The sequence below is a fragment of the Microbacterium sp. Clip185 genome, assembly GCF_028743715.1.
GTDB lineage: Bacteria > Actinomycetota > Actinomycetes > Actinomycetales > Microbacteriaceae > Microbacterium.
Window position 1 is genome coordinate 3163497 of record NZ_CP117996.1, and the last position, 112022, is coordinate 3275518.

The following is a 112022-nucleotide window of genomic DNA, read 5'->3' on the forward strand; positions in this document are numbered from 1 at the left end:
GGTCCACCCGCGGATCTCGGCCACGAGGAACGCCTTCAGCATGTCGCGCCGGTTCTTCAGGGTGTCGTCGGTGACCGAGAACGTCTCGGCGACGAACGGCAGGCCGTTCTCGGCGAGCGGCAGGTTGGCCGTCTTGAACCCGGCCATCTCGACGGTGATCGCCTCGTTGGTGAGGTAGGCCGTGAAGCCGTCGACCTCGCCGTTGGTCAGCGGCGCCGGGTCGTACTGCACGGGGACGATGTCGACCTGGGAGGGGTCGATGTCGTTCGCGGCGAGCAGCGCCGAGAAGAGCGCGCGGTTGGAGTCCTGCACGCCGATGCGCTTGCCGATCATGTCCGCGGGCTTCAGGATGTTGCCCCCATCGGCCAGCGACAGGATGGTGAACGGGTTCTTCTGGAGCGTCGCGCCGATGATCTTGATGGGCGCACCCTCGGTGGCCACCGCCGTGCCGGCCGACACGGCGTCGTTGATCGCGATGTCGGTCGTGCCGCTGAGCAGTTCCGCGACGCCGGTCGAGGGCCCGGGGATCAGCTGGACCTTTCCGAGACCCGCCTCCTGGTAGTAGCCCTTGGAGTCGGCGAAGTACTCGCCGGCGAACTCCTCGTTGAGGATCCAGCTGAGCTGAAGGGTGACATCGCCGAGACCGGCTGAGTCGGACGATCCGGATGCGGCGGGCTCCCCCGAGCCGCCGGCGCAGGCGGTGAGGGCGGCGGCCGAGACGACGAGGCCGGCGAGGGCGATTCCCAGGCGGGATCTGTGGCTGCGTGACATGGGTGCTCCTGGTGGTGGATGGTGTGGGTCAGGGGGTCTTCATGAGCGGCGCGGCGAGGTCGGCGACCATGCGGTCGGCGCGCTGGCGCAGGTCGCGTTTGCTGTCCGCGTCGAGCCAGCTCGCCTCGATCGCGTTGGCGGTGAAGGATGCGAGGGTGTCGAGGCCGTACCCGAGCGCGTGAGCGAGGGCGCGGTAGTCGTGGGTGGGATCGGTACCGAACATCGGCGGGTCGTCGGAGTCGATCGTCACGAGCAGTCCTGCATCCACCATCTGCTTGATGCGCAGGTGACTACCGTCGCCGCTGCCGGAGTAGCGGCCGATGTCGCTCGAGACCGGCGTGCACGTGAAGGGGATGCGCTCCTCGACGCAGCGGCGCGTGATGTCGGGGTCGTCGACGACGTGGTAGCCGTGATCGACGCGGCTACACCCGAGCAGGTCGAGGATGGTCTCGATGTTGTGCGGGGGCCCCGATTCGGAGTGCGCGGTGCGCTGCAGACCGGCCTCGCCGGCGAGGCGGAAGGCCTTCCAGAACTTCTCCGGCGGCCCGATCATCTCTGAGTAGTCGAGCCCGATGCCGATGACCTCGTCGTAGAGGTTCGCGATCATCGTCTCGACCAGCTCGGTGGCGGCACCCGGGGTGTCGTTGCGGTTGAGGCCGACGATGAGGTTGCTGCGGATGCCGGTGTCGGTCTCGGCGTCGCGCATTCCGGCGCGGACGCCGTCGATGATCGTGCGGTAGGCGACGCCGGGGTGGCCGGGAGGGCTGAGGAAGATCTCGCGGTAGAGCACGTTGTGCGCCGCGCCCCCTGCCGTCAGCGACTCGTAGGTGACGCGATGGAAGTCGTCGACGTCGCGGATGACGGAGCCCGCCACATCCAGCACGCGCAGGAATTCGTCGAGGTCCTCGTAGCTGGCGTGGTCGAACAGGTTCTCGGCGGTGCGTCCGCCGTCGAGCAGGACGCCGTGCTTGGCCGCCAGCTCGACGAGCGTCGTCGCCTGCACCGAGCCGATGAGGTGGCAGTGCAGGCTGACCTTCGGCAGGCCACGCACGATCCGCTCGATCTCGGCCGCTGTGCTCATGGGCTCCCCGTGCTTCTAAACTGAGGGAGACGCCCTCGGCGATAACTGACAGCATTCATATTCGGTGGATGCGATGACGAGAGCATTCGGCGAACGTTTCCGGAGCGTAAATTGAGCGACCCCTCCCTCGATGCCGATCTCGGTTCGGTCGTCGGTGCCGAGATCCGGCGACTGCGGGATGCGGCCGGGCTTTCGACCCGCGAGCTCGCGGCCGCAGCGGGGATGAGCCAGCCGTTTCTGAGCCAGATCGAGCGCGGTGCGAGCGCCCCGTCGATGGCGTCGGTCTACCGCCTCGCCCGCGCGCTCGGGGTGCGCCCCGGCGATCTTCTGCCGGCGGTGGGCGCCGACGAGGTCGATGTCGTCCGCGCCGACGAGGGCCGCCGCATCCCCGTCGCGGAGCGAGATGACGCAGCCCTCGGGCGCGCGCTGCTGCTGCGCGAGAGCTCGGCGCTCGAGGTCGTCGAGTACACCTTCGGCCCCGACGAGTACATCGCCGAGTGGTTCGAGTCGCCCGGCGAGAGCGGCCTGTACCTGGTCTCAGGGCGCCTCGAGGTGGACGTGCTCGGCGCCGGCACCTACGCACTCGCGCCAGGCGACTTCATCCGATTCCCCGCGGGCGCCCGCGACCGGTGGCGTCTCGTCGGCGAGGAGCGGGTCGTCGCCCTCTTCGTCACGAGCGTCCCGCGCCCCCGCTGATCCCCCGCCGCGCTGCCCGGTGAGATGCCCGGCGCGGTTTCCGGCGCGGTTTCGTGCGCGGTTTCGTGCCGAACTGCGTCGCATGTGCACAGGGGCCACACAAATGCGCAGAAGCGCCTGTCGAGAACTGTCGCGGATGCGGAGAAGTGTCGCGCAAGCGGGCGGCGCCGCCACCGGAAGTCGAGCGCATTCCGGAGTTCGCGGATGCGGAGAAGCATCGCGGATTCCGGGCACATGCCATCCGCATCCGCATCCGCGTCTGATCATCGTTATCACCTACATAAACCAATTGCCATGTGTTTATGTGTTGTGGTGTGCTGTCCGTGTGGAGCAGGACGCAGGACTCGAGGCCGCCGCGGCACTCTTCAAGGTGCTGGGTTCGGCGTCGCGCCTGCGCCTGGTCCGACTCTTGGCTACTGAACCCGCGGGAGTCACACACCTGGTGGCGAGCACCGGCATGTCACAGCCGCTGGTTTCCCAGCACCTCAGGACGCTTCGCTCCGCGGGTATCGTCACCGTCGCCCGCGCGGGGCGAGAGGCGCTCTACAGCATCAGCGATGACCACATCGCCCACGTCGTCGACGACGCACTCACCCATGTCCTCGAAGAGGACCCAACCCACCGAGGAGAAGAACGATGAGCACCACCGACGTTCACGCCGAGCACGGCGTCGACGAGCACGAGCACGGAGCCGACTGCGGTCACGAGGCCGTGGACCACGGCGACCACGTGGACTACGTGCACGGCACGCACCACCACGCCCTGCACGGCGACCACTACGACGAGCACGAGAGCGTGGCAGAGCACTCGAGCGCCGAGCACGCCCACGGCGACGGATGCGGGCACGAGACCGTCAGCCATGACGACCACGTCGACTACGTGCACGACGGCCACAAGCACGCCCCCCACGGCGACCACTACGACGAGCACTGACGCATACCGATGGGGGCGGGAATCCTCCGCTCTCACCGGTGGCGTCGTCCCCTACCCCGGGCTCTCACCCTCTGACGAACTGCGACGCATGTGCGCGAGCGCCACAAGAATGCGCAGATGCGCCTGTTGAAACCTGTCGCAGATGCGAAGAAGTGTCGCGGATGCGGGCGGCATCGCCGCCGGAAGCCGAGCTGAACCTGGACCTGTCGCGGGTGCGGGCGCCCCACGCCACAGCTGCCACACCCCAGCCACACCCCGGCAGCCCGTGGGCACCCGGTGCCCTCGTCAGCGCGCGCGGACGTCGGCGGCGAGCGCCAGCACGGACTCCGCGAGGGCACGGATGCCGAGCGCCACATCCGGGGCGGAGACGGACTCTCCCGGATGGTGGCTGATGCCGTCGGGGTTTCGCAGGAAGAGCATCCCGACGTCGGTGATCGCACCGATCGACATCGCATCGTGACCGGCGCGGCTGAAGATCACGGCCGGGTCGGTACCACCGGGCGCGTCGGCGGCACCGATGCCCTCGCGCACGACGTCCTGCAGGAGCGGCGCGCACATGACGGCGGCGGCGCTGTGCACTTCGCGTGAGCTCCAGCGCAGCCCGCGGCGACCCATGATCGCGTCGAGCTCGCGGGAGAGTTCGTCCCAGACGTGGTCGCGGGTCTCGTCGAACTCGCCGCGCAGGTCGAGCGAGAAGCGCGCTTCTCCGGGCACGACGTTCACCGCCCCGGGGTACGCCTCGAGCTGACCGACGGTGCCGATGATGTGGTGCTCGTCGCGGCAGATGCGCTCGACCGCGAGCGCCGCCTCGCTCGCGCCGAGCAGGGCGTCGCGGCGCATGTCGTAGGGCGTGCCGCCGGCATGGCGGGCCTCGCCCTCGACGACGAGCTGGAAGCGGCGCGCGGAGGCGATCGAGGAGACGACCGCGAGCGGCTCACCGCGCCGGTCGAGCTCCGGCCCCTGCTCGATGTGCGCCTCGAGGTACCCGACCAGTTCGTCGGGTCGTCGTGCGGCCTCGCCGATGCGCGCAGGGTCGAGCCCGAACTCGAGGAACGCCTGCCGCAGGCTCGTGCCGTCGGCATCCGTCAGCGCCCACCAGTCCTCGTCCCACAGCCCCGCGACCGCCGAGGATCCGAGCAGGGCCTTGCCGAATCGCGTGCCTTCCTCATCCGAGAACGCGACGACCTCGAGCGCGAACGGGAGCGCGACGCCGAAGCGTCCGTCACCGACCGGCGTCCGCACGAGCCGGGCGATCTCGAGCCCCATCAGCACGCCGACGATTCCGTCGAACCGCCCCGCATCCAGCACGGTGTCCAGGTGGGAGCCGATGATCAGCGCGGGCGCGTCCGGGTCGAGCGTGTCGCCGACGATGCGGTCGAGCCGGCCGATCTGGTTGCCCGCCGCATCCTGCCGCGTGCGCATGCCGAGCTCGCGCATCCACTCCGCCGCGAGGCGGTTCACCCGTGCGTGCTCGGGCGAGAGGTAGACCCGCTCGATCCGGCCCGGCGTCGCGGTGACGCGCGCGAGCTCGTCGCACCGCGCCATCACGCGGCGCGCGGCGGCCGCGATCCGGTCGGGCGAGACCTCCAGCATCATGCGCGCCCCGCGAAGACGTCGGATGCGGCCTCCACGCCGCCGCCGGCGGGAACCGCCACGCCGTGGCGACGCAGCACTGCCTCCAGGGCCGCGAGGGTCGTCAGCACGGTGTCCTTGCGGGCGTTGTAGCCCATCGTGCCGATGCGCCACACCTTGCCGTGGAGGGGCCCGAACGACGTACCGATCTCGATGCCGAAGTCCTCCAGCATCGCGGTGCGTGCGGCATCGCCGGGGACGCCCTCGGGGATGTACACGGCCACGACGTTGCTCATCTTGTGCGCGACGTCTCCGAAGACGGCGAGGCCAAGAGCCTCGACCCCGGCGAGCATCGCACGGCCGGCCAGCTCGTGCCGGGCGATCACGGCGTCCCGGCCCTCGATGAGCAGGAGGCGCGCGCACTCGCGGGCGCCGTAGAGCATGCTCGTCGCCTCGGTGTGATGGTTCAGTCGGCGCGGACCCCAGTAGTCGAGGATCATGCCGAGGTCGAAGTAGTTGGAGCGCACGAAATCGGGCGCGTCCTCATCGCCCGCCTCACGGATGCCGGCCTCGATCCTTTTGCGGGAGCGGATGACGTCGACGGCGCGCTCGCTGAGGGTGATCGGGGCGGAACCGCTCGGGCCGCCCAGACACTTCTGCAGGCCGGCGGTCGCCGCATCCAGTTCCCAGGCGTCGGCCTCGAAGGCGTTGCCGCCCAGGGATGCGGTGGCGTCGGAGTAGAAGAGCACGCCGTGCGCGCGGCAGATCGCGCCGATCTCCTCCAGGGGCTGGAGCATCGTGGTCGAGGTGTCGCCCTGCACGAGGGCGAAAAGCGTCGGCTTGACGCGCACGACGGCCTCCTCGATCGCCGCGGGCGTGAAGACCTGACCCCACTCGGTCTCGATCGTGTGCACCTCGGCGAGCGCCCGCTCGGCGATCTCGGCGAGCAGGTGGCCGAAGCGCCCGAACACGGGTACGAGCACGCGATCGCCGGGGCGGATGAGGCTGACGATCGCGGCCTCGATCCCGGCGCGCGAGGTGCCGTCGACGAGCAGGGTGGCCTCGTTCTCGGTGGCCCACACCTGCCGGTACAGCTCCTGCGTCTCGCTCATCGTGTGGGTCATGAACGGGTCGTACTGGCCCACGAGCGGCGCCGACATGGCGCGCAGCACGGACGGGTAGGCGGAGATCGGGCCCGGTCCCATGAGCAGGCGGGCGGGCGGGTCGATCGGGAGGGTGTCGGTCATGAGTGCTTCCTGGGGGATCGCGGTCAGAGCGCGGCGAGGCGGCGGCCGAGACGGACGAGGGCGATGTCGGTGCCGCTGCGCGAGACGAGGCAGACGCCGACGGGTGCGGGGCCGAGCTGCGAGCGGACGGTCAGCAGCGGGATCGAGAGGGCGGGGGTGCCGGCGACGGCCGCGGGCGTCGTCATGCGCAGCGTCGCCTGGCGCACCGCATCCACCTTCGCCGGGTCGGATGTACGCATGGGCGCAGGGCCGGGCACCGTGGGCAGCAGCAGCACGGCGCTCTGCAGGAGCGACTGGACGCGCTCGCGGAGCGGCTCGAGCGCCTGTCGCGCCACCCGCTCCGCGTCTGCCGTGACCTCGCTGGCGATGCGGAACCGCTCGGCGACCGCGGCCCCGGTTGATCCCGGGTGGGCGCGCAGCCAGTCGCGGTTGTTGCGCCACGCCTCCGCCGCCTGAACCGTGCGGAACGGTTCGAAGTACTCGTCGAGGTCGCCGATCGAGACCGTTTCGATCTCCGGCGCGTTCTCTGATGCGGCCAGCCGCTCGACGTACGCGTCGAATGCCGCCCGGGTGTCGGGCTCGACGTGCGTCAGAACCTCCTCGGGCACGGCGAAGCGCCACGGCAGATCGCCCGCGGATTCGCCGAAAACGCTCTCTGTCGACTCCGAGCCGTCGTAGCTCAGGCACCAGTCGACGACGCGCTGGAGAGTGTTGCCGTCGCGCGTGAGCCAGCCGATCGTGTCGAAGGACTGCGCGAGGGGAAGCATCCCCTGCCGCGGTACGAGGTTGTGCGTCGTCCGCAGTCCCCAGAGGCCCTGGTAGGAGGCGGGGACGCGCACGGAGCCCGCGGTGTCGGTGGCGAGTCCGACCTCGGCCTGCCCTGTCGCGACGGCGGATGCGGGCCCGCTCGACGACCCGCCCGGCAGCGCGCCCGGGAGGGCACCGTTGGGCGGGGTGCCGTAGTGCGCGTTGTCGCCCGCGATCGAATAGGCGAACTCGTCGGTGCGCGCGATGCCGCGCAGCGACGCCCCGCCGCGCAGCAGATCGGCGACGGCGGGAGCCGTGGTGGACTCGGGCCTCGCCGTCTCGAGGAAGGTCGGGTTGCCCGCGCCGATGCGGTAGCCCTTGATGGCGAACAGGTCTTTGACGGCGACGTTGAGGCCCTCGAGCGGCCCTTCCCATGCGCCCTGCCACAGCGGGTCGCCGACCGTGCGCCAGACCGATCGGTCGAGCGCCTGCGCCTTGCCCGTGACGTGGGCGGCCTCGATGACCCACCCGCTCTCGCCGCGGCGCCACAGCTGGGTCTGCAGCCCCGTGCCGCCCCCGGTGAACCGCGACACCGACACGAGCAGCGCGAGATCGTCGGCGAGCGGACGGTACTCGATCCGCTGGATCGTCCGCGGCGCGACTCCGCCGCGCACGCCCCGGAAGGCGCTGATCACGTCGTGGCCGACGAGGAGCCCCGCCGCATCCCCGCGCAGCGTCTCGTCGCCGGGCGCGAACATCTCGTCGAGTACCGCGAGGTCGTTGTCGAGGATGGCCCGCTCGTAGCGGTCGAAGGCGGCACGGAGGTCGGCGGGGATCTCGCTCATGCCAGGCGCTCCGCATCCGTCGCGGAAGATGCGTTCGCGAAGTCGGCCTCGCGGATGCGGGCGTGCACACCGCACACGATGTCGACCACCTGCGAGATGTCGAAGTCCGTCGCGGCCGAGAGGTACGCGTAGGCGAGGTGCTCGGCCATGCCGTACCGCGCCTGAAGCAGGGTGAGGGCCGCGCGCACGCAGCGGCGCATCGCCTCGCCGAGGTCGGGGTCGAGCCCGGTGGGAACGAGGTACTCGTCGGTGCGCACGAGCGGACCGAGCAGCTCGCCGAACTCCGCCAGCGCCACCTGGCGCGGCACGACGTCGAACCGCAGCGTGGCCCGCAGCGACGCCTCGAGCGCGGTGAGCGCGACCTCGCCGTCGCCCTGCGCGAAGTGCGGGTCGCCGACGTACGCGAGCGCACCCGCGACCTGCACCGGCAGGTACAGCACGGAACCCTCGGTCAGCAGCTTGATGTCGATGTTGCCGCCGTGCGCGCCGGGCGGCACGGAGTGCGGGCGGTCGTCGCCGGCGACGGCCACGCCCATCGTGCCGAGGAACGGCGCGAGCGGGAAGGTCACCGCCGCCTCTCCGCCCTCGACGAGGGGCAACGCCCCCACGAGAGCGCCGTCCTGCTCCACGACGGGGGTGAACACGCTCACGTTGTGCTCGCCGCGAGGCAGCTCGCCCACCAGCGCACCCTTGCCGTGGCGGTTGCTGATCACGCCGTAGGGCACCCGAGGCTCGAGCCGCACCACCGTGATCTGCAGCAGGTCGCCGGGCTCTGCGCCCGCGACGTGGATCGGCCCGGTCACGACGTGCGGGCCGTCGGCCATCACGTCGCGCGAGAGGGATGCGGCGATCGCCACCGCATCCTCGAGCACCTGCTCTTCGGCGACCCCGTGCGCGCCGAAGAACGCGAGGGGATCCTTGCCCTGATCCTCGAGGATGCCTTCGTGGCTGACGGTGTCGACGGTGACCGTGGCGCCGGGCTCGATCCGCAGCACCGGCGCGTCGGTGGCGCAGGGCAGGCGCCCCCAGAAGACGTTCTCGACGGCGGCGGGGAGGTAGTGGTCGCCGACGACGTCGCCGATGCCCGGCTGCAGGATGGGTGTGCTCACTGGCGCTCCTCGTCGATTGCCGCGATCAGCTCGCGCCCGGTGCGCGCGAGCAGACCCTCGCCGCGACGGTACACCGGCTCGCCGTGCAACCACGTCTCGGCGACGACGCCGGTGAGACGCGCGCCGTCCCACGGCGAGAGCGGGTTGCGGTACTCGAGGGCCGCCGCGTCCACCGTGAACTCCTCGTCGGGCGCGAAGATCGCCAGGTGGGCGGGTTCGCCGACGGCGATCGTGCCGCGGGAGCCGAGCCCGCCGATCCGCGCCGGCCCCGTCGTCATGAGCGGGAGGAACGTCTCGATCGGGATGCCGCGCTCGCGCGCTCTCGTGTGCACGCTCGACAGCCCCGTCTGCAGGCCAGAGATCCCGCCCCACGCGAGACCGAAGTCCGGCTCGCCCTTGAGCTCGGGGGTCGCGGGCGAGTGGTCGCTGACGATCGCGTCGATCGTGCCGTCGACGACGCCCTCCCAGAGCAGATCCTGGTTGGCGAGGTCGCGGATCGGCGGGCAGCACTTGAAGGATGCCGCGCCGTCGGGCACGGTCGCAGCATCCAGAGTCAGATAGTGCGGGCACGTCTCGACCGTGATCCGCACGCCCTCCGCCTTGGCGGCCCTCACATCGTCGAGCGCCGTGCCGTCGGAGACGTGCACGATGTGCACACGCGCACCCGTGCGCCGGGCGGTCTCGATCACGAGCTGGATCGCCGCCCGCTCGCTGGCGGGCGGGCGCGAGGCGAGGAAGTCGGCGTAGTGCACGCCGAGCGCGCCGTCGGCGTGCAGGTGCGCGGGGTGCTCGGCGTGCACGATGAGCAGTCCGTCGAAGGCGGCGAGCTCGGTGAGCACCTCGTCGAGCTGCTCAGCGCCGAGGTGTCCGAACTCGTCGATGCCCGAGGGCGAGAGGAAGCACTTGAAGCCGACGACGCCCGCCTCTGCGAGCTCCCGCAGATGCCCGATGTTCTCGGGCACGGCGCCACCCCAGTAACCCACGTCGACGGCCAGACGCCCCCTCGCGGCGGCGCGCTTCGCGGCGAGCGCATCGGGCGAGGTGGTGACGGGGATGCTGTTGAGCGGCATGTCGAGCACGGTCGTGACGCCGCCCGCCGCGGCCGCCGCCGTCCCCGTGTCGAAGCCCTCCCAGCTCGCGCGGCCCGGGTCGTTCAGGTGCACGTGCGAGTCGACGAGGCCCGGCAGCAGCACGAGATCCTCCGGCAGAACGCGTTCCGCATCCGGATCGAAATCTCCGATCCCGCTGATGCGCCCGTCGGCCACGGTCACGGTCGCGGGACGGAAGGCCCCGTCGAGGAACACACGTCGCGCCGCGATGACGGCGGATGCGGGGGTCGTCATGCCGACAACGCTAAGTGCTCCACATTTCGCAAATGTAACTGTTACCAACATTCCCGGTGCCCGCTTCCGACGAGTCACGTCGTGGCAATGCGGGCTGGGTAGGGTGGCGCGCATGCAACTGGACGAGTTCAACGCCCTCGATGCCGCTGAGGCATCCCTGGTCGTGTCGGTGTGGGCGGCGGTGCCCGGCTGGGTCGACGCGATCGTCGCGGCGCGGCCGTACGCCTCGATCGATGCCCTCCGCTCCTACGCGGGCGACCTCGCGGCGGTCTGGTCGCGCGCCGACCTGGATGCGGCCCTCGCCCACCATCCGCGGATCGGCGAGAAGCCGTCGGGAACGGGTGCTGAGGCAGATGCCTCCCGGAAGGAGCAGTCCGCGATGGCGAGCGCGGCGGACGACGTTGCGGCCGCGATCTCCGCCGGCAACCGGGCGTACGAGGAGCGCTTCGGCCGCGTCTTCCTCATCCGCGCCGCGGGTCGCAGCCCCCAGGAGATGCTCGCCGAGCTGCACCGCAGACTCGACAACGACGACGACACCGAGGCCCGCGAGGCGACAGCTCAGCTCGCCGAGATCGCGCTGCTGCGCCTGGACTCGACGATCGTCGCCGACCAGGTCGAACCGGAGGAGGCGGAATGAGCCACCTGACCACCCACATCCTGGACGCCACCGCAGGGACGCCGGCGCCGAATGTCGCGGTCACGCTGCACCGGCATCTCGAGGGCGGGGGCATCGAGAGCGTCGCCGAGGGATTCACGGATGCGGACGGCCGGCTCGCGATCGGCCCGGACCTCCTCGAGCCCGGCATGTACGCGCTGACCTTCGCGACCGGGGCGTACTTCGCCGATCGCGGCGTCGAGACGTTCTACCCGCTCGCGACGGTGACGTTCACGGTCGCCGACCGCCCGCACTACCACGTGCCCCTGCTGCTGAGCCCGTTCGCCTACTCCACCTACCGCGGCAGCTGACCCGCGCGCTCGCCAGAGCGCAGGTCGAGGATGAAGGGCACGACGAAGCTCGCCAGCGCCAACGAGATCGCCGTAATCACGAGCCACACCGGAGCGCCCAGGGCGCCGAGAACCAACCACGCGAGCAGTGCCGGAAGGGCAAGGAAGAACACGCCTGCCGCCAGCGCGAACACCCAGCCGAGGCATCCGATGACGAACATGCCGGCAGCCGCGAGCGCGAACACGCTCACACCGCCTGTGTAACCGGACGTGTAGCCGTTGGCCCAGCGCACACCGCCGATCTGCACCCCGAGCAGCAGGATGCAGACCACGAGAACGATCCAACCGCTGATCCCACCCGCGATCAGGCCGACGCTCACCCCGACGCACACGACGATCGACGTGATGATGACGGTGCGCAGGAAATGCGTGGCCACGAGACGCATGAACCTCGTCCACAGCCACGACCATCCCCAGGCGGGCAGCGCCAACAGGCCCACCCAGCGCCGCGCGTCGAATCGCACCCGCGGACGGATCCTCACCGCCGCGAAGACCGTGATCACGGCCCAGCCGAACGGCACGTAGACGAAGCCGACCAGAACGATGGTCGCCTCGTCCACTCGCCCCAGGACGGCGAGCGGGAGGGCGATGAGCGCGATCGTCGCCAGCAGCAGGTAGGTCGCCGGCAACCACGACGGATGCGGGCGGTACAGAAAGTCCATCAGCGAACGTCAGCGGCGGCGTCCAGCACGGGCGTGTATTCGCGCAGGTCGTCGACGATCGCGTCGACGATCGCCGCAGCGAGCTCGGCCCCGTCCGCGGGCCAGTCCGACGCCTTGCGTCGCTTCGGATGCCACCCGCGCTTCTTGAACGACACGGACTCGGCCCCCTTCGCGGTCTTGCGCCCGAACCAGGCCGGCACATCGCCGTACTGCGAGGCGCCGAAGGAGTACGCGGCGACGGCTGCACCGCCCGCCGGGGCGTAGAAGAACTCGAACGCGAGGCCGCCGCGACCGACCTCACCCTGCCGTGTCGACTCGCGCGTTCGACGCATCTCGACGATGCCGGCATCGCGCAGGCGCGGATCGGTCACCGGCTTCGACTGTGCCGGCTCGATGCCGCCGGCGAGGCGACGCGCGACCGCATCCATCAGCGCGCGGGACTGCTGATACGTGTCCTCGGTATCGGCGATCACGAGCCTCGCCTGCTCGCTGTTGAGCGACACTTCCGGGAACCGGCGCTCGCCCGCATCGGGCTGCGCTGCGGGGCGCGGCCGCCACAGCTGCCAGCCGCGAGTCCGCGCCGGGCGGCGGCGACGGATGCTGAGGTCGGATCGACGGCGCCAACGCGTGTTGCCGAGCGAGTACTCGAAGACGGCAGCGGCGAAGCTGGATTCGGACTGGTTGCCGGCCTGAGTCCACGGGAGGAGTTCGTACTGTCGCATCTCGTCGGCGGGAGACGCCTGCGCGTGACGAAGGCTGATGGTGAGCGCGCCGTCCTTCTGGTTCACGGGCAGCAGCACGTAGTCGTTGCCCTCGCCCACCCACGGCGCCTCCCCCGCGGTGTCCGTCGCCTGGCGCTCCTGAAGAGTGAGGAAGTGCGCTCCCGGCGGAACGATCGGGTAGACCGCCGTCACTGCATCCGTTCCGTCCGCGCGCACGTCGATGCGCACGTCGCGGGCGACCTGCTCCGACTCGTTCACGATGACGATCCCGCGCACCCCGGCGGAGCGGATGCGGTCGTGCGGAACCACGGTCCAGGCCACCACGCGGGCGGCCTGGGCGACCGCCGTCCGGCGCATCTCGAGAACGAGGGCCAGCACAGCGATCGGCACGGCGAACGCCGCGATCACCGTCGCGATCTGTGCCCAGAAGTTCCAGTCGACGTTCCCGTCCGGCATGCCCGTGTCCTCTCGCCGTGCGTCATGACGCCTCGACGCTAGGTGCGCCTCGGGGCCGGACCCAGCGGAGAAGGCCACTCCCGGACGAATCCGGACACCGGGCGCGAGGGCTCAGGCACCCGCTCAGTTCGCGTTGAGCCCGTGAGCGCGACTGTCGAGAGCGAGCTTCCAGAACGACTCGCGCGCCACGATGGTCTCCGCGCGGGTCTTAGGGTCGAAGATCTCGAGGATCGAGTACTGGAAGTGCTCGACGATGTGACCGTCGCCGCGAGTGAGCTTGAGCAGTTCGAGGTCGCGGTTGCCGCCGGAGAGATTGCCCAGGTGCGCATATCCCGCCCACCGCTGCCACAGGCCGTTCGCCTCACCCGAGGCGGAACCGACGTAGAGGCGCCCATCGCTGAGGTCGGTGATCACGTAGACGCCCTTGACGCTGGAGAGGGCATCTTTCCAGCTCGGCTCGTCGTTCGCGATGATGCGCTGCAGATCCCGGTGACGCAGCCGCACGTTCTGATAGCCGGGGAAGGCTCCGAGCTTCACGTCCGGGGCCAGTTCATACACCTCGGGGTCGAGGGGTCCGTCTTGCAGGTTTTCGTACGAACGGAGGTAGAGGTTGCGGCCGATGGGCTCGTCGAGCTTCACGATGAGGCGCTTGATGTACTCCGAGTACAGGTCGAGCGGGGTGAGTCGATACCCGTCAATTCCCAGCGCCTCGGGGGCCGTGGGTTCGACGCGGAAGAAGCCGCCGAACATGAAGTACTCGGGACCGTACGGGTAGTACTGCGCGAACGCCAGAACATATTCCGCACGACCCATATTGTTGTTCTGCTGCCGCGAGCGGTACCTCGTCATGGCCAGCCACGGCTCAGGATCCTCGGCCATCAGCAGGTCGTAGGCGGCCGCACCTCCGACGCCCGCACGGATGTTGAACTTGACCTTCGTGCGATCGGGCGCGGGCACGGGCATGAAGTCGGCGAATCGGATCACGGCGCTCCTCGGGTTCTGGCCCGAGCGTATGGTCGCGGATCGCACGCCGCGAGGCCCTCGCCCCATCCCGCACGAACCCGGACGCCCGCACAGACGGGTGGCCAGACATCTGCACGACCGGCGGTGCGGGTGTTGTACCCGCAGTCACGGCAGTCGCCATCCGCCCCATCCGTCGTGCCGATGTCGCGGCATCACTCCTGCTTGCCGTGCGGGTCGGACTGGTTGAGCGTCGCAACGACCTGGTCGTAGTCGCCGCGCGCCTCGCCGTACCGCAGGAACTTGACCCGTTCCACCTGGATCTCCGGCGCGTCCGGCTCGTCGCGCAGCAGGTGCATGACCTCGTCGGCGAACGCGTCGAGCGGCATCGCGAACGCGCTCTCACGCTGCCCCGGTAGCAGGTCGGTCGCCACCGACGGCGGCTCGAGCTCCTTCACCGCGACGGACGTTCCGGCCAGTTGCAGGCGCAGCGACTCGCTGAGCATGTGGATCGCTGCCTTCGACGCGTTGTAGCTGGGGGTCGCGGCGAGCGGGGCGAAGGCGAGCCCCGACGAGACCGTGATGATGGTCGCCGTCGGTTGTGCGCGCAGGTGCTCGATGAAGGCGGCGATCAGCCGGATGGGGCCGAGCAGGTTGGTGGTGACCGTCTGTTCGGCCGAGGCGAGGAAGCCTTCGGGCGTGGTCCAGTCCTCGACGTGCATCACACCCGCCATCGTGACGAGGACGTCGAGTGCGGGGTGGCGTTCGATGACGGATGCGGCGGCAGCGCGCACGGATGCCGCATCCGTCGTGTCGATCTCGATGGTGTCGATGCCCGGGTTCTCCGCGGCGATCTTGTCGAGGAGCTGCCGGCGCCGACCGCCGATGACGACCGTGTTGCCTGCCTCCTGCAGGCGGAGCGCGAGAGCGAGGCCGATGCCGCTGGTCGCGCCGGGGATGAAGACGGTGTTTCCGGTGATGTCCATGTCTCGAGCCTCGCCGCCGTCGCCGCACCGCAGAAGGGAGCGATCATCGGGGGATCGCCGGTCCCCCGATGACAGAGGATGGCGGCTGCCAGCTATTCATGTTTCACTATTAGTGTGTCACGGATACAGGCTCGGCAGGATGCACAGCTCACGCGGGCGGTGCTTCCGCTGCTGACGCTGCAGCTCATCCGTGCGCGGGAGTCGTACGGCTACGAGCTCGTGGAGCGCCTCGCCGCGCTCGGCCTCGATGTGAGCACGGGTCTCGTCTATCCGGTGTTGAACCGGATGGAACGCGACGGCTGGGTGACGACCTCCTCGAAACCTTCGCCGAGCGGGCCGCCGCGCAAGTACTTCTCGCTCACCGCGGCGGGGGCGACGGCCCTCGCCGACGCGCGCACGCAGTGGGAACAGACGGCCGCGGCCGTCGATCTGGCGACCAGCACCTCCGGAAAGGAACGCGCATGACCGGCTCCCGACCCACCCGGCGCTCGGCGGGATTCCGCGCGTCGCTCTACCTGATGCGCCTGGATTGGCACCTCGAGGCCGTGGTACCCGCGGCCGAACGCCGACGCATCGTGCGGTCGTTGCGCGAGGAGATCGACCAGGATCCGCGGCCCGTCGAGGCGGCACTCGCCGACCTCGGGTCGCCGCGCACGCTCGCGGCGCGATACGGCGAGGGCGGTCGACGGTGGCCGCTCTGGTCGATCGGGGTGCTCACCGCCGGGGCCGCGCTCTTCATCTACTGGGTGGTGTTCCTCACGTTCGCCGGCGGGATGCTGGCGGTGGTCGATGCGGCCGCGCCCATGAGCGCTCACGCGCACTTCCTGTTCGTCCCCGTCATGGCGTTCTCGAACGCGGACGGGATCGGCATCGGGTGGTCCGGCGGGGCGGAATGGTTCGTCGTCCCCCTGACGCTGACCGCGGTCGCGCTCCTGGTCGGAGCACGGTCGTGGCGCCTGCTCCGGCGCGAAGAGGTCGGCTAAACCTCGTTCTCGATGAGGTTCACCTGCGTGCCGTCGAGGTCGATGAGGTGCGCGACACGACGCCCCCAGGTTTGGAGGACCGGGGCGTGCAGCCGCGGCTGTCCGGCGGTTCGCTCGGCGACGCCGCTCGCCTGGATGGCGGTGTAGAGCGCATCCAGGTCGTCGACGCGGAGTCCGCACATGAAGGAGCTCTGCGCCGGATCCAGCTCGGCGGCAGGGAAGAACTCGAGCTGCAGGTCGCCGCGCTGCATGATCAGCCAGTCGCGGTCGCGGTAGGCGGTCTCGAACCCGAAGCCCCCATAGAACGCGACCGTGGCATCGAAGTCGCGCGACGGAAGATGGGGAACGGCCCGGTCGGTCATGCGTGGACCCTAACCGCGAGCTCGCACCCGCTCAAGAGCATCAGTTCGTTCTCGTCCGCCCCGTCGCTTCCAGATGCCGCGACACGGGCGGATCGCCGATCCCTGGTTCAGGACGCGGCGCCGCGCACACAATGGACGCATGGATCGTGCCGCTCTCGCCGACTTCCTCCGCTCGCGTCGCGAACGGCTGCGCCCGGCCGACGTGGGGCTGTCGGCGGGGCCGCGCCGACGAGCGAGCGGTCTGCGCCGCGAGGAGGTGGCGCAGCTCGCCGCGATGTCGACCGACTACTACACGCGCCTCGAGCAGCAGCGCGGGCCGCAGCCCAGCACGCAGATGCTCGCCTCGCTCGCGCGGGCGCTGCGATTGTCGGCAGATGAGCGCGACTACCTGTTCCGCGTCGCCGGGCACAACGCTCCCGACCGCATCCTGGCCCGTGACCACGTGGCGCCTGCGCTGCAGCGCGTATTCGACCGCCTCGGGGATACGCCCGCGGTGATCATCTCGTCGCTGGGCGAGACGCTGCTCCAGAACCGGATGGGAGCGGCGCTGCTCGGTGACCACGCCGGGGCGAGCGGGTGGGAGCGTTACGAGGCGTACCGCTGGTTCGCGCATCCGGATGCGGCGCGCGCCCACTATCCGAGCGATGACCACGAGCGGCAGTCACGCGCGCTCGTCTCGGGGCTTAGGGTCGTGCTCGCGGTCGAGGGGACGCGCGCGCAAGCGCTCGTCGACGAGCTGCTGCGGATCAGCGACGAGTTCGCCGCGCTCTGGGAGAGGCAGGAGGTCGCCCGCCGGTTCAGCGACCACAAGGTCCTCGTGCACCCCGAGATCGGCCCGATCGAGGTGGACTGCCAGGTGCTGTTCACCGAGGACCAGTCGCAGGCCCTCCTCGTGCTCACCGCGGAGCCCGGCACGGCGGACGAAGAGAAGCTCCGGCTGCTGGATGTGGTCGGCGTGCAGGAGTTCGGCGGCGGCGACTGAGCGCGCGCGAGCCGCGACGTTTGCGGCCTGCGCCCGAGATCGAGCAGCGTGACCATGCGGCCCAGATCCGAGGTGGTTGCGCCGCGAGTTCTGCGACCGTCCGGGGCGACCCGCCGACGGCCGGTCGCCCCGGATCAGGACGCGGTCAGGGCATGACCAGCACGGCCTTGACGGCCGCGCCGGACTGCGTGTCGGCGATCGCCTTCTCGATCTCGTCGAACGGGTAGGTCGTCACGAGCGTGTCGAACGGGAACTCGCCGGCCTTGTACATGGCGAGCAGCTTCGGGATGAAGGTCTGCGGCACCGCATCCCCTTCGATCGCGCCGACGAGCGTCACGCCGGAGCCGGAGAACAATGCGACGGGCGCGACCGCATCCGGCTTCGGGACGCCGACCGTCGCGATCTTCGCGCCGAAGCGGGCCGATGCGATGAGGTTGCCGATGACGGCGGGGATCGCCGTCGTGTCGACCGCATACGGGGCGCCGACGCCGCCGGTCGCCGCCTTGATCTGCTCGACGACATCGTCGGCCTTGCCGTCGATGAGGTGCGTAGCACCGAGGCGCTTCGCGGCCTCGAGGCGCTCGGGGAGAACATCCACGGCGACGATCGTCGCGGCACCCGCGGCCTTGGCCGCCATGATCGCGGACAGCCCGACGGCGCCGGTTCCGCTGACAACGAGCGCGTCGCCCGCGCCGACGCCGAGCGAGTTGAGCACGGTTCCCGCACCGGTCTGGATGCCGCATCCGAGCGGACCCACCAGCTCGAGGGGCACGTCCTGGTCGATCTTCACGGCGTTGCGAGCCGCGACCAGGGCGTGCGTCGCGAACGACGACTGACCGAAGAAGCTGCCGACGACCTCGCCGCCGTCGGGCAGGGCCATCGTTCCCGACCCATCGGCACGAACGCCTCCGATGTTGAGGAGCATGAACTCCAGGCAGTAGGCGGGACGGCCCGCGAGACAGTTCTCGCAGCGACCGCACGACGCGAACGACACGGCGACGTGGTCGCCCTCGGCGAAGCCCGACACGTCGGCACCGACGCGCTCCACGACGCCGGCGCCCTCGTGGCCCAGCACGCGTGGGAAGGCGCTCGGGATGTGGCCGTGCTGCACCGCGAGGTCGGTGTGGCAGAGGCCGGCCGCGACGATGCGGACGAGCAGCTCGTCGGGACGCGGATCCTGGAGCACGACGTCTTCGAAGACGAACGACTCATCGACTCCGTTGAGCACGGCGGCGAGGGCGGTGGTGGACATGGCGAACCTCCTGAGAAAACTCAATGCGCACGTATGTAACCGTGCGCATCGTCAGGCTACGCCCGCCCCAGAGGCAACGATCCGAGATCGATTCTCAATTGTCCGGCCCTCGCGCCTGCGTGCGGCGGGGAGCCTCGGTCGCTGAGCGAGCGCAGTGAGACGAAGCGCCCCGCCCGCGGTCGCCTGGCGATGTCCGAGGCCCCTCCTATTCTTAGAACATGTCTTCGAAGGTTGCGAGTGTCGTCGGTCTGTCCGACGCGGATGCGGCGGCGCTCGCATCCATCGCACACCAGGTGGATACGGCGCAGGCCGAGCTGGCCGCGGCCCAAGCGCGTCTGGTGCGAGCTCTCGCCCGCGCGGAGGAGCTCGCCTGCCGGATGAGGGACGGGCAGAGTCGCTCGGCGCGGGGCGCGGATATGGCCCACCGTGCGATCGCGAGCGAGCTGGCGGTTCCGCTGCGGATCTCCGACCGCACGATGCAGCGCCGGATGGTCGAGGCCGCGGAGCTGGTGACCAGCTATCCCGCAACCGTCGACGCATGGGAGGCGGGGCACATCACGCAGGCACACGTCCGCGTGATCAGCGAGAGCGGGGGCGGTCTGCCCGCGCACACGCGTGCGGAGTTCGAGCAGCACGCGCTCGTGCGGTGCGAGGAAGACACCGCGGGCAGGGTTCGCACCAGCGTGCAGATGATCGCCGAGCGGCTGCATCCGCGCACCCTCACCGAGCGCCACCGCGACGCGGCTGAGAAGCGCGCCGTCACCGTGCAACCGCTCGACGACGGAATGTGCGAGCTCACCGCAACGATTCCGCTCGTGCTGGGCGACGCCATCCACGACCGTCTCACCCGCATGGCCACCGTCATCCACGATGCCCGGGGCAGCGCCGCGCAGCGCCTGCGCGCGGGCGGCGACGGAGGCGACGAGATCATCGCCTCCGACACGCGGTCGATGGATCAGGTGCGCGCAGACGTCCTCACCGACCTTCTGCTGAGCGCAGCGCCGACGGCCGATCCCACCGCGAGCGGCGACCAGCCCGGCTCACTCGGCGCCATCCGCGCACACGTGCAGGTCGTCGTGCCCGCGCTCACCCTTCTCCACGCATCCGAGCACCCGGCCGACCTCGCCGGACGCGCCCCGATCGATGCCGAGACGGCTCGACTCTTGGCGGGAAGCACGCCGGGGTGGGATCGCCTTCTGACCCACCCGGTGTCGGGCCAGGTGCTCACCACCGACCGCTACCAGCCCACGCCCGACCTTCGACGTCGGCTGCGCGCCCGCGACGCGCACTGCCGATTCCCCGGATGCCGGGTGCCGGCCATCCGCCACGAACACGACCACACGCACGACCACGCCCTGGGCGGGCGCACCACGCTCGAGAACCTCGAGGGACTCTGCCAACGCCACCACTCCATGAAGCAGTTCACCGGCTGGCGCGTGAAACAGGTCCACGCCGGGGTGCTCGCGTGGACCTCACCCCTCGGATACACCTACATCGACGAACCGCCGTCGCCCAGTGTGCACTTCATCCCCGAGTTCGGCCCGCCAGAGCCCGAGGACCCACCCGCCGGGGCGCCCCCGCCGTTCTGATCCTGAGCAGTGTCCGACGCTCGATCGCGCGCACGCGTGGCTACTCGGCGCGCAGATGACGGCGCGGAACCACGCGGCGATATACGAAACGTCGAGAGCGAGGCGCAGAGCCACGCGACACGGAGCCCGGCGTCAGGAGCGCGGCGCAGAGCCACGCAATGCGGAGCCCCGGCGTCGAGAGCGCGTCGCGGAGGCGGGTAGGAGCGGGACGGCCAGGCCGAGGAGAGCGACGAGCGGCCACCAACTCGCGGCAGCCAGCGCGAGCACGACGCCGAGGACAGCGAGCGCGAGAGCGAACGACCAGACCGCGACACGGAGCCACGCCGGCACGTCGGGCGAAGCGGAAACCATGCCCCGAGCGTAGGGCGGCAGCGAGCGCGGGCGAACAGGTTCATACGAGGCCCCCACCGCAGAGAGAAGCCGTAGAGAGATGCACACCCCGGCCGCGAGGGCTCATACTCGCACCATGACGCCGACCGAGCAGGCGCGTGACATCCGCGTCGTCGCACCCGGCATCGGCCTCGCGCTTTTGCAGCTCGTCGCCACCGGTCTCGTCCTGCTGTTCGCGTTCTGGGACGCGTTCTCCCGAGCCGCCTGCACGGAGTGCTTTCCGGCGACGCAGGCCGCGCGCTGGGTGCTCACCGCGGCCCTGGTCGTCGGGTGGGGGATCACGCTCACCGGAATCGTGACCGGCTACATCCGGCAGCGAGCACGGTCGTGGGCGCCGCTCATCGGCAGCGCCGTCGTCCTCGGCGGCTATCTCCTCTTCCGCAGCATCATCTCCGCCGCCTGATCACGAGCCGCGCCTGGCGGTCCTCAAGCCTGGAGACTCTGTCCTCAGGCGTGGAAGACCGAATGCAGGTCGTCGTGCCCGGCCACCGAACGGCCGCCCAGCGCGTCGAGCTCCATCAGCACCGCGACGCCGGCCACCGAGCATCCGATCCGTTCGACGAGGTCGCGCGCCGCTGCGATCGTGCCGCCCGTCGCGAGAACGTCGTCGAGCAGCAGCACACGCGTACCCGGGGCGATGTCGTCATGCATCTCGATCGTCGCCGTGCCGTACTCGAGCGCGTAGTCGACGGATGCGGCCGGCCGCGGCAGCTTGCCCGCCTTGCGGATCGGCACCAGACCCACCCCTGCGGCGATCGCGGCGGCACCGGCGAGCAGAAAGCCGCGCGCTTCGATGCCGGCGACCACGTCGTAGGTTCCGGCGAACGGCTCCAGCATCGCGTCGATGACGACACGAAGGCCCTCACCGTCGGCGAGCAGCGGAGCGATGTCGCGGAAGAGCACGCCGGGCTCCGGGTAGTCGGGGATGACGGCGATGAGCTTTTCGGCGCGCTCGAGCGCGGTGGAATTCGAGGGGGTCACCCGTCGATGGTAGTCGCCGCACCGGGGACGCCGCCCGCCACCGCGACATACGCACGCGGAGCACACCACGGAAAACCGGGCTTCGAATCGATACGATTTCACCCGCTACCATCGAATGCATGACCTCGACGCACGATGCCTCGACCTTGATCGCCGCGCCCGGATCCGAGTGGTGGCGCACCGCCGTGATCTACCAGATCTATCCGCGCTCGTTCGCGGACGCCAACGGCGATGGCATCGGCGACCTCCCCGGCATCACCGCACGCCTCGACTCCCTCGCCGAGCTGGGCATCGATGCGATCTGGCTGAGCCCCTTCATGGTCTCGCCCCAGAAGGACGCCGGCTACGACGTCGCCGACTACTGCGACGTCGACCCGCTGTTCGGCACGCTAGACGACTTCGACGCCATGCTGGCCAAAGCACACGGCCTCGGCATCCGCGTGATCGTCGACCTCGTGCCCAACCACTCCTCCGACCAGCACGTCTGGTTCCAGCAGGCCCTCGCCGCCGCTCCCGGAAGCCCCGAGCGCGCGCGCTACATCTTCCGCGATGGAAAGGGCGAGAACGGCGAGCTGCCGCCCAACAACTGGGAATCCGTGTTCGGCGGCGGGATGTGGGAACGCGTCGTCGAGGCCGACGGCACGCCCGGCCAGTGGTACCTGCACATCTTCGACGTGAGCCAGGCCGACTTCGACTGGACCAACCCCGAAGTGCAGGAGTACTTCCGCGGCGTGCTGCGGTTCTGGCTCGACCGCGGCGTCGACGGATTCCGGGTGGACGTCGCCCACGGCATGATCAAGAAGGACGGCCTGCCCGACTACACCCCTCCCGCCGACGGGGACTCGATGGGTGGCGACGACGACGACGTGCCGTACTGGGGGCAGCCCGCCGTCCACGAGATCTACCGCGACTGGCACAAGGTGCTCGCCGAGTACGACGGCGACCGCGCGCTGTGCGCCGAGGCGTGGCTGCCCACGCCCGACAAGACGGCACTGTGGGTGCGCCCCGATGAGATGCACCAGGCGTTCAACTTCCCGTACCTGACGACCGCGTGGGATGCCGACGCCCTCCGCACCGTCATCAGCGACTCGCTGCGCGCCTTCCCGGCGGTCGGTGCCCCCGCCACCTGGGTGCTCTCCAACCACGACGTGATCCGTCACGCCTCGCGTCTCGCCCTGTCGGCCGAGAGCCCGCAGGGCGAGGGCATCGGGCCGCTGTCCGAGGCTCAGCCGATCCCCGAGCTCGGGCTGCGCCGCGCCCGCGCGGCCACTGCGGTGATGCTCGCCCTGCCCGGCTCCGCCTACATCTACCAGGGCGAAGAGCTCGGGCTCCCCGAGGTCATCGACATCCCCGACGACGCGCGCCAGGATCCGACGTGGTTCCGCACCAACCACGAGAAGTACGGCCGCGACGGCTGCCGCGTGCCGATTCCGTGGGAGGCCGCATCCCCCGCGTACGGCTTCAACGGCACCGGAGCATCGTGGCTGCCCCAGCCCGCGGAGTGGGCGCAGCACGCCCGCGACGTGGAGCTGCGCGACCCCGACTCGACGCTGGCGCTCTACACGCACCTGCTTCGGGCGCGGAAGGCGCACGCGCTGGGAGCCGCCCCCTTTACGTGGCTCGAGGGCTACCCGGAAACGGTGCTCGCCTTCCGCAGCGGTGACGTCACCGTGGTGGCCAACCTCGGCGCCGACGCGATCGAGCTTCCCGCCGGCGACGTCCTCCTCTCGAGCGAACCGCTCGAAGGACGGCTGCTTCCGGCCGACACCGCGGTCTGGCTCGCCGACGCCTGATCGTCGATTCCGAAGCACGCCGGCGCGCCCTCCTGGGCCGCCGGCGTGCTCGTGTCTGCGGGGACTCTCACCGCGCCGACGTTCGCGGAGAGCTCGGCGCGCTCACGTGTGCAGAGGATCTCACCGCCCGGCGCCCGCGAGTAGGGTCGGGACATGGCTCTCGACCTCGAAGCGCTGTACACAGACCTGCACCGCCACCCCGAACTGTCGTTCCAAGAGACGCGCACCGCGGGCGTGATCGCCCGCACGCTCGAGGTGCTGGGGATCCCGTTCAGCGAGGGCATCGGACGCACCGGCGTCGTCGCGACGCTCGCCAACGGAGACGGGCCGGTCGTGTGGCTGCGCGCCGATATGGACGGTCTGCCCGTCGCCGAGCGCACCGGCCTCGCGTACGCGAGCACGGCGCGCGGCGTCGACCCGCAGGGCGCGGACGTGCCGGTCATGCACGCGTGCGGCCACGACATGCACGTCACCGCCCTCCTCGGTGCGCTCGAACGCCTCGTGACGACCGCATCCGAATGGTCGGGAACGGTCGTCGCCGTCTTCCAACCCGCCGAGGAGTTCGGCGCCGGTTCGAAGGCGATGATCGCCGACGGCGTGCTGGATCGCTTTCCGCGCCCCGACATCGTGCTCGGCCAGCACGTGACGCCGCTCCCGGCGGGAACGATCGGTGTGCGGCCGGGGACCCAGATGGCGGCGTCGGACGGGCTCACCGTCACCCTGCACGGACGCGGCGGGCACGGCTCTCGCCCGCACGCCACGATCGACCCGATCGTCATGGCCGCCGCCACCGTCATGCGCCTGCAGACGGTCGCGTCGCGCGAGGTCGACCCGCGCGAGGTCGCCGTGGTGACGGTGGGATCGGTCCATGCCGGACTCAAGCACAACATCATCCCCGCGGAGGCGACGCTGCAGCTCAGCCTCCGCTACGCGGATGACGGGATGCGGGAGCGCGTGCTCGAACGGGTCGAGCGGATCGTCCGCGCCGAAGCCGACGCCTCCGGTGCCGAGGTACCGCCCACGATCGTCACCGACCACACGCTGCCGCCGACGATCAACGACGCCGACGCGACCGCGCGGCTTGCGGCGGCCTTCCGCCGCGCCTACGGCGACGCGGCGGTGGTGGACCCCGGCATGTTCACGGGCAGCGAGGACGTCTCGTGGTTCGCGCGCGAGGCCGGCGTGCCGCTCGTGTTCTGGTTCTGGGGCGGCATCGACCCGGAGCTGTTCGCCCGCGCGAGCGCCGAGGGCACGATCGACCGCGACGTGCCGACGAACCACTCGCCCTTCTTCGCTCCCGTCCTGCATCCCACCATCGAGCGCGGCGTCGAGAACCTCGTCATCGCCGCGCGCGAGTGGCTCGACTGAGCCGAGCCTCGGCCCGGCGCCAGACTCAGGCGGTGCCGAGCTTGCCGTCGAGGGTCTCGGTCACTCGGTCGTAGATCTCCTTGAGCGTCTTGGCGAGGTCGGTGTAGGTCGCCGCGGACGTGATCAGATCCTTGATGAACTCGGCCAGCAGCGCAGCCCACTTGGCCGTCTTCGTCGCCGCTTGCCCGGCGATGACGGGCGCCAGCGTTCCGAGCGAGGCCGCACCCAGAATCAGGCTCTGGGCGATGAAACCGACGACGTCGCTGATCACGTCGCGCACCATGTCGTGCACGGCCTTCACGATCGTCGAGAGCAGTTCGACCGCGACGCCCACGCCCTGTGCCGCTGCCGACGCCGTGTGCAGCGTGCTGGCCATCGTGGCGAGGAACTTGCGGTAGACATCCATCGCGAAGCCCTGCAGGCCCTGCAGGTCGCCGATGCTCGCGTCGAGCTCGTTCGCTGCACCTTTGACCGCGGCAGACACGTTGCCCCATGTCTGGGCGTAGCTGCTGACCATCCGGTGATCACCGGTGAGCTGGTCGAGCCAGTCTTTCAGCGGCCAGAGATGCTCCAGCATCCACCCGACGCCGAGCGAGATCAGCCAAGAGATCGGATTGACCACGGCGTCCACGGCGGTTGCGCCTATCGACCCGAGTGAGAGACCGAGCTGCACCCAGTCTCCGCTCTGGAAACTGCTGGCGAGGTTATATCCATCCTCGAACGGACCCACGCCATCCATCCATCCCGGCGCCTCGGGGGCGACGATCAGGGAGTTCATGTTCGACGCCACCGTGCTGGTCAGCAGGCCGCCGTAGCCCACCGGAGTCATACCTCGACCACCCCGCCGAGACGCGCCTCCATGATGCGGATCGAGTCGATGTTCTCACGCTCGCACGTCGCGAAGTCTCGCGAGATCGTGCGAACGATGTCGGCCGATCGGCGCAGCAGAGCACGCGTTGCGACGAGCGATGCGCCCGCGCCGGCACCCATGGCGTTGGTCGGCATCGCCGCCATCGCGCACATGACGCCGTACGCGTCTCCCCCGAGCGTCATGTAGGTGATGGCGCCGATCGGGTCGTCCAGCGAATCGGCGATGCGGTCGATCTTCTGTGCGTGGGCTTCCAGCTGGTCGCAGTCGATGGCGATCTCGTAACTCACTGGATCTCCCCTTCGTCGGGGCGATTGATTCGCGGTGCGTTAGCTTCCACCCCGTCGCGCAGGTGCGCGACAGTTGGCGATTGCGGGCCGAGCGTCGCTTCAGCGAGGTCGACACTCGCGGTACTCGTTCGCCGGTATCCCTCGGCGACCGCGTCAAGCACGAGCGTCGAGAGTTCACGCGGCGTGAGATCGAACGCGGAGTCATCGAACCGCAGGTCGGTCAACCGGCCACTGACATCGACGGTGATCGACACCTCGCCCCTCGGCGAGCTCACCTCAGCGCTGAGCTCCGAAATCTTAGCCGCGAGAAGCTGCATCTGATCGGCATGAGCCGCCGCCTGCGCCACCTGCTCATCGATGCGCTGCAGTGCCTCGCGCATCTCCTCTGCTGCCGCCTGGTCCATCTTTCCCCCTTCTCCGACAGCGCCGATCGTACCGAGACCGCGTTTTTCCTGGGTTGCTCTTGTGCATAACCCTCGGTTCCAGCAAAGGAGCTCGAGGCACAATGTGACCGTGACCGCTCCGGTGAACTTCACGCCCCTCTACGAGCCGCCCGCGCCGGTTCGGGGGTGGGACCCGCTCGCGCAGATCGTGCAGATCTTCGCCGAAGACAACGGATGGCCGTACTATCCCTTCACGGCCGAGCAGCCGCTTCCGGGCGTGATCTTCCGCGAACGCGACGGACGCGCGCGCTTCATGCAGCGCTCTGTCAACATCGTGCGCATCCCGGGACCACCGCTGACCGAGATCGGCAACAGCTTCTACACCGAGATCGCGGTGGGCAACCAGTTCACGCAGAGCTGGGGGTACGTCGCCCTGGAGCTGGAAACCCCGGCACCGCCTCTGGTGCTCGCGAACCAGCGACTCTCCCGTCGCTCACCACTGCCCTCGCTGCCCGACGTCAAGCCCATGCCGTTCAAGAACCAGGACCGATTCCTGCTGTACGCCGACCCCGGCGCCTTCGCATGGGCGGACTGGCTGTTCGACGACGAAATCCAAGCGCTCCTCGACGACGGCACGCTCGGCTTCCACGTCGAGATCAACGCCGGCTCACTCTTCCTCTACGCGCCGCACCCACTCGCCGTCCCAGACCCCGCCGTCTGGCAGCGACTACTCGCCCTCATCAGCGCACTGCGCACCCGCCTCGGCGGCCGGCTCCCCGAACCACGCGCCCCCATTTCATCCCCGCGCCCACCCGTACCGAACGAACCCCCCTACACCACCGCACCCCTCCCACCCGCGAGCACCACCGGTCAGGGCCCCGTCCGCCAGCCAGCCTCACTCCCCATGCGCTCCAACGGTGGCGCCGTCAACTTCCGGCGCATCTGGGTGGTGCTCGCCGTGGTCCTCGGCTTCACTGTGACCGGAATGGGCGTGGCGGCACTCCTGGGCGCATTCCACTGACCTGCGCGGAGAAAATCCATCCCACCGGTCGATAGTCACGAGACAATGTGCGGGTGGAGCTTGCTGTCGACTACTCGCCGCTCGTGGATCCGCCGTTTCGTGACAAGAACCTCAAACCCGACGCGCAGGCCATCCATGCGTTCGCGGTGACCAACGGTTGGGAGTATTACGTGGGCACGGGCTCCCAGCCGCTGCCGGGCGTCCTCTTCCGCGATGAGCGCGGTACGGCGCGCCACCTGCAGCGCGCGGGAAATCTGGTGCGGATCCCGGGGCCGCCGCTGATCGAGATCGGCAACTGCGCCTACTCGCATACGGTCAACCTCAACGTCTTCAGCGTGACCTGGGGGTACGTTGCGTGCGCGCTGACCGACCCCACGCCGGAGCTCGTGGTGGAAACCTCGAACGCCCGCAGGGCCAGGGAGCTGCCGGCCCTCCCCGTCGGCGCGGCTCAGGTCGCGCTCGGCGACGAAGGCACCGCATACGTATCGGCCGAGTCAGTCGCGTGGGTGCAGACGGTTTTCGATCCGCGGCTCGTCCGGCTGCTGAATGACCCTTCGCTTCCCTTCGACGTCCAGATCTCGCAGGGCTGGCTCTTCCTCTACTGTCCGGCCGAGCTCTCCGTCACCGCCCCCGCCGTCTGGCAGCGGACGTTCGCGGTGCTCGAGGCCGTACGCGCGGCCATCGCGTCCGCAGCCCCGCTAGAGGTCCCGTCCACTGACGAGAAGAGAATCGGTCGGGCCACAGCCTCAGCACCGGCCGACCCCGGATCCACGCCTCTGGTGGTTCGAGACCGACCCGCTCCTCTCGTGATCGAGGACCGGTCCGGCCGGAACACCCGCCGGACCGCGTGGCGCTACTACGCCGCCGTCGTGGTCGTCTTCCTCCTCGGCGTGATCGCCGTCGCCGCGATCCTGCCACGGTGAGCGAACACAGAATCACGACGAGGAGATCATCATGACCGCTCCGGTGAACTACGCGTCCCTCTACGAACCGCCCGCGCCCGTCAAGGACTGGAACCCGCTGGCGCAGATCGTGCAGATCTTCGCCGAGGACAACGGATGGCCGTACTACCCCTTCACGGCCGACCAGCCGCTTCCCGGCGTGATCTTCCGCGAACGCGACGGCCGACCGCGCTCCATGCAGCGCTCCGTCAACATCGTGCGCATCCCCGGACCACCGCTGACCGAGATCGGCAACAGCTTCTACACCGAGTACACGGCAGCCGGCCCGCAGACCAAGCCATGGGGGTACGTCGCGCTGCAGCTCGAGTCCGAAGCACCGCCTCTGGTGCTCGCGAACCAGCGGCTCTCCCGTCGCTCACCGCTGCCCTCACTGCCCGACGTCACACCCATGCCGTTCAAGAACCAGGACCGATTCCTGCTCTACGCCGACCCCGGCGCGTTCGCATGGGCGGACTGGCTGTTCGACGACGAACTGCAAACTCTCCTCGACGACGGCACACTCGGCTTCCACGTCGAGATCACCGGCGGCTCACTCTTCCTCTACGCGCCGCATCCACTCGCCGTCCCCGACCCCACCGTCTGGCAACGACTCCTCGCCCTCATCAGCGCGCTGCGCACCCGCCTCGGCGGCCGCCTCCCCGAACCACTGCCCCCCATCGCATCCCCCCGCCCACCCATCCCGAACGAACCCCCCTACGCGAGCGCACCCCTCCCACCCGCGAGCACCACCGGTCAGGGCCCCGTCCGCCAGCCAGCCTCACTCCCCATGCGCTCCAACGAACTCGCCGTCAACTTCCGACGCAACTGGATCGTCTGGACCCTCGTCCTGGCCGGTGGCGTTGCGGCGGCCATCACGTCGATCGTGCTGGGTCCCCTGCGCTGAGTCTGGGCTGCTGAGACGCAGGCCTCACGTCGGTCCTGCCGGACCGGCTGCGCTGATCAGTCGCGTCCGGCGCCCGCATCCGCCATCGCGCGAACGGGGGCCGCCCGCCGCATCCGCCGGCCCAGCGCACCGAGTCCCTTGTCGATGAGGATGTAGACGTAGGCGACGACCTCGAGCGCGAGGGTGAGACCCACGATCCAGAGCACGACTCCGCCAAGCCCGTTGCGGTCGACGTTCATGAACGGATACGGGTACTGGCCCCCGCCGGCGAACCGACCGCCGGCAGCGCCGTAGACGAACGCAAAGGCGAGGTACACGTAGGGGATGAGCGTCCACAGGGGCGGGTCGAACCACCGGCTGCGCCCCTTGGGCACGAACAGCAGCCAGTCCGCGATCGCCAGCGAGGGCGTGATGATGTGGATCAGGTTGTCGGTCAACGTGAACGGCTGATACCCGTTGCCCTGCGTGTATGTCTCGGGCACGAGCACGATCAGGTAGATCAGCATCGTCACCGTGATCGCGAAGGCCACGGCGAGTGAGAAACGCGCCGACGGCGTCGAGGCGCCGCGCGGTCCGTCCGCGCGAAGGTCGGCGACCGTGCGAACGGCGAGCACCACCATCCAGACGAGGCAGAGCAGGTTGCTGAGCACCGTGTAATACAGGAACTCGACCGGGCTGGGGCGTCCGTCCAGGATGCCGGTGACCCGCCCGATCCCCCAGGCCATGAGCACTGCCGCGACGAGACGATAGGCGAGGGCGACGCGGCGATCGGGCACATGCATGCGCTACATCGTAGGTCGGCGCGGGAGTCGCGGATGATCACGGAACGATGACGGCATGGCAAACACCCCCCGCTCGCGTTGCGCGGCCTGAATGATCGGCGTAGTGTCGCGCGTCGTGGCAAACGACAGTGCCGAGCCGGCGCCCGAGACTCCCATCGCGAAACGCCTGCTGATCGGGGACCCTCTCGCGTCCACGGATGCGGACGATCATCTCCTGCGCAAGCGCATGGCGCTGCCGATCTTCGCGTCCGACGCGCTGAGCTCCGTGGCCTACGCGCCGCAGGAACTGCTCATGATCCTGATGATCGGCGGACTGTCGTTCCTGGCCTTCAGCCCCTGGATCGCGGCCGCCGTCGTCGTGCTGCTCATCGTGGTGGTGCTCTCGTACCGCCAGCTCATCAAGGCGTACCCGTCCGGGGGCGGCGACTACGAGGTCGCGCGCACGAACCTCGGTGAGATCCCCGGCGTCATCGTCGCCTCCGCCCTGCTGGTCGACTACATCCTGACGGTCGCCGTCTCAGTCGCGTCGGGCGTCGACAACATCATCTCCGCACTGCCGGGACTCAACCCCTGGCGCATCGAACTGGCGGTCGGATTCGTCATCCTGATCGTCATCGTCAACCTCCGCGGCGTGCGCGAGGCCTCGCGCGCCTTCGCACTGCCGACGTACATCTTCATCGGATCCGTCGGACTCATGATCGTCACCGGCATCATCCGCTGGATCCTCGGCGATCCGCCGGTCGCCTCGAGCAGCGCGTTCTCCGTGCAGGCCGAGAGCCTCACGCAGGCCGCCGTCATCCTGCTGATCCTCCGGGCATTCTCCAGCGGTTGTTCCGCCCTCACCGGCGTCGAGGCCGTCTCGAACGGCGTGCCCGCGTTCCGCCGCCCCAAGGTCAAGAACGCGCAGCGCACCCTCGTCGCGATGGGCGCCGTCGCCATCCTGCTCTTCTCCGGGCTGACGATCCTCGCGCTCGTGTCGGGCGTGCACTACGCGGAGAATCCCTGCCACCTCATCGGGTTCGACTGCACGCAGCCCCAGCCGAGCCTCATGGCGCAGGTCGCGGCCGCCACCTTCGGGATGAACTCGATCCCGTTCTTCATCATCCAGGCGGCGACCGCGTGCGTGCTGCTGCTCGCAGCAAACACCGCCTTCAACGGGTTCCCGCTGCTCGGCGCCGTGCTCGCGCGAGACGGATATGCCCCGAAGGCCATGAACACTCGCGGCGACCGCCTCGTGTTCTCGAACGGCATGATCCTGCTCGGGCTCGCGGCGATCGTGGTGCTCATCGCCTCACAGGCGAACCTGACGACCCTCATCCAGCTCTACATCATCGGCGTGTTCGTGTCGTTCTCGCTCGGCCAGATCGGCATGGTGCGCCACTGGCGGCGAGAGCTTCGCGCTCTCACCCAGCTGCCCGCCGAGGCTCGCCATCAGAAGTCCGGGCGCTTCGAGCGGCGCGAGATCATCTCGGGCCTCGTCATCAACTCGCTCGGCGCGGGACTCACCGCGGCGGTGTTCATCATCGTCACGATCACCAAGTTCACGCACGGCGCCTGGTTGGTGTTCCTCGCGATCCCGGTGCTGTCGATCCTGATGATCGGCGTGCACCGCTACTACCGCGACGTCGAGCACGAGATCACCTACGACGACGAGACCCACTTCGGCGCAGCCGGAGACGTCGCGATCGTGCTGGTGGGACGCCTGCAGAAGCCCGTCGCCAAGGCCATCGACTACGCCCTCGCCGCGCGCCACGACAAGACCATCGCGCTGCACGTCGCCGTCACGAAGGAGTCGGCGGATGCGGTGCAGAAGGAGTGGGAGGAGCACCGCCCGCCCGTGCCGCTCGTGATCGTGGAGTCGCCCTACCGGACGTATGCCCAGCCGATCATCGCCTTCATCGAGAAGTACCGCGAGAAGCACGGATCCGCCGTCGTCACGGTCTACCTGCCGCAGTACATCGTCGGCCACTGGTGGGAGAGCTTCCTGCACAACCGTCGGGCACGCCGCATCGCGCAGCAGCTCATGCTCGTGCACGGCGTCACGATCACCCTCGTACCGTGGCTGCTGGACTCGTCCGAGGTCATCTACGGACGCCGCTCCCGTCCGCTGCCCGGGCAGGAGCGTGCGGGACGCCCCACCACACGCACCGTCAGCGTGGCGCGCCACGGCGAGGGCCAGAGCCGGAACTGACCCGATTCGCAGGGCTCCGGTCGCGCGTCCGCATCCGCATCGCTCCGGTCGGAGATCCGCATCCGCATCGCTCCGGTCGGAGATCCGCCCGAATGTCGGCGGATCCACGCCGCATCCTCCGACATCGGCATGTTTCTCCGACGAGGGAGACGGATGCCGGGACCGCATCCCTCGGACGCCCCGGAGCCGAAGGCCCGCGGCACAACTAGCCTGGAGGGGTGAGTTCCTCCCCCCTCGACGCTGCCGCCCTGCGCGCCGACTTCCCGATCCTCGATCAGAAGATCGGCGACGCCCCGCTGGTGTATCTCGACTCCGGTGCGACCAGCCAGAAGCCCCGCGCGGTGATCGACGCGGAGGTCGATTTCCTGCTGCGCGCCAACTCGGCCGTGCACCGGGGTGCGCACACCCTCGCCGCCGAGGCGACGGAGCTGTACGAGGATGCGCGGGCCCGGGTCGCAGGCTTCGTCGGCGCCGATGAGGAGACGCTGGTCTGGACCGGCGGGGCGACCCTCGCCCTGAACCTCGTCGCCTACTCGATCGGCAATGCCACCGCGGGGCGCGGCTCCGCCGCATCCGCAGCCCTCGCGCTGCGTCCGGGCGACGAGATCGTCGTGACCGAGATCGAGCACCACGCGAACCTCATCCCGTGGCAGGAGCTCGCCGCACGCACCGGCGCCGTGCTGCGCCACATTCCCGTCCACGACGACGGAACCCTCGACCTGGATGCGGCCGCCGCACTCATCGGCGACCGCACGCGCATCGTCGCCTTCACGCACGTGTCGAACGTGCTGGGCATCGTGAACCCGGTCGACGCACTCGTCGCCCTGGCACGCGAGGCCGGCGCGCTGACCGTTATAGACGCCTGCCAGTCCGCGCCCCACCTGCCGCTCGATCTGCCCGCGCTGGGCGTCGATCTCGCCGCGTTCTCCGGCCACAAGATGCTCGGCCCGTACGGCATCGGTGCGCTGTACGGCCGCCGCGAGGTGCTCGAGGCGCTGCCGCCCTTCCTCACCGGCGGGTCGATGGTCACGACCGTGACCAAGGATGCGGCCGAGTTCCTGCCGCCGCCGCAGAAGTTCGAGGCCGGCACCCAGCCCGTGTCGCAGACCGTGGCTCTCGCGGCCGCCGTCGACTACCTCGACGCGCTCGGAATGGACGCGGTGCACGAGCACGAGCGCATGATCGGACAGCGAATGATGGCGGGACTGAGGGACATCCCCGGCATCCGGCTGCTCGGCGACACCGCCGACGCGGACCGCGTCGGGCTTGCCGCCTTCGACGTCGACGGCGTGCACGCCCATGACGTCGGTCAGTTCCTCGACGCCCGCGGCATCGCGGTGCGGGTGGGGCATCACTGCGCCAAGCCGCTGCACGCCCGATTCGGGCTGACCGCATCCGTGCGGGCGTCCGCGTCGGTGTTCACGACCGAGGCAGACGTCGACGCCCTGCTCGGAGCCGTCGGCGACGTGCGCGCCTACTTCGGAGCGGACGCATGAGCGGGCTCGACGGGCTGTATCAGGAGCTCATCCTCGACCACTCCAAGCATCCGCACGGCACGCCCATGGCGGATGCCGAGGGGCGCACGGCGACCTCGCACCAGCGCAATCCGATCTGCGGCGACGAGATCGAACTGCGGGTGCGCCTGCACGACGACGGCACGGTGCGCGACGTGACCTTCACGGGCGCGGGATGCTCGATCTCCCAGGCCTCCGCATCCATGCTCGCCTCTCTCGTCGACGACATCATCGACGAGGAGGGCTCGTTCACGGCGGGTGCGGCCCGCGAACGCATCGAGCGCTTCCGCGAGGCGCTGCGCTCGCGCGGAACCGTTCCACTCGACGAAGAGACCTTCGGCGATGCCGCGGCGCTGTCCGGGGTGTCGAAGTTCACCGCCCGCGTGAAGTGCGCGATGCTCGCCTGGGTCGCCCTCGAAGACGCCCTCGCCCGCGCCTGACTCTCCGCCCGACGCGCGCGGTCCTGCCCGGGGCCGGGCGCGGAGGGGTGGCACCGTCCTCCCCGTGCCCGAGTTGCGACGCATGTGCGCAACAGCCACACCTTTGCGCAACAGCGACAGTCAATGACTGTGGCGGATGCGGAGAAGTGTCGCAGAGACACGGACCCAGGTCGCCGAGTGCGGACCGACGACCCCGCCGAGTGCGGACCGACTCCGCTGAGCGCGGACGAGCCCCACCGATGGCACCGGGGTTCCGAACCGCGACGCAGATGCGCAACCGCCACACCTTTCCGCATCCGCGACAGTCAAAAACAGTGGCGGATGCGGAAAGGTGGCGCGGTTACGGAAAGACTGACCCGACGAGACTGACCCGACGAGCGAGTCGGCGCGAGCCCTCGGGTGTCACCGCAGCCCGCACCGCCGAATCCTCGACGCGGCTCGTGGCTCAGGCGGCGGAGCCTCCGGAGCGACCGCGGCCGCCGCGGCGACGGCGACGGGACTCGTCACCAGAACCCGAGCCGGCACCCGCAGCGGAGCGCTCCGAGCCCGAACGACCGGATGCGGCGTCGCCGTCGCGCGCGAGCGACTCCACCCACGCGCGCTGCTGCTCGCTCACCGAGTCGCCGATCGTGCGGCCGCCGCGCGGCGCCACGTTCTCGGCCGTGTGGCCCTGGGGACGTCCGGCGCGGCGGTTCGGCGTGCGCTCGGCCGCGGCGCTGTGACGCGCCTCGACGGGCGCGGCACCGCGGACGGGAGCATCGGAGCGGCCGGTCGAACGTGCAGGAGAGGCAGCGGGGCGACCGACCCCACCGGAACGACCCGCACCGCCGGAACGGCCGGCACCACCCGAACGGGACGGAGCCGCCGCGGAACGCCCGGCGCCGCCGGAGCGAGCAGCAGAACCGCCCGAACGAGCGGCCGAGCCGCCCGAGCGCGAACCGCCGGAGCGTCCGCCCTGCGCGGGAGCGGTGACGGGCGACGGCTTCACGAGCGGCGCCGGCGTACCGACCAGCTCGGAGACGGCGGCGTGCGCCGCATCCACACGCTCGAGGGGCGCGGAGATCGAGGCCTTGCGCAGCAGGTCGGCGAGGTCGCGGCGCTGCGAGTCGAGCACGACGGTGACGACCGTGCCCTCGGCGCCGGCGCGCGCGGTCCGGCCGGAGCGGTGCAGGTACGCCTTGTGCTCGGCCGGCGGGTCGACGTGCACGACGAGCTCGACGTTGTCGACGTGCACACCGCGCGCTGCGACGTCGGTGGCGACGAGCACGCGGACCCCGCCCGCATCCGGATCTGCGCCGAAGGCCGCGAGGTTGCGCTCGCGAGCGTTCTGCGAGAGGTTGCCGTGCAGATCGACCGAGGGGATGCCGGCCGAGGTCAGCTTCTTCGCGAGCTTCTTCGCCTGGTGCTTGGTGCGCGTGAAGAGGATGCGGCGACCGTGACCGGACGCGAGGCGCTGCACGAGATCGTTCTTGTCGTCGTCGGAGACGTGGAAGACCCGGTGGGTCATGGCGGCGGCGGGAACGCTGGACTCGTCGACCTCGTGGCGCACCTCGTTCTGGAGGAACTTGCGCACGAGCGTGTCGACGCCGCGGTCGAGCGTCGCGCTGAAGAGCAGTCGCTGTCCGCCGGTCGGCGTCGCACCGAGGATGCGGGTGACACCCGGCAGGAAGCCGAGGTCGGCCATGTGGTCGGCCTCGTCGAGCACGGCGACCTGCACGCGGTCGAGGCGGATGACGCCCTGCTTCATGAGGTCTTCGAGGCGGCCCGGGCACGCCACGACGATGTCGACGCCGACGCGCAGCGCCTGCTCCTGCGGCTTCTGGCTGACGCCGCCGAAGATCGTGGTGACGTTCAGGCCCACGGCCGCGGCGAGGGGCGCGAGGGTCGCAGCGATCTGCGTCGCGAGCTCGCGCGTCGGGGCGAGAACCAGGCCGGTCGGACGACCGGGGGTGCGCGAGACGCCCGTGAGACGCGCCACCATGGGCAGCGAGAACGCGATGGTCTTGCCGCTGCCGGTGCGGCCGCGGCCGAGCACGTCGCGGCCGGCGAGCGCGTCGGGCAGGGTGTCCTGCTGGATGGGGAAGGGCTCCGTCTTGCCGGAGGAGGCGAGGACGGCGGCCAGCGGCGCGGGCACGCCGAGGTCAAGGAAAGAAGGCATGAAGAAGTGCTTTCGGATGAGGCGATCGATCGTGATCGCAAGACGGGGCGACGGCGCGGATTCGCGCATCGGTTCGCCGCTCGAGAAGAGGGCCCAGCGCCCGGAGGCGGGGCACGCGTATCGACGACGCAGCCGCCCGAAGGCGACACACAACCCTAACACCGGTGGATGCGGGTGCATTCCGGATGCGTTCAGCCGGGGTTGCGGAGAGCTCGCAGCCAGCGCCTGCACGGGCCCCGGCGACCGGGTGCGGACCCGCATCCGGCCCGATCCGCACTCACCCCGAAACACCGGACCGGGCCGCCGGCCGAAGCCGCGCGACCCGGTCCGTCGCCCTGAGGCTCAGCCGCCGAGCACCTCGCGCTCGAGGCGCGCGTAGCTGGCCTCCATGCCCTCGGTCATCCCGGTCGCGAGCACCGCGTCGCGCGTGGCCGCATCCGGATACTCGATGAGCAGCGTGAGCAGCGTCGCGCCGTCCTCCTCGTAGAGCGACAGGTCGTTCGTGGTCGAGGGGAAGTCGGTTCCCGTCATGTGCTCGGTCGTCACCCAGCGCCGCTCGGGCACGACGAGCTGCGTCTGTCCGTCGAAGCCGAACGGCTCGCCGACCACGCCCGCGCCCGGGGCCCACGCGTAGAGATAGTCGCCACCGGCGACGAGGTCGATCTCGCAGGTCGTCATGGTCCAGCCGTCGGGGCCGAGCAGCCAGCGGCGCACGAGGTCGGGGTCGGTGTGCGCACGCCAGACCACATCGCGCGTCCCGTTGATCAGCCGGGTGATGCGCACGTGCTGATCGCTGAGAATCTCGGTGCGCGTGCCCTTGCCCTCGGCGTAGGCGCGCAGGTCCTGCAGCACCGCGTCGAGCTGGTTGAACGCGAGCTTCGATCCCTCGACCGCGCCCATCGCGATGACCTGCTCGAGGGCCTCGAGCGAGTCGAAGTGCGAGACGTTCGTCAGCCGTGAGCCGGTCTCGGTCGGCGCGAAGGTGAAGGTCATGTGCTGCACCGGCATGCCCTCGACGGGCACGCCGTCCGCATCCGTGAACATGTCGCGCACCTCGAACATCGTGGGCTCCTCGATGGCGACGAACTCCCACGCCCCGCTGTAGCGCTCCCCCTGCGGGCTGGTCATCGCGTAGCGTGCGGTGCCGCCGACGGCGAACTCGAACGCCGTGAAGGATGCGGGATATCCGGGCGGACCCCAGAAGCGCTCCAGTTGACGCGGGTCGGTCAGGGCGCGCCAGAGGCGCTCGACGGGGGCGTCGACCTCGGCGACGAGCGTCATGGTGAGCGCTTCGGGGTCATGTGTGACGGCGGTGACGGGCATGGGGATCTCCTGGTGGGTTCGGCGGATGCGGCAGGCGCCGCATCCGAGTCAGGGCTCTTCGGCGAGCAGGTCTTCGAGGCGGGAGATGCGCGATCGCCACAACTGCTCGTACTCGGCGAGCAGCGAGCGCGCGCGGGCGATCGTTGCGGGATCGGCGCTCACGAGCCGCTCCCTTCCTTCGGCGCGTTTGGTGACCAGGCGCGCGGTCTCGAGCACGGCGACGTGCTTCTGAACGGCCGCGAACGACACCTCGTACACGGCCGCGAGGGCGGAGACCGACTGCTCGGCCTCGATCGTGCGCCGCAGGATGTCGCGGCGCGTGCGATCGGCGAGGGCCCGGAAGATCCGGTCCACCTCGGCGTCGCTGAGTTCCATTTGTACAACCATTTGGTTGTACGTTAACGCGGGGATGCGGGCGACACAAGAGGTGCGTTGTCGAGCGGGAGGCGATGCGCGGGGCGGCGGTCGGCGAAGCCGTCGAGCACTACTGCGGCAACCCGGCCGACCTCGGAGGCGAATCGGTCATCGGTGCGAGGAACCGCAGCATGGCGCGGTCGCGGCGACATCACCATGCGACTCCCCACGACTGCACACGGCGACGATTGTAGGACGACGCCATGCCACCGGCACGGGACCCGCTGCTACTGTTCCTGAACAGCGTTCAATGAACACCGTTCAGGAGAGTTGATGACTGCAATTCCCACGTCCCGACGCCGCGTCTACCTCGCCGATGTTCGACCACACTCCAAGCTGGTCGACGCAGCCCTCGTACTCTTGGGCACTGCGTTGATCGCGCTCGCCGCACTGGTCACGATCCCACTCCCCTTCACCCCCGTCCCGATCACGATGTCCACCTTCGCCGTCATGGCCGTCGGCGCGGCCCTTGGATCCGGCCGCGGCGCGCTCAGCGCTTCGCTTTACCTGGTCGCCGGCGCCGCCGGCGCACCGGTCTTCGCCTCCGGGCACTCGGGGGTCTCCCTGCCGACGTTCGGCTACATCATCGGATTCGTCGTCGCCGCTGCCGTCGTCGGGCAGCTCGCACGACGGAGGGCCGACCGCCACGTCCTCACCACGGTGTTGCTCGGCGCGCTCGGTACCCTCGTGATCTACGTATTCGGTGTGCCGTGGCTCGCGATCAGCGTGGGTGTCGACATCGGGCAGGCCATCCTCCTCGGTGTCGTCCCGTTCTTGGTCGGTGACGCGCTGAAGATCGTCGTGCTCGCTGCTCTCCTCCCGACCGCGTGGCGGACGGTCGGGGCGCCCTTCGCGGATGCCGGAGGCAACCGGTGACAGAGATCCGCGTGCTCGTCGACGCGGTCCTCAACGGGCGCACCGTCAGTCCCGAAGAAGCGCTGCAGGTCCTCGCAACACCTGACGATGAGGTACTTGAGCTCGTCGCTGCGGTGTCGCAGATCCGGCGCCGCTTCTTCGGGAACCGGGTGAAGCTGAACTACCTGGTCAACCTCAAGTCCGGCATGTGCCCCGAGAACTGCCACTACTGCTCGCAGGCCCTCGGGTCCACCGCGCCCATCCTGAAGTACTCCTGGCTCGACCGAGACGAAGCAGTGGCTCAAGCCCTCACCGGTGTCGACGGCGGAGCGGCACGCGTATGTCTGGTCGCCAGCGGTCGCGGCCCCTCGAACCGGGACGTCGACCGCGTGATCGACATCGCCTCCGACGTCAAAGAACGCGCACCGGGCATCGAGGTGTGCGCCTGCCTCGGGCTCCTGCGCGAGGGGCAAGCTGAACGGCTGGCGGGAGCCGGCATCGACGCGTACAACCACAACATCAACACCGCCGAGTCGTTCCATGACCAGATCGTGCAAACCCACACCTACGATGACCGCGTCGGCACGGTGCAGAACGCAAGGGCTGCCGGCCTGTCGCCGTGCAGCGGCCTCATCGTCGGCCTCGGCGAATCTGACGAACAGGTCATCGAAGCACTCACGGCACTTCGCGCCCTCGGCTCAGACTCGGTCCCCATCAACTTCCTCGTTCCTTTCGACGGGACGCCCATGGCAGACAAGTGGGACTTGACACCCCTCCGGTGCCTCCGAATCGTCGCCGTCGCAAGACTGCTGTGTCCGACGGCTGAGATTCGCCTCGCCGGCGGTCGAGAGACCCACCTCGGATCGCTCCAAGGCCTTGCTCTGCACCTGGCGAACTCGATCTTTCTCGGCGACTACCTCACAGCCGAAGGTCAAGCGGCAGCAGCTGACCACGCATTGATCACCGACAACGGCTTCATCGCCGAAGGGACCAACGACCAGCCCTCGAACGCGAGAGCGCTCCTCCCGCCCGTCGCCCGCAAGCGCGGCGCAGGCACAGACATGAGCGCGAACGCGTAACGCACGCAGTGACGGCCTCCGCGGCTTGAACCGGCGGCGTCACGCGTGTGGGGTCGCTGCTGACGTATCGGTCGTGGAGATGCGGCGGCTGGTGGCTACACCGTGCCGAGGCCCAGTCTGCCGCATCCCACGACCTGCAGGTCGAGCTCGGGCAGGTCGTTGCGCACCTTGCTGCCCGTGATCCTCGAGCAGTACTCACCGCGCTGCCCGGTGGGCTCTGCTGAGCTGAGGTGCGCCGAACTCCTGCAGAACCCGCCGACGTGCCGCTCCTGACGCCCGTCACGCCGATTTTGCAGGAGTTTGGGCACGCGGCAGGACGCGGCGGCGGCGGGATGCGGCCGGATGCGGCGGACGCAGAATGGCCCGGCGGGGCCCAGAAGACAGGGCGGGACGCAGCGGCGGCGTTCACTCCAGCACGGCGCGGAGCCTGGCCGCAACCTCCTCCGGTGCGACGTCGGCGACCCAGGCCTGCATAGCCGCCTCCGAGCCGGCGAGGTACTTCAGCTTGTCCGCCGCTCGGCGCGGCGAGGTGAGCTGCAGATGGAGCCGGGCGGTGTCGCGAGCGAGCCTTGTCGGCGCCTGGTGCCAGGCGGCGATGTAGGGCGTGGGGCTGTCATACAGGCGATCGACGGCGTTCAGAATGCGCAGGTAGCTGTGCGCGAGCCCGTCGCGTTCGACAGGAGAGGTCGCCGCGAAGTCTGCCACGTGGCGCTTGGGAATCATGTGCACTTCGAGGGGCCACCGCGCGGCATACGGGATGAACGCGATCCAGTGCTCGGCGTCGAGCACAACGCGTGGCCCGCGCGATTCGACCTCGACCACCCTGTCGAACAGGTCTGCCCCTTCGCGTTCCAGAGAGCGCAGAAGACGCTGCGTGCGAGGCGTCACGTAGGGGTAGGCGTAGATCTGGCCGTGCGGGTGGGGCAGCGTGACGCCGATCTCAGCCCCGCGGTTCTCGAAGACGAAGACCTGTTCGACGGCCGGGATCTCGCAGAGCGCGGCGGTTCGGTCGGCCCACGCCTCGATGACGGTGCGCGCCCGTGTCGGGGTCAGCGTGGCGAACGATCCCTCGTGCTCCGGGCTGAAGCACACCACTTCGCACCGACCGACCGAGGCGCGCTCCCGAAGCAGCGAGTCCGGGGCCGTGTCGACGCCGTGATCCGTTCCCCTCTCGGTCGCGGGACCGAAGGCGGGCGACTTGTTCTCGAAGACGGCGACGTCGTAGAGCGCGGGGATCTCAGACGGATTGGATGCGGTCTGAGGCGCGAGCGGGTCCTGGTGCGCGGGCGGCATGAATGCGCGGCTCTGCCGAGCGGTCGCGAAGGTGATCCAGTCCCCCGTCAGCACGTCTTGGCGCATCCTCGCGGTCGGAGCTCGCTCGCTCAGGGTCCGCCGATCGACCGCTCGCTGTTCAGCCAGCGCGGTATCGGGATCGTCGTAGTAGAACAGCTCGCGTCCGTCGGCGAGATGCGTGGCGCGTCTGACGACGCCGGCCTGCAGAAGAACCTGCTCCATCACGCGTCCTGCTCCACATCGGTCTCGAGGGCGTTGCGGCGCGCACCGACACAGCGGGCGCGTCCGGTGGCGAAGCGGGTCATGGTGAAACCTCTCCGGAGGGAGCGGGCCGCGTTCCGACCCGCTCCCTCATGGCGGCGGTGCGACTACTTGCTCACGCGCTCGTTGTAGGTGGTGAGCTGATCGGTGCCCTTGGCCTGGGCCTTCTCGAGCGAGGAGCGGACGTCGGCACCTCCCGCAATGGCCTGGATGGCGCTGCGCACGTCTGCGCGGCTCTGACCGAACGCACCGTTGTGGCAGCCGCCGGTCGCCGCGGTCTTCGCCGTGTCGGTGAGCTGGGTCAACAGGGCGAGTTTGGGCTGGCTGGTCTCCGAGGCGAGGAGGCCGTCGAGCGCCCCCTGATTGCTGGGCAGGTACCCGCTGTCCTCGAAGATCTGTCGCTGCACATCGGCGGAGCCCATGAACCGGGCGAACTCCACGGCGGCCGCCTTCTCGGCGTCGCTGTGCCCTTCGCCGAGAATCCAGAGCGCGCTTCCGCCGGGAACGGCTCCGCCGCCCTTCGTCGCGACCGGGAGTGCGAAGGCACTGATCTCGAAGGATGCGGCGGCCGTGGTGGCGCCGAGGCTGGCCGATGAAGCCAGCAGCATCGCGGCCTGCCCGACGCTGAAGGCGTTCTGGGCAGCGACGCCGTCGCTTCCGACGTTGACGATGGCCCCGGCCTGAAGGGACTTCTGGTAGTGCGTCCACACGTCGACGAGATCGTCGTCGACGAAGTCGAAGGCCGTCGCCGGATCCGCGCCGAGCCCGTTGTCGGGCGTGCAGTAGACGACATTGTTCAGGGCGCTGAACTGTTCGTTCCACCACTCGTTCTGCTGGAAGACCAGACCGGGGGTGCCGGTGGCGGCGTAGATCTTGTCGGCCCAGTCGAACAGCTCGTCGATGCTCGCCGGCGGCTTGTCCCCGCTCAGTCCCGCGGCCTGCAGCTTGGTGGCGTCGAAGAAGACGGCCGGCTGCGAGACCATGAGCGGCACCGCCCACAGCTCGCCGTCGAACGTGTAGTAGTTCGCCGCCGCGGCGACCACGTCGTCTGCTGTGTAGTTCTGGCCGTCGAAGGTGGTGATGCTCTCGGGAGCGGTCGCGAGGCCGCTGTCGTGCAGGTAGGCCGAGAACGTGTCGCCGCCCTGCAGGAGCACCGGGGTGTCACCGCTCTGGACGGCGTTGGTCAGCTTGGCCGCCGTTTCGGTGTAGTCGCCTTGGTAGATGGGATTGATCGTGATGTCGACGGCGTTTTCGGCGTTGAAGGCGGTCACCTGCTTCAGCAGAGCGTCGGCCGACGACCCTCCCACGGAGTACCAGAAATCGACCGTGACGGGACCGTCGGCAGCAACGGTCCCCTGCGGCTGCGCCTGTCCGGAGCATCCGGCCAGGATCAGGGATGCGGCGGCCGCCAGGGTCACGCCCGCTGCCACCGCCTTGCGTGTGCGAATCACTTGACTGCTCCTTCGGTTAGTCCTCGGGCGAGGAACTTCTGTCCGACGACCACGAGGATGATCGTCGGGATGCTGACGACGATGAGGCCCGCCAGCCCCGCGCCGAAGTCGGTGTCGGCCTCATCGAAGAGGGCCTTGACCCCCACCTGGACGGTGCGGGCCGTCGGCGACTCCGTCACCAGGAGCGGCCAGAGGTATCCGTTCCACGCGGCGATGGCGGAGACGAGGGTGACCGTCATGACGGTCGGCTTGGTGAGGGGCAGCAGGAAGCGGAAGAGGAACCGCATGGGCCCTGCCCCGTCGACGGTGGCCGCTTCCTTGATCTCCGTCGGGAAGCTCAGGAACGTCTGCCGCAGCAGGAAGATCGAGTACGCCGATGCCACGAAGGGGATGAAGACCGCGACGAGGGTGTCGAAGAGTCCGAGCTGGCGGATGGTGAGGTAGTTGGCCACGACCGTCGCCTCATTCGGGATCATCATCGTCACCAGGTACATGCCGAGGATCAGCCCGGGTCTGCGAAAGCGACCGAAGACGATGGCATAGGCAGCCAGAACGCTCGTGAGCACCTGGAATCCGGTCTGAGCGACGACCACCACCGCACTGTTGAGCATCTGACGCAGCAGTGGTGCGCGATCGAACGCCGAACGGAAGTGGTCCCACGTGAAGCCGGTGGGAAGAAGATCCCATAACGTGCCCGTGATCGCCGGCGTCGGGCGGATCGACCCGAACAGGACGTACACCAGCGGGAGGATGATGACGAGTGCGACGACGGAGAGATAGACGAAGAGCGCGATGTGCGCGACAGGCCTTTTCATCGGTAGTTGACCCTTCGCTCGAGAACTCCGAATTGGATGGCGGTGAGCGCGAGGATCAGCACCAGAAGGATGAGGGAGCGCGCCGAGGACGCACCGTAGTCAGCCGTTCCCCCGAAGGCCGCCTGATAGATGTCGATCACGAGCGTTCGGGTGGAGTCCGCGGGGCCGCCCCCGGTGAGGACGTTGATGATCGTGAACTCGCGAAGCGCCTGGATCGACTGGGTCACGATGATGAAGAACAACGTCGGTGTGATCAACGGCAGCGTGATGCTGACCGTCCGTCGCCAGAAGCGGGCGCCGTCGACATCCGCGGCTTCGAAGACCTGCTTGTCGATCGAATCGAGCGCGGCGAGCAGCAGCAGGACGGTGAATCCGATGGCGGTCCAGACGTCCACGATGATCACGGAGAGCAATGAGACGTCCGTGGCGGTCAGCCACCCGACGTTGCTCGCGCCGAGGGCGTTCGCCAGCACGTCGAGCAGTCCGGTGGACGGCGTCATCAGCGCACGGAAGGCGAGGCCGGCGACGGCGGTGGACACCGCCATCGGGATGAGCACGGATGCACGGAACACCCCGGTTCCGCGTACACGCCGGGAGACCGGTAGCGCGATGGCCAGTCCGACGACGACCTTGCCCGCCACCGACCCGAGCATGAACAGGAGGGTGACTCCGAGGGTGCGCCAGAAGTCCGGGTCGCCGAACATCTTGGCGAAGTTCTCGCCTCCGACGAAGCCGTTGGGCTGCCCGAACAGGTTGGTCGACTGCATCGACAGGAAACCGGTGCGCAGCAGCGGCCAGTAATCGAATGACACGATCGCGATGACGCTCGGAAGAAGGAAGAGGACGGCCCAGAGGTGAGGGCCGCGCCGCCTCCTGCCTGGGCGCGTCGCTGTGCGGGCGGAAGTGTCAACCACGATGTCTGTCTCCGTCTGAGTCGGTGCAGTTGAGAGTGTAGGGAACGTTCCCTACTATTGCAACCGTCATGGTCCTCCTCGTGTCCGCCGGACACCGACGGACGGAAGATTGGGTGAACAAATGTTTCTCGACATCGAGTGGATCAGCAGGTCTACCCTCACCGAGGTCGTCCTGCTCCTCGTCGCATTCCTCCTCTCCGCGATCGTCGGGATCGAACGGCACCGACAGGTCAAGAGCGCCGGCCTGCGCACCCACACCCTCGTCGGGGTGGGCTCGGCGATGTTCACCCTGGTCTCGGCGTACGGCTTCAGCATGGTGATCGGCACAGACGTCACCCTCGACCCGTCACGCATCGCCGCGCAGATCGTGTCGGGCATCGGCTTCCTCGGCGCGGGTGTGATCTTCGTTCGTCAGAACATGGTCTCCGGATTGACCACGGCAGCCTCGGTCTGGCTCGTCGCCGCGATCGGAATGGCGTGCGGAGCCGGAATGCCCGTCCTGGCAGTCATGGGCACCGCGTTGCACCTCACGACCGTGACCGTGATGTCGCGACTGGCACGGAAGGTCCCCCTGGCAGGTCGCGGTCGCGACCTCGTCGTGCACTACAAGGACGGGCGCGGCGCGCTTCGGGCCGTCCTCGAACGTGCGTCGGAGATGGGCTTCGAGGTCGCACTCACCGGCACACACCGCGAGGAGGTCGGACGGACGACTCCGATCGTCGCGGCGAGCCTGCGTTTCAACCGCGGACGTACCTCCATCGACAATCTGGTCGAGGCTCTCACCGAGGTGAAGGGCGTGCAACGCGTGGAGGCCGCGTCCGACAGCGACCGCACCTGACCGGCGCCTGCGCGGAGCGATGCCGCCGGGCTGCCGCACTGAAGGGGTGAGAACATGACAGCTATGCAGAGCGCACCGAGTCCCCGTCAGGCCGCGGTTTCACGGGTGGCGGCCGGGGCGTCGATCGAAGACACGGCACAGCACTTCAACATCCCCGTCGACCGTCTGCGCCGCTGGGTCGGCGCTCGAGACGACGACGGAGCCAGCGGCAATCGCACCCGGCGCGGCAAACAGGCCACCATCCTCGACCTCGCCGAACACACCGGGCTCTCGAAGTCCGTCGTCTCTCGCGCGCTGCGCGGCCAGTACGGCGTGAGCCCCGACGCCCAGGCCCGCGTGGCCGCGGCGGTGGAAGAACTGGGATACGTCTCCAACGCGGCCGCGCAGAACCTCAGCGCGTACCGAACGAACACCATCGGAGTGCTCGTGCGCGATGCCTCGGCCCCCTTCTACGGCGAGATGCAGTCAGCTCTCCAGAAGCGCGGCTCCACACTCGGTCAGCGGGTCTTCATCACCTCCGGGGCGCTGGACAACAACGACGAACGGCGCGCTCTGGAGGATCTGATCGCACTCCGAGTCGACGGGCTCATCGTGTGCAGCGGGCGGCTTCCGCTCAAAGAGGTCAAGCGGTTCTCCACGAAGTTCCCCGTCGTCGTCGCCGGGCGGCCCGACATCGACCCGGCCGTCGACAGCGTCTTCGGAGACGAGGATGAGGGGGCTCGCCAGCTCGCGGACCATCTGGTGGATCTGGGGCACCAGAGGGTCGCCGTCTTCCAGCCCCCGACGACAGTCTCGCCCATCCTGCATCGCCGCATCGAGGTCATGCGATACCGGCTGGAAGAGCGTGGCGCCGAGGCGCTCGTCGTGGCGACCGCATCCCCCGACGAGGCGCGGGAGCTCCTGTCCGGTCTTCCATCGGGCGTGAGTGCCGTGATGTGCCCGAACGACCGCTACGCCGCGGCCGTTCTCCTCGAGCTGCGCACGGGCGCTCGCCCGCTCTCGGTCACGGGATTCGACGGCGTCGGAGGACTCGCCAGCGCGCTCATCGACCTCACCACCTGGCGTCAGCCGATCGCAGACATCGGCGCTGCCGCCGTCGAGCGTCTTCTTCACCTCGTCACCCACCGCAACGCCGTCGTGGACCACCTCGCCATCGCGGGACGGTTGCATATCGGGACGACGACCGCTCCGCCGGCATAACTGTTCTTCCCCGGCAGGTTGTGAACGCGGAAGGCTGGCGTGGAGCCGCTGATGCCGGCGAGGGGTCGCTGGACACTCCCGGCGCCCTCGGTATAGTAGGGAACGTTCCCTGCACTGAAGGAGTTCCGCATGAGCATGGCTGTCGACGGGTTCACGTACGGTGTCTACCTGCGGCCCGACCCGCTCACATGCCGCGCTGTCGCGGAGTTGACCGATCTGCTCAAGAAGCAGTTCGGCATCGTGTCCGCAGCCGCCTTCCCGCCGCACGCCACCCTGGCCGGCGCGGTTCCCAGCGAGGCCGACGAAGCCGATCTGATCGCCGCTCTCGACCCGGTTCTGCGCGCGACGTCCCCCATCGCCGTGCACAACTCGGGGATCGCGCGACACAACATCGCGGTGACCTTCGACGTCGACAAGACCATCAGCGGCGAGAAGAACGCCGCGATCAAATCGCTCGCCGTCGCTGTGAACGATGCACTCGAGCCCTTCCGCGAGCACGGCGAGGGGTTCCGGATGAAACCCTTCGACGCCGACGGCTTTCGCGCGCACCTCTCGCTGGCCTCCCACGACCTCGAGGAGCTGCCCCACCTGCGAACGGAGGTGGAAGCGTTCCTCCGCGCCCTTCCCCACACCGCACCGTCCGACTTCGTCGCCGACACCGTCACGCTGTTCCGGTTCCACAGCGCCGACTGGACCCGCGAATGGTGGAAGGACCTGCGCTGGTGGCACCTGCGCTCCTGGACTCTCACGGGCAGAGACTCTTCGTCCTAGCGGAGCGCGCCGCCGCATCCGCCCGCGTCAGAGGTGGGCGAGCGACCCGTCCTCGGCCTGAGCGGCGAGTACCAGGAAATCGACGACCAGCTGCACGATGACACCATCGGCGTCGACTCCCCAGTACACCGGGTAGCTGCCGTCGCCGTGGCCCGACTCCGCGACGATGCCGGCATCACCGCGACCGAGCGGCACGTCGATCGCGACAGGATGCGGCGCGCGGAGGACATCATCGAGAACCTCGGCCTTCGCTCGACGGCTCATCTGCGCGTACGCGGGGTAGTCCACGATGCAGACGCAGCCCGCATCCACCCCGATCACGTGCCCCGAACCGGCCGTGGACGCCGGATGCCAGGCGACCGGCATCCGTTCGCCGAACCGCACGCGCAGAGCGGCGTTGCGCCCGAACGCCGTCACCCGTTCCACGGGGTACGAGCCCGGTGGCACGGTGCGGGCGAGAGGCCGGGCGTCATCGTTGTCATAGCCGAAATCGAGCACCGCGATCACGCCGGAACGGGTGACCAGCGTGCTGACCGGGCTCACGCGCGCCTCGGCGGTCTCGCCGCGGGCCGACACGACCGTGCGGTCTGTGAAGTTGCGCTGCTCGTCGAGCCGAGACTGTGCCGCGGGCATCGGATCCCAGGGGGCATCGGCGTCGGTGCCGGCGAGCGCCTCTCGTACCGCATCCTCTGAGACGAACGGAAGGGTCGGATCCTCGAAGTGCTGCGCGATCGAGCGGATCCTCCACCCGCTGCCCTGCCGCACCAGCGTGAACTCGTGGAACATGTCCAGCGGACGCGCGAACACCTCGGTCAGAACATATGCCTTCTCACCCACCACCTCGCTGCGTACGATCCGCTCGACCGCGACGCCGTATGAGGGCGGTCGACCGAACGACCGGAACCCCTCCGTCGTGTCGAGCGTGAAGTGCTCCTCGCGCACGCGCGCGACGAGGGCGCCCCACACCTCGAAGGCGTCGCGATGGCCGGATGCGGGATCCCGCCTTTCGAAGGCCGGGGCCGCCCTGCGCCAGACCGCGTCGTAGTCGGCGAGGAAGCGCTGCACGCGCCTCTGTACGGCCTTCTCCGGGAGAGAGCGCAGCATGACGCGATGCTAACGGGCGTGCCGTCGTCGCGCGAGGCGGCGCATCCCCTCACATCTCGTCATACGCATCGGAGAAGACGCGCCCCTCTGGCCCGGACTCCCCCAACCAGTAGGGCAGCGCCCCCGGGGTCTCCCACACCGCGGTCAGGAAGGCCTCGAACGAGGCCGCGATGACGGGCCAGCTGCCCACGACGCCGTGAAACTCGTCGAAGCTGTCGTACACGCGCCCGCCGCGGCTCGCGGACAGGTCCACCGAGAGGTGGTCGCCGCCGGGTGTGCGAGCGATCAGGTAGGCCGCCCGGCTCACCGCATCCGCTTCGCCCGGGTCGCCGACGATGATCGGATTCGCGGGAACGACCTCGTCCGGCGGCAGGAGGGTGAGCTCGCGCGCCTGGCCGACGAAGAGCACGGCTCCCCCGCAGCCTTCATAGAACTCCCGCACGCTGTCGGGGAGACGCTCGTCACCGCGCTGGACGCGAGGGAGCGACGTCGGCGGCAGCACCTCGCAGTCGGTGCGCAGTCGTGCGCGCTCCAGGAGTTCGGCGATGTCCACGCATCCATTCTCCGGCGCGAGACGAGGGACCGCTGGCAGCCCGGCCGCGCGACGCAGAGATCCCGGGCTTTCATCGATCCCGAGCCGCTCGTCCGAACTCCTGCAGAATCCGCTTCTCGTTCGGACCGAGGCGGCTCTCGCCTGCTTCTGCAGGAGTTGCGCTCGAGATGATCCCCCAGCTGCGGGAAGCGATGGCCGGCGTCGAGGTCCGCGACACGCCGACTCACCCCCGCTCGCCTGTCACAGATCGACGCGGAACGCGCGATCTGTGACAGGCGAGCGCGGGGGGGGTGCGGGTCCACACCGCGCGTCCAGCGCCGGACTGCCCCACCGACCCGCAGGCCCCGGGCCCACCGACCCGCAGGCCCCTGCCCCACCGACCCGACCCGCAGGCCCCTGCCCCACGACCCGCACCCCACCGACCCGCACCCCGCCCGGGCGCGCCCGCAACTAGACTGAGCGGGTCCGGCACCCCGATCCCTGGAGCTCAGCCGCGTGACCACTCCCGCCACCGCCTCGCGTCCTGCCGCCGATACCGTCGAGAACGCTCGCGCCACTCCCGAACGTGAGCAGCCGTACGCGGCTCTCGGCCTGAAGCCCGACGAGTACGACCGCATCCGCGAGATCCTCGGCCGCCGCCCCACCAGCGGCGAGCTCGCGATGTACTCCGTCATGTGGAGCGAGCACTGCTCCTACAAGTCGAGCAAGATCTACCTCCGCCAGTTCGGCCAGAAGGTCACCGACGAGATGCGCGAGCGCCTCATGGTCGGCATGGGCCAGAACGCGGGCGTCGTGGATGTGGGCGAGGGCTGGGCGGTCACCTTCAAGGTCGAGTCCCACAACCACCCGAGCTACATCGAGCCCTTCCAGGGCGCTGCCACCGGCGTCGGCGGCATCGTGCGCGACATCATCTCGATGGGCGCGCGCCCGGTCGCCGTCATGGACCAGCTCCGCTTCGGCGCGATCGACAACCCCGACACCGCCCGCGTCGTCCACGGCGTCACGAGCGGCATCTCCTTCTACGGCAACTGCCTGGGCCTGCCCAACATCGGCGGCGAGACCGTCTTCGACAGCGTCTACCAGGGCAACCCGCTCGTGAATGCCCTCGCGGTCGGCGTCCTGCGCCACGAAGACCTCAAGCTCGCCGACGCGACGGGGCCCGGCAACAAGGTCGTCCTCTTCGGCGCCCGCACCGGCGGCGACGGCATCGGCGGCGCCTCGATCCTCGCCTCCGACACCTTCGCCGACGGCGGCCCCACCAAGCGTCCCGCGGTGCAGGTGGGCGACCCGTTCGCCGAGAAGGTGCTCATCGAGTGCTGCCTCGAGCTCTACCGCGACGAGCTCGTCGAAGCCATCCAGGACCTCGGCGCCGCCGGCATCTCCTGCGCCACGAGCGAGCTGGCCGCGAACGGCGGCTCCGGGATGCGGGTCGACCTCGAGAAGGTCCTGCTGCGCGACCCGTCGCTGACTCCCGAGGAGATCCTCATGTCGGAGTCGCAGGAGCGGATGATGGCGATCGTCGCTCCCGAGAAGCTCGACGCCTTCCTCGCCGTCGTCGACAAGTGGGAGGTCGAGACGAGCGTGCTCGGCGAGGTCACCGGCGACGGCCGCCTCTCGATCTTCTGGCACGGCGAGCAGATCGTCGACGTCGACCCCTCGACCGTCGCCGTGGACGGCCCCGTCTACGAGCGCCCCGTCGCCTACCCGACGTGGATCGACGCCCTGCAGGCGGATTCCGCATCCGCTCTGCCGCGTCCGACCGACGCAGCCACGCTGCGCGAGCAGTTCCTGCAGCTGCTCGGCAGCCCCAACCTCGCCGACACGTCGTGGATCACGAACCAGTACGACTACTACGTGCTCGGAAACACCGCGCTGAGCTTCCCCGACGACGCCGGCATGATCCGCGTCGACGAGGAGTCCGGGCTCGGGTTCGCGATCGCCACGGATGCGAACGGGCGCTTCTGCCAGCTCGACCCGTACCAGGGGGCGAAGCTCGCCCTCGCCGAGGCGTACCGCAACGTCGCCGTCACCGGCGCGATCCCCACCGCCGTCACCGACTGCCTCAACTTCGGCAGCCCGGAGAACCCCGAAGTCATGTGGCAGTTCTCGCAGGCCGTCGAGGGCCTCTCCGACGCGTGCCTCGAACTCGGCATCCCGGTGACCGGCGGCAACGTCAGCTTCTACAACCAGACAGGTGACGTCCCGATCCACCCCACCCCCGTGGTGGGCGTCATGGGCATCATCGACGACGTCGCCCGCCGCATCCCCAGCGGGTGGCAGGATGCGGGCGAGAACCTGTACCTGCTGGGTGTGACCGCCAACGAGCTGAGCGGCTCGGCATGGGCCCAGGTCGTGCACGACCACCTCGGCGGTCGCCCGCCGGCGGTCGATCTCGCCGCCGAGAAGCGCCTCGCCCAGCTGCTGCGCGCGGCCGGCGACCAGGGACTCATCTCCAGCGCCCACGACCTCTCGGAGGGCGGCCTCGGACAGGCCCTCGCCGAGGGCGTGATGCGCTTCGGCGTGGGCGCGCGCGTCTGGCTCACCGAGCTCATGGAGCGTGACGGGGTGGATGCCGCATCCGCCCTCTTCTCCGAGTCGACCGGCCGCGTGATCGTCAGCGTGCCCCGCGAGGAGGACGTGAAGTTCCGGGGCCTGTGCGCGGGACGCGACTACCCCGTGCTGCGCATCGGCGTCACGGATGGCGGCGACGGCGAGTCGGTGCTCGAGGTGCAGGACGTGTTCACGCTGTCGGTGTCCGAGCTGCGCGAGCGCTCGCGTGCCACGCTGCCCGCCGCCTTCGGCCCCACGGTGACCGAGGACGCCTGATGCGCGACGACGAGGAGTACGAGGGCTTCGCCGACAAGCGCCAGATGCGCATGAAAGTGGTCGCCTGGGTGGCGATCATCGCGCTGGTGCTCGTGGGCGGCGGCTCGACCGTGCTCGCTCTGCTCTTCGGCTGAGAGCCGGCGCGCGTATCCCTCGGCCGTCCGTCCGGTCGCGCCGTACGATGGGGATGTGGAACCTCTGCTCGAGTTCCTCGCGGTCTGGTGGTGGACCGCCCCCGCTGCAGCGGGCGCCGGCACCGTCGGATACGTGGCGGCGACGACCGGGCGGCGCCGAGCGCGTCGTCTGGCGCTGGATGCGGCCCGTCACCAGGAGCAGCGCGCGGTCCGGGAGCTGCTCAGCGCCCGCGCCCGCACGCGCGCCGCGCAGGCCGAGGTGCAGGCGGCTCGGGCCACCCGCAGCGCCTCCCACTCCGAGGCGCGCCGCGCGCTGAACCAGGCGCGCGAGGCGCAGCGCACCGCGACCCTGCTGCTGCGTGCCGCCCGTACGCGGGTGAAGGCGGAACGCGCCCAGCTGGCGGCCCGCGACGCCGAACTGCCCCTGGCGCGCATCGTGCGCGAGCACGACGCGATCGCCGCGCGCTGGCTCGAGTACGAGACCGACGTGGAACTCGCGATCGCCGTACCGCAGATGAGCGACCCGCACCATCCGGAGACCGCCGCCTACCTTCAGGCGATGCAGCGGGCTCAGTGGCTCCGACCGCCGAGCGGCGCGACGCGGATGGATCCCGCCGATTTCGTGGCCTATGCCGCTGCGGTCCGGGAGTTGAACGAGGCGTTCGCGGCCGCGGAGACCGCCGCCCTGCGTGCTTCCGCCGAGCGGGGACGACGGCGCGAGCAGGTTCCGCCGCGCGAGCGCGCGGCCGCATCCGACACGCCTCGCGTCATCCGCACCGAGCCGGCGCGGCCGGTGCCGGAGGCATCGAAGCCCGCGGTGCGAGCACAGGAGTCGCCGGGGCGCACCGAGCGCGTCGGCCGCGCGGTCTGGCCCGTTCCGCGTCGCTCCGGCGGCACCGGCCGCGACGCGCAGCCCTGAGGCCGAGCGCACGCCTGCCGCGGCGTCGGTGCCGCGACATGTGCACGACCGATCGGGACTCCGGCACCACACCCGCCACAGGAGCACGCAGCAGCACCAGCCGCCGTGCAGACGTCGCAGCCGAGGCGCGCCGGTGGCACGGCGCCCGCCACCGTCAGCGGGTAAGGGTCAGGATCTCGGCACCGGTCTCGGTGATGGCGATCGTGTGCTCGGTGTGGGCGGTGCGGCATCCGGTCGCGCTGCGCAGGGTCCAGCCGTCGTCATCCGTCACGAGCTGATCCGTGTCGACCATGACCCACGGCTCGAGCGCGAGCAGCAGGCCCGGACGCAGCACGAAGCCGCGGCCGGGACGCCCCGCGTTGGGAACGTGGGGATCCTGATGCATCGTCGTGCCGATGCCGTGCCCGCCGAACTCGACATTGACCGAATAGCCGGCCTGCTTGAGCACCGTGCCGATCGCACGCGACAGATCGCCGACCTTGGCGCCGGGCTTCGCCGCGGCGATGCCCGCGGCGAGCGCGCGCTCGGTCGCATCGATCAGCGCGACGCTCTCGGCGGGCCGGCTCTCGCCCACGATGAAACTCACGGCCGCATCCGCGGAGATGCCGTCGAGCGTGACGGCCAGATCGAGGGTCAGCAGGTCGCCGTCGGCGACGCGCTCATCATGCGGCATGCCGTGCAGGACGGCGTCGTTGACGGCGGTGCAGATGTAGTGGCCGAACGGTCCGCGGCCGAACGAGGGCGCGTAGTCGACGTAGCACGACACCGCGCCGGCGTCGAGGATCATCTCCTTCGCCCAGGCGTCGATCTCGAGCAGGTTGGTGCCGGGCACGACGCGCGAGCGGATCGAATCGAGGATCTCGCCGACGAGAGCCCCCGTCCGGCGTGCGCGGTCGACCTCGGCGGGAGTGAAGATCTCGATCATGGCACTCACCATTCTCCACCGTCGCTGACCGGCCTCCATCGTCGGGCTCTCGCTCGACGAGCTCGGATGCGGACGGTTCCTCACCTCGGACACGGTGAACTCCGACCTGGTGACCCACGATCCGCGCACCTCGGCTCCTAACATGGAGAGGTGGAGCACCTCTTCGCGTTCCTCCAGTCCTACTGGTGGCTCGCCTTCCCTCTCATGGGCGTCGCCGGCGGCGCCGCCCGCGCGTGGGAGCGAGGTGCGAAGCGGCGGCACGAGAGGCGACTCGAACTGATCCGGGCGAAGAGCGGCGCGATCGCACCGGTGCCCGCCGAAGCGTTGCCGCAGTCACAGCCGCAGCCGCAGCCGACGGCATCGGCGCTTCACCGCACCCTCGCCGAACACGACGCGACCACGGCGCGCTGGCTCGAGTACGAACTCGACGTCGCGAAGATGATCGCCTATCCCACCATGAGCGACGGGCGGCAGGAGCTCACCGCCGCGTTCCTACGCGCAAAACGGGTCGCGGATCGGATGCGGCCCGCCTCGGCGGACGCCGAGATCAGCGCGGCGGAGCTGACCGCCTACCAGAACGCCGTCACCGACTACGAGGTGGCGTTCGACGTCGCCGAGCGTGAGGCGCGACGCGTGCGGGATGCCGGGTTCACACCCTCCGAGCGCAAGCGCCTCGATACTGCTCAGCAGCTGCTCGCGGTCGCGGTCGACGAGGCGGCGACGCCCGCCGAACGTCAGCTCGCGTATCGCCGGGTGCGAGAAGAACTCGACGGATTGATCTCGCTCTCGGATGCGGCGATCGACGAACTCGAGAGGCGCGTCGCCCTCGAGCTGCCCGCGGCCGCCGCCCAGAACGAGTCGGCGGGTTCGGAAGCCGGTCTCCCGCCATCCGTGCCCGAGTCGGATGAAGAGGGGCACCGACGCGAACCGCCGATGCCCCCAGGCCCCCGCGACGCCCCCCAGCGACACTCACATCCATAACGCAGGCCACGTCTTCTCAGGCACATCGCCTAACGTGGACGCTGTCCAAATATATACCACGTCCACTTTTCACTTCAGGATCCATGCCCGAGTCACTGCGCGCACGCAAGAAGCGCGAAACCGAGAACGCGATCGAGATCGCGGCCGTCGAGCTCGCCCTGGAGCGGGGACACGCCGCAGTGACGGTCGCCGACATCTGCAAGCGCGCCGATGTGTCGCGCAGCACGTTCTTCAACTACATGAGCTCCCGCGAGACCGCCCTCTTCGGACGCTCGCTTCATCTGCTGCCGGCCGACCAGGCTGCCGTCATCATCGAGATGTCGGCCGACGTCCCGCTCACAACGGCCGTCTTCCGCCTGATCATCGCCTCGATCGGCCATGCGCAGATCAACGCCGTCGTCGCGGCGGGACGCAACCGGATGCTGCTGGAGCAGCCCGACACGCAGGCCGCGATCCTCGCGCCCTTCCTGTCGCTGACCACGGAGCTCACCGCTTTCCTCGCGCCGTGGCTCGCGGCGCACCCCGAGCGTCGGCGGCTCGCCGACGATGACACCTCGATCGTGCGCGAGGCGTCGTTGACGGTGCTGGTGACCGTGTCCGCGTTCCAGTCGCTCATCTCCGACACCACGGGCACGGGCGATGTGGAAGCGACCGAGGCGGCGTTCCGCGACTCGGTCCGCAAGCTCGCCCTGCTCGCCGACGAGAGCGCGCGCTGAACACCGGAACGCGCCGCACCCCGAAGGATGCGGCGCGTTCGGCGAAGGGTCGTCAGGACGTCAGCTTGTCGACCCACTCCTGGTTCTGAGTGACCCAGTCGGCCACGGCGGGACCGTAGTCGTCGCCACTGCCGCCCGTGTTGAACATGGCATCCTCCAGCGAGTAGAGGGTGTCGTTGTCCATCCGGAACGAGGAGAGCCATTCGTTCACCTCGGGGAAGTCCTCCGCGAAGGTGGACGAGGTGACGGTGTGGATGCCCTCGGCGTCGCCGAGCAGCCCGTCCGGGTCTTCGAGGTCCTTGATGGGGAATGCGTTGTAGGCCCAGTGCGGGCGCCACAGCGTCACGGCGATGTCCTTGCCAGCATCCGTCGCCGACTTCAGCTCCGTGAGCATGGCCGGCGTCGACGAGGTGACGAAGTCCATGCCCTCGAGCCCGTAGCCCGGGATGACGTCGTTCTGGGTGACGGTCACGAGCCCGGATCCCGCCTCGATCCCGACGAGCCGGTTGCCGAACAGGTCGGCATTGGCAGCGAGCTCTGTCAGCGAGTCGATCGGGGCGTCCTCGTTGACCGCGATGGTGAGCTTGGCCTCGTCGTTCCACGCGCCGAGGTCGACCAGGTCGTCGCCGTAGGTCTTCATGTACTCGGCGTGCGTCAGCGGCAGCCAGGTGTCGAGGGTCAGGTCGTACTCGCCGTTCGCGACACCCGTGTAGGCGGCGGCAGGGTCGGCGTAGACGAGCTCGACGTCGTAGCCCTTCTCCTCCAGCACGTGCTTCCACAGCTCGGATGCGGCGATGCCCTCGTCCCAGCCGTTGAAGACGGCCACGCGGATCTCTCCCTTGCCGTCACCCCCGTCGCCGATGCCGGTGGCATCCACGGCTCCGGTGACCAGCAGCGCGGCGGTGCCCGCGAGGGCGACCCCGGCTGCGATACGTCGACTGATGCTCATGGTGAATCCTCTCTCTGCGGGCGAAGCCCGCCGATGCGATGGTCGCGGACCGGTGTCCGCGCGGTGGATGCGGCGATCAGACGCCGGCGCCCACCGGGGTGCGCTCGGGTGCGGGCGCCGTCTGCGTCTCGGCCGACTCAGCCGACGCGGACGCCGCACGGCGCTGGGGGCGAGCGGTGCGCTCGCGGCGGCGTCCGGGCGCCGCGAAGCCCGCCGTGACGCGGTCGAGGATCATCGCGAGCACGACCACCGAGAGCCCCGCTTCGACGCCGAGCCCGATGTCGATGCGGCTGAGGCTCTGGACCACGGCGCCGCCGAGTCCGCCCGCGCCGACCATTCCGGCGATGACGACCATCGACAGGCTCAGCATGATGACCTGATTGACGCCGGCCATGATGCTCGGCAGGGCCAGCGGGAGCTGGATCTGGCGCAGGATGCGGCCGGGCGTCGATCCGAAGGCGTGCCCCGCCTCGACGACCTCGGCATCGACGCTGCGGATGCCGAGCTCGGTCAGACGCACGCCCGGTGCCATGGCGAAGATGATCGTGGCGACGATGCCGGGGACGGGACCGACGCCGAAGATGAGCATGGCGGGGATGAGGTAGACGAAGGCGGGCATCGTCTGAAGGAAGTCGAGCACGGGGCGAAGCACCGCAGAGACCCGGTCGTTGCGGGCGGCCCAGATACCCAGCGGCACGCTGATGGCGACGGCGAGGACGGCAGCGAGGATGACGAGGGCGAGCGAGTCCATCGCGTTGGACCACTGCCCGATCGACACGATCAGCACGAGACCGAGCGCGCTGCCCACGGCGAGCCACAGGCCCTTCGACCAGTAGGCGAACGCGGCGACGACGATCACGACGGCCCAGAACGGCGGCGTCGACAGCGAGGCGTCGAGCCAGCTGTAGACGGCGGCGAAGACGGCGGAGATCCCGTCGAAGAGCCAGCCGAAGATGTCGATCGCACCGCGCACGATCGACTCGACGACGGAGCCGAGGGGGAGACGGAACATGTCGTTCATCGGGCGGCTCCTTCCGTGCCGGCGAGCGCCGGTTCGCCGACCACCGCCAGCGTCTCGGTGAGCACGGCGGCGGGCACGGATGCGGGCACGTCGATGATCGGGTTCTCCCGCGTGACGGCGGGAACGTTGCCGAGGGCGGCGAGGAGGGTGACGCGGGGGATCACTCCGACGAGGCGCTGACGCTCGTCGACCACGGCGACGGGGTAGGGCGACTCGACCGCGTGCTCGACCACATCCGTCAGCGGGTCATCGGGTGCGACCACCTGCTGCGCGCGCTGCACGATGCGGCGGAGGTCGGTCTCTCCCGCCTTGACCGCGCGGATCACGGCGCGGTCGGTCACGGCGCCGATGTAGCGACGGTTCTCGACGACGGCCACGGCCCCGGCCTGAAGATCGCGCATGACGCGCAGGGCTCCGCGCATCCCGGCCGACACGGGCGTCGTCGCCTGCGGCGGCGCCATGACGGAGGACGCCGTCAGCACGCGCGCGCGGTCGACGTCCTGCACGAACTGGGCGACGTAGTCGTTCGCCGGGTCGGTGAGGATCTCCTCGGGGGTACCGTTCTGCACGATGCGGCCGTCGCGCATGACGGCGATGCGGTCGCCCAGGAACATGGCCTCGTTCAGATCGTGCGTGATGAAGACGATCGTGCGGCCGAGCTCCTGCTGCAGCTCGATCAGCTGCTCCTGCATCTCCCGGCGGATGAGGGGGTCGAGTGCCGAGAAGGCCTCGTCCATGAGCAGGATGTCGGTGCCGGAGGTGAGGGCGCGGGCGAGACCGACGCGCTGACGCATGCCGCCGGAGAGCTCTCCCGGCATCGCGTCGACGCGATCGCCGAGGCCGACCTTGTCGAGGATCTCCCGTGCGCGCTCGCGCCGCTCTTGCGTGCCGACGCCCTGGATCTCCAGTGCGTATGCGGCGTTGTCGAGCACCGTGCGGTGCGGCAGGAGCGCGAAGTGCTGGAACACCATCGAGATCGACGAACGACGGATGCGGCGCAGCTGCGCGGCCGAGGCGGTGGTCACGTTCTGGCCCTGCACCAGCACTTCGCCGGCGCTCGGGGGCAGCAGGCCGTTGAGCATGCGGATGATGGTGGACTTGCCGGAGCCGGAGAGGCCCATGATCACGAAGATCTCGCCAGGGTCGACGGTGAAGCTCGCGTCGATCACCGCGGCGGTGCCGCGGTCCGACACCTCGGCACGGGTCTTGCCCGCGCGCAGCTGCTCGATGACGGACTTGGGATTCTTGCCGAAGACCTTGAACAGGTTTCGGGCCTCGATGGCATGTTCGACACTCACGTGGATTGCACCTCGGCAGTCCGGTGCACAGACTGCATCGGTCACGCCCGGGTGGACGACCACGGGCGGCCGCGTCGGGAGGCGCGTCACGCACGGGCTCCGGGCATAGGACCCGGGCACGGTCGTCGACCGTACGCTCGCCGACGCGCTCCCGAAGGGGCATCAGGCGACCGCGGACTGGTCGTGGGGCCCGGCGACGGGCCTTTTCCAACGTGTCACGCGTTTTCGGGGTTCGCAAGTCGGCTCACGCGGTTGCCGCATCCGATCGATCGCGCTAACGCGCCCGCGTGGTATCACACGCTGCTCTTGCGCGCACATGCGGTGTGATGCGAGCCGGAATGTCTCGCTTGACACAGCCACGCTCGTCGTTGCATGGTTAGTTAGTCAAGTAATGAACCACCGAACGGGGAACCAGTGATCGAAGAGGGCAAACCGCTCTTCCTCCAGATCGCGGAGAGCGTCGAGGACGCGATCGTCGATGGCAGCCTCCGCGAGGAGGACCAGGCGCCGTCGACGAACGAACTCGCCGCGTTCCACCGCATCAATCCGGCCACCGCAGCCAAAGGAGTGAACATGCTCGTCGACAAGGGAGTGCTCTACAAGCGCCGCGGCGTGGGCATGTTCGTCGCCCCCGGCGCCCGCGAGGCGCTGCAGAGCGAGCGCCGCACGGCCTTCGCCGACCGCTTCGTCGAGCCGCTGCTCGCCGAAGCCCGCAGGCTCGGGCTCGGCCCGGACGACATAGCCCACCTCATCGCCGACCGCGCCGCCGGCACCCCGAACGAAGGAGAGAGCAAGTGACCGCCGTGATCGAGGTCAGCGGGCTGACCAAGCGGTACCGCGACACCGTCGCCGTCGACGACGTCAGCTTCCGGATCGAGAAGGACGCCATCTATGGTCTCCTCGGCCGCAACGGAGCGGGCAAGACGACGATCATGTCGATCCTGACCGCGCAGAACTTCGCCACCTCCGGCGAGGTGCGCGTCTTCGGTGAAAACCCGTACGAGAACGCCCACGTGCTCTCGCGCGTCTGCTTCGTCCGCGAGAGTCAGCGCTACCCCGACGACGCCCTTCCCATCCACGCGTTCCGCATCGCCAGGCTCTTCTTCCCGAACTGGGACCAGGAGCTCGCCGAGCGGCTCGTCGCGGACTTCCGTCTGCCGATGAAGACACGCATCAAGAAGCTCTCGCGCGGACAGCTCTCCGCCGTCGGCGTCATCATCGGCATCGCCTCGCGCGCTGAGATCACCTTCTTCGACGAACCGTACCTCGGACTGGATGCGGTCGCCCGCCAGATCTTCTACGACCGCCTGCTCGAGGACTACGCGGAGCACCCCCGCACCATCATCCTGTCGAGCCACCTCATCGATGAGGTCTCGAATCTTCTCGAGAAGGTGATCGTCGTCGAGGGCGGTCGCGTGCTGCTGGACGAGGACACCGAGGCGCTGCGCGAGCGCGCGACGAGTGTCGTCGGCGACGCGGAGGCGGTCGACGCCTTCGTCGCCGGCCGGGAGGTGCTGCACCGCGAGAGCCTCGGCCGCGTCGCATCCGTCACGGTGCTCGGCGCGCTCACCCCGGACGAGCGCGCACGCATGCGGGATGCAGGCCTCGAGCTTGCGCCCGTGTCCCTGCAGCAGCTCGTCGTGCGCCTCACGCAGCGCGTCGAATCCCCCGCTCTCGAGAATGGAGTCGTGCGATGAACCGCATCCTCAAGGTCGTCCGCATGCAACTGACCAACAAGCAGACCTTTGTCTGGGTTCCGCTGATCGTCCTCGGCGGCGCATTCGCCATCAGCCTCGCGATCTACGGCATCCTCTTCAGCGCGGGTGCCACCGGCACGTTCTACGGCGGCGGTGCCCAGGCTCCCCTCTGGTACTTCGCCGTCATCGGCGCGCAGGCGTTGACCATGACGTTCCCGTTCTCGCAGGCGATGAGCGTGACGCGGCGCGAGTTCTTTCTCGGCACGATGCTGACGGCGGTGCTCACCGCCGCCATGCTCGCCGTGATCTTCGTCATCGGCGGGCTCATCGAGACCGCGACCGGGGGTTGGTGGTTCAACGGCTACTTCTTCACCGTCGGTGTCGGCTGGGAGCCGGGACCGGTGCTGGCGGGAGTCTTCTACTTCGCGATCGCCATGCTGTTCTTCGTTTCGGGCTTCTGGGGCGCAACGATCTTCAAGCGCTTCGGCACGTTGTGGCTGGTCGTCACCCTCGTCGGGGTCGCCGCGATCATCGTGCTCGCCCTGTTCGTCGTCACACGCTTGGACGCGTGGCCGTCGGTCATCGACTGGGTCGCATCGATCGGGCTCGGCGGGATCACCCTTCTGATCGCGGGGATCGCCGCGGTGCTGGCCGCGATCGCCTTCCCGACGCTGCGGCGCGCCACACCCTGAGAACGACGGGATGATGGAGAGGGCGCGAGCTCGGCCCGCTACCCGGATCCCGCCGTCGACAAGGAGCACAGCATGAGCGAGTTCGCACGACGCATCGATGCCATCACCATCGACCAGCTGCGATCAACCGGAGCCACCAAGTGGTCGGCGGAGGACGGCACATTGGGCGCGTTCGTCGCGGAGATGGACTTCGGCATCGATCGCAAGATCACCGAGGCGCTGCATCGAGCCGTCGACGCCGGGTCGTTCGGCTACATGCCGCGGGGGATCGCGGCGGATCTCTCCGAGGCGACCGCGGAGTTCGTCGGGCGCCGCTACGGCTGGCAGGTTCCGGCATCGGATGTGTGGGGCGTTCCGGATGTCATCGTCGGTCTCGAACTCGCGATGGAGCACTGCTCGGCTCCGGGCTCCAAGATCATCGTCCCGACGCCCTCGTACATGCCCTTCCTGTTCGTGCCGCCGATGCGGGGGCGTGAGGTCATCGAAGTCCCGCTCGCCGTCCGCGACGGACGCTACGAGTTCGACCTCGATGCCCTCCAGCGCGCGTTCGACGAGGGCGGGAACCTCCTGCTGCTGTGCAACCCGTACAACCCGGTCGGCCGCGTCTTCAGCCGCGAAGAGCTCGTCGCCATCTCCGAGGTCGTCGAACGCAATGGCGGGCGCGTCTTCTCCGACGAGATCTGGGCCCCGCTCGTCTTCAGCGGGTCGACCCATGTCCCGTACGCGTCGGTCTCCGAGGCGGCCGCGCAGCACACGATCACGGCGATGAGCGCGTCCAAGGCCTGGAACCTGCCCGGGCTGAAGTGCGCGCAGCTCGTGATCACGAGCGACGTCGACCGGGAGAAGTGGGCGAAGATCGGCCCGTTCGGCGGCCACGGCACCAGCAACCTCGGCGCCATCGCCAACGCGGTGGCCTACCGCGACGGCGACGACTGGCTCGCCGAGCTCGTGCCGTACCTCGAACGCAATCGCGACACCCTCCAGCACCTCCTCGCAGAAGAGATCCCGGGCGCCTGGATGCCGACGCCCGAGGGAACCTACGTCGGATGGATCGACTTCCGAGAGGCCGGCCTCGGTGACGCACCCGCCGAGTTCTTCCAGCGGGAGGCGTCCGTGCAGCTCACGGAGGGCACCATGTGCGGAACGGCCGGCACCGGCTTCGCGCGGCTCATCTTCGCGACCCCGAAGCCGGTGCTCGAGCACGTCGTGCGTCGGCTCGGCACGTCGCTACACGGGCGTTCGGCGGCGTGAAAGCCGGGGTCGACCGTCCGCGCTGACGAGGATCAGTCGGTGGCGGACGCGGCCGCCTCGTGGTGGCGGATCACTTCGGCGACCACGAAGTTGAACCACTTCTCGGCGAACGCCGGGTCGAGGTCCGCCTGGAGAGCGAGGCTCCGCAGGCGTGCCAGCTGCCGCTCCTCGCGGGCCGGGTCGGAGGGCGGAAGGCCATGCTCCGCCTTCAGGGCTCCGACGGCCTTCGTGCAGCGGAAACGCTCCGCGAGCATGAACGTCAGCGCAGCATCGATGTTGTCGATGCTGGCGCGCAGCCCCTGGAGGGTGGAGATCGGGTCGACGGGCTCGGTCATGGCGTCCTCCTCGCGCTCGACACTACCGCGCGGGCCGCACCCTAGAGTGTGGGCATGACCGATGAATCGGCTGGGTCCGTCGATCCCGCATCCGCCCCGCCCACCGCCACCGGCCTGCGCTGGCGCGCCGTGCACCACCCGTTCGCGCTCGGGTTCTTCGTCACACTCGGGGGCCTGCTCGCGCTGGTGCTCGGACTCGCGGTCTCCAACCTGTCCACAGTGCTCATCTACGTGGCCTTCGCCCTGTTCGCCGCGCTCGGCCTCGATCCCCTCGTGCGCTTCTTCGAGAAGCGCGGCGTCGCACGCGTCTGGGGCATCGTGATCGTGTTCGTCGGCTTCGCGATCGTGCTGGTCGGGGTGCTGCTGCTCATCATCCCCACCGTGGTTCAGCAGATCGCCGAGTTCTTCAACAGCGTGCCCCAGCTGTTCGCAACGTTCCAGCGGAGTGACCTGTACCGCACCCTGCACGACACGTTCGGTACGGCGCTTCCCGACATCCTCACGCACGTGCAGGACTTCCTCACCAACCCGACCAACATCGCCTCGATCAGCGGCGGCGTGCTCAAGGTCGGTGTCTCGATCGTGACGGGGATCTCCGGCGGCATCATCGTCCTGGTGCTGAGCCTGTACTTCACGGCCTCCCTGCCGATGATGAAGAAGTCGCTCCTCTCGCTGGCTCCCGCCTACTCGCGCACCAAGGTCGCCTCCCTGACCGAGGAGATCGCTGAATCCATCGGCGGCTACCTGCGCGGCATGGTCGTGCTCGCCCTGTGCAACGCCATGTTCGTGCTCATCATGTTCCTCGTGCTCGGGCTGCCGTTCCCGCAGCTGTTCGCCGTCGTAGCGTTCTGCGTCACCCTCATTCCGCTCGTCGGAACGGTGCTGTTCTGGGTGATCGGATCGGTGTTCGCCCTGTTCGCGAGCCCGACGGGCGCGCTCGTGTTCGCGATCGCCTATCTCGTGTACATGCAGCTCGAGGCATACCTGCTCACACCCCGCGTCATGAACCGCACGATCTCGATCCCTGGCTCGCTCGTGGTGATCGGAGCACTCGTGGGCGGCACGCTGCTCGGACTGCTCGGAGCGCTGGTCGCGATCCCCGTGACCGCGTCGGTGCTGCTCATCGTGAAGCAGGTCATCATCCCGAAGCAGGATGCGAAGCTGCATCCCGATAGCTGAGCAGCTCTGCGTTTCGACTCTGCGTTTCGACTCGCCTTCGGCTCGCTCAACGACCGGCGGGGAGGCACTCGGTCGTTGAGCGCGTTTCGACTCGCTTCGCTCGCTCAACGACCGGCGGGGGCGGCGAACTGCTCAGCGGATAGGCATCAGGCAGGTCGGGGACGGCACCGCGACGCGAGAGCGCACCCGTCCCGCGATGCCGGTGCGAGGATCCAGCGAGATGGCGGCGACCTCGTCCGAGCGCTGGCCGGCGACCAGCACCGTGTCGCGCGAGACGATGTGGTGACGCGGCCAGTCCACGCCGCTGTCGGCGAGCGCGACGAACTGCAACCGCTCCCCCGCGCCGGTCACCCGCACCGTGGCCAGCGTGTTGCTGCCGCGCACGCCGGCGACGAGGAACGAGCCGTCGGAGGATGCCGCGAGTTCCGCCGCGGTGTCGCCGTCGAGGGTCCCCGCGAGCTGTACGCCACCGACCAGGCGCCAGGCGCCCGACGCATCCGGCGCCAGCACGAAAACCTCGCGCGAGAGTTCCGCCACGACGTAGAGATGGCCGCTCGGATGCCATACGCCGTGGCGCGGGCCGCTGCCGCGGGGCAGCACGACCTCGCCCGCAGCGCGCAGACCATCACCGGACGGGCGCCAGAACCGCACGAGATCGAAACCCATGTCGGTGGTGGCCACGACGCCGCCGGGAAGGAGGATGCTCTGGTGTGCGTGCGGCGTGCGCTCGAGCACCGGCGTCTCGAGCTCAGGTGCGAGCGGTTCCCCCGCCTGAGCCAGATGCGGGATGAGGTGTGCGTACTCCTCCCCCGCCGCGTCCCGCAGGGCGCGGGCGGCCGCTTCGAGGCTGACGTCGGCCGCCTCGGCGACGGCAGTGGACACCGACATTCCCGAACCTGCATACGGGTCGATGGGGGCCGGCGCGAGAGAGGGTGCCGAGGGGCGGCCCGTCGCGTCGAGCGTCATCCGCACGACACGCCCGTCTCCCCAGCAGGTCGCCATAAGCCAGGCGCCGTCAGGTGCGACCGCGATGTGGCAGACGGCCTCGCCCGCCGGGACCGCCGAGCCCAGACGCTCGTAGCGTGACTCTCCGGTGCGACGGAAGGCCTGCACCGCGCCCGCCGACTCGAGAGCCGCATAGATGACATCGAGGGTGGGGTGGCGCGCGACCCACGAGGGCGAGCCCTCGACGGGGGCGACCACGCCGACGAAGGCGAGAGCCGATCCCGCGAGCGACTGATCGGCGGCACCGGCATGCAGCTCGCCGATGCCCTCGCCGATTCCGTCCATCTCGGCGCCGTAGCCGCCGGTGAGCAGCCGCACGTCAGTCGACGAGGTCGTGGCGCACGATGACGGCGTCGCGGGCGGCGCCCACACCGATCACCGAGATGCGGGTGCCGCTGAGCCGCTCGAGAGCGAGCACGTAATCCTGCGCCGTCTGGGGCAGCTCCTCGAACGTGCGCGCGGTCGAGATGTCCTCCGACCAACCCGGCAGGTACTCGAGAATCGGCTTGGCGTGATGGAACTCGGTCTGGTTCACCGGGACCTCGTCGAACCGCACGCCGTCGACGTCGTAGGCGACGCACACGGGGATCTGCTCGAGACCGGTCAGGATGTCGAGCTTCGTGAGCACGAGGTCGGTGATGCCGTTGATGCGCGTGGCGTAGCGGGTGATGGGAGCGTCGTACCAACCGACCCGGCGCGGACGGCCCGTCGTGGTGCCGAACTCGAACCCGCGCGAACGCAGCCACTCGCCCTGCTCGTCGAACAGCTCCGTCGGGAAGGGCCCGGACCCGACGCGCGTCGTGTACGCCTTGACGATGCCGACGATCCGGTCGAGCCGGTTGGGGCCGACACCCGAACCGGTCGCGGCGCCGCCGGCGGTCGCCGACGAGGAGGTGACGAAGGGGTACGTGCCGTGGTCGACGTCGAGCATCGTGGCCTGGCCGCCCTCGAAGACGACGACGTCTCCCGCATCCAGCGCGTCGTTCAGCAGCAGTCCGGTGTCGCAGACCATGGGGCGCAGCCGCTCCGCATACGAGAGCAGGTCCTCCACGATCTCGTCGACCGTGATGGCACGGCGGTTGAAGACCTTCACGAGCAGGTGGTTCTTCTGGTCGAGGGCGCCCTCGACCTTCTGACGCAGGATGTTCTCGTCGAACAGATCCTGGATGCGGATGCCGACGCGGTTGATCTTGTCGGCGTAGGCGGGACCGATCCCGCGCCCGGTGGTGCCGATCTGACGCTTGCCGAGGAAGCGCTCGGTGACCTTGTCGAGCGTGCGGTGGTACTGCGTGATCACGTGAGCGTTGGCACTGACCCGCAGACGCGACGTGTCGACGCCGCGCGCCTGGAGAGCCTCGAGCTCGTAGAAGAGCACCTCGAGGTCGACGACGACACCGTTGCCGATGACGGCGTTCACACCGGGCGAGAGGATGCCGGAGGGCAGCAGGTGCAGGGCGTACTTCTCGTCGCCGATCACCACCGTGTGCCCGGCGTTGTTGCCGCCGTTGAACTTGACGACCCAGTCGGTGCGAGAGCCGAGCAGATCGGTGGCCTTGCCCTTGCCCTCGTCGCCCCACTGGACGCCGACGATCACGATGCCTGGCATGGGTGGCTCCCTCGAATCGGGTGGCTGATGGCGGCGCCTGACGGCACCGGAAGACGCGTACCCGTCGAACGGGAGGTCTTCGGGCAGTCTATCGAGCCGGTCTCGCGCGAGTGCGCGGGGAATATCCCGATCGCCCGGCGCATTGCCTTCCGTGACGCCCGATTGGGCGCTACGCCCCCGAGTTCCGAGAATGGACGCATCATGTCCGCCCGTGAAGACCACGCCCGCTGGCACGCCGCGCGCGAGCGCGCCGTCGCCGGCCCCACCGGCAACCTCGCCCTCGTCGAGACGCGCTGGACCGGCGCCCGCACCGATCTCGGCGCCGCACAGGCCTCGGCCGCGCCCACGGTGCAGGTGACCGAGATCGAGCGCACCGACATCGACACCGGCGAGCCGCAGCACGGTCTGCGGTTCTGGGATGCGGCGTCTCCCGCCATCGGCGCGTTCGAGCGCATCGACACCTACGAGTACGACCCGGCCTGGGTCATCGACGGCACGTTCCGCCCGGTGGAGGCCTCGCGCACCGTCCCCTTCGAGCACATCCGCGACAACGGCGGCACCCGCGATCTCATCGTCCCCGGCGACATCACCGCGACGATCGGCGGAGTGGAGCGCACGCTCGCCGCCTTCGACGACGGTGGCAAGCTGCTGCTCGTGTTCGGCGACACCACGAACGGCGTCGAGACCTACGGGCCCGGACGCTTCCTTTTCGTGCAGCACGTCGAGGGTGACCCGCACGCCGTCGTGCTCGACTTCAACCGCGCCTTCGTGCCGCCGTGCGGCTTCTCAGCGCAGTACAACTGCCCGCTTCCTCCCGCATCCAACCGCTTCGAGGTTCCGGTGCGCGCGGGCGAGAAGTCCGTCGTCTTCCGCGACGGCTTCGACATCTACGCCGCCTGACGCGGCGCCGCACAGCCTCCCGACCACATCCACAGCACCCTGGAGTATCCCCGCATGAGAAGACCTCTGCTCGCCGTGACGGCGGCCGCTGCCGCAGTCCTGCTGCTGGCCGGCTGCGCCGCCGGTTCCAGCACGGCCGAGAACGCCGACGACGCCACGATCGTGATCGGCTCGCTGTACGAGCCGCAGAACCTCAGCAACACCCAGGGCGGCGGCCAGGGCGTAACCGAGGCCTTCAACGGCAACGTCTACGAGGGGCTCTACAAGCTGACCGACGACGGCGAGGTCGAGCCGCTGCTCGCCGAGGGCGAAGAGGTCAGCGACGACGGCCTGACCTACACGATCACACTGCGCGACGGCGTCGAGTTCCACTCCGGCAAGAAGCTCACCTCCGCCGATGTCAAGGCCAGCGTCGAGGCGGTCCTCGCCGACGACTCGAAGTCGGCCCGCAAGTCGAGCTTCGGCCCTATCGCGGAGATCGCCACCCCCGACGACAACACGGTCGTGTTCACCCTCTCGCAGCGTTCGATCTCGTTCCTCTACAACCTGAGCTACGTGTGGATCGTCAACACCGAGGCGGGCGATCTGACCAAGACCGAGGACGGCACCGGCCCGTACACGCTCGACGAGTGGAAGCAGGGCAGCACGCTGACCCTGAAGCGCTTCGACGACTACTGGGGCGACCCCGCGAAGAACGCAGAGGTCGTGTTCACGTACTTCACCGACGCGACGGCCGAGAACAACGCGCTGCTGACCGGCGAGATCGACCTCATCACCAGCATCCAGGGCCCCGACCAGCTGGCACAGTTCGACGGCAACAGCGACTACGTCGTGAGCGAGGGCACCTCGACCACGAAGGAGCTGCTCGCCTTCAACGATCGCGTGGCGCCGTTCGACAACGTCGACGTGCGCAAGGCCGTCTACTCGGCCATCGACACGAAGAAGCTGCTGAGCTCGATCTGGGGCGACTACGGCACCCTCATCGGCTCGATGGTTCCGCCCACCGACCCCTGGTACGAGGACCTCACGGGCGTGAAACCCTACGACCCGGCACTGTCGAAGAGCCTGCTGGCGCAGGCCGGCTACGCCGACGGGTTCACGTTCACCCTCGACACCCCGAGCTACGACCCGCACCCCGCCGTGGCGGAGTTCCTCCAGTCGCAGCTGGCCGAGGTCGGGATCACGGTGGAGATCAACACGATCAGCGCCGACGAGTGGTATACGAAGGTCTTCAAGGACCGCGACTTCACTGCCACCCTGCAGGAGCACGTGAACGACCGCGACGTGGTCTGGTACGGCAACCCCGACTTCTACTGGGGCTACAACAACCCGCAGGTGACCCAGTGGGTGTCCGAGGCCGAGCAGGCCACCACGGTCGACGAGCAGACCTCGCTGCTCAAGCAGGTCAATGAGCAGATCGCGGCGGATGCGGCTAGCGTGTGGCTGTACCTCTACCCGCAGATCGTCGTCGCCTCCAGCGACGTCAGCGGGTACCCGGTCAACGGCTTGAACTCTCAGTTCTTCGCCTACGACATCGTCAAGTCCTGATCCACGGATGATGCCGCCGACCGACCGGGTCGGCGGCATCATCCATTCCCGGTGAACCCCATGGTCGTCTATCTGCTGCGTCGGGCCGCGTTCCTCGCGGTCTCCCTCGTCGTCGCCATGGTCGTCATCTTCATCCTGCTGCGACTGCTGCCGGGCGACCCCGCGAACGCCCTGCTCTCGGTGGATGCGACCCCGGAGCAGATCGCGGCGGCGCGCGCGCAGGTCGGCTCCGATCAACCGCTCATCCAGCAGTTCGCGACCTGGGCCGCGCAGCTGCTGCGCTTCGACCTCGGCGAGTCGTACATCTCCTCGCGGTCCGTCGGCGACGAGGTCGCGGCGCGCCTCGCGATCACGCTCCCGCTCACCCTGCTCGCCTTCGGCCTCGCCCTCGTCGTCTCGCTCATCGTGGGCATCACCGCCGCGGTGAAGGCCGACCGGTGGTACGGCATCCTCCTGTCGGGCTTCGCACAGCTCGGTGTCGCGGTTCCCGTCTTCTGGGTCGGCGTCATCCTGGTGTGGATCTTCGCGCTCCAACTGGGTCTGCTCCCCTCGGGCGGGTTCCCCCGCCACGACTGGGAGGATCCGGCCGACGCGCTGCGCTCACTGACCCTGCCCGTCATCACGATCGCGATCGTGATGAGCGCGTCACTCAGCCGCTATGTGCGCGCCGCGACCCTCGACGTGCTCGGCAGCGACTACCTGCGCACCGCCCGGGCGGGCGGCGCCTCGCGCGCCGAGGCGCTTGTGCGTCACGGGGTGCGAAACGGCGCCGTGCCGGTGGTCGCCGTGCTCGGTATCGAGCTGTCGACGACGCTGCTGGGCGCGGTGGTGGTCGAGAGCGTGTTCACGCTGCCCGGGCTCGGCAGCATGCTGCTCACCGGCATCGAGCAGCACGACTTCGCCAACATCCAGGGAGTCCTCGTGGTCAGCACACTGTTCGTGCTGCTCGTCGGCTTCGCCGCCGACGTGGTGCAGCGTCTGATCGACCCGCGCCTGCGCACGAGCGTCTCGGGAAACCGATGAGCGGGGCGGCTCTGAAGGCGCAGACGGATGCGGTCGCCACCGCATCCGTCCGGCGGCGCCGCCCCCACGCGACGCTGATCATCGGGATCGTGCTGGTGGGACTCGTCGTGCTCACCGCGGTCGTCTCCCTCGTCTGGCTGCCCTACCCGCTCAGCGACATCAGCGGCGACCGACTCGAACCGCCCAGTGCCGCGCATCTGCTCGGCACCGACCGCCTCGGGCGCGACCTGCTGAGCCAGCTCATGGTGGGCTCCCGCATCGCCCTGACGGTCGGGGCGGGCGCGGTGCTGATCGCCGCCGTCATCGGGATCTCGGTGGGGCTTGTGGCCGCGTTCGCCCGGCCATGGCTCGACGACACGCTCTCGGCCGCTCTCGACGTGGTGATCGCGTTCCCCGTGCTGCTGCTCGCGATGCTCGTGGTCGCCGTGCAGGGTCCGTCGCTGTTCTCGGCGATCCTCGCGATCGGGCTGGCGATGTCGGCCGTGGTCGCCCGATTGACCCGCATCCTGGCGCGACGCGTACTCGGCGAGCAGTACGTGATCGCCGCCCGCACGAGCGGCACGCGCCTGGGCGGCATCATCCGGCAGCACGTGCTGCCCAACATCGCGCCCACGCTCGTGGTGAGCCTCGCGCTGCAGTTCGGCATCGCGGTGCTCGCGGAGGCGAGCCTGTCGTACCTCGGCCTCGGCGCCCCGCCGCCCAACGCCTCCTGGGGACGCATGCTGCAGGAGGCGCAGGGAACCGTGCTGACAGCGCCCGTCGGCGCCATCGCCCCCGGCATCGCCATCGTGGCACTGGTGCTGGGCATCAACTTCCTCGCCGACGGCCTGCGTGAGTGGACCGATCCGACCCGGAGGAGGTCGCGATGAGCCTTCTCTCGGTGAACGGACTCTCGGTGCGCGCCGGAGGCGCCATGCCCGTGCGAGACATCTCGTTCGAGGTCGCACCCGGCGAGCGCGTCGGCGTGATCGGCGAGTCCGGATCCGGCAAGTCGCTCACCGCGCTCGCGGTGCTGGGCCTGCTGCCGCCGGCACTGGCCGCATCCGGGTCGATCCGGCTCGACGACCGAGAGGTCATCGGCGCGCGGGATGCGGACCTGCGGCCGCTTCGGGGACCTGTCGCACAGATCGTGTTCCAGGAGCCGCTGACCGCCCTCGATCCGCTGATGCGGGTGGGCAATCAGATCGCCGAGCCTCTCCGGCGCTGGCAAGGGCTCCGCGGCGCACAGCTGCGCGACGCGGTCGCCGCGGCGCTGGCGGAGGTGGCCCTGCCCGACACCCGCATCTCCCGCGCCTATCCGCACGAGCTGTCGGGCGGACAGCGCCAGCGCGTCGCGATCGCCATCGCGCTGGCGGCGCACCCGCGGCTGCTGATCGCGGACGAGCCGACCACGGCGCTGGACGTCACCGTGCAGGACGGCGTGCTCGCGCTGCTCGAGCGGCTCGTCGACGAACGAGGCATGGCGCTGCTGTTCATCAGTCACGACCTCGCGGTGATCTCCCGTATGGCCGAGCGCGTGATCGTGCTGCGCCAGGGCGCGATGATCGAGCAGGGAACGGTCGCCTCGGTGCTCACGGAGCCCGCGCACCCGTACACCGCGCAGCTGATCGGCAGCGCACGCATCCTCGACGCTGCGCTCGATGCGGGTGCGCGGGACGACGGGAGTACGCGATGAGTGTGCTGGAGCTTCGCGCGGCGGGGTTCGCCTACGGGTCGCAGACCGTGCTCGAAGATGTGTCGCTCGCGGTCGGCGCCGGCGAGTCCGTGGGCCTCGTCGGCGAGTCGGGTGCGGGCAAGTCCACGATCCTCCGGCTGCTGCTGGGGCTCGCGCGGCCCCGCGACGGGGAGGTGCGATTCGACGGCGCGCCCCTGGCGCTGCGCGATCGGGCGCTCATGCGCCGGTTCCGCGCGAGCGTGCAGCCCGTCTTCCAGGATCCGTACTCGTCGCTCGATCCCCGCCAGCGCATCGATCGGATCGTCGGCGAGCCGCTGCGCTCTCTCGGCCTCGCCTCGGGAGCGGATGCGGCGGCCCGCGTCGCCGAGGCGGTCGCCGCCGTGGGGCTCTCCCCGGACACCCTCCAGCGCTACCCGCACGAGTTCTCCGGCGGTCAGCGTCAGCGCATCGCGATCGCCCGAGCGATCGTGTCGCGCCCGCGCGTGCTCCTCGCCGACGAGCCGGTGAGCGCGCTCGATGTGACGACGCGCGTTCAGGTCATCGAGCTGCTCGCACGCCTGCGTGACGACACGGGCCTCGCGCTCGTCATGGTGTCGCACGATCTCGGCGCGGTCGCCGCCCTGTGCGAGCGGACCGTGGTGCTGCAGCACGGCCGCGTCGTGGAGGAGGCGCCGACCGCCCGCATCCTCACCGCCGCCGAAACCCCCTACGCCCGCGAGCTGGTCGCCGCCGTCCCCCGCCTCCCCCGCTGACCCGTCCCGCCCCCGCTGGCCGCCGCGCTCCGGCCCGGGTGTGTGCCCGAGTTGCGTCGCAGTTGCGCAACCGCCACACCTTTACGCAAGTGCGCCTGAAAACGACTGTCGCGGTTGCGTAGAAGTGTGGCGGCAGCGTGCTCCAGCGCCCACCCCCACCCACGGGCACGCCCCGTAGCCGGCTCGGGATGCGGGCGGCACCGCACGCATCCCATGCGCACGGATACGCTGACTGCATGCGTGCCCGACTCCTCGCTCTCCCCCTCGCCGTCGCCGCCCTCGCCCTGCTGGCGGGATGCGCGAGCACGGCCCCCGCCCCCGCCACCACCGCGCAGAGCACGGCCTCGAGCGCCGATGCCCAGGCGGCCGGCACCTGCACCTACTCCGCCGGGGGCGCAGCGGCCCGCGACGTGACCGCCCCGCCGAGCGAGCCCGCCGTCACCGGCACCGTCGCCGTGACCCTGCAGACCTCGGCCGGCGACATCCCGATCAGCATGGATGCGGACCGCACCCCCTGCACGGTGAACAGCTTCGTCTCCCTCGCCACGCAGGGCTACTACACCGACACGAACTGCCACCGGCTCACGACCTCCGGCATCTTCGTGCTGCAGTGCGGGGACCCCACCGCGACCGGCATGGGCGGCCCCGGCTACCGCTACGCCGATGAGCTCGACGGATCCGAGACCTACCCGGCGGGGACCGTCGCCATGGCCAACGCCGGCCCTGGCACGAACGGCTCGCAGTTCTTCCTCGTCTACCAGGACACCCAGCTGAACCCGGACTACACGGTGTTCGGACACATGGATGCGGCCGGCATCGCCGTCGTGCAGCAGATCGCCGCGGCCGGCACCGACAGCGGCGGCGCCGACGGCAAGCCCAAGACCCCCGTCACCATCACCGGCGTGACCGTCGGCTGATCGCGACAGCATCCGCCGCCGGCGGCGTGCGGAGCCTGTGTCGAGCGAGCATCCTTTCATCGACCGAGCATCCGATCGAATGCGCACTCGACGAATGTGTGCTCATTCGGGGAGTAGTCTCCGGCGGCGCGATCAGCGCTTCGTGAACGTGTCGGTGATGTCGTGCCAGGCGTACACCGCGGTGGGCTGCTCGCCGTGCGCGAAGTCGATCATGATGCGACGGGCGTCGTCGACGCCGAGCAGCTCGTTGGCGAGAATCGACTGACTCGCCCGGAATCGCGCCAGTCGCATGTCGGGGCCGGACGTATCGGCATCCGTCGCCGCGACCCCGTGCCAGAAGCCGCGGATGCGGGCGAGGCCGCGGCGCTGTCGGCGCCACTCGACGGTCAGGCCCGCGCGGCCGCCGGCCGTCTGCGCGTAATCCCCGGACGACGACTCGAGGATGACGTAGCCCGGCCCGTGGACGTCGTCGATCCAGCTCACGGCGGCGGCGATGAGCGCGTCCGACGGGGCCTCGTGCGTGCCGAGCGTCTCGGTGCGCAGGACGAGTCCCGGATGCGGCGCGTCCTCGAAGCTCTCGGTCGGCGGCCACCACACGCGGTCGGCTGCGGTGCTGTACGCCCAGACGGCCAGCGAGTGGCGCGCGGCGGTCGCCCAGACGAGCGGTTCGAGCTCATCGGCCGCATCCCACGCGCAGTGCAGGATCGCCGTCTGACCGGCCGGTCCGTAGTCGGCGTAGCGACCGCCGGGAGGCAACTCCTCCGGTGCGTCCTCGTAGCCGCGGAAGCTCTGACGCATCTCGCGTTCCCAGGCGGCGATGGATGCGGCCGGCGCGGTCCCGATCTGCGCGTCGAACCACTCCTGCAACCGGTGCACATCCCGCGGCGCACCCGCGGGATCGAACACGGCGATGTCGAACGACATGTGCTCCCCCTCATCGTCGCCACCCAGTCTTCCCCTCGCCGCCGCGGCAGACGAGTTGTCCACAGCACCGAACGGCACGGGCCGCATCCGTCGGCTCAGTAGAATCGAGAGCATGTCCAAGGTCCTGCAGTCCCTGCCCGTCGGCGAGCGCGTCGGCATCGCGTTCTCCGGGGGCCTCGACACCTCCGTCGCCGTCGCGTGGATGCGCGACAAGGGCGCCGTGCCCTGCACCTACACGGGAGATCTCGGCCAGCCCGACGAGGACGACATCGCCTCGATCCCCGGCCGTGCGCTGCAGTACGGCGCCGAGGTCTCGCGCTTGGTCGACTGCAAGACCGCGCTGGTCGAGGAGGGCTTCGTCGCCCTCGCCTGCGGCGCCTTCCACATCCGCAGCGCCGGACGCACCTACTTCAACACGACGCCTCTCGGCCGCGCGGTGACGGGAACCCTTCTCGTGCGCGCCATGAAGGAGGACGGCGTCGACATCTGGGGCGACGGCTCCACCTACAAGGGCAACGACATCGAGCGGTTCTACCGCTACGGCCTGCTGGCCAACCCCGCGCTGCGCATCTACAAGCCCTGGCTGGATGCGGACTTCGTCACCGAGCTCGGCGGTCGCAAGGAGATGAGCGAGTGGCTCGTCGCGCATGACTTCCCGTACCGCGACAGCGCCGAGAAGGCGTACTCCACCGACGCGAACATCTGGGGCGCGACCCACGAGGCCAAGACGCTCGAGCACCTCGACGTGTCGCTGGAGACCGTGGAGCCCATCATGGGCGTGCGGTTCTGGGACCCGGCCGTCGAGATCGCCACGGAGGACGTGACCGTCACCTTCGAGCGCGGCCGCCCGGTCGCCCTCAACGGCGTCGAGTACACCGATCCGGTGGAGCTCGTGTTCGAGGCGAACCGCATCGGCGGGCGCCACGGGCTGGGCATGAGCGACCAGATCGAGAACCGCATCATCGAAGCCAAGTCCCGCGGTATCTACGAGGCCCCCGGCATGGCACTGCTGTTCATCGCCTACGAGCGCCTCGTCAACGCCATCCTCAACGAGGACACCCTCGCCACCTACCACGAGCAGGGCCGGCGCCTCGGTCGCCTCATGTACGAGGGACGCTGGCTGGAGCCGCAGTCGCTCATGCTGCGCGAGTCGATCCAGAAGTGGGTCGGGTCCTCCATCACGGGCGAAGTGACCCTGCGTCTGCGCCGCGGCGAGGACTACTCGGTGCTCGACACGACCGCTCCCCACATGTCCTACGGACCGGAGAAGCTGTCGATGGAGCGCGTGGGCGATGCGGCGTTCGGTCCCACCGACCGCATCGGTCAGCTCACGATGCGCAACCTCGACATCCAGGACTCGCGCGCGCGCCTCGAGCAGTACGCGGGCCTGGGGCTCATCGGCGGCGCGACCGGCGCACTGATGGGCGAGCTGCGCCGCGGCGCGGCCGACGAGATCGTCGAGCACGCCGAGCCCTACGACGCCGACCGCGAGGGTCTCGCCGAGGCGACGGATGCGGTCAACGAGGCCGCGGCTTTCGACTCCGGAACCGACTGATCGGAGAAATTGCACATACCTGTGCAATTTCGGGCGTAGACTCCTCGTCATGCCCACCGCTGTTTCGTCGCGCCCTGACGCCCTGCGCAACCGCGCGGCGCTCGTCAAGGCCGCCACCTCTCTCATCGCGCGCGACCCGCACGCATCCATCGCCTCGATCGCCGAGGCGGCGGGTATCAGCCGCCGCGCCGTATACGGCCATTTCCCCGATCGGGGAGCGCTCGTCGCCGAGCTCGTCCGTTCCGGCGCCGAGCGCTTCAACGCCCTCGCCGCCGAATCCGCCCCCGACGAGCCGGCGCCTCTCGCCCTCGCACGACTGACCGCGCGCCTGTGGGAGGAAGCCGCACAGGTGCAGGTCGCCGCATCCCTCGCGCTCGATGACGCGCACATCGAGCAGACCGCCTACATCCTCGCTCCCGTGCGGCGCCGTCTGATGGCGATCGTTCGCGAGGGCCAGGATGCGGGAACCCTGCGCACCGACGTCACCGCGGCGACACTCGCCCGCCTCATCGAGGAAGCGGCGCGCATGGTGATCACCCGCATCGACGCGTCGAGCTCCCACGCCCGCGGCCTCGCGGTGCGTACCGTGCTCAGTATCGCCGGGCTCTCCTGGCGCGAGACGGATGCTCTGCTCGAGGCCCATCCCGAGCTGGCGGAGGAGGACTGATGCGCGTCGAGGCGATCACGGTCAGCAAGGGGCGCGGCGGCCAGGCGCTGTCGCCCGTGTCCCTCGCGTACGAGAGCGGGCAGGCACGGCTCGCCACCGCGGAGACCGAGCAGCGCCCCACGGTTCTGGGACTCATCGCGAGCGGACGGATGCGGCCCGACACCGGCGTGGTGCTGATCGGCGGCGCGGAAGACAACTCCGCGGTACGTCGCAAGGTCGCCCTCGTCGACGCGCCCGACGTGTCGGATCCCGCTCCCAACGTCACGGTGTTCACGGTCGTCTCCGAGGAGCTCATGTTCGCGGGGCGCCCGTCGAACCCGCTCGCGACGAAGGGATGGTTGACCGAGGCGGGGCTGCTGGACATCTCCCGCACCCCCATCGCCGACGTCGCTCCCGCGGATCGGCTGCGGATCCTGCTGGAGCTCAGCGTGCTGCGCCCGGATGTGGAGGCCCTCGTGCTCGTCTCCCCCGACAGACACGGCGGCGATCCCCACGTGTGGTGGGAGCTGGCGGAGGAGTTCGCCGGCCGCGGGCTCGCGGTGCTGGTGATCGCAGGACAAGCGGCCGGTGCGGTTCTCGCGGGCCGTGCCGCACGGGCCGAGATGGATGAGACGGAGGTGGCGCGATGAAGGTTCCCGCGATGATCACGGCGGAACTGCGCCGACTGACGTCCACGAAGATGTCGGTGATCGCCCTGATCGCCCTCATGTGCGTGCCCGTGCTCTACGGCGGCCTGTACCTGTGGGCCAACCAGGATCCGTACGGCCGCCTCGACCAGGTGCCGGTGGGCCTCGTGGTGCTCGATTCGGGCGTGACCGAGAACGGCGAGACCACGAACTACGGCGACCAGGTCGCCGACAACCTCGTGAAGGACGGCACGTTCGACTGGCAGCGGATGAGTGCCGACGGCGCCCAGGACGCGCTGAAGCACGGCGCGGTCGACTTCACCGTCACGATCCCCGCCGACTTCTCCGACGCGCTGCAGTCGGCCGCCGGAACCTCGCCGCGGCAGGCGGGGCTCGAGCTGGCGACCAACGACGCGAACAACTACCTCGCCTCCACCATCGGGTCCCAGGCGATCGAGAAGATCCGCGCTTCGGTGGCGAAGCTGGTGGGCACCCAGGCCGCGAACCGGCTTCTGACCGCGATCAGCGACATCCGCGGCAATCTCGTGACGGCGGCCGACGGCGCATCCCAGCTCGCCGACGGCGCGGCATCCGCTCTGGCAGGCTCCCAGAAGCTCGGCGACGGCGCCTCCCAGCTCGCCGACGGGACGGCCCAGCTCTCCTCCGGCGCCTCCCAGCTCGCCGGCGGCGCATCCCAGCTCGCCGACGGCGCGAGCCAGGTAGCGGCGGGCACGGCCACGCTCGACGGATACGCCGACCGCGCGGCCACGGCGTCGCAAGGCCTGGTGAACGATCTGCCCGCCATCCGTTCCGCGATCGCCGACGAGCTCGCCGCGCGCGGGCTCACGCCGGACGAGATCAACACCGTGCTCGCGCGACTCGACACCCTCGGCGGCGACGTGTCGTCCGCGAACGACCGGGTCCAGTCCGCCGTGAGTCAGATCGACCGGCTCAACGCCGGCGCCGCGCAGGTGTCTCAGGGGGCGGCGAGTCTCGCGAGCGGTTCCGCACAGTTGGCCGACGGCGCAGCATCCGCGGCGAACGGTGCGGCCGCGCTCCGCGACGGCACCGGCACGCTCACCTCCGGTCTGTCCCAGCTGGACGACGGCGCCGACCAGCTCTCCAGCGGACTCGCCGACGGCGTCGCGAAGATCCCCGACTCCGACGCGACGCTGCGGGAGCAGCAGGCCGACACGATCGCCGACCCCGTGGATGTGGAATCGAGCAAGGTCGCGTCCGCCGCGGATTACGGCGCGGGTCTCGCCCCCTTCTTCGCCTCGCTCGCCGGCTGGATCGGCATCTACGCGCTCTTCCTGATCGTGAAGCCCATCTCGCGTCGTGCGATCACGGCGCTGCACTCCCCCGTCCGCATCACCCTTGCGGGATGGCTGACGCCGGGTCTGCTCGGCGGCATCCAGATGATCGCTCTGTTCGGCGTCCTGTCGCTGGCGCTGGGCTTCACGTTCGCGAACCCGCTCGCAACTCTCGGCATCATGGTGCTCGCCTCGCTGACCTACGCCGCGATCATCCTCGCGCTGAACGTGTGGTTCGGATCGGTCGGCCAGTTCTTGGGGCTCGTGCTCATGGTGCTGCAGCTCGTCACGGCGGGCGGCACGTTCCCGTGGCAGACCCTGCCGGCACCGCTGACGGGCCTGCATCACGTGCTGCCGATGGGCTTCGTCGTCGATGCCATGAGGCAACTCATGTACGGCGGTGACATCGCCAGGATCGGCAGCGACATCACCGTGCTCCTCACGTGGATGCTGGGCGCCCTGGTGCTCGCAGCACTGGGCGTCACGCGGATGACGCACAAGCGCACCCTCCGCGACCTCGCCCCCTCCCTCATCGGATAACTCGCCCGCATCCCTTCGCGCTCCCCTTCCACCGCGAGACTGCATTTCGAGCACGAGATCACTGTTAATACCCGTGATCTCGTGACGGAGATGCAGTCTCGTGGGGTGGGGTCCACGCCGGGGACGGATGCGGGCGCATACACCGCACGCCCAGGGTCCTGCCACGGTTCGTCCAGAAAGGCCCCCTACGGTGTCCAGGTCGCCGGCGAGCCCGAACTCGCACGGCGGCTGCCCCGACGACGGGGCCTGTCCACCCTGCTGGCGCAGCGCGTGATCGTCCCGACGTCACTCGCGCCCGCGCGTTCTCCGTGCCCCCGCGTCAGGCAGGCCGCTTGACCCTGGAGCCCTATGCCCCGCTTTCGTCGCGCCCTGTTGAGCGCCGCCGCCCTCGTGGTGGCCGTCCCCCTTCTCGTTCCCACTGCGGCGTTCGCAGCCTCCGACGACGCGGCGCCCACGCCGACACCGTCGGCCTCCACGCCCCCGGCCGACCCCGAGCCCCGCGCGATCGACCTCGATGCATCGCTGTACCTGACGCTCGCGCGGTCGGTGTCGGCATCGGCGGCCGGTAAGGCGGACACCGCGACGCTCGACAAGGAGATCGCCCGGTTGAGCTCATCGACGGATCTCTCGGATGCGGTGGCCGAAGCCTCCATCACGGTGTTGCGCGACGCGACCGCTCGCGTCACCGCGGAGCGCGACGCGTACGACGCCCAGGTGGCCGCCGAGCAGCAGGCCGCCGCCGCGGCGGCCGCAGCCGCGATCGCTCAGGCGAACACCCCGGACGGCGCCCGCGCGGCGGCGCGCAGCATGGCGGCTGAGACCTACGGCTGGGGCGACGATCAGTTCTCGTGCCTCGAGTCGCTCTGGCAGCGCGAGTCCAGCTGGAACTACCAGGCGTACAACGACGGCAGCGGCGCCACCGGCATCCCCCAGGCGCTGCCCGGATCGAAGATGGCCTCGGCCGGCGACGACTGGCAGACCAACGCGATCACGCAGATCCGCTGGGGCCTGGACTACATCGACCGCGCCTACGGCACCCCGTGCGCGGCGTGGGGTCACTCGCAGGCGACCAGCTGGTACTGAGAGCCCTCACGACGAAGGGGCACCCGCATCGCGCGGGTGCCCCCGCGTGAGGCGGGGACCCTTCATGTGGCGAACGGCGTAACGAACCGTTGTGCGGAGATCTCGGACGGCCCAGCGCTCTCGTTCGCGATCATTGCGAGCGGGCCGCTGTTCCAGCGGCTTCTCAACCAGGAAATCGAGGAGTGCGGGCGTCTCTGGCCGGATCGATACCCCGGCCGCTCGGTCGGACATCCTCCGCTCCCTTCTGAATGTTGCAGCGCTGGCGGCGCTTAGGTGAGGCCGCAGGACTCACAAGGCCAGGCCTTCGTCGCCTGGACCGTCGCCGCCTTTCGGCTGGTCAGAGGAGCCCTGCGCCGATAGCGAGCGCCAGATAGTCCAGCCCTGCAACCAGGATCGAGACAGCACCTCCTACGCCCAGCACGGGCCAGGGGTTTCTGCCCCACACGAGCGGTCGGAGAGTGGCGAGCACGGCAGTTACCAGCCATATACCTATCAGAGCGGGCTGTATCCCATTCAACGAGATGTAGATGAGGGTGTCATTGCAAGGGCGTGATGCGGAGCACCCCGCCACCATCAATCCATTGAGCTGAACGACAGTCCATGCCGCTGCCGAGAGGAGCAGATGAAGAACGACTCCCGGCAGCGCTCCGAGTGCGTACCCGAAGCGCTGACGAGAGTCGTACAGAGGCTTGATCACCTAGTGCAGCTGTCCTTCAAGAAGTTCTGTCATCTGCTCGATCTCAGCGGCGTACTTGTCAGCGTTGCGGGGGGGTGATGAACGCGAGGCTGGGCAACTCTCCCGAGCCGGCGGCAGGAAGCGTGTACTCCGGAACTTGAGCCTCGGACCCGTCACCTGGCACAACTCGACTGTAGTCGACCACCCTCGAACCAAGCTTGTACCCACCGAGATAGGCCGCGTTGCCCGTGTACCAGTTCTGGGCAGCGTTATCGAGCGGCTTCCCTGCTTGGCAGTAACCGTCTGGATGCTGGGGGAGAGAGGGTAACCCACCTCCCGGCCCTCTCTCGATCCCCGTCAACTCATCGCACGGGAGCCGCCAGCTTCTTCAACGTCGTGCCAGGTTGTGCCGTCCCACAGCCAGCCGCGCCGCGATCCGTAGTGCCTCACCCACGGGTGTGTGATTGCCGTGTCCAGGTGGGCTCCGCTGATGGGAGGCCCATTGCTTCACTTGGAACGGGCGGGAGATCCGTCAGCATGAGCGCATCTAGGAACTCGCCGCGTTGTCGTCGGGCTAGACAGGGTCCCGCATCGTTAACGGCCGGGGCGGAACGCCGCCACTTCGGTCAAGACATCGCGTGAGGCGGAGCTCATCAAGGTCCAGAACGAGCATGGCACGAAGAAGTGTGTCCAGTGAGGATCCACCATGTCCGGTTTCTAGTCGACGAAATGTGTGCACCGCGATCTCAGCTTCGTACGCAACGCGCTCCTGTGAGAACCCAAGCTGGCGCCTAGCCCCCAGTAGTTGCTGTGCGACTTCATTCGATACCTGACGAAGTCGTCTCACCTATCCCCACCCCCCCAGACAGCTTCCGAGGCTGCCCCTGCCTCGGAAGCTAGCGGATCGACAACGCGACGCGCTACAACGTTTTCCTCCGTAGAAACTCGGTCGTATAGCGCTCCCGGCTGGCAAACACAACCACAGATCTGTCCTGTTCACCACTTCCTCAAAGTTCTTTGATGTGGATCACCGACCTCGACACCGATCAGGAGATCCGAATCTATGCCCAAGAAGAACACTCCCCCGAGGCGCGGCCTGCGCGCGCTGCTCGCAGCCCCTCTCATCGCGGCCCTCATCGTCGGAGGCACACTCGGGAGTGCGAGCGCTGCCAGCGCTGCGCAACCATCAGGCGTGTGCGCCGGCGCTAACGTCTTCATCGGAGTCCGCGGGACGAATGCTCCTGGCGGCTCAAACCCGAGTACGACTGGCAACGCATGGCAGTCGGGCGGTATGGGCGACCAGGTGCAGGGTCTCGCGAACCACTTCAAGTACGATGCGCCTTACAGCAGCGCCTGGCCGACGTACGTGGAATCGCTCAACTACCCAGCGTCGACCGACCTGATCGGCAGCATTGCGGCCGGCGTCCAGACGCTCCGCGCCGAGTTGAATTACATCGGATCGTTGTGTGGGGTGTTCACTCCGAACATCATCCTGGCGGGGCATTCGCAAGGCGCCGCGGTGATCTCTGGGGTCTTGAAGAACCCTGGTTTGCTCAACCAGCGAGCGAAACAAGCGATCAGAGCCGTTGCGCTCCTTGGCGACCCCTATCACTCGGCAAACATGCCGTACTCGATGCTCAACAACTCCAACTACGGAACCCTTGCGATGACAGCGGGGGAGTACAACACGATCTACGAGAACTTCCGCTTCTGGGGATGGGCGCAGTACAGCGAGAACATCGGCTGGGTCTCGAAAGTGCGTGACTACTGCTTCACGGGAGATGCCGCGTGCACTGGCAACCTGACAGACTCAGGCTGGCAGATTCACAACGCCTATACCGCTCTCACATCGCAGATCACATCGTGGATGGACTACATGCTCACCAACACGGAATGAGACAATCGCAGGACCATGATTCCTGATGTGACTGACGGCCACCGTAACCGCGCCGGCCTCCCGGAGTTGCTACTCCTCGGGGTGCAAGCGCTGGTCGCGGTGGTCGTCGTGTTCTTCTCGTACTTCGTGGGGTTCGTTTCACCGGGCTGCAGCCCAACCTGCAACTACGATCTGTTCAACCGGATCAATGACGCTCTCCGGATCACCGTGGCCGTCGCCTTTCTGCTCTCAGCTGCGTTTGTTTTCGTTTCGTGGGTCATGGGAAAGCGCGGACGCTGGGGAGCAATCACTGGCATCATCGTCACGTTGCTCGCTGGAGTAATCGCCAGCATCGCCGGCTACGGCGCGTTCGCTCCATAGGACGTTCAACCAGTCGCGCCAAGTCTTGGTCGGCGCTTGTCACTGTGGGGGAGTGGCCGGACTTCTGGGTGGCAGTGCGCGGCCGCTGATGAGCCCGCCGCTCTGGACGAGCCAAAACGGCCCGACGGTCGCCTGGCGCACGTCCTGGGGCGGCACGACGTAGGTGTGCTGTGCTCGAGCAGAACGCAGCTCGTCTCCGGTGGCAGCGCCGGAGGACTCGAGCCGCATCACCGTGCCCGCATAGCTGACGACAGACTCGGGCGCCTTCGACCGGCCGAAGATGAGCGCGGCGCCGCTGGACAGCGCGCGCTCGCGTCGTGTCTCGTCGTTGGAGATTCCCGCGACCGACTGGACGGCCAGCCACAGGCCGAGCCCCGCTGACCTGGCGGTTTCGAACATACTTCCCGCGGTGTCGCCGGGGTCGCTGTCGGCGGTGACCAGCTGAGCGAACTCGTCGACGAACACCACGCCGGGTGATTTGTCGCGGCCGCGCAGCCTCGTCGTCATCCACTGGCGAAGATCCAACAGCATGAGATCTCCGACGCGCGCTTCGGCTTCGTCGGCGGGGGAGAGGGGGACGATCGTCAGATCGGCGCCGCCGTCCCCGTAGGACCAGCCCGCGGCCGCTCGCTCCTCAGCTGCACGACTAACCGCGCGCGCAGCGTGCTGCGCCTCCTCCGCTCTCGACGGCGCCACCGTGCCCTCAGCAATCGTCGAGCTGAGCGTTCAAGTGAAATATCCGAGTGGGCTCCGTTTTGCAGAAAGGGGCACCCGCATCGCGCGGGTGCCCCTTGTCGATATGCGGCGTCAGAGCGCGGCGCGAAGCCCGTCGACCAGCGGCGTGGTCGGGCGACCGATGAGCTGCGAGAGCGTACGGTCCTCGGAGTCCAGGGCGCCGGCGGCGATGCCCGCGTCCAGCGCGGCGACGAAACCGGCCGTGCCCTCGTCGAGACCCACACCGCGGAGCGTCTCGAGCAGGTGCTCCTCGGACAGCGCCACATAGGTCACGTCGCGTCCGTGGATCTCGGCCGCGGCGGCGGCGAGATCGGCGTAGCCGAAAGCCACGTCGCCGGCGAGCTCGAGCACGCGGCCGAGGTACGCGTCGTCGGTTGCGACGACGGCCGCGGCCTCGGCGTAGTCCGCGCGGGCGGCAGCGGCCACCTTCCCGTCGGCGACGGCGGCGGCGATCACGCCGGACTCGGCGGCGCGTGCCACATCCTGTGCGTAGTTCTCGATGTACCAGTTGTTGCGAAGGATCGTGTGGCGAAGGCCGGATGCGGCGAGCGCCTCCTCGGTCGCGACGTGCTCGGCCGCCAGAGGCAGCGGGCTCGTGGTGGCGTGGTAGAGGCTCGTGTAGACCAGCCCCCCGACCTTCGCGGCCACGGCGGCGTCGATGACCGCCTGGTGCTGGGCGAGACGCTTGCCGACCTCGGAGCCCGACACGAGCACGACGCGGTCGACCCCGGCGAACGCGGCGTCGAGCGTCTCGGGTGCGTCGTAGTCGACGACGGCCGTGCGCACGCCGCGGTCGGCGAGCTCCGCCACCTTGTCGAGGCTGCGGGAGCCTGCGACGACATCGGATGCGGCGACGCCGCGCTCGAGCAGGCTTTCGACGATAAGACGGCCGAGGTGTCCGCTGGCGGCGGTGACGAGAATGGTCATGGGGGTGTCCTTTCGATCCGGTACGTGGGGGTAAGCCCACCTTCCGCCTGCGACATTCCCTTTGTCAGGTACCCACTTTGGAGTAAGGTACCCACGTCATGGTGAGTTATGCGAAATTACAGGCCCTCCCCGAGGGATTGTTCACCCACGCGTGCCCCACGAGGACGGTGCTGGATCACGTCATGAGCCGATGGGGCGTGCTCGTGCTCTCGGCTCTCGTGCGCGGCACCCTTCGGTGGGGCGAGCTGCGCCGGGCCGTCGACGGCATCAGCGAGAAGATGCTCGCCTCAACGCTGCGCCAGCTCACCGCGGACGGCTTCGTCGAGCGGGAGTCATTTCCCACGGTGCCGCCCCACGTCGAATACCGGCTGACCGATCGGGGCCGGGACCTCATGGCACGCATGCTGCCGCTGCTGGAGTGGATCGCCACCAACGCCGACGAGATCGTGTCGGGGGAGCCAGAGCCGGCTACGGCATAGCCTGAAGCCGGTCAGCGCGGGTCGGTGTCCTTGTCGCGCAGCTCGTCGACGTACATCGCGTCCTCGTCCAGCGTGCGGTTGCGGTACGCCTGCCTGCCCACCATGTGCGCCGAGAGCGGCGCCGTCGCGAGCTGGATGAGGGCGATCGGGACGAGGAAGGCCACCGCGGCCCAGCTCCGCACCGACAGGGCGATCGCCAGGCAGATCAGCAGGAAGCCGAAAACCTGGGGCTTGGTCGCGGCGTGGAGGCGTGTGGGAACGTCGTGGAAGCGCAGCAGGCCGATCGCCGCCGTCAGACACAGGAGCGCGCCGATGAGGATCAGCACGAGAGCCGTGGTGTCGAGGGCGGCGTCGAGGGGGAATCCTGCATCCGCCTGGAAGTGCGCGATCATCGCTGGTTCGCATCCTTCCTCGCGACGAACCGCGCGATCGAGATGGATCCGAACACGCCGATCGCGGCGATCACGAGCAGCACCGGCAGCGTGCGGGTGTGGTGGTTGATCGCCATCTCCGCGCCCAGCACGCACATGACTTCGGTCAGCAGCACGTCACTGGCAACCGCCCGGTCGAGGATCGACGGGCCTTTGATCACGCGCCAGAGGGTGAGCAGGGCGGCCACGGCGAAGACGATGTAGATCGCCACGAGCAGCGGGTTCATCGACCGGCCTCCCTCACCTGTGGGTTTCGCCCGCGCGCGGCGCCGACCTGCGCAAGCTGCGCTCTCGAGCCGACGGCCTGCACGATGCGTCGCTCCCACCGCTGCACCTGACGGCGCTGCGCCTCGACGTCCGCATCCGAGTTCACGCCGATGACGTGCAGGTACAGGATGCTCTCGTCGCGGTCGATGTCGATCACGAGGGATCCCGGGATGAGGGATGCGGTGACGGCGGTGTGCGCGAGGATCAGCTCGTCGTTCGTCGCCATCGGTACGGCGATGACCGCCACGCCGGGGTAGCGCCGGGGGTTCACGACCTGCCACGCGACGAGCAGCGAGCCCTTGATGAGCGCGCCGAGGAAGGCCAAGACGAAGACGAGGCCGTACCAGAGGTTGACACGCCCGGACAGCTCCACCGGTGGCAGCCGGAAGACGCGGGTGACCAGGATCGCCGCGACGAGCCCGGTGAGGAACGCGATGACCGTGAACTGCCCCCACAGCAGCATCCAGAGTGCGACGAGCCACAGGAAGAACGGCAGCTGCCGCCACGTCTGGGCGATGAGTCCTTTCGGGCCGCGGAGGTGTCGGATCACCGATCGACCTCCCCGGACTGCGTCTCCAGCTGCACGAGCTGAACGGGCTGCAGCAGCGCGTCCCCGATGCGGGTGCACATGTCGTACAGGGGCCCGGCGAACACGGTCAGGGCCACCGTGACGGCCACCATACCGGCGGTCGCCGCCGTCATGACCCGGGGGATCACACGGCGCTCGGTCTGGATGCCGGCGGCCGGAGCGTTGCCGAGGTATTCGACGCGGGCCTCGACCTCGGGCTCCTCCGTGTCGTCCTCGCGCCAGAAGCCGAGGTTCCACGCGCGCATGAGCGCGTAGAGCGTGAGCAACGAGGTGACGATACCCGCCACGATGAGGACGATCATGAGCGGGGTGCCGACCTGGGCTGCCGCGTCGAAGAGTCCGTACTTGCCGATGAAGCCCGAGAACGGGGGCAGGCCGCCGAGGTTCACCGCGGGGATGAAGTAGAGCACCGCGATCACGGGAGCCGCACGCATGAGCCCCTTGAGCTTGAGGATCGAGGTGCTGCCCGCCCGGCGCTCGATGAGCCCGACGGCGAGGAACAGGGTCGTCTGCACCACGATGTGGTGGACCATGTAGTAGATCGTCGCGCCGATCGCCGCGGGGGTGGCGATCGCGAGCCCGAACACCATGTAACCCACGTGGCTCACGAGGGTGAACGACAGGATTCGTTTGAGCTCGGCCTGCGCGACCGCGCCGAGCACGCCGACGATCATCGTGGCGAGGGCGACGATCAGCAGCAGGACGTTCACGTTGCTGTCGGGGAACAGCTGCGTCTCCGTGCGGATGAGCGCGTAGACGCCGACCTTGGTCAGCAGGCCCGCGAAGACGGCCGTGACCGGTGCGGGAGCGGTCGGGTAGGAGTCGGGCAGCCAGAACGACAGCGGGAACACGGCCGCCTTGATGCTGAAAGCCAGCAGCAGCATGAGGTGCAGAGTGAGCTGGACGTGCGACGGCAGCTCCCCCATCCGCTCGGCGATCTGTGCCATGTTCACGGTGCCGAGGGCGCCGTAGATCATGGCGATCGAAGCGAGGAAGAGGATCGAGGAGACGAGCGAGACGACGATGTAGACGATGCCGGCGCGGATGCGGGACTCGGTGCCGCCGAGGGTGATCAGCACGTAGGACGCGACGAGCAGGATCTCGAAGCCCACGTAGAGGTTGAAGAGGTCGCCCGCGATGAACGCGTTGAAGATGCCCGCCGCGAGGATGAGGTACGACGGGTGGAAGATCGAGACCGGCGTCTCCTCGTCGCCGTCGGCCGCACCCTGGCCGACCGAGAAGAGGAGGACCGCCAGCAGCACGACGCTCGAGACCACCACCAGCAGCGCCGCCAGCCGGTCGACGTACAGCACGATGCCGAAGGGGATCGGCCATCCGCCGACGGCGACCGCGATCGGCTGGCCCGAGTCGACGACCACGAGCAGCACCGCCGCGATGGCGAGCACCGCGGTGAGGGTCGTGATCGAGACGGCGACCTGCACGCGCCGACGTCGGCCGAACACGAGCGCGATAGCCGCGCCGATGAGCGGCAGGGTGACGAGAAGGGGAACCAGTGCGTTCATCGCTCGCCCTCCTCGTCATCGGTGCGCCTCGCGGTGGGTCGATCGGTCGGCGCGTCGTCGCGGATGCCGGGCACGTCGAGGCTGCCGAGCACCGTGATGGGAACGCTCGCCGCATCCACGAAGTCCGTCGTCGCGTCGTCGGCGGTGATCTCGTCCTCCATGGCCTCTTCGTCTTCCACCGCACGTCCGCGCAGCGCGATGTCCTCGACGTCGTCCTCGACGGTGTCGGCCTGGCCCAGCTGCCAGGAACGGTAGATGAGCGCGAGCAGGAACGCCGAGACCGCGAAGGTGATCACGATCGCCGTGAGCGTCAGCGCCTGGGGGAGGGGGTCGGAGAACTCCGCCGAGTCGGCGCCCTTCGCGAAGAAGGGGGCGGTTCCGGGGAAGCCCATCACGATGAGAAGCAGCAGGTTCGCGGCGTTGCCGAGCAGCAGGAAGCCGATAAGCACCCGCGTGAGGCTCCGCTCGAGCATCGCGTACACGCCGCACGCGAAGAGCACGGCCATGACGGCGATCAGGACGACGGAGACGCTCATCGGGCACCCGCCCCCTGCTGCTCCAGCTGGAGCTTCTGGCGGTCGACCTCGGCGCCGAGGCTGCGGAGCACGTCGAGCACGAGTCCGATGACGACGAGGTACACGCCGATGTCGAAGATCGTCGAGGTCACGAACTCCACATGGCCGAGCACGGGGATCGTGGCGTCGAACCAGGTGCTGGTCAGGGGGTCCACGCCGAAGAACAGCGGCACGACGGCGGTTCCGACGGCGAGCAGCATGCCCACCCCGAGCAGACGCCCCGCATCCGTCGGCGCCGCGGCGCCGAGCTCGTAGCGGCCGCCGGCGACGTAGCGCATGACGAGCGCCATTCCTGCGATCAGGCCACCCGCGAACCCGCCGCCGGGAAGGTTGTGGCCGGCGAAGAGCACGTACAGCGAGACGATGATGATCGAGTGGAACAGGATCCGCACCACGACCTCGAGCAGGATCGAGCGGTTCTCCGGCTTGACCTTCGCGCCTCCCACGAGCCACGCACGGCGACCGCTCTCGCCGGCGCCCTGGGGGCGCAGCCCCTCCGACGTCTCGAGCAGCGGACGGCGGCGGGGGAGGCGGGGAAGCGGCTTCGTGAAGTCGGAGAGCGTGTCGGAGCGGTGGGTGACGAACACGAGTGAGGCGACGCCGGTGGCCGCGAGGATGAGCACCGACAGCTCGCCCATCGTGTCCCAGCCGCGCAGGTCCACGAGGGCGACGTTCACGACGTTGCGCCCGTGGCCCTTGTCGTAGGCGAGTTCCGGGAAGGCGAGCGAGATCGGCGCCTCGACGCGCGCGGAGGTCGCGACGACCGCGACGAAGGCCATCGTGAGACCGACGGCGCCGGCGAGCACCGCGCGGGCGACCGGCGCGACCGAGGCGTTGTGATCGCCCATCCGCGCCGGGATGCGGCGCAGCACGAGGGCGAATGCGATCAGCGTGACGGTCTCGATGAGGATCTGCGTCAGCGCGAGATCCGGGGCGCCGCTCGTGGCGAACAGCACGACCATGCCGAGACCCGTCACCGAGACCAGCACGACGCCCGTGTAGCGCTTGCGTGCTCGCACCGCGATGATGCCCGCGACGATCATGATCGGGGCGACGAATACCTGGGTGGGCGACTGCCACGCATCCAGCTGCGCGCGCCACTCGGGAGCGGCGAACAGGGTGACGCCCTGCGAGACGACGAACACGACGAAGATCGTGCCCACGTAGACCGGCAGCGAACCGCGCTGCGTGAGAGTCGTCGTCCACACCGAGATGCGGGCGATGACACGCAGGACCGCGTTGTAGGCATCGGCGGCGGTGAACGGGAGCACCCGGCGACGCTCGGCCCAGCGCACCTTCAGAGCGAACCAGAACAGGAAGGCGCCCACCGCCAGCGTGCCGAGCGAGAGGAACAGTGCGGGCTCGAACCCGTGCCACAGCGCCAGGTGCGTGGCCTTCTCGCCGGCGGCCGGGGCGAGCTCGGCGTATCGCGCGAACGCGGTGTCGACCCAGGGCGCGGCGAGCCCCGACACGAGGGTGAGGCCCGAGAGGATGACCGGCGCTGCGAGGAAGCCGACGGGCGGATCGGGCCAGTCGGTGCGCTCGCGCGCCGCGCCGGACGCATCCTTCTTGGTCCAGAACGCACCCCAGACGAAACGGATGCCGTACGCCGCCGTCAAGGCAGATCCGATCAGGATGCCGATGAGGGCGACCGTCGCCCACACCGATCCGTCGTCGAGGAACGCCGCCAGGGCGGACTCCTTCGCGACGAAGCCGATCGTGGGGATGAACCCGGCCATGGAGGCGACGGCGATGATCGAGAAGGTCGCGAGCGTCGGTGCTTGCCGGCCCACTCCGGAGAGCTCGTTGATGTCGCGCGTGGACAGCTGGCGGTCGATGACGCCGACGACGAGGAACAGCGATGACTTGAAGAGGGCGTGGCTCAGCAGGAGCGCGAGCCCGGCGAGCGCCGCCTCGCGCGTCCCGAAGCCGAGCACGACCGTCAGGAAGCCGAGCTGGCTCACCGTGCCGAAGGCCAGGATGCGCTTGAGGTCCGACTCGCGCAGGGCCTGCACGCCGCCGAGCAGCATCGTGAACACACCGAGGCACACGATGATCGGACGCCACGGATCGGCGTCCGCGTAGACGGGGGCGAAGCGGGCGATCAGGTAGATGCCGGCCTTGACCATCGCCGCCGCGTGCAGGTAGGCGCTGACGGGCGTGGGCGCAGCCATGGCTCCGGGGAGCCAGAAGTGGAAGGGGAAGATCGCGGACTTGCTCAGCGCTCCGACGAGCAGCAGCACGAGAGCGGCGTTGACGACGGGACCGGTGGGAGCCTCGGCGAGGATCGTCGAGATGCTGGTCGTGCCAGCCTCGACGACGATCAGCACGACGCCGATCAGCATGACGAGTCCGCCGAGGGTCGTGACCAGCAGAGCCTGCAGTGCCGCACGGCGACTGACACCACGTGCGTGGTAGTACCCGATGAGCAGATACGACAGCACGCTCGTGATCTCCCACAGCATGACCAGCACGACGATGTCGTCGGTGAGCACGAGACCGTACATGGCTCCCGCGAAGGCGAGGAGCACGGCGGAGAACTGGCCGAGGCCCTCGCGCTTTCCCGCGAAGTACCAGCGGCAGTAGAGCATGACGAGCGCTCCGACGCCGGTGACGATGAGCGTCAGCACCCAGCTGAGCATGTCCATCCGCATCGAGAGCTCGATGCCGAGCGAGGGCATCCACTCGTATGTCTCGAAGGGAATGCCTCCCGACAGCACCTGCGGCGCAAGCCACAATGTGTGGCCGAAGGCGATGATCGGCAGCAGCGCCGCCACGGCGAACGCGCGAGCCCCGAGGCGGGAGACGAGCCACGGGAGCAACAGCGGAACGAGGGCGAACGCAGCGAGGAGTACCAGCAAACGCGGCCTCCTCGTGGTCGTCGGGGCTCCGTGGCAGACGGAACCACCCAGGCGATCGGGGTGTCGCTCTCTATTCTAAGGGGCGGATTACGCGCCCGGCGCCACGGCCGAAGAAACCGGCCCTGTCGTATTACCCGGGCGGAACACAGAGGTCAGCAGGATGTCGGGGGGCACGACGCCCTCGAGCATCGCCGACACGGCGATGCCTGCCGCTCGTCCCTTCTCCGCCGCCGGCTGCACCATCGTGGTCAGTGTGAGGGGAGCGACGCCGTCGATCGAGACCCCGTCGAACCCGGTCACGCTGACGTCTTCGGGCACGCGGAGCCCGGCATCGTGCACGGCGCGGATGATGCCGGCGGCCAGCACATCGCTCTGGGCGAGGATCGCCGTCGGTCGCTCGCCCGGCGCCATGAGGATGGCGCGGCCCGCCGAGTAGCCCTCGTCGATCAGGCTCGCCCCCGCGGCGTACACGCGGGCGGCGTCGAACACGTCGAGGGCGCCCTCCAGACGTTCGCGCGTCACGTCGACGGTGATCTGCGAGACGGCCTGCGGGTCGAACCACCCCGTGCCGTGTCCGCCTCCGACGGGAAGGGCGACCACGACGACGCGTCGGTGGCCGAGCTCTCGCACGTGGCGGGCGATGACCGCCTGCGCGTCGTGGTTGTCCAGACGGATGCGGGGGATCCCCTCGCCGGCATCCCCCTCCACGACGACGACCGGAACACCGCGCCGCTGCAGTACCTCGAGGTCGGAGCGTAGGCGCGTGCTGCAGCCGATCAGCACGAACGCGTCGGCGGGCGCGGCAGGGAGGGCGGCGCCGCCCGACTCGTCGTCGCGCAGGAGGAGGAGGCCGCTGCCGCGCTCCGCGACGCCCTCGGCGAGCCCGTCGAGCATGATCGTCGTGACCGGATCGCGGAAGGCGGCGCGCAAGCGATCGCCGATGACGACGCCGACGACGCCCGAACGTCCGAGACGCAGCGACGCCGCCCTCGGGTCCGGTCCGGCGTAGCCCAGTTCGGCGGCCGCCGCGAGCACACGCGAGCGGGTCGCCTCGGAGACCGCTGTCTTGCCGCTGAACACCACCGACGCGGTCGAGGCGGCGACTCCCGCCTGACGGGCGACGTCGGCGATGGTGGCACGGCGTGCGTTCATGGTCCCTCGATGCTAACCCCCCACGTCGCGACACGGATCGAATCGATTCGGTAGGGTGTGCTCATGGAAACAGTGCTGTCCCGTTCCCAGGTCGCTCGGTGGCGCACCGCCGTCTTCGCCATCTTCCTCGCGAGCGGTCTGAGCATCGCCACGTGGGCGTCTCGCGTGCCCGCGATCAAGGCCGCGCTGGGCATCGACAACATCCAGGTCGGCATGTTGCTGCTGGGAATGGGCGTCGCCTCCATCCTCGGCCTGACAGCGAGCTCCGCGATCCTGGCGCGCTTCGGTGCGCGCAAGGGAATGCTCGGGGCGCTGTTCTTCGTCGTGCTCGGACTCGTCCTGATCGGCGTCGGCACCGACTATCTGCACACGTACGGGGTCGTCCTCGCGGGACTCGCGCTCTTCGGCTTCGGCAACGGCTCGCTCGACGTGATGATGAACGTCGAGGGTGCCGCCATCGAGAAGCAGACGGGCAAGACGATCCTGCCGCTCTTCCACGCGTTCTTCAGCTTCGGCACGGTCATCGGGGCGGGGCTCGGAACGGCCGCCGCCGCCATCGCGTTCAGCGTCGTGGCGCACACGGCGATCGTCGCCGTCGTCATCGCCGTCCTGGCCGTCGTGACGGCCTCCAACGTCCCTGTGCGAGACGTCGCGATGGACGTCGACGCGGAGGATGCGCCGAGGGGATGGGGCGAGCGCATCCGACTCGCGCTGAGTGCGTGGAAGGAGCCGCGCACGTACACGCTGGGCGTCATCATCCTCGGCATGGCCTTCGCCGAGGGCGGTGCGAACGACTGGCTTTCCCTCGCCGTCGTCGACGATCACGGAGCCGACCCGGCGCTCGGACCTGCGGCGCTGACGGTCTTCTCCGTCGCCATGACCGTCGTGCGCGTCTTCGGCGGACCGCTGGTCGATCGCTTCGGCCGCGTCGCGGTGCTGCGCTCGCTCGCGGTGACGGCGGCCGTGGGACTCGTGCTCTTCATCTTCGCTCCCAACATGCCGCTCGTGTTCATCGGTGCGGCGCTGTGGGGAATGGGCGCATCCCTCGGCTTCCCGCTGGGCATGTCGGCCGCCGCCGACGACCCGCAGCACGCGGCGGCGCGAGTGAGTGCGGCGGCGACGATCGGTTACGTCGCATTCCTGTGCGGGCCGCCGATCCTCGGCTTCATCAGCGAGCACATCGGCCTGCTGAACACGCTGCTCATCATCGTCGGACTGATCGTCGCGTCGGGATTCTTCTCGGGCGCCGCGCGTCCGCTGGCCGCCGCGGAGGATCAGAAGGCGCCGCGCGGTCACTGACCCGCCGGGGATGCGCGGTCACCGTCCGGCGCGGTCCCGTGCGATCGCGACGGCATGGGAGCGGCTGCGCGCCGCCAGTTTGGTGAGCACGCTCGAGACGTGCGTCTTGACCGTCGGCACGGAGATCTTCAGCAGCGCCGCGATCTCACCGTTGGAGCGCCCTTCGGAGAGTGCAGCCAGCACCTCGCGCTCGCGCGGCGTGAGCGCGTCGAGCGCCGCGGCAGCGGGGGAGACCTCCGCGTGCCGAGTCCGTTGCGCGAGCACCCGCCGGGTGACCCGCGCATCGAGCACCCCGTCGCCGCGGGCGACGCTGTGGACCGCATCCACGAGAGCCGGCGCCGAGACCGTCTTCAGGAGGAAACCGACGGCGCCGGCGTCGAGCGCCGCATCCACCAGTTCGTCCTCGTCGAAGCTCGTCAGCACGAGCACCTCGCTTGAGTCGTCCTCCCGGATGCGGCGAGTCGCCTCCACGCCGTCCATCCCCGGCATCCGCAGATCCATCAGCACGACATCCGGTCGGAGGGCTCGAGCGTTGCGCACCGCCACCGCGCCGTCGGCAGCCTCCCCGACCACCTCGACGCCGTGGGCGACCAGCAGGATCCGCAGCCCCTCGCGGATGGCGGCGTGATCATCCGCGAGGAGAACCCGTGGCGCGCTCATCCCTGCACCACCGCGGGGATGCGGGCTTCGACGCGCCATCCATCATCGGCGCGGGGGCCGGCATCCAGCGTGCCGCCCAAGGCCCTCGCGCGTTCGCGCAGCAGCTCGAGGCCCCAGCCGTTGCCCGCGAGCCGCGCGGGCGGCGCGGATGCTCCGCGCGAGTCCACCCGCACCGTCACCTCCCCGGACTCCTTGACGAGACGGATGCGTACCTCGGCCCCGGGGGCGTGACGAACGCAGTTCGCCAACGACTCCTGCACGATGCGCGCGACGGCCTGGTCCGCGGGAGTGCTGAGAGCTGTGTCGAGTTCGTTCTCCAGCGACACCTCCAGCCCCGCGCGGCGCGCCGCCTCGGCGAGCTCGTCGATCGAGGCGACTCCTGCCGGCGCCGCGATCTGCGCGCCGCCGTCGCGGAGCACGGCGATCATCGTGCGCAGCGTGTCGTGCGCCTCCCGCGACGAATCGCGCACGGCTCGCAGCGCCGCGCGGTCGGCATCCGGCTCCGGCGGCATCGACAGCGCCGCCTCGGAACGAATCGCCATCGCCGCGACATGCCCGGCGACGACGTCGTGGAGCTCGCGGGCCATGGCATCGCGCTCGCCCTGCACCGCCGCATCCCGGTCGCGCTCTCCCTCGCGACGCGCATCCTCCGCCTGTTGCCGATGCAGAGCGACGAGTTCTCGCGACTGCGCGACAGCGGTGCCGTACCAGTACCCCAGTCCGCCCAGGGCGCCCAGCTGCAGAGCCACCAGGAAGCTCGCTCGCGCGTCCGCGGTGATCCACCCCGCTGCGACCGCCATGACCGCGACGACGGCGATCATCCCGACCAGGATGCGGCGGCGGCGCTCCGTCTCGCGTGTCGCGACATAGAGGACGTCCACGGCGACGATCAGCGGCACGAGTCCGCCGAACACGAAGACGTCGACGGCCATGATCACGACCGCGGCGATCAGTGCGGGGATCGGCCACCGGTCGCGCGCGAGCACGACGACCACGGCGGCGAGAGCGGGGATCAACGTCCACCACGGGGATGCGGCGGCGAACGCACTCGGCACGATGGCGCCCGACACCGTGAGTCCCAGTGCGCCGGCGGCGAGCGCGATCAGCAGGTAGATGAGCGCGTCGGCCGATGCCCGGTGCCGGCGTACCCAGTCCCGCAGTCGGGAGCCCTCTGCTTCGCCCATGCGTTCATGCAAGCACAGGCATGCGCCGGCGGCATCCGTCGGAAGACGGAGGAGCGGGGGAGGGGGTGCGCCCTTCGCCCGATGTGCGAAAGCGGCCCTCGCCGAAGACTCGGAGAGTGGATCTCATACCCGGCGCCCCCTTACCGCTCACCCTGTTCGTGCTCGCACTCGTCGACGGGTTGAGCGTCGGCACCCTCGTCATCCCCCTGCTGCTCATGATCGTCCCGGGCAGGGTACGCATCGGGCGGCACCTGCTCTACCTCCTGACGATCTCGCTCTTCTATCTCGCGGTCGGCGTGCTGTTCCTGCTCGGACTCATGAACGTCATCGACGTCGTCGGCGACTTCTTCTCCTCGACCGCCGGAGCGATCGTGCGCCTGGTCGTCGGCGCCGCGCTGTTGATCGCCGCGTTCGCGATCCCCGCCCACGAGAAGCGGATGCAGGAGCGTCCCGACGCCGGTCCCGGGCGCATCGTCCGATGGCGTGATCGCCTGGTGTCGGACGGCGTTCCCGCACGCACGGTCGTCGCCGTGGCGATCGCTGCGGGTGTCGTGGAGCTGGCGACCATGCTCCCGTACCTGATCGGCATGACGCTGCTCGCCGAGTCACAGCTGGCGCTGCCCGTTCAGGTGGGGGCCCTCGCCGCATACTGCCTCGTGATGGTCCTGCCGGCGCTCGTGCTGCTTGGTCTGCGGGTGGTCGCTGCGCGCCTGATCGAGCGCCCCCTCGAGCGACTCGCGGCGTGGCTCTCGCGCACCGCCGGCGAGACCACATCGTGGATCCTCGGCATCATCGGCTTCCTGCTGGCGCGCGCGGCGGCGACCCAACTCGGCCTGTTCGATCTGCTGTGAACGTCGGAGAGGAGCCCGTCGGCAACTAGGCTCTTCGGGTGCGCCTCGTCATCGCCCGCTGCTCCGTGGACTACACCGGCCGCCTCAATGCCCACCTGCCCCTCGCGACTCGCCTCCTCGTCCACAAAGGCGACGGCAGCCTGCTCGTGCACTCTGACGGCGGCTCGTACAAGCCGCTGAACTGGATGAGCCCGCCGTGCTCACTGGCCGTCGAAGAGCCCGACGAGGATGCGGCGAGCGCCGGGGTGATCGAGCAGTGGCGCGTCACGCACGCCAAGACCGGCGACGCGCTGCTCGTGCGTCTCTACGAGGTGATCCACGACTCCAGCCACGAGCTCGGCGTCGATCCGGGCCTGCAGAAGGACGGTGTAGAGGCCGACCTGCAGCGGCTGCTCGCCGAGCAGGTCGGGGTCATCGGCGAGAACCTCACGCTCGTGCGCCGGGAGTTCCCCACCGCCATCGGCCCGGTCGATCTCATGCTGCGCGATCCGGATGCGGCCACCGTCGTCGCCCTGGAGGACGAGACCCCGCGCGCGCTGCACGTGGCCGTCGAGGTCAAGCGGCGAGCGGGCATCGACGCGGTCGAGCAGCTCACGCGCTATCTCGACCTGCTCAACCGCGACTCGCACCTGCGCCCGGTGCGCGGCGTGCTGGCCGCCCAGGCGTTCGCACCGCAGGCGCGCACCCTCGCGACCGACCGCGGCATCGACTGCGTCGTGCTCGACTACGAGGCCATGAAGGGCATCGACAGCGGCCTGCCCACCCTCTTCTGAGCGATGGGCTCACCTCGCCCGCGCTGACCCCTCACCGGCGCACGATAGCGTGGGAGTCATGTCCGTCGGATCCCCGTTCTCCTGCGTCCTCTGGGACGTCGACGGCACGCTCGTCGACGCATCCGACGGGATTCTGCGTCGCCTGACGATCACGCTCGAGCACTTCGGACTTCCGGCGCCGACGCGCGCCGAGCTGGTGCACTGGATCGGACCTCCGCTCTACGAGTCCTTCCAGCACCACGCCGGGATGACGCCGGAGGGTGCCACGGATGCGGTCACCTTCTACCGCGCGCTGGGCAAGGCCGACGGCTACACGACCGACGTCAAGCTGTACCCCGGCGTCAAGCAGATCGTCGACGATCTCGCCGCCGCGGGCGTTCCCCAGGGCACGGCCAGCTCCAAGCCCGAGAACCAGGTGCAGGCGCTCATGCTGCACTTCGACCTCGCGGAGCACATGACGGCCATCACGGGTGCGACCCCCGACGAGAAGACGCTTGCCACGAAGGCCGACATCGTCGCCGAGGCCCTCCGACGGATGCGGGCCGCCGGGGTCGACACCTCGCGCCCCGTGCTGATCGGCGATCGACACCATGACGTGGACGGCGCGACGGCCAACGGCGTACCGGTGATCTTCGTGCGGTGGGGCTTCAGCTGGCCGCACGAGGCCGAGGGCGCCCAGGCCGTCGTCGACAACGCCGACGAGCTCCACGCACTGCTGCTCGTCGATTCCGACGCCTGAGCCCTGCGCGTCGCTATCGTGAGCGCATGACGACGGACGACGCCGCCAGCCCACCCAGACCCCGCGCGGCGATGCGCGTCGCGCGTCGTCTTCCCGCCACCCTCGTCCTCGTCGCCGCGTTGCTGGTGATCGGGGTCGTCACCGGCGCCCTCTGGCATCCGTTCCACCGCAATCCCGGCATGGAAATGTGGGCCTACGGTTGGCCCGCCCTCGAGGCAGGCCGCTGGTGGACGCCGCTCACCGGCACCTTCATCGTCGGCTACCCCGGCCTCTACCTGTTCACGGTCGCGAGCTTCGCGGGGATGGCCCACCTCGAGTTCCGCCGCGGCACCCGCGTGGCGCTCGCCTACTTCACGATCGGCCAGCTGTTCTCCGTTCTCACGGCGGCCCTTCTCGTCTGGGCGCTCTCGCTCACCGGCTGGCCCTGGGCGCTCACGCAGGCGGGCGCACTGGATGTCGGTCCTTCCGGTGGTGCCTTCGCCGCCCTCGCTGCCGCCGTGGGGCTGCTTCGTGCGCCGTGGCGGATGCGGGTCTGGCTGCTCCTGCTCGGCTTCGTCTTCGTCACGATGCTGTTCTGGGGCAATCTCGACGACATCGAGCACCTGCTGGCGGTGGTGCTGGTGCTCTTCGTGGACCGCTCGCTGCGCCCGCAGCGTACGACCGTGCGCGAGCAGCGGCTCGTCGCCTTTCTCGCGCTGGCCATCCTCGCGGTCCTTGAAATCATCGTCTTCGTGGTCCCGACCGACGGGCCCTTCGGATCCACGACGCCCGGATCGGGGTCGATCTGGGACGTGGCGATCGACGTCGCCGTCGTCGCTCTCATCGCCAACGGGCTGCGCCGCGGCCGCCACTGGGCCTGGATTCTCGGCCTGATCATCACGGCGATCAACCTGCTGCAGTTCGTCGCCCTCGTCGCGCTGATCGCTCTGGCGGGGTGGGCAGAGGCGGAGAGCGCGATCTCGGGGGACCCGTCGCTGTCACTGGCCAACGGCGTGCTCTGGGCACTGGTGCTCATCTACCTCGTCTGGGTGCGCGGCGCCTTCCGCGCGCGCCGGCGCACCCGCATCGGCCAGCCGCCCGCTCCGGATCGGACGGCGCTGCGCGAGCAGTTGCACCGCTTCGGTGGTGGGACGCTGTCGTGGATGACGACCTGGGAGGGCAACCACTACGCGCGGGTGTCGGAGAGCATCGTCGCGTTCCAGAGCCGCGCTTCCGTCGCGCTCGTGCTGGCGGACCCCATCGGTCCGGAGGCCGATGCCGATTCCGCCGTGTCGGCGTTCATCGACTCGGCGGAGCGTGCCGGCCTCATCCCCTGCTTCTTCAGCGCAGGAGAACGAACCCGTGCCGCGGTACCCGACGGCTGGCGCAACCTCGTCGTGGCGGACGACACGATCGTCGACCTTCCGGGTTTGGAGTTCACCGGCAAGGCGTGGAACGCGGTCCGCACCTCGTTCAACCGTGCCGGGCGCGAGGAGATGACGTTCCGACTCACGCGGCTCGCCGACGAACCCTGGGGGATCCGCGCTCAACTGCGGGCGATCTCCGAGAGCTGGGTGGGCGACAAGGGCCTGCCGGAGATGAGCTTCACCCTCGGCACCCTGGCCGAGGCCGCCGACCCGGAGGTACGCCTTGCGCTGGCGATCTCGCCCGCAGGGGATGTGGACGGGTTCCTGTCGTGGCTGCCGGTCTACGCACCGGGTGGCGGCATCCACGGGTGGACGCTGGATCTCATGCGCCGGCGCGAGGGCGGCTTCGGGCCCGTGATGGAGTTCCTCATCGGGTCGTCCGCCAAGGCCTTCTCCGAGGAGGGGGCGCAGATCATGTCGCTGTCGGGAGCGCCGCTCGCGCACGACTACCCACCGGATGCCGGGCTCATGGCCGAGTTGAGCGGCAAACTCGCCGATGCGCTGGAGCCCGTCTACGGCTTCCAGTCGCTGCACCGCTTCAAGGAGAAGTTCCACCCGCGATACGAGACCATGTACCTGCTCTACCGCGACGAGAGCGACCTCACCCGCATCTCTCTCGCGCTCACGCGAGCGTTCCTGCCCACCGCGACGCTGCGACAGTTCGCGGGTGCGGGACTGGAGCTCGTCCGCGGCACCTCCTGACGCGAACGCAAGAGGGACGGGATGCGGTGCATCCCGTCCCTCTTGTCGATTCGCGCCTCAGAGAGCGCGGATCTTCGCTGCCTGCAGACCCTTGGGGCCCTGCTCGACCTCGAACTCGACCCGCTGGTTCTCCTCGAGCGAGCGGTAGCCGTTGCCGTCGATCGCGCTGAAGTGGGCGAAGACGTCTGCGCCCCCCTCATCGGGAGCGATGAACCCGAAGCCCTTCTCGGAGTTGAACCACTTGACCGTACCCGTCGTGCTCATGCCTTGCCTTCTTGTGCGTCCGGCACCCTCTGCGCCAGTGACCTCCCACCGTAGCGGCGCGAGGTGGTCAGTGGGGAAGAGTTGCAGATGGTGACGAAATCGTTGCACGAGCGACGCGGGCCGTTAACCATTCGACGCCCGGGCCGAGCGAAGCTCATAGGCCCGGGCGTCGACGGATCCCCCCGGATACGTCGCGCGGAGCGCGACAGCGATCACTCTACTGCGTCACCGCGGGATCGCCACAGGGATTCCCCGGCGACAGGGCAAAACTCCGCGGTCGCTGGGGGACCGCGTCGTACACTGGTCACTCCATGGCCGACCACCCGACATCGCGGCCGCCCCGCCGTCGCCGGATGCTCGGAGACGAGGTCTTCGAGCTGCTCGGTCGCGCCATCCGCGACGGCAAGCTCGCCCCCGGCCAGTCGTTGCGCGACGTGGAGCTGGCCGAGCGCTTCGGCATCTCGCGCACACCGGTGCGTGAGGCGCTGCAACGGCTGGAGCGCATCGGCCTGGTGGAGATCTCGGCGAACAGGTTCACCCGCGTCACCGTTCCCACCGAGCGTCTCGTCGCGGACACCCGCGCCTTCATCGTCGGCTTCACGGCGGAGGCGCTGCGCGCCGCACTGCCGGCCTGCTCGGACGAGACGCTGACCCTTCTCGTCGCCGCCTACGACCGCATGCTCGCAACGCCCGTGGGTACCGGCACGCACACGGAGGCGTCGACCGCCTTCTTCCGGACGCTCTCGATCGCGACCGGCAACATCGTGCTCGGCCGCTTCATCCGGGAGACATCGCTCACGCTGGAGCGGAACCTGCAGGGCTGGGCGTTCATCGATGTCGCATCCGACACGGGGCACCGAGCAGGACAAGCCCTGCGCCGGGCCCTTCTCACCCGCAATGCCGCGCGGGCCGACGCTGTCCTGCGCGCCTACCAGCGCGAACGCCAGGAATGAGAAAGGCCCCCTCCTGCTGGGGGGAGCGGAGGGGGCCGTGGAGCCCCTCGATTGGGGGAGGTGAAGGGCTCGTGGAACTAGAGTACCCCTGTCCCCCATATGGGGGACAAATCGCCCTCATCGCATAAGCAACACTCAGGTTTCCATGCGAGTGCATTCACGCCCAGTCGAGCGACGAACGCCTCTTCCAGTAGCTCTGCGGGTCGACGGCGAACGACGGCATCGGTAGGGCGTCGCCGGACGCACTGCGCTCGGCGCCGCGACGCAGCTGATCGTCGGTGGCCGCGCCGCTCAACACGATGTCCGCCCACTCCTGGCGACGCGCGACGGCGAACGCGTACTCGTCCACCGTGAGGGATGCGGCGCGCGCCTCATCCCGGACCACCGTCGGCGCATGGGCGTCGCTGAGCCAGCCGTTGGCCAGCACCTCCTTCAGCACGACGGTCCAGCCCGCATCGTGCGCCCGCGCAAGAGCGGGGCCCGCCGATGGCTCGAAGACGTTCCAGGTGGACTGCACGACGGAGAAGAGGTCGCCGTGCTCGCTCGTCGCCCGGTCGATGACCTCCGCCTGCAGGGGGCCGCTGGTCGAGATCCCCACCCGCACCCCCGTCTCGCGGATCTCCCCGATCCGCTCGAGCAGCGCACCGTCGGCGAGCGCGGGAGAGTCGGGTGTGACCGAGTGGATGAGATAGAAGTCCGGCGGCCCGCCCAGCGCTGCCAGCGTCTGGCGCCACTGCCGGTCGAGCATCGCGAGCGAGTGCTCCTTGCGCTCGTGGAGTTCGGCGGCGGGGTTCCAGTCGCCGACGTACTCATAGCCCCACTTCGAGCCGATCGTGAGCGACGCGCGACGATCGGGGTGTGCGGACAGCCACGAGCCGAGGAACTCCTCGGCTCTTCCATAGGACCGCGCCGCATCCAGATAGCGGATGCCGAGCGCCCACGCCGTGTCGAGAAGCGCGTGGACCCGGGTCTCCATCGCGGCGACGGAGCGGGCGGCGGGGGATCCCAGGTCGTGCTCGCGATCGCTCGTGATGTAGGCGGGGCGCCCCACGGCCGCGAGACCGAAGCCGAGTTCCGCCGTGTGCGCTGACTCCTGCATGTGCCCATCCTCCGTGTCGCTGTCTCCAGTATCGGACGCGGTACGCGAGGTGTGGTGGGCGCCGCCACCCAAAAGCGGCGCCCACCGAGGCTGCGACGCGACGGTGCCGACGATCCCGTCGAGGCCGCCCGACGCGGCATGATGACGAGTTCTCCCCCCAGAGGGACACCGCCGCATCCGCGGCAACTCCTCCAGACAACCCGATCCGATGCTCACCGTCATCATCCGTAGGGATGAAATGGCCTCGTCCCGCAGTCGGATCCGGGCCGCCCCTCCGGGCGCCACGCGAGCCGACCCCTGTGTCGCCCCGCGAGCGAAGCGAGACGAAACGCATCGCCGGAAACCCAGCGCACTGCCAGGTACCGTCGCTGCCGCGCGAAACACGGGCAGTGTAGGAAGGAAGGGCAACGCACTCTCACGACATCAGGGGGACATCGTGGAGGACACCGGCTACATCCGTGCGCGCCTGAGCGCACCATCTCGCGCGGGTGCCGCGTGGCAGGCCACGCTCCGCTTCGTCAACGGCGACGGCGATGCCGTCGCCCGACGCGAGGTCGAGCTTGGAGCTTCCCGCGCAGAGGACGTGCCCGCCGCACTCCACGCCGCGATCGCCGCACTGGTCGGCGATGAGATCGAGATGGCGGGGGATCTGCCGCCGCTGACCGGCGACGTCGTCGAGCTCGAGGTTCCGCTCCGCTGCCGTCAGGGCGCGTCCTGAGCATCGCCCAGAAGGAGTGCGAACCTCGGCCGTCTGCGTGATCGAGCGGCGAGCCTCGCATCCGAACGCGCCGATGAACGCAAGAACCGGCCGGGATGGATCCCGACCGGTTCTATCTGTGGGCCTGTATGGAAATCCGCGACCCCTTGCCCCGTAAGGGCTCGCCAGACCCCATTCCAGACCGATTCCGCGCTAGGCGGGAATACTTTCCGTGACTATCCGTCCTGCCCTGGTCAGAAGCCCTTTCCTGCGAGCGCCGTTTGGTCTCTCCACAACCGCGGCTCGAACTCTCTTCACCGGCGGGTTGATGGGTCGGACTGTCGATGAAGCGTTGCATGTGGGCGTCTATGCGCGCTTGCGCAGTGGGCGCCGCGTCGCTTCTGCATGACCTGCTCGCCTGCAACGCGATGGAGCATCGGCGCCGATAGCCTTCAGCCATGCACCTCGCCGCCAGCTCGCTATGGCCTCCGGACTGGAGTCAGTTCCTGCCCGACGCGATCCTCGCCCTAGCAACCGGTCTCATGGTGTCCTTGCTGTTGTGGTGGTGGCAGCGGAACTTCGAGCGTCGCGCCGCTAGGGAGGCTGCCGAATCCGGTTGGCAGCTCGCGCGAGAGCATTTCGTAAGCTCGGTACGGCCACTCGCGGAGAATGACGACTACTATCTCGTCCTCGTCGTAGCGGACTTCGACACCCTCATCGCCAAAGGCCAGTTGTATCCGGTGGGGAGTTGGGCGACGAGGACGACTTCGGGGAGGAAGGTCGGGCCCTCGACGCGTAGCCGCTGATCGGAAAGGATCCGCACATGAGTGAGGACACTCGGGTCGGCGACCGTCTACTCCGCCTGCGGCTTGGGAACGGTCTCGGCCAGCAAGAGCTTGCCGAACGCGCGGGTATCGCGGCCGGCTCGATTTCCATGGCTGAGCGCAACCTCAGCTGGTTGGACCCGCGCGCTCTCGACGCCGTCGCCGCCGTCTTGGACGTCACCCCGGCGTACTTCCACCGCCCCGGTGCGGAGCCCACCTTCACCACACCGCAGCTGCGCGCCTACGCAGACGCATCCCAGCGCACCGTCGACCGCGTCCTCCACGACAGCCGTACCGCCCTCGACGCCTTCGCCACACTCGACCTGCGGCGGGTGGCGGATACGTTGCCCATCTTCGACGGTGACCCCAACGACGCGGACGAGATCGAACGCGCAGCGGCCGACGTCCGAACCCTCGCAGGCATCAAGGAGGGCGACCGCGTGGGCAACGCTGTGCGCGCAGCCGAACGCCTCGGAGTCGTCGTCCTTCCCATGGACAGCGAACTCGGCCGCCATCTCGGGATGTCGCTTCGCATCAACGACGTCCCCGTCATACGGGTCAGCCGATCTTCCACCTCACCCGAACATGCTGTCCCCGGCGACCGCCAGCGGTTCACCGTCGCGCACGAGCTCGGGCACCTCGTCCTGCACGCCGGGCGGTCTCAACCTGTGTCTGCGGCCGACGCAACAAGACGCGAGAACGAGGCGCACCGTTTCGCCTCCGCTCTCCTTGCACCCGGGGATGCCGTCATCAACGACCTTGGAGGGGCACGCGTTTCCCTCACCGCGTTGACGAGGTTGAAGGAGAAGTGGGGGTTCTCCATCAAGGCATTCGTTACCCGCTTCCGTCAGCTCGGCGTCATCGACGACGATCATGCTCGCAGCTTGTTCAAGCAGATCTCCGCGCGGCGATGGAACAAGCAGGAGCCTATCGAGGTGGGCAACGAGTCTGCCGTCTGGCTGCAGAAGACCCTGACGCAAGGAACGCAGCCGACGTTCGAGCGGAACGTATCGGCCGTCAGTACCTCCATCGGACTCAGCGCAGCGTACTTTCATCGCTGGCTCGATTGGTCGCCGGCCGCGGCTTCGACGACCGAAGCCACGGTGAGCGTCCTCACCCCACGACCGTCGAGCCGTCAGCAGCCGACACGCCCCATCGCACCCGTTCACCGCCTGCCCGTGCGCCACGTCGCCAACGACTGATCCGCGCGTCCTGCGCGCGAGCCACGATGCGGCGGCCACTGATTGTGGACGCCGCATCGTCAGACTCAGGCGTGCCCGCCCTGCATAGCGAGGACAGCTTTTATCTGATGTCGCTCGGCGGCACAGAGCGCGCCGGTGATCGCTCATCGTCCAGGGGGTGGACGGTCACCGGGATGCTTCGGGTGATCGGGCGTCCTTCCCGTGCGAGGCGGCGCTTCCTCGCAACCCACGCGACGGCAAGAAGGCCAAACCATACCGGCGCCGCAATGACTGCTGCGCGGGTGTCCTCACCATAGAGCAGCGCGCCGATGATGAAGGCGAAGAACGCCAGCACGACCCACGGTGCGACGCGTCCCAAGGGGAGCTTGAAGCCGGACTGGGCATGACGCTCCGGATAGCGACGTCGGTAACGGATGTAGCTGACGACGATGGTGCCCCATGTGAACAAGATCAGGGTGGCGCACACGGAGGAAACGAAGGTGAAGGCCGTGACGACCCCGTCCCCCGCGTACAGAAGAGGTATAGCGGTGAACAGGAAGACGCAGGTGAGAAACACCGACTTGCGGGGGACGCCCTGGGGAGTGAGGAACGTGAGTTTCCTGTGAGCGTGACCGTCCAGCGCGAGGTTGTAGAGCATCCGGGATCCTGAGTAGATCCCGGAGTTCGCACTGGAAGCCGCGGAGGTCAGTACGACCAGGTTGATGGCGGCGGCGGCAATTCCGAAACCGGCGTAGGCGAGCGTGGTGACAAACGGGCTCTTGTCAGGTGCGAGCTGGTCCCAAGGGGTGATGGACATGATGATGACGAGGGAGCCGACGTAGAACACCAGGATGCGGGCAACGATGGAGTTGATGGCCTTCGGCAGGGTCTTTCGTGGATTCTCCGTCTCGGCGGCGACTGTGCCCACGAGTTCGACACCGATGAAAGCGAAAATGCCCATCTGGAATCCGAGGATGAAGCCGCTGGCGCCGAACGGGAACATGCCACCGTGGTCCCACAGATTGGCGAAAGTCGCCCGAGTCCCACTGTCGGGGTTGGTGAAACCTGTTGCGATCAGAACCACCCGGGCGCCGATCAGGGCGAGGATGGCGACGACCTTGATGAGGGCGAACCAGAACTCCGTTTCTCCGAAGAACTTCACCGGTTGCAGATTTAGTAGGGTCAGGGCCACCGCGGCGATGAGCGCAGGGATCCACGGAGGGATTGAGGCGTTGAAGAAGGACACGTAGCTGGTGATGGCGATGATGTCCGCGACGCACGCCACCACCCACCCGAGCCAGTAGGTCCAGGAGACGAAGAAACCGGCCCACGGGCCGATGAGGTCTTTCGCGATGTCCCCGAAGGTCTTGTAGTGCAGGTTGGAAAGTAGGAGTTCGCCCAACGCTCGCATGATGAGGAACACCATCAAGCCGATCACCATGTACACGAAGATGACGGCTGGGCCAGTGACGCTGATCATCTTCCCGGATCCCATGAAAAGTCCCGTTCCGATAGCTCCGCCGATGGCGATGAGCTGGAGATGGCGGTTCTTGAGCCCTCTCGTGAGCTCGGGACTTTGAGTCGTTACAGAACGTTCTTCAGTCGACACAATCTGTGCTCCTTTGCGGATGTGTGCGATGGCGTCGTCAGGCGACGACGCGGAAGGTGTCGAGGCGGGGGTCGACGGCGCCGCGGACGAAACCGCTGGGCGCTGCAGCCATCGCTCGCAGGTACTCGACTACGTCCTTCGTGAGGATTTCGCCGGGTAGGGAGTTCGGTACGCCAGGTGGGTAAGCCGCAAGAGAGTCGGCGGAGACGCGACCAATGGCATCGTCGGCTGAGACAATCTCGGTACGACTGAGGAACGCTTCCTGGACGCCGAGTGCGCGGGGAGCGGGGGCGGGTAGTCGCAATCCGCGCACGGCTTTCGAGTGCAGGGTGGGCAGTGCTTCGAGCGCCGTGAGGAGGCGCTCCGGGTCGGCCGGCGAGGTCGCTCCGATAAGAAGTAACAAGGAGGTCGGTGTGGCGAGCTCCGCATAGATCCGGTGGTCGCGAATGAGGACGTGCTGGGCCTCGTTGCCGGTGATTCCGGCCGCGCGCATGTCGATGACCACTTTCAACGGATCGGTCGCGGCGCTGGCATCGTGCTTCGAAAGCTGCGGGGTGGCGTCGGTGTATCGACCGGACTCGCCGATTCCCGCACGTATCGTGTTGGCCGAGGCGATGGCCGCCGAGATCGAGCTCTGACCGGCGGTCATGAGGTGTCGCCGAGTCTCATCCAGGGACGCCAGCAGTAGCGCGCTCGAGCTAGTCGATTGGAACGACCGCACCACGCGGTCGACAAGATCTTCGAGGCTGCGGGACTGTTCGCCGTGTCCGAGGTGCAGCATGGCCGCTTGCGTGAGTGCTCCAGCTCCCTTGTGCGTGCTGGAGACAACGAGGTCTGCACCCAGCCGAGCAGCATTGACAGGGAGGTCCACGTGCACCCCGAAGTGCGCTCCCCATGCTTCATCCACGATCAGGGGCACGCCGTGACGGTGCGCGACATCCGCAATCCCGCGGATGTCAGCCGCCGTACCGAAGTAGCTCGGGCTCACGATGAACACGGACGCGGCGTCCGGGTGCTCGGCAAGCGCCTGTGCGACCTGGGCGGGCGTGACGCCGAGGGCCGCGTTGAGACCGTCGTCAACCGCGGGTTGTAGGAAGTGGGGCGTCAGACCGACGTGAGCGATGCCGTCGATCACACTCGAGTGAACGCTTCGTTGCACGATGGCCTGTCGACCGAGGGCACGGGCAACCATCGTGGCGACATGATTGCCGCCCGACGCGCCGTTGGTGAGGAACCACGTTCGCGTCGCCCCCCAGGCATCTGCGGCAAGCACCTGAGCGGCGCTTAGAGGGGTGGGGCTGCCCGTAGCGGCCGAGCGCCACGTCCGTTGGTCTATCCCGACGATACTCATGGGAAAGTCCAGAGTCAGCGCCTGCGCACCGACAAGCGCGGCGACACCGGGAGCGTTTGGCTCGTGACCCTGGTGCGCGGGGACATGGAACCGCTGCCAGTCGTTTGCCACGAGTGTCCGGAGCGCATCCACGTATGGCGCCCGAGCGTGATCGAAAGCGTCTTCAAGCGGCTGGGGCATGGGTTGAAGGTATTGAGCTTGAGATGACGATGGAATACCACATCCACTGCATCAGCGTCATACCCTGTATGACGTGCTCTACCCACAGCAGCTCCGGGTTTTGGTCGCCATCAGAGACGGGGGTTCTCTCAGTGCGGCAGCTCAGTCGATGGGCTATGGAGTGCCGACCATCGCTCACCATCTCTCGGCACTCGAAAACCAGGTACGTGCACCCCTGGTGGAGAGAAACCGGCGTGGGGCTCGACTGACACCCCTGGGGCTTTCGCTTGTGTCCGAAGCGGAGCAGATTCTCCGGAGGATTGAACAGGCGGAGCGGATGATCGTCGCCGAGCGAGATGCCGGGCTGGCGACGCTGAGGATTGGCGCTTTCGCGTCCATCGGATCGCGTCTGCTTCCTTCCGCCATCCGCGAGCTTCGCGATAGTGCTGCAGTGCGAGTCGAAGTCGTCGAGGCTGAGCCCACGGACGTAGTCGGGATGCTGAGCGCGGGCGAACTGCACGCGGGGATCATCTATGACGTCGCCGAAGACCCGGCTTTCGTCTCCAGCGACATCACGGCGACGCTCCTCTTCGAGGAGCCCTACCAGGTGCTTGTCGGAGGAGGCAGCTCCTTCGCTGACGCTGCGCCGCTTGAGGTGGGGGAACTGGCGGACGCGGATTGGATCTGCGCGCGAAACGATGGCGAGGCATCGAATCGAATCCTTAGGCGCGTGTGTCACGCGGCCGGTTTCGATCCGCGCCTGCTGATGCGCACCGACGATCTGAACATGATCCATGGGCTCGTTGCCGAAGGTCTCGGGGTGACGCTCACGACGGCAACAGCGTTTGACTCGCGCTTTGACGTGCGCCTCCGTCCGACGGTGGCAGACTTCGGTCGGAGGCGCACGTCATTCATTCACGGTACGGAGACACCACCGCCGGCGGTCGATCTCCTCCACCGCATCCTCCTCGACCGCGTGGCGATGTTCCGCCCGGCCACCCCATCAGAGTCGAGGCGTGCGTGAGGGTTCGATGCGGCGCGGGCCGAGCGCCTCAAACGCTGATCCGAAGGTGAGGAGGGCGACGTCGTCATAGGCCCTCCCCGCGATGGTCAGCCCCACGGGCATTCCGATGTCCTCCGCGATGCCCATCGGAACGGTCACCGTCGGGATGCCAAGGTGGCGAATGGCGAGGTTGCCGTTGGCTACCCACACCCCATTGCGCCACCCCGCGTCGGCCGATTGCGGGTTCACATCCATGTCAGCGGGGGCTACGTCTGCAACGGTCGGCATGACGACGGCGTCCAGGTCATGGTGAGCCATCCATTCGTCGAGATCGAGACGACGGGTCTCGTCCAAACCGTTCAGTCCCGCAGGCATGGCGGTGAGGTTCTCCAAGCGCGCATTCGGATTGTCTCGGACCCAGGCGGGGTATTCAGCGATGTCGTCATCGAAGCCCGTGTAGCGGTCTGGGAGAGCGCCTTCCGGCTGGGGGAAGATGGTGGCCCCGTCGATGGCTGCCAGCGAGTCCAACCACGGGTCTGCGTTGTCGCGGAGAAACTGCTCCCACGCCCATGCGCAAAGGTCGAGGATCTCCTGGCGCAGGTACTCCGGTGATACGAGGCCACGGATGGCGATGGTTGACGCCCCGACGCGATCCCCTTCGTAGTTCGACACAGCCGGGAAGTCGACTTCGACGACAGTTGCTCCGGCCTCCTCGAGAGCGCGGCGCGTCTGTTCCCACAGAGCGATGATCGACGGGCGTGTCCGGATCGGTTGTCCGGTGGGTCCACCGATGCCGGGGGTGGGGCCGGTGCCCGCGGCGGGGTCTGCGTTGATGAACATGCGGGGGATGCCGAACCGGCGACCGGCGAGGACCTCGCGCGGGTTCGCGGCAGCGGACAACGCCGGGTAGGACGTGGGGCGGATGGCGGATGTCCGAGGAAGCTCCACCCAAGGCTGCGCCCGCCAGAAGTCGGCGTCCACAACCTCGTCGTCTGCGACGATCACGTCGAGGACTTCGAGAAGGTCCTCCATCGTGCGAGTGTGCGGCACGGGAACGTCCTGGGTTGGCACCAACGGCCACAAACCTCGGCAGGAGATCAGTCCGCGGGTGGGGGTGTACGCACAGAGGCCGTTGTTGGAAGCGGGACCGCGCCCGCTCGACCAGGTTTCCGAGCCCAGCCCGAACGCGGCGAAGCTGGCTGCTGTTGAGGTCCCGGAGCCATTCGACGACCCTGATGCGAACGGTGCGGTGAGGAAGTCTGCGTTGTAGGGGCTTTCGGCGCGCCCGTAAAGGCCGCGCTGCATGCCACCGTTCGCCATAGGGGGCATGTTGGTCAGCCCGATGCAGATGGCGCCCGCACCGCGCAGCCGCTCGATGATGAAGGCGTCGTGCTGCGCGACGAGTTTGGCGAAGGCTGGGCTACCGGCCGCGGCTGTCAGTCCCCGGACGAGGTAGCTGTCCTTCGCGGTGTAGGGGATGCCGTCGAGGGGGCCGCGGGACTCCCCGCGTGCCCGCCGGTCGTCGGATTCCTGCGCCTCATCACGAGCGGCGGGGTTGCGGACCACGACGGAGGCCAGCGCGGTCTCAGTTCCTGCCGCGTCGTATGCGTCCAGGCGCGCAAGGTACGCGTCGACGAGGCCAACCGCGGTGGCTTGCCCAGAGCTGAGTCCGGCACGAAGATCGGCAATGGACGCTTCCACAACATCGAACACAAGAGCCCCTTAGAGTCGTTTTGAACAGCTGTTCAAAACGAGAAGGTACTGAATGCCCAATTCCTCGTCAACCCGAGTTCACCGCTCGTCTGCGGACCGCATGTTGGAGATCCAGGACGCCGCTCAACGAATCGCCCTGACGGACGGCCTCCTCGCGGTGACCGCTCGCTCAGTCGCGGCCGAGATGGGCGTCACAGCGAGTCTCGTGGTGCACTACGAACGCAACATGGAGGAGCTGGTGGCTCGGACGTTCGACATGATCGTCACGCGCGAGCTGGACGAGGTGCGGGCCCTTGTCGCAAAGGAGGCGTGCCCCACCGACCGGGTTCGCGTCCTCTTGTCCACGCTCCTGGCCGGTGGGCGGGACGCCATGGCCTTGGTGTGGGTGCAGTCGTGGGGGATAGGGGGACGGAACGAGGCCCTCGCAGGTTCGGTCCGCACGCAGATGGATGCGTGGGAGGGTTTCGTCGCCGAACTGATCGAGGACGGCGTTAAGGCGGGAGAGTTCACGTCGGACAACACCCGCGCCGTGGCGGCGCAGATGGTCGGGATGATCGACGGCTTGAACGCGCACTCGCTCATCAGGTGGCACACTCCGCGTGACCGTCGAGCGCTGATGGCGCGATCCGTCGAGCCGCTGCTACAGCTGACACCGGGTGCGTTGGGCGAGCGCTAGCGCGGCACAGACGCGCACTGCGCGGGCGAAGGACCCGAGGGCCCCCCGCGGTGAACGGTGAACTTGTGGTGCACCGTCCACCGCGGGTGATGGCGGTCAGTGCTTCGCGGCCGACCCGTTTTCGATCACGCCACACCACTCAGCTATGAACA

113 protein-coding genes (2 of these 113 cut by a window edge) are annotated in these 112022 nt (G+C 69.1%); 59 read left to right on the plus strand and 54 right to left on the minus strand.

The window, feature by feature from the left end; translation table 11 throughout:
- Positions 1-771, minus strand: the 5' portion of a protein-coding gene (locus PQV94_RS15440; protein WP_274286644.1) for an ABC transporter substrate-binding protein. The gene continues 294 nt to the left of window position 1, outside the view; 771 of the gene's 1065 nt are visible here — the first part of the coding sequence; it begins with the start codon at positions 769-771; the stop codon falls past the left edge of the window.
- Positions 772-799: 28 nt separating this feature from the next.
- Positions 800-1852, minus strand: coding sequence for an adenosine deaminase (gene add, locus PQV94_RS15445; RefSeq protein ID WP_274286645.1), 1053 nt, complete (start codon positions 1850-1852; stop codon positions 800-802).
- Between the two features lie 111 nt (positions 1853-1963).
- On the opposite strand from add, the gene PQV94_RS15450 reads away from it, so the two are divergent.
- From PQV94_RS15450 to PQV94_RS15460, 3 genes are all read left to right on the plus strand, one after another.
- Positions 1964-2548: a helix-turn-helix domain-containing protein gene (locus tag PQV94_RS15450; protein WP_274286646.1), complete on the plus strand. Its 585-nt coding sequence runs from the start codon at positions 1964-1966 to the stop codon at positions 2546-2548.
- Positions 2549-2873: 325 nt separating this feature from the next.
- Positions 2874-3188 (plus strand): ArsR/SmtB family transcription factor, encoded by a 315-nt coding sequence (locus tag PQV94_RS15455; RefSeq protein WP_274286647.1) that lies wholly within the window; start codon positions 2874-2876, stop codon positions 3186-3188.
- Positions 3185-3481: a hypothetical protein gene (locus PQV94_RS15460; protein WP_274286648.1), complete on the plus strand. Its 297-nt coding sequence runs from the start codon at positions 3185-3187 to the stop codon at positions 3479-3481. Before PQV94_RS15455 ends, PQV94_RS15460 begins: the two co-directional genes overlap by 4 nt.
- A 285-nt stretch (positions 3482-3766) precedes the next feature.
- Here PQV94_RS15460 and PQV94_RS15465 read toward each other — a convergent pair whose 3' ends face one another.
- The 5 genes from PQV94_RS15465 to allB are packed head-to-tail and all read right to left on the minus strand — an operon-like array spanning position 3767 to position 10344.
- Entirely contained in the window at positions 3767-5074 is a 1308-nt protein-coding gene (locus tag PQV94_RS15465) for an allantoate amidohydrolase (protein ID WP_274286649.1), read from the minus strand.
- Positions 5074-6300 carry a pyridoxal-phosphate-dependent aminotransferase family protein gene (locus PQV94_RS15470; protein WP_274286650.1) on the minus strand — a complete coding sequence of 409 codons (1227 nt, stop codon included), beginning with the start codon at positions 6298-6300 and terminating at the stop codon, positions 5074-5076. The genes PQV94_RS15465 and PQV94_RS15470 overlap by 1 nt, the downstream gene beginning before the upstream one ends.
- A 23-nt stretch (positions 6301-6323) precedes the next feature.
- The gene (locus PQV94_RS15475) at positions 6324-7892 is read right to left on the minus strand and encodes an AtzH-like domain-containing protein (protein WP_274286651.1); all 1569 of its coding nucleotides are present in this window, start codon (positions 7890-7892) and stop codon (positions 6324-6326) included.
- Positions 7889-9001 (minus strand): acetamidase/formamidase family protein, encoded by a 1113-nt coding sequence (locus tag PQV94_RS15480; protein ID WP_274286652.1) that lies wholly within the window; start codon positions 8999-9001, stop codon positions 7889-7891. The genes PQV94_RS15475 and PQV94_RS15480 overlap by 4 nt, the downstream gene beginning before the upstream one ends.
- On the minus strand, positions 8998-10344 hold the full coding sequence (allB, locus tag PQV94_RS15485; protein ID WP_274286653.1) for an allantoinase AllB: 1347 nt from the start codon (positions 10342-10344) through the stop codon (positions 8998-9000). Before allB ends, PQV94_RS15480 begins: the two co-directional genes overlap by 4 nt.
- Positions 10345-10456: 112 nt before the next feature.
- On the opposite strand from allB, the gene uraD reads away from it, so the two are divergent.
- Both uraD and uraH read left to right on the plus strand, forming a co-directional pair.
- Positions 10457-10981 (plus strand): 2-oxo-4-hydroxy-4-carboxy-5-ureidoimidazoline decarboxylase, encoded by a 525-nt coding sequence (gene uraD, locus PQV94_RS15490; protein WP_274286654.1) that lies wholly within the window; start codon positions 10457-10459, stop codon positions 10979-10981.
- Positions 10978-11310: a hydroxyisourate hydrolase gene (uraH, locus tag PQV94_RS15495; RefSeq protein ID WP_274286655.1), complete on the plus strand. Its 333-nt coding sequence runs from the start codon at positions 10978-10980 to the stop codon at positions 11308-11310. The genes uraD and uraH overlap by 4 nt, the downstream gene beginning before the upstream one ends.
- Here the strand turns inward: uraH and PQV94_RS15500 are convergent.
- The 4 genes from PQV94_RS15500 to PQV94_RS15515 form a co-directional block, all read right to left on the minus strand.
- A complete protein-coding gene (locus tag PQV94_RS15500; RefSeq protein ID WP_274286656.1) occupies positions 11295-12011 on the minus strand; it encodes a hypothetical protein in 717 nt (238 codons plus the stop codon). The genes uraH and PQV94_RS15500 overlap by 16 nt on opposite strands.
- Positions 12011-13189, minus strand: coding sequence for a hypothetical protein (locus PQV94_RS15505; RefSeq protein WP_274286657.1), 1179 nt, complete (start codon positions 13187-13189; stop codon positions 12011-12013). The genes PQV94_RS15500 and PQV94_RS15505 overlap by 1 nt, the downstream gene beginning before the upstream one ends.
- 123 nt (positions 13190-13312) lie before the next feature.
- Positions 13313-14173 (minus strand): GIY-YIG nuclease family protein, encoded by an 861-nt coding sequence (locus tag PQV94_RS15510; RefSeq protein WP_274286658.1) that lies wholly within the window; start codon positions 14171-14173, stop codon positions 13313-13315.
- A gap of 191 nt (positions 14174-14364) precedes the next feature.
- Positions 14365-15135 (minus strand): SDR family oxidoreductase, encoded by a 771-nt coding sequence (locus tag PQV94_RS15515; protein WP_274286659.1) that lies wholly within the window; start codon positions 15133-15135, stop codon positions 14365-14367.
- 114 nt (positions 15136-15249) lie between these two features.
- Here PQV94_RS15515 and PQV94_RS15520 point away from each other — a divergent pair, with 114 nt between their 5' ends.
- Both PQV94_RS15520 and PQV94_RS15525 read left to right on the plus strand, forming a co-directional pair.
- The gene (locus PQV94_RS15520) at positions 15250-15600 is read left to right on the plus strand and encodes a PadR family transcriptional regulator (RefSeq protein ID WP_274286660.1); all 351 of its coding nucleotides are present in this window, start codon (positions 15250-15252) and stop codon (positions 15598-15600) included.
- Positions 15597-16118 carry an HAAS signaling domain-containing protein gene (locus PQV94_RS15525; protein ID WP_274286661.1) on the plus strand — a complete coding sequence of 174 codons (522 nt, stop codon included), beginning with the start codon at positions 15597-15599 and terminating at the stop codon, positions 16116-16118. Before PQV94_RS15520 ends, PQV94_RS15525 begins: the two co-directional genes overlap by 4 nt.
- Here PQV94_RS15525 and PQV94_RS15530 read toward each other — a convergent pair.
- Positions 16115-16480: a bleomycin resistance protein gene (locus PQV94_RS15530; protein ID WP_274286662.1), complete on the minus strand. Its 366-nt coding sequence runs from the start codon at positions 16478-16480 to the stop codon at positions 16115-16117. The two genes, PQV94_RS15525 and PQV94_RS15530, sit on opposite strands and share 4 nt — an antisense overlap.
- A 139-nt stretch (positions 16481-16619) precedes the next feature.
- Between PQV94_RS15530 and PQV94_RS15535 the strand changes: the two genes are divergently transcribed.
- On the plus strand, positions 16620-17462 hold the full coding sequence (locus PQV94_RS15535; RefSeq protein WP_274286663.1) for a helix-turn-helix transcriptional regulator: 843 nt from the start codon (positions 16620-16622) through the stop codon (positions 17460-17462).
- A gap of 145 nt (positions 17463-17607) precedes the next feature.
- On the opposite strand, the gene PQV94_RS15540 is transcribed toward PQV94_RS15535, so the two are convergent.
- Positions 17608-18714: an NAD(P)-dependent alcohol dehydrogenase gene (locus PQV94_RS15540; protein WP_274286664.1), complete on the minus strand. Its 1107-nt coding sequence runs from the start codon at positions 18712-18714 to the stop codon at positions 17608-17610.
- Positions 18715-18932: 218 nt separating this feature from the next.
- Between PQV94_RS15540 and PQV94_RS15545 the strand changes: the two genes are divergently transcribed.
- A complete protein-coding gene (locus PQV94_RS15545) occupies positions 18933-20303 on the plus strand; it encodes an HNH endonuclease signature motif containing protein (protein WP_274286665.1) in 1371 nt (456 codons plus the stop codon).
- A 132-nt stretch (positions 20304-20435) separates the two neighbouring features.
- Here PQV94_RS15545 and PQV94_RS15550 read toward each other — a convergent pair whose 3' ends face one another.
- Positions 20436-20654: a hypothetical protein gene (locus tag PQV94_RS15550; protein WP_274286666.1), complete on the minus strand. Its 219-nt coding sequence runs from the start codon at positions 20652-20654 to the stop codon at positions 20436-20438.
- Positions 20655-20769: 115 nt separating this feature from the next.
- On the opposite strand from PQV94_RS15550, the gene PQV94_RS15555 reads away from it, so the two are divergent.
- The gene (locus PQV94_RS15555; protein ID WP_274286667.1) at positions 20770-21096 is read left to right on the plus strand and encodes a hypothetical protein; all 327 of its coding nucleotides are present in this window, start codon (positions 20770-20772) and stop codon (positions 21094-21096) included.
- Positions 21097-21140: 44 nt separating this feature from the next.
- Here the strand turns inward: PQV94_RS15555 and PQV94_RS15560 are convergent, their stop codons facing one another.
- The gene (locus PQV94_RS15560) at positions 21141-21674 is read right to left on the minus strand and encodes an adenine phosphoribosyltransferase (protein ID WP_274286668.1); all 534 of its coding nucleotides are present in this window, start codon (positions 21672-21674) and stop codon (positions 21141-21143) included.
- A 119-nt stretch (positions 21675-21793) separates the two neighbouring features.
- On the opposite strand from PQV94_RS15560, the gene PQV94_RS15565 reads away from it, so the two are divergent.
- Complete coding sequence (locus PQV94_RS15565) at positions 21794-23467, plus strand: glycoside hydrolase family 13 protein (RefSeq protein WP_274286669.1); 1674 nt, start codon at positions 21794-21796, stop codon at positions 23465-23467.
- A 153-nt stretch (positions 23468-23620) separates the two neighbouring features.
- Positions 23621-24835 (plus strand): amidohydrolase, encoded by a 1215-nt coding sequence (locus tag PQV94_RS15570; protein ID WP_274286670.1) that lies wholly within the window; start codon positions 23621-23623, stop codon positions 24833-24835.
- A 25-nt stretch (positions 24836-24860) separates the two neighbouring features.
- Here PQV94_RS15570 and PQV94_RS15575 read toward each other — a convergent pair whose 3' ends face one another.
- Genes PQV94_RS15575 through PQV94_RS15585 form a run of 3 tightly spaced genes read right to left on the minus strand, consistent with a single transcriptional unit; the run spans position 24861 to position 26397 of the window.
- The gene (locus tag PQV94_RS15575) at positions 24861-25664 is read right to left on the minus strand and encodes a hypothetical protein (protein WP_274286671.1); all 804 of its coding nucleotides are present in this window, start codon (positions 25662-25664) and stop codon (positions 24861-24863) included.
- Positions 25661-25993 carry a hypothetical protein gene (locus PQV94_RS15580; protein ID WP_274286672.1) on the minus strand — a complete coding sequence of 111 codons (333 nt, stop codon included), beginning with the start codon at positions 25991-25993 and terminating at the stop codon, positions 25661-25663. Before PQV94_RS15580 ends, PQV94_RS15575 begins: the two co-directional genes overlap by 4 nt.
- The gene (locus PQV94_RS15585) at positions 25990-26397 is read right to left on the minus strand and encodes a YbaB/EbfC family nucleoid-associated protein (RefSeq protein ID WP_274286673.1); all 408 of its coding nucleotides are present in this window, start codon (positions 26395-26397) and stop codon (positions 25990-25992) included. The genes PQV94_RS15580 and PQV94_RS15585 overlap by 4 nt, the downstream gene beginning before the upstream one ends.
- A gap of 109 nt (positions 26398-26506) precedes the next feature.
- Between PQV94_RS15585 and PQV94_RS15590 the strand changes: the two genes are divergently transcribed.
- The 3 genes from PQV94_RS15590 to PQV94_RS15600 are packed head-to-tail and all read left to right on the plus strand — an operon-like array spanning position 26507 to position 29242.
- Positions 26507-27397, plus strand: a complete 891-nt coding sequence (locus tag PQV94_RS15590) for a hypothetical protein (protein ID WP_274286674.1) — start codon at positions 26507-26509, stop codon at positions 27395-27397.
- Between the two features lie 53 nt (positions 27398-27450).
- Complete coding sequence (locus tag PQV94_RS15595) at positions 27451-28320, plus strand: hypothetical protein (protein ID WP_274286675.1); 870 nt, start codon at positions 27451-27453, stop codon at positions 28318-28320.
- A gap of 31 nt (positions 28321-28351) precedes the next feature.
- Positions 28352-29242, plus strand: coding sequence for a hypothetical protein (locus PQV94_RS15600; protein ID WP_274286676.1), 891 nt, complete (start codon positions 28352-28354; stop codon positions 29240-29242).
- A 56-nt stretch (positions 29243-29298) separates the two neighbouring features.
- Here the strand turns inward: PQV94_RS15600 and PQV94_RS15605 are convergent, their stop codons facing one another.
- Entirely contained in the window at positions 29299-30024 is a 726-nt protein-coding gene (locus PQV94_RS15605; RefSeq protein WP_274286677.1) for a Pr6Pr family membrane protein, read from the minus strand.
- A 91-nt stretch (positions 30025-30115) separates the two neighbouring features.
- On the opposite strand from PQV94_RS15605, the gene PQV94_RS15610 reads away from it, so the two are divergent.
- From PQV94_RS15610 to sufU, 3 genes are all read left to right on the plus strand, one after another.
- On the plus strand, positions 30116-32215 hold the full coding sequence (locus PQV94_RS15610) for an APC family permease (protein ID WP_274286678.1): 2100 nt from the start codon (positions 30116-30118) through the stop codon (positions 32213-32215).
- A gap of 218 nt (positions 32216-32433) precedes the next feature.
- Positions 32434-33711 (plus strand): aminotransferase class V-fold PLP-dependent enzyme, encoded by a 1278-nt coding sequence (locus tag PQV94_RS15615; RefSeq protein WP_274286679.1) that lies wholly within the window; start codon positions 32434-32436, stop codon positions 33709-33711.
- On the plus strand, positions 33708-34169 hold the full coding sequence (gene sufU / locus PQV94_RS15620) for a Fe-S cluster assembly sulfur transfer protein SufU (RefSeq protein WP_274286680.1): 462 nt from the start codon (positions 33708-33710) through the stop codon (positions 34167-34169). The genes PQV94_RS15615 and sufU overlap by 4 nt, the downstream gene beginning before the upstream one ends.
- 445 nt (positions 34170-34614) lie before the next feature.
- Here sufU and PQV94_RS15625 read toward each other — a convergent pair whose 3' ends face one another.
- From PQV94_RS15625 to PQV94_RS15635, 3 genes are all read right to left on the minus strand, one after another.
- Positions 34615-36327 (minus strand): DEAD/DEAH box helicase, encoded by a 1713-nt coding sequence (locus tag PQV94_RS15625; RefSeq protein ID WP_274286681.1) that lies wholly within the window; start codon positions 36325-36327, stop codon positions 34615-34617.
- A gap of 342 nt (positions 36328-36669) precedes the next feature.
- A complete protein-coding gene (locus tag PQV94_RS15630; RefSeq protein WP_274286682.1) occupies positions 36670-37650 on the minus strand; it encodes an SRPBCC family protein in 981 nt (326 codons plus the stop codon).
- A gap of 48 nt (positions 37651-37698) precedes the next feature.
- Positions 37699-38037, minus strand: a complete 339-nt coding sequence (locus tag PQV94_RS15635; protein WP_274286683.1) for an ArsR/SmtB family transcription factor — start codon at positions 38035-38037, stop codon at positions 37699-37701.
- 300 nt (positions 38038-38337) lie between these two features.
- Here PQV94_RS15635 and PQV94_RS15640 point away from each other — a divergent pair, with 300 nt between their 5' ends.
- Positions 38338-38940: a biotin transporter BioY gene (locus tag PQV94_RS15640; RefSeq protein WP_274286684.1), complete on the plus strand. Its 603-nt coding sequence runs from the start codon at positions 38338-38340 to the stop codon at positions 38938-38940.
- Entirely contained in the window at positions 38937-39998 is a 1062-nt protein-coding gene (bioB, locus tag PQV94_RS15645; RefSeq protein WP_274286685.1) for a biotin synthase BioB, read from the plus strand. Before PQV94_RS15640 ends, bioB begins: the two co-directional genes overlap by 4 nt.
- Positions 39999-40403: 405 nt before the next feature.
- Here bioB and galT read toward each other — a convergent pair whose 3' ends face one another.
- The 4 genes from galT to PQV94_RS15665 form a co-directional block, all read right to left on the minus strand.
- Positions 40404-41513, minus strand: coding sequence for a galactose-1-phosphate uridylyltransferase (gene galT, locus PQV94_RS15650; protein ID WP_274286686.1), 1110 nt, complete (start codon positions 41511-41513; stop codon positions 40404-40406).
- Positions 41514-41659: 146 nt separating this feature from the next.
- On the minus strand, positions 41660-43003 hold the full coding sequence (locus tag PQV94_RS15655; RefSeq protein WP_274286687.1) for an extracellular solute-binding protein: 1344 nt from the start codon (positions 43001-43003) through the stop codon (positions 41660-41662).
- Positions 43000-43818, minus strand: a complete 819-nt coding sequence (locus PQV94_RS15660) for a carbohydrate ABC transporter permease (RefSeq protein WP_274286688.1) — start codon at positions 43816-43818, stop codon at positions 43000-43002. The genes PQV94_RS15655 and PQV94_RS15660 overlap by 4 nt, the downstream gene beginning before the upstream one ends.
- Positions 43815-44630 (minus strand): carbohydrate ABC transporter permease, encoded by an 816-nt coding sequence (locus PQV94_RS15665; RefSeq protein ID WP_274286689.1) that lies wholly within the window; start codon positions 44628-44630, stop codon positions 43815-43817. The genes PQV94_RS15660 and PQV94_RS15665 overlap by 4 nt, the downstream gene beginning before the upstream one ends.
- Positions 44631-44853: 223 nt before the next feature.
- Between PQV94_RS15665 and PQV94_RS15670 the strand changes: the two genes are divergently transcribed.
- The 3 genes from PQV94_RS15670 (at position 44854) to PQV94_RS15680 (ending at position 47541) form a co-directional block, all read left to right on the plus strand.
- Positions 44854-45570, plus strand: coding sequence for an MgtC/SapB family protein (locus tag PQV94_RS15670; protein WP_274286690.1), 717 nt, complete (start codon positions 44854-44856; stop codon positions 45568-45570).
- Between the two features lie 54 nt (positions 45571-45624).
- On the plus strand, positions 45625-46770 hold the full coding sequence (locus PQV94_RS15675) for a substrate-binding domain-containing protein (RefSeq protein ID WP_274286691.1): 1146 nt from the start codon (positions 45625-45627) through the stop codon (positions 46768-46770).
- A 129-nt stretch (positions 46771-46899) separates the two neighbouring features.
- A complete protein-coding gene (locus PQV94_RS15680; protein ID WP_274286692.1) occupies positions 46900-47541 on the plus strand; it encodes a 2'-5' RNA ligase family protein in 642 nt (213 codons plus the stop codon).
- Positions 47542-47568: 27 nt separating this feature from the next.
- Here the strand turns inward: PQV94_RS15680 and PQV94_RS15685 are convergent, their stop codons facing one another.
- Together PQV94_RS15685 and PQV94_RS15690 are read right to left on the minus strand one after the other, a co-directional pair.
- Entirely contained in the window at positions 47569-48645 is a 1077-nt protein-coding gene (locus PQV94_RS15685; protein ID WP_274286693.1) for a DUF4241 domain-containing protein, read from the minus strand.
- A 49-nt stretch (positions 48646-48694) separates the two neighbouring features.
- Entirely contained in the window at positions 48695-49198 is a 504-nt protein-coding gene (locus PQV94_RS15690) for an SMI1/KNR4 family protein (RefSeq protein WP_274286694.1), read from the minus strand.
- A gap of 495 nt (positions 49199-49693) precedes the next feature.
- Here PQV94_RS15690 and purL point away from each other — a divergent pair, with 495 nt between their 5' ends.
- Genes purL through PQV94_RS15705 form a run of 3 tightly spaced genes read left to right on the plus strand, consistent with a single transcriptional unit; the run spans position 49694 to position 53077 of the window.
- A complete protein-coding gene (gene purL / locus PQV94_RS15695; RefSeq protein WP_274286695.1) occupies positions 49694-52024 on the plus strand; it encodes a phosphoribosylformylglycinamidine synthase subunit PurL in 2331 nt (776 codons plus the stop codon).
- Entirely contained in the window at positions 52024-52158 is a 135-nt protein-coding gene (locus tag PQV94_RS15700; RefSeq protein WP_274286696.1) for a hypothetical protein, read from the plus strand. Before purL ends, PQV94_RS15700 begins: the two co-directional genes overlap by 1 nt.
- 55 nt (positions 52159-52213) lie before the next feature.
- Positions 52214-53077, plus strand: a complete 864-nt coding sequence (locus tag PQV94_RS15705) for a hypothetical protein (protein WP_274286697.1) — start codon at positions 52214-52216, stop codon at positions 53075-53077.
- A 154-nt stretch (positions 53078-53231) separates the two neighbouring features.
- On the opposite strand, the gene map is transcribed toward PQV94_RS15705, so the two are convergent.
- On the minus strand, positions 53232-54002 hold the full coding sequence (map, locus tag PQV94_RS15710) for a type I methionyl aminopeptidase (RefSeq protein WP_274286698.1): 771 nt from the start codon (positions 54000-54002) through the stop codon (positions 53232-53234).
- A 150-nt stretch (positions 54003-54152) separates the two neighbouring features.
- Between map and PQV94_RS15715 the strand changes: the two genes are divergently transcribed.
- Together PQV94_RS15715 and PQV94_RS15720 are read left to right on the plus strand one after the other, a co-directional pair.
- Complete coding sequence (locus PQV94_RS15715; protein WP_274286699.1) at positions 54153-54983, plus strand: hypothetical protein; 831 nt, start codon at positions 54153-54155, stop codon at positions 54981-54983.
- 83 nt (positions 54984-55066) lie between these two features.
- Entirely contained in the window at positions 55067-55699 is a 633-nt protein-coding gene (locus tag PQV94_RS15720) for a TetR/AcrR family transcriptional regulator (RefSeq protein ID WP_274286700.1), read from the plus strand.
- 52 nt (positions 55700-55751) lie between these two features.
- Here PQV94_RS15720 and PQV94_RS15725 read toward each other — a convergent pair whose 3' ends face one another.
- The 3 genes from PQV94_RS15725 to PQV94_RS15735 form a co-directional block, all read right to left on the minus strand.
- Positions 55752-56648: a glycine betaine ABC transporter substrate-binding protein gene (locus PQV94_RS15725; RefSeq protein ID WP_274286701.1), complete on the minus strand. Its 897-nt coding sequence runs from the start codon at positions 56646-56648 to the stop codon at positions 55752-55754.
- Positions 56649-56724: 76 nt separating this feature from the next.
- A complete protein-coding gene (locus PQV94_RS15730) occupies positions 56725-57669 on the minus strand; it encodes an ABC transporter permease (RefSeq protein WP_274286702.1) in 945 nt (314 codons plus the stop codon).
- Entirely contained in the window at positions 57666-58967 is a 1302-nt protein-coding gene (locus tag PQV94_RS15735) for a quaternary amine ABC transporter ATP-binding protein (RefSeq protein ID WP_274286703.1), read from the minus strand. Before PQV94_RS15735 ends, PQV94_RS15730 begins: the two co-directional genes overlap by 4 nt.
- 414 nt (positions 58968-59381) lie before the next feature.
- Between PQV94_RS15735 and PQV94_RS15740 the strand changes: the two genes are divergently transcribed.
- From PQV94_RS15740 to PQV94_RS15755, 4 genes are all read left to right on the plus strand, one after another.
- The gene (locus PQV94_RS15740; protein ID WP_274286704.1) at positions 59382-59765 is read left to right on the plus strand and encodes a GntR family transcriptional regulator; all 384 of its coding nucleotides are present in this window, start codon (positions 59382-59384) and stop codon (positions 59763-59765) included.
- Entirely contained in the window at positions 59762-60664 is a 903-nt protein-coding gene (locus PQV94_RS15745) for an ABC transporter ATP-binding protein (RefSeq protein WP_274286705.1), read from the plus strand. Before PQV94_RS15740 ends, PQV94_RS15745 begins: the two co-directional genes overlap by 4 nt.
- Entirely contained in the window at positions 60661-61356 is a 696-nt protein-coding gene (locus tag PQV94_RS15750) for a hypothetical protein (protein WP_274286706.1), read from the plus strand. The genes PQV94_RS15745 and PQV94_RS15750 overlap by 4 nt, the downstream gene beginning before the upstream one ends.
- Positions 61357-61428: 72 nt before the next feature.
- The gene (locus PQV94_RS15755; RefSeq protein WP_274286707.1) at positions 61429-62607 is read left to right on the plus strand and encodes a MalY/PatB family protein; all 1179 of its coding nucleotides are present in this window, start codon (positions 61429-61431) and stop codon (positions 62605-62607) included.
- Between the two features lie 32 nt (positions 62608-62639).
- Here the strand turns inward: PQV94_RS15755 and PQV94_RS15760 are convergent, their stop codons facing one another.
- Positions 62640-62942: a chorismate mutase gene (locus tag PQV94_RS15760; RefSeq protein ID WP_234074159.1), complete on the minus strand. Its 303-nt coding sequence runs from the start codon at positions 62940-62942 to the stop codon at positions 62640-62642.
- 54 nt (positions 62943-62996) lie between these two features.
- Here PQV94_RS15760 and PQV94_RS15765 point away from each other — a divergent pair, with 54 nt between their 5' ends.
- Positions 62997-64121 carry an AI-2E family transporter gene (locus PQV94_RS15765; protein ID WP_274286708.1) on the plus strand — a complete coding sequence of 375 codons (1125 nt, stop codon included), beginning with the start codon at positions 62997-62999 and terminating at the stop codon, positions 64119-64121.
- Between the two features lie 132 nt (positions 64122-64253).
- Here the strand turns inward: PQV94_RS15765 and PQV94_RS15770 are convergent, their stop codons facing one another.
- Complete coding sequence (locus PQV94_RS15770; RefSeq protein WP_274286709.1) at positions 64254-65444, minus strand: lactonase family protein; 1191 nt, start codon at positions 65442-65444, stop codon at positions 64254-64256.
- Between the two features lies 1 nt (position 65445).
- The gene (locus tag PQV94_RS15775; protein ID WP_137418441.1) at positions 65446-66732 is read right to left on the minus strand and encodes an adenylosuccinate synthase; all 1287 of its coding nucleotides are present in this window, start codon (positions 66730-66732) and stop codon (positions 65446-65448) included.
- A 201-nt stretch (positions 66733-66933) separates the two neighbouring features.
- Between PQV94_RS15775 and PQV94_RS15780 the strand changes: the two genes are divergently transcribed.
- The 7 genes from PQV94_RS15780 (at position 66934) to PQV94_RS15810 (ending at position 73547) form a co-directional block, all read left to right on the plus strand.
- On the plus strand, positions 66934-67632 hold the full coding sequence (locus PQV94_RS15780; RefSeq protein WP_274286710.1) for a DUF1684 domain-containing protein: 699 nt from the start codon (positions 66934-66936) through the stop codon (positions 67630-67632).
- A gap of 54 nt (positions 67633-67686) precedes the next feature.
- Positions 67687-69180 (plus strand): ABC transporter substrate-binding protein, encoded by a 1494-nt coding sequence (locus PQV94_RS15785; RefSeq protein ID WP_274286711.1) that lies wholly within the window; start codon positions 67687-67689, stop codon positions 69178-69180.
- A 60-nt stretch (positions 69181-69240) separates the two neighbouring features.
- A complete protein-coding gene (locus tag PQV94_RS15790) occupies positions 69241-70203 on the plus strand; it encodes an ABC transporter permease (RefSeq protein WP_274288300.1) in 963 nt (320 codons plus the stop codon).
- Positions 70200-71072, plus strand: a complete 873-nt coding sequence (locus PQV94_RS15795) for an ABC transporter permease (protein ID WP_274286712.1) — start codon at positions 70200-70202, stop codon at positions 71070-71072. The genes PQV94_RS15790 and PQV94_RS15795 overlap by 4 nt, the downstream gene beginning before the upstream one ends.
- Positions 71069-71878: an ATP-binding cassette domain-containing protein gene (locus tag PQV94_RS15800; RefSeq protein ID WP_274286713.1), complete on the plus strand. Its 810-nt coding sequence runs from the start codon at positions 71069-71071 to the stop codon at positions 71876-71878. Before PQV94_RS15795 ends, PQV94_RS15800 begins: the two co-directional genes overlap by 4 nt.
- Positions 71875-72630, plus strand: a complete 756-nt coding sequence (locus tag PQV94_RS15805; protein WP_274286714.1) for an ABC transporter ATP-binding protein — start codon at positions 71875-71877, stop codon at positions 72628-72630. The genes PQV94_RS15800 and PQV94_RS15805 overlap by 4 nt, the downstream gene beginning before the upstream one ends.
- 236 nt (positions 72631-72866) lie before the next feature.
- Positions 72867-73547 carry a peptidylprolyl isomerase gene (locus tag PQV94_RS15810; protein ID WP_274286715.1) on the plus strand — a complete coding sequence of 227 codons (681 nt, stop codon included), beginning with the start codon at positions 72867-72869 and terminating at the stop codon, positions 73545-73547.
- 132 nt (positions 73548-73679) lie between these two features.
- Here the strand turns inward: PQV94_RS15810 and PQV94_RS15815 are convergent, their stop codons facing one another.
- Positions 73680-74471, minus strand: a complete 792-nt coding sequence (locus PQV94_RS15815) for a hypothetical protein (protein WP_274286716.1) — start codon at positions 74469-74471, stop codon at positions 73680-73682.
- 112 nt (positions 74472-74583) lie between these two features.
- Here PQV94_RS15815 and argG point away from each other — a divergent pair, with 112 nt between their 5' ends.
- The 5 genes from argG (at position 74584) to PQV94_RS15840 (ending at position 80255) form a co-directional block, all read left to right on the plus strand.
- The gene (gene argG, locus PQV94_RS15820; protein WP_274286717.1) at positions 74584-76026 is read left to right on the plus strand and encodes an argininosuccinate synthase; all 1443 of its coding nucleotides are present in this window, start codon (positions 74584-74586) and stop codon (positions 76024-76026) included.
- Between the two features lie 49 nt (positions 76027-76075).
- Complete coding sequence (locus PQV94_RS15825; RefSeq protein ID WP_274286718.1) at positions 76076-76693, plus strand: TetR/AcrR family transcriptional regulator; 618 nt, start codon at positions 76076-76078, stop codon at positions 76691-76693.
- Positions 76693-77322, plus strand: coding sequence for a hypothetical protein (locus tag PQV94_RS15830; RefSeq protein WP_274286719.1), 630 nt, complete (start codon positions 76693-76695; stop codon positions 77320-77322). Before PQV94_RS15825 ends, PQV94_RS15830 begins: the two co-directional genes overlap by 1 nt.
- On the plus strand, positions 77319-79172 hold the full coding sequence (locus tag PQV94_RS15835; RefSeq protein ID WP_274286720.1) for a YhgE/Pip family protein: 1854 nt from the start codon (positions 77319-77321) through the stop codon (positions 79170-79172). Before PQV94_RS15830 ends, PQV94_RS15835 begins: the two co-directional genes overlap by 4 nt.
- A 348-nt stretch (positions 79173-79520) precedes the next feature.
- Positions 79521-80255, plus strand: coding sequence for a hypothetical protein (locus tag PQV94_RS15840; protein ID WP_274286721.1), 735 nt, complete (start codon positions 79521-79523; stop codon positions 80253-80255).
- Positions 80256-80592: 337 nt separating this feature from the next.
- Here the strand turns inward: PQV94_RS15840 and PQV94_RS15845 are convergent, their stop codons facing one another.
- The gene (locus PQV94_RS15845; RefSeq protein ID WP_274286722.1) at positions 80593-80952 is read right to left on the minus strand and encodes a hypothetical protein; all 360 of its coding nucleotides are present in this window, start codon (positions 80950-80952) and stop codon (positions 80593-80595) included.
- 1042 nt (positions 80953-81994) lie between these two features.
- On the opposite strand from PQV94_RS15845, the gene PQV94_RS15850 reads away from it, so the two are divergent.
- Entirely contained in the window at positions 81995-82828 is an 834-nt protein-coding gene (locus tag PQV94_RS15850; protein ID WP_274286723.1) for a cutinase family protein, read from the plus strand.
- Positions 82829-82843: 15 nt separating this feature from the next.
- On the plus strand, positions 82844-83188 hold the full coding sequence (locus tag PQV94_RS15855; RefSeq protein ID WP_274286724.1) for a hypothetical protein: 345 nt from the start codon (positions 82844-82846) through the stop codon (positions 83186-83188).
- Between the two features lie 39 nt (positions 83189-83227).
- Here the strand turns inward: PQV94_RS15855 and PQV94_RS15860 are convergent, their stop codons facing one another.
- The gene (locus tag PQV94_RS15860; RefSeq protein ID WP_274286725.1) at positions 83228-83884 is read right to left on the minus strand and encodes a hypothetical protein; all 657 of its coding nucleotides are present in this window, start codon (positions 83882-83884) and stop codon (positions 83228-83230) included.
- 111 nt (positions 83885-83995) lie between these two features.
- The gene (locus tag PQV94_RS15865; RefSeq protein ID WP_274286726.1) at positions 83996-84850 is read right to left on the minus strand and encodes an NmrA family NAD(P)-binding protein; all 855 of its coding nucleotides are present in this window, start codon (positions 84848-84850) and stop codon (positions 83996-83998) included.
- Positions 84851-84948: 98 nt separating this feature from the next.
- Between PQV94_RS15865 and PQV94_RS15870 the strand changes: the two genes are divergently transcribed.
- A complete protein-coding gene (locus tag PQV94_RS15870; RefSeq protein WP_274286727.1) occupies positions 84949-85329 on the plus strand; it encodes a winged helix-turn-helix transcriptional regulator in 381 nt (126 codons plus the stop codon).
- Between the two features lie 11 nt (positions 85330-85340).
- Here the strand turns inward: PQV94_RS15870 and mnhG are convergent, their stop codons facing one another.
- The 7 genes from mnhG to PQV94_RS15905 form a co-directional block, all read right to left on the minus strand.
- On the minus strand, positions 85341-85721 hold the full coding sequence (gene mnhG, locus PQV94_RS15875) for a monovalent cation/H(+) antiporter subunit G (protein WP_274286728.1): 381 nt from the start codon (positions 85719-85721) through the stop codon (positions 85341-85343).
- Positions 85718-85987 carry a monovalent cation/H+ antiporter complex subunit F gene (locus tag PQV94_RS15880; protein ID WP_274286729.1) on the minus strand — a complete coding sequence of 90 codons (270 nt, stop codon included), beginning with the start codon at positions 85985-85987 and terminating at the stop codon, positions 85718-85720. The genes mnhG and PQV94_RS15880 overlap by 4 nt, the downstream gene beginning before the upstream one ends.
- Entirely contained in the window at positions 85984-86577 is a 594-nt protein-coding gene (locus PQV94_RS15885) for a Na+/H+ antiporter subunit E (protein ID WP_274286730.1), read from the minus strand. Before PQV94_RS15885 ends, PQV94_RS15880 begins: the two co-directional genes overlap by 4 nt.
- Positions 86574-88139 carry a Na+/H+ antiporter subunit D gene (locus tag PQV94_RS15890; RefSeq protein ID WP_274286731.1) on the minus strand — a complete coding sequence of 522 codons (1566 nt, stop codon included), beginning with the start codon at positions 88137-88139 and terminating at the stop codon, positions 86574-86576. The genes PQV94_RS15885 and PQV94_RS15890 overlap by 4 nt, the downstream gene beginning before the upstream one ends.
- Positions 88136-88675: a Na(+)/H(+) antiporter subunit C gene (locus tag PQV94_RS15895; protein WP_274286732.1), complete on the minus strand. Its 540-nt coding sequence runs from the start codon at positions 88673-88675 to the stop codon at positions 88136-88138. The genes PQV94_RS15890 and PQV94_RS15895 overlap by 4 nt, the downstream gene beginning before the upstream one ends.
- Entirely contained in the window at positions 88672-91575 is a 2904-nt protein-coding gene (locus PQV94_RS15900) for a Na+/H+ antiporter subunit A (protein WP_274286733.1), read from the minus strand. The genes PQV94_RS15895 and PQV94_RS15900 overlap by 4 nt, the downstream gene beginning before the upstream one ends.
- A gap of 87 nt (positions 91576-91662) precedes the next feature.
- Positions 91663-92727, minus strand: coding sequence for a LacI family DNA-binding transcriptional regulator (locus tag PQV94_RS15905; RefSeq protein WP_274286734.1), 1065 nt, complete (start codon positions 92725-92727; stop codon positions 91663-91665).
- A 63-nt stretch (positions 92728-92790) separates the two neighbouring features.
- On the opposite strand from PQV94_RS15905, the gene PQV94_RS15910 reads away from it, so the two are divergent.
- Positions 92791-94026, plus strand: coding sequence for an MFS transporter (locus PQV94_RS15910; protein ID WP_274286735.1), 1236 nt, complete (start codon positions 92791-92793; stop codon positions 94024-94026).
- Positions 94027-94044: 18 nt separating this feature from the next.
- Here the strand turns inward: PQV94_RS15910 and PQV94_RS15915 are convergent, their stop codons facing one another.
- Positions 94045-94686 (minus strand): response regulator, encoded by a 642-nt coding sequence (locus PQV94_RS15915; RefSeq protein WP_274286736.1) that lies wholly within the window; start codon positions 94684-94686, stop codon positions 94045-94047.
- Positions 94683-95870: a sensor histidine kinase gene (locus tag PQV94_RS15920; RefSeq protein ID WP_274286737.1), complete on the minus strand. Its 1188-nt coding sequence runs from the start codon at positions 95868-95870 to the stop codon at positions 94683-94685. The genes PQV94_RS15915 and PQV94_RS15920 overlap by 4 nt, the downstream gene beginning before the upstream one ends.
- A 116-nt stretch (positions 95871-95986) precedes the next feature.
- On the opposite strand from PQV94_RS15920, the gene PQV94_RS15925 reads away from it, so the two are divergent.
- From PQV94_RS15925 to PQV94_RS15940, 4 genes are read left to right on the plus strand one after another with little or no spacing between them, the layout of a single operon-like run.
- A complete protein-coding gene (locus PQV94_RS15925) occupies positions 95987-96721 on the plus strand; it encodes a GAP family protein (protein ID WP_274286738.1) in 735 nt (244 codons plus the stop codon).
- A gap of 38 nt (positions 96722-96759) precedes the next feature.
- Positions 96760-97494: an endonuclease NucS gene (gene nucS, locus PQV94_RS15930; RefSeq protein WP_274286739.1), complete on the plus strand. Its 735-nt coding sequence runs from the start codon at positions 96760-96762 to the stop codon at positions 97492-97494.
- A 58-nt stretch (positions 97495-97552) separates the two neighbouring features.
- On the plus strand, positions 97553-98233 hold the full coding sequence (locus PQV94_RS15935) for an HAD hydrolase-like protein (RefSeq protein ID WP_274286740.1): 681 nt from the start codon (positions 97553-97555) through the stop codon (positions 98231-98233).
- Positions 98234-98259: 26 nt separating this feature from the next.
- On the plus strand, positions 98260-100341 hold the full coding sequence (locus PQV94_RS15940; RefSeq protein ID WP_274286741.1) for a bifunctional lysylphosphatidylglycerol flippase/synthetase MprF: 2082 nt from the start codon (positions 98260-98262) through the stop codon (positions 100339-100341).
- 57 nt (positions 100342-100398) lie between these two features.
- Here PQV94_RS15940 and PQV94_RS15945 read toward each other — a convergent pair whose 3' ends face one another.
- Positions 100399-100605, minus strand: coding sequence for a cold-shock protein (locus PQV94_RS15945; protein ID WP_137418469.1), 207 nt, complete (start codon positions 100603-100605; stop codon positions 100399-100401).
- Positions 100606-100916: 311 nt separating this feature from the next.
- Between PQV94_RS15945 and PQV94_RS15950 the strand changes: the two genes are divergently transcribed.
- Positions 100917-101558 (plus strand): GntR family transcriptional regulator, encoded by a 642-nt coding sequence (locus PQV94_RS15950; protein ID WP_274286742.1) that lies wholly within the window; start codon positions 100917-100919, stop codon positions 101556-101558.
- Positions 101559-101715: 157 nt separating this feature from the next.
- Here PQV94_RS15950 and PQV94_RS15955 read toward each other — a convergent pair whose 3' ends face one another.
- Entirely contained in the window at positions 101716-102657 is a 942-nt protein-coding gene (locus PQV94_RS15955) for an aldo/keto reductase (protein WP_274286743.1), read from the minus strand.
- 436 nt (positions 102658-103093) lie between these two features.
- Between PQV94_RS15955 and PQV94_RS15960 the strand changes: the two genes are divergently transcribed.
- The 3 genes from PQV94_RS15960 (at position 103094) to PQV94_RS15970 (ending at position 105380) form a co-directional block, all read left to right on the plus strand.
- Complete coding sequence (locus tag PQV94_RS15960) at positions 103094-103375, plus strand: hypothetical protein (protein ID WP_274286744.1); 282 nt, start codon at positions 103094-103096, stop codon at positions 103373-103375.
- 437 nt (positions 103376-103812) lie between these two features.
- Positions 103813-104160, plus strand: coding sequence for a hypothetical protein (locus PQV94_RS15965; RefSeq protein WP_274286745.1), 348 nt, complete (start codon positions 103813-103815; stop codon positions 104158-104160).
- Positions 104161-104177: 17 nt separating this feature from the next.
- A complete protein-coding gene (locus PQV94_RS15970; protein ID WP_274286746.1) occupies positions 104178-105380 on the plus strand; it encodes an XRE family transcriptional regulator in 1203 nt (400 codons plus the stop codon).
- 100 nt (positions 105381-105480) lie between these two features.
- Here the strand turns inward: PQV94_RS15970 and PQV94_RS15975 are convergent, their stop codons facing one another.
- Both PQV94_RS15975 and PQV94_RS15980 read right to left on the minus strand, forming a co-directional pair.
- The gene (locus tag PQV94_RS15975) at positions 105481-106968 is read right to left on the minus strand and encodes an amino acid permease (RefSeq protein ID WP_274286747.1); all 1488 of its coding nucleotides are present in this window, start codon (positions 106966-106968) and stop codon (positions 105481-105483) included.
- A gap of 37 nt (positions 106969-107005) precedes the next feature.
- The gene (locus PQV94_RS15980; protein WP_274286748.1) at positions 107006-108499 is read right to left on the minus strand and encodes an aminotransferase class I/II-fold pyridoxal phosphate-dependent enzyme; all 1494 of its coding nucleotides are present in this window, start codon (positions 108497-108499) and stop codon (positions 107006-107008) included.
- A 73-nt stretch (positions 108500-108572) separates the two neighbouring features.
- Here PQV94_RS15980 and PQV94_RS15985 point away from each other — a divergent pair, with 73 nt between their 5' ends.
- A complete protein-coding gene (locus PQV94_RS15985) occupies positions 108573-109502 on the plus strand; it encodes a LysR family transcriptional regulator (RefSeq protein ID WP_274286749.1) in 930 nt (309 codons plus the stop codon).
- Here the strand turns inward: PQV94_RS15985 and PQV94_RS15990 are convergent.
- Entirely contained in the window at positions 109482-111194 is a 1713-nt protein-coding gene (locus PQV94_RS15990) for an amidase (protein WP_274286750.1), read from the minus strand. The genes PQV94_RS15985 and PQV94_RS15990 overlap by 21 nt on opposite strands.
- Positions 111195-111294: 100 nt before the next feature.
- Between PQV94_RS15990 and PQV94_RS15995 the strand changes: the two genes are divergently transcribed.
- Positions 111295-111870 carry a TetR/AcrR family transcriptional regulator gene (locus tag PQV94_RS15995; RefSeq protein ID WP_256335582.1) on the plus strand — a complete coding sequence of 192 codons (576 nt, stop codon included), beginning with the start codon at positions 111295-111297 and terminating at the stop codon, positions 111868-111870.
- Positions 111871-111966: 96 nt separating this feature from the next.
- Here PQV94_RS15995 and PQV94_RS16000 read toward each other — a convergent pair whose 3' ends face one another.
- Positions 111967-112022, minus strand: partial view of an ArgE/DapE family deacylase gene (locus tag PQV94_RS16000; RefSeq protein WP_074695898.1) — the 3' end only. Its footprint extends 1267 nt past the window's final position; only the last 56 of its 1323 coding nucleotides appear in the window; the start codon falls outside the window, past its right edge — the gene reads right to left on this strand; the stop codon is at positions 111967-111969.

Bases quoted from the DNA above. Each gene is read 5' to 3' on its own strand.
- PQV94_RS15670 (WP_274286690.1), top strand. From the start codon at position 44,854: ATGTTTCTCGACATCGAGTGGATCAGCAGGTCTACCCTCACCGAGGTC.
- PQV94_RS15605 (WP_274286677.1), bottom strand. From the start codon at position 30,024: ATGCATGTGCCCGATCGCCGCGTCGCCCTCGCCTATCGTCTCGTCGCG.
- add (WP_274286645.1), bottom strand. From the start codon at position 1,852: ATGAGCACAGCGGCCGAGATCGAGCGGATCGTGCGTGGCCTGCCGAAG.
- PQV94_RS15855 (WP_274286724.1), top strand. From the start codon at position 82,844: ATGATTCCTGATGTGACTGACGGCCACCGTAACCGCGCCGGCCTCCCG.
- PQV94_RS15685 (WP_274286693.1), bottom strand. From the start codon at position 48,645: ATGCTGCGCTCTCTCCCGGAGAAGGCCGTACAGAGGCGCGTGCAGCGC.
- PQV94_RS15785 (WP_274286711.1), top strand. From the start codon at position 67,687: ATGAGAAGACCTCTGCTCGCCGTGACGGCGGCCGCTGCCGCAGTCCTG.
- PQV94_RS15880 (WP_274286729.1), bottom strand. From the start codon at position 85,987: ATGAACCCGCTGCTCGTGGCGATCTACATCGTCTTCGCCGTGGCCGCC.
- PQV94_RS15725 (WP_274286701.1), bottom strand. From the start codon at position 56,648: ATGAGCATCAGTCGACGTATCGCAGCCGGGGTCGCCCTCGCGGGCACC.
- PQV94_RS15910 (WP_274286735.1), top strand. From the start codon at position 92,791: ATGGAAACAGTGCTGTCCCGTTCCCAGGTCGCTCGGTGGCGCACCGCC.
- PQV94_RS15570 (WP_274286670.1), top strand. From the start codon at position 23,621: ATGGCTCTCGACCTCGAAGCGCTGTACACAGACCTGCACCGCCACCCC.
- PQV94_RS15805 (WP_274286714.1), top strand. From the start codon at position 71,875: ATGAGTGTGCTGGAGCTTCGCGCGGCGGGGTTCGCCTACGGGTCGCAG.
- PQV94_RS15895 (WP_274286732.1), bottom strand. From the start codon at position 88,675: ATGAGCGTCTCCGTCGTCCTGATCGCCGTCATGGCCGTGCTCTTCGCG.
- uraD (WP_274286654.1), top strand. From the start codon at position 10,457: ATGCAACTGGACGAGTTCAACGCCCTCGATGCCGCTGAGGCATCCCTG.
- PQV94_RS15940 (WP_274286741.1), top strand. From the start codon at position 98,260: ATGACGACGGACGACGCCGCCAGCCCACCCAGACCCCGCGCGGCGATG.
- PQV94_RS15465 (WP_274286649.1), bottom strand. From the start codon at position 5,074: ATGCTGGAGGTCTCGCCCGACCGGATCGCGGCCGCCGCGCGCCGCGTG.
- PQV94_RS15790 (WP_274288300.1), top strand. From the start codon at position 69,241: ATGGTCGTCTATCTGCTGCGTCGGGCCGCGTTCCTCGCGGTCTCCCTC.
- PQV94_RS15535 (WP_274286663.1), top strand. From the start codon at position 16,620: ATGGATCGTGCCGCTCTCGCCGACTTCCTCCGCTCGCGTCGCGAACGG.
- PQV94_RS15470 (WP_274286650.1), bottom strand. From the start codon at position 6,300: ATGACCGACACCCTCCCGATCGACCCGCCCGCCCGCCTGCTCATGGGA.
- PQV94_RS15660 (WP_274286688.1), bottom strand. From the start codon at position 43,818: ATGAAAAGGCCTGTCGCGCACATCGCGCTCTTCGTCTATCTCTCCGTC.
- PQV94_RS15755 (WP_274286707.1), top strand. From the start codon at position 61,429: ATGAGCGAGTTCGCACGACGCATCGATGCCATCACCATCGACCAGCTG.
- PQV94_RS15640 (WP_274286684.1), top strand. From the start codon at position 38,338: ATGACTGCAATTCCCACGTCCCGACGCCGCGTCTACCTCGCCGATGTT.
- PQV94_RS15530 (WP_274286662.1), bottom strand. From the start codon at position 16,480: ATGACCGACCGGGCCGTTCCCCATCTTCCGTCGCGCGACTTCGATGCC.
- uraH (WP_274286655.1), top strand. From the start codon at position 10,978: ATGAGCCACCTGACCACCCACATCCTGGACGCCACCGCAGGGACGCCG.
- PQV94_RS15870 (WP_274286727.1), top strand. From the start codon at position 84,949: ATGGTGAGTTATGCGAAATTACAGGCCCTCCCCGAGGGATTGTTCACC.
- PQV94_RS15865 (WP_274286726.1), bottom strand. From the start codon at position 84,850: ATGACCATTCTCGTCACCGCCGCCAGCGGACACCTCGGCCGTCTTATC.
- PQV94_RS15460 (WP_274286648.1), top strand. From the start codon at position 3,185: ATGAGCACCACCGACGTTCACGCCGAGCACGGCGTCGACGAGCACGAG.
- PQV94_RS15505 (WP_274286657.1), bottom strand. From the start codon at position 13,189: ATGCCGGACGGGAACGTCGACTGGAACTTCTGGGCACAGATCGCGACG.
- PQV94_RS15825 (WP_274286718.1), top strand. From the start codon at position 76,076: ATGCCCACCGCTGTTTCGTCGCGCCCTGACGCCCTGCGCAACCGCGCG.
- PQV94_RS15840 (WP_274286721.1), top strand. From the start codon at position 79,521: ATGCCCCGCTTTCGTCGCGCCCTGTTGAGCGCCGCCGCCCTCGTGGTG.
- PQV94_RS15630 (WP_274286682.1), bottom strand. From the start codon at position 37,650: ATGCCCGTCACCGCCGTCACACATGACCCCGAAGCGCTCACCATGACG.
- PQV94_RS15635 (WP_274286683.1), bottom strand. From the start codon at position 38,037: ATGGTTGTACAAATGGAACTCAGCGACGCCGAGGTGGACCGGATCTTC.
- PQV94_RS15950 (WP_274286742.1), top strand. From the start codon at position 100,917: ATGGCCGACCACCCGACATCGCGGCCGCCCCGCCGTCGCCGGATGCTC.
- PQV94_RS15500 (WP_274286656.1), bottom strand. From the start codon at position 12,011: ATGGACTTTCTGTACCGCCCGCATCCGTCGTGGTTGCCGGCGACCTAC.
- PQV94_RS15525 (WP_274286661.1), top strand. From the start codon at position 15,597: ATGACCGGCTCCCGACCCACCCGGCGCTCGGCGGGATTCCGCGCGTCG.
- PQV94_RS15610 (WP_274286678.1), top strand. From the start codon at position 30,116: ATGATCGGCGTAGTGTCGCGCGTCGTGGCAAACGACAGTGCCGAGCCG.
- PQV94_RS15850 (WP_274286723.1), top strand. From the start codon at position 81,995: ATGCCCAAGAAGAACACTCCCCCGAGGCGCGGCCTGCGCGCGCTGCTC.
- PQV94_RS15765 (WP_274286708.1), top strand. From the start codon at position 62,997: ATGACCGATGAATCGGCTGGGTCCGTCGATCCCGCATCCGCCCCGCCC.
- PQV94_RS15905 (WP_274286734.1), bottom strand. From the start codon at position 92,727: ATGAACGCACGCCGTGCCACCATCGCCGACGTCGCCCGTCAGGCGGGA.
- PQV94_RS15515 (WP_274286659.1), bottom strand. From the start codon at position 15,135: ATGGACATCACCGGAAACACCGTCTTCATCCCCGGCGCGACCAGCGGC.
- PQV94_RS15795 (WP_274286712.1), top strand. From the start codon at position 70,200: ATGAGCGGGGCGGCTCTGAAGGCGCAGACGGATGCGGTCGCCACCGCA.
- PQV94_RS15700 (WP_274286696.1), top strand. From the start codon at position 52,024: ATGCGCGACGACGAGGAGTACGAGGGCTTCGCCGACAAGCGCCAGATG.
- argG (WP_274286717.1), top strand. From the start codon at position 74,584: ATGTCCAAGGTCCTGCAGTCCCTGCCCGTCGGCGAGCGCGTCGGCATC.
- PQV94_RS15810 (WP_274286715.1), top strand. From the start codon at position 72,867: ATGCGTGCCCGACTCCTCGCTCTCCCCCTCGCCGTCGCCGCCCTCGCC.
- PQV94_RS15750 (WP_274286706.1), top strand. From the start codon at position 60,661: ATGAACCGCATCCTCAAGGTCGTCCGCATGCAACTGACCAACAAGCAG.
- PQV94_RS15920 (WP_274286737.1), bottom strand. From the start codon at position 95,870: ATGGGCGAAGCAGAGGGCTCCCGACTGCGGGACTGGGTACGCCGGCAC.
- PQV94_RS15935 (WP_274286740.1), top strand. From the start codon at position 97,553: ATGTCCGTCGGATCCCCGTTCTCCTGCGTCCTCTGGGACGTCGACGGC.
- PQV94_RS15890 (WP_274286731.1), bottom strand. From the start codon at position 88,139: ATGAACGCACTGGTTCCCCTTCTCGTCACCCTGCCGCTCATCGGCGCG.
- PQV94_RS15730 (WP_274286702.1), bottom strand. From the start codon at position 57,669: ATGAACGACATGTTCCGTCTCCCCCTCGGCTCCGTCGTCGAGTCGATC.
- PQV94_RS15830 (WP_274286719.1), top strand. From the start codon at position 76,693: ATGCGCGTCGAGGCGATCACGGTCAGCAAGGGGCGCGGCGGCCAGGCG.
- PQV94_RS15625 (WP_274286681.1), bottom strand. From the start codon at position 36,327: ATGCCTTCTTTCCTTGACCTCGGCGTGCCCGCGCCGCTGGCCGCCGTC.
- PQV94_RS15995 (WP_256335582.1), top strand. From the start codon at position 111,295: ATGTTGGAGATCCAGGACGCCGCTCAACGAATCGCCCTGACGGACGGC.
- PQV94_RS15680 (WP_274286692.1), top strand. From the start codon at position 46,900: ATGAGCATGGCTGTCGACGGGTTCACGTACGGTGTCTACCTGCGGCCC.
- PQV94_RS15800 (WP_274286713.1), top strand. From the start codon at position 71,069: ATGAGCCTTCTCTCGGTGAACGGACTCTCGGTGCGCGCCGGAGGCGCC.
- PQV94_RS15565 (WP_274286669.1), top strand. From the start codon at position 21,794: ATGACCTCGACGCACGATGCCTCGACCTTGATCGCCGCGCCCGGATCC.
- PQV94_RS15915 (WP_274286736.1), bottom strand. From the start codon at position 94,686: ATGAGCGCGCCACGGGTTCTCCTCGCGGATGATCACGCCGCCATCCGC.
- PQV94_RS15545 (WP_274286665.1), top strand. From the start codon at position 18,933: ATGTCTTCGAAGGTTGCGAGTGTCGTCGGTCTGTCCGACGCGGATGCG.
- galT (WP_274286686.1), bottom strand. From the start codon at position 41,513: ATGGAGCAGGTTCTTCTGCAGGCCGGCGTCGTCAGACGCGCCACGCAT.
- PQV94_RS15575 (WP_274286671.1), bottom strand. From the start codon at position 25,664: ATGACTCCGGTGGGCTACGGCGGCCTGCTGACCAGCACGGTGGCGTCG.
- PQV94_RS15775 (WP_137418441.1), bottom strand. From the start codon at position 66,732: ATGCCAGGCATCGTGATCGTCGGCGTCCAGTGGGGCGACGAGGGCAAG.
- sufU (WP_274286680.1), top strand. From the start codon at position 33,708: ATGAGCGGGCTCGACGGGCTGTATCAGGAGCTCATCCTCGACCACTCC.
- PQV94_RS15945 (WP_137418469.1), bottom strand. From the start codon at position 100,605: ATGAGCACGACGGGTACGGTCAAGTGGTTCAACTCCGAGAAGGGCTTC.
- PQV94_RS15970 (WP_274286746.1), top strand. From the start codon at position 104,178: ATGAGTGAGGACACTCGGGTCGGCGACCGTCTACTCCGCCTGCGGCTT.
- PQV94_RS15835 (WP_274286720.1), top strand. From the start codon at position 77,319: ATGAAGGTTCCCGCGATGATCACGGCGGAACTGCGCCGACTGACGTCC.
- PQV94_RS15540 (WP_274286664.1), bottom strand. From the start codon at position 18,714: ATGTCCACCACCGCCCTCGCCGCCGTGCTCAACGGAGTCGATGAGTCG.
- PQV94_RS15585 (WP_274286673.1), bottom strand. From the start codon at position 26,397: ATGGACCAGGCGGCAGCAGAGGAGATGCGCGAGGCACTGCAGCGCATC.
- PQV94_RS15600 (WP_274286676.1), top strand. From the start codon at position 28,352: ATGACCGCTCCGGTGAACTACGCGTCCCTCTACGAACCGCCCGCGCCC.
- mnhG (WP_274286728.1), bottom strand. From the start codon at position 85,721: ATGATCGCGCACTTCCAGGCGGATGCAGGATTCCCCCTCGACGCCGCC.
- PQV94_RS15815 (WP_274286716.1), bottom strand. From the start codon at position 74,471: ATGTCGTTCGACATCGCCGTGTTCGATCCCGCGGGTGCGCCGCGGGAT.
- map (WP_274286698.1), bottom strand. From the start codon at position 54,002: ATGATCGAGATCTTCACTCCCGCCGAGGTCGACCGCGCACGCCGGACG.
- PQV94_RS15980 (WP_274286748.1), bottom strand. From the start codon at position 108,499: ATGCCCCAGCCGCTTGAAGACGCTTTCGATCACGCTCGGGCGCCATAC.
- PQV94_RS15475 (WP_274286651.1), bottom strand. From the start codon at position 7,892: ATGAGCGAGATCCCCGCCGACCTCCGTGCCGCCTTCGACCGCTACGAG.
- PQV94_RS15965 (WP_274286745.1), top strand. From the start codon at position 103,813: ATGCACCTCGCCGCCAGCTCGCTATGGCCTCCGGACTGGAGTCAGTTC.
- PQV94_RS15675 (WP_274286691.1), top strand. From the start codon at position 45,625: ATGACAGCTATGCAGAGCGCACCGAGTCCCCGTCAGGCCGCGGTTTCA.
- PQV94_RS15550 (WP_274286666.1), bottom strand. From the start codon at position 20,654: ATGGTTTCCGCTTCGCCCGACGTGCCGGCGTGGCTCCGTGTCGCGGTC.
- PQV94_RS15780 (WP_274286710.1), top strand. From the start codon at position 66,934: ATGTCCGCCCGTGAAGACCACGCCCGCTGGCACGCCGCGCGCGAGCGC.
- PQV94_RS15955 (WP_274286743.1), bottom strand. From the start codon at position 102,657: ATGCAGGAGTCAGCGCACACGGCGGAACTCGGCTTCGGTCTCGCGGCC.
- PQV94_RS15760 (WP_234074159.1), bottom strand. From the start codon at position 62,942: ATGACCGAGCCCGTCGACCCGATCTCCACCCTCCAGGGGCTGCGCGCC.
- PQV94_RS15720 (WP_274286700.1), top strand. From the start codon at position 55,067: ATGCCCGAGTCACTGCGCGCACGCAAGAAGCGCGAAACCGAGAACGCG.
- PQV94_RS15555 (WP_274286667.1), top strand. From the start codon at position 20,770: ATGACGCCGACCGAGCAGGCGCGTGACATCCGCGTCGTCGCACCCGGC.
- allB (WP_274286653.1), bottom strand. From the start codon at position 10,344: ATGACGACCCCCGCATCCGCCGTCATCGCGGCGCGACGTGTGTTCCTC.